This is a genomic window from Sinorhizobium terangae (genome assembly GCF_029714365.1).
Lineage (GTDB): Bacteria > Pseudomonadota > Alphaproteobacteria > Rhizobiales > Rhizobiaceae > Sinorhizobium > Sinorhizobium terangae.
In genome coordinates this window covers 1029698-1145040 of record NZ_CP121660.1, presented here as the reverse complement: position 1 = coordinate 1145040, position 115343 = coordinate 1029698, and the positions used below count along the sequence as shown (strand labels likewise).

The following is a 115343-nucleotide window of genomic DNA, read 5'->3' as shown; positions in this document are numbered from 1 at the left end:
CTTCCTCCGCCTCCGAGCCCTGGACGAGGGAGATGAAAGCATCTTCCATCGTCGGGTCCGGGAGGTCCTTGTTGGCGACGCGCGCTTTCATCTCGTCCGGGGAGCCGAGCGCGATCGACCGGCCGCGATAAATCAACGAGATACGATCGCAATATTCCGCCTCGTCCATGAAATGGGTGGTGACGAGAACGGTCACGCCCTTTTCCACGAGGCCGTTGATGTGGGTCCAGAACTCGCGCCGGGTGATCGGATCGACGCCCGAAGTCGGCTCGTCGAGAAAGAGCACTTCCGGCTCGTGCAGCACGGCGCATGCAAGGGCCAGGCGCTGCTTGAGGCCGAGCGGCAGGTCCTTGGCGGACATATCGTGGATCGGCCGAAAATCGAAGATCTCAGTCATCAGTTCGATGCGCTCGCGCCGCTTCGCGCCGGAAAGCCCGTAGACGCCTGCAAAGAAATTGAGGTTCTGGATGACGCTGAGATCGCCGTAGAGAGAGAATTTCTGCGCCATGTAGCCGAGCCGGTTGCGTGCTTCGGCAGCATCGCGCCTGAGATCGAAGCCTGCGACCCGGCCTTCGCCGGCGGTCGGCTTCAGCAGGCCGCACAGCATCTTGAACGTGGTCGACTTGCCGGCGCCATTCGGACCCAGCAAGCCGAAAATCTCGCCGCGGGGGATATCGAAGGTGATGTTGTCGGCGGCGGTGAAGTCGCCGAAGCGTTTTGTCAGTCCTCGCGCTTCGATCACCGCTTTGCCCTCTTCCGCGGCAAAGGTCCTCTGCGTTTCCGCAAGCCGCGAGCGGCCGCCGGGGCCGCCGCCAAGCATGTCGACAAAGGCATCCTCGAAGCGCGGCGGCGTCATATCGGTTCGCCAGGCCGTCGCGGCGCCGTTGCCGACGAGTGACGAAGGCTCGAGGCCCGCCTTCATCACGAGGCGGATCGCTTCTCCTTGAATGACCCCATCGACCACGCCTTCATCGTCGAGAAGGCGCGCAAGCTTCTCGCGGCGACGACCTTCGATGCCGCTCACCCGAAACACACGTTCCGCCACGCGGCTCGTCATGTCCTGCGGCCGGCCGGCGAAAAGCAGGTTGCCCTGGTTGAGCAGGAAGACATGGTCGCAGGCCTCCGCCTCTTCGAGGTAGGCCGTCGACCAGACGACACCGACGCCTTCGGATGTCAGGTTTTCGACCATTTTCCAGAGATCGCGCCGCGAAATGGGGTCGACGCCGACGCCCGGCTCGTCGAGCAGCAGCAGGCGCGGCTTGCGCAGGAGCGCGGAAGCAAGGCCGAGTTTCTGCTTCATACCGCCGGAAAGCTTTCCGGCAAGACGCGTCGTGAAGCGCTGGAGGTCGGTAAATTCGAGCAAATCGCCGAACGTCGCGGCGCGCTCGTCCTTGGGCAGGCCACGGAGGTCCGCATAGAGATCGAGATTTTCCTGAACCGAGAGGTCTTCGTAGAGGCCGAAGCGTTGCGGCATGTAGCCGATTGCCGCCTGGATGCCCGCCGGATCCGTGCGCGTGTCGTAGCCAAGCACCTGGACAGTGCCCGCGTCCGGCAGCATGAGCCCGGTCATCAGGCGGATCAGTGTCGTCTTGCCGGCGCCATCGGGGCCGACGAGGCCGGTGATCCGCCCGCCAGCAATCGTACCGTCGATGGCGTCGAGCGCAGGCGCCGGGGCACCGAACCGTTTGGTGACACCTGTCAACCGGACGAAGGCGCCGGAGATGGCAGCACCATCAGGGGCAGCGTCCGTCATGACATGGCCTCCCCCTCCGGCGGCAGATGAATGGTGACCGGCATGCCTTGGCGCAGGTCCGCACCGGGATTGGTCACCACGATCCTGAGCCGGTAGACGAGATCAGTCCTCAGTTCAGGTGTCTCCACCGATTTCGGCGTAAACTCGGCAACGGGCGAGATGAAGCCGACGGTCGCCTCATATGCCCTGTTGGGGGCGGTGTCCGAGGTCACCTTGACCTTCATACCCGGGTGAACGCGGCCAAGATCCGGTTCTGCAACATAGGCGCGGACCCAGACCGGTTCGGTCAGCGAGAGCACATAGACATTGTCGGCCGGGGAAACGATGGCGCCGGTCTCGCGGACGCGCGAGAGGACGACGCCGGCGCTTGGTGCGACAAGCTCGGTGTCCTTGAGCGAAGTCCGGGCACTGGCGAGCTTCGCCGTTGCGGCATTCACCTGCGCTTGGGCCGTGGCTATGTCCTCCACGCGGCTACCCTCTTCAAGCAGCGCTAAGGCCTCGCGCGCCGAGGCTGCGCGGGCTACCGCTGCGGCGCGGGAAGCGCTCGCCTGATCGAGTTCCGCCTGGGAAATCGTGCCGTTCGGCCTGAGTTGCCGCGCGCGCTCATAGGCGAGATTGGCGTTTTCCAGCTCGGCGAGGCGTTCTTCGTGGACGGCGCGTGCCTGTGCGATTTCCGTAGCCCGGGCGCCCGCCCTGAGCTTGGTAAGCGTGGCGCTCAAGGCTTCAACGTCGGCCTTGGCTGCATCGACCGCCTGCTCGAACGGTTCGGCGTCAAGTCTGGCGATCACATCGCCGGCCTTTACGGCATCGCCCTCGTCGACACGCAGCTCCGCGATGCGGCCGCTGACGCGGAAGCCGAGCGACACCTGTCGGATATCGACATTGCCGTAAAGAATCGCCTGACGATTGTCCTCGGCCCAGCCGATCCGCGCCGGCAGGTCGAACCACCAGCCTCCGGCCGCCAGGACGGCGAGAAGGAGAGCGGGAACAGCTATTTTCTTCATGACGTGTAGTTCCTTTCAGCGCCGAGCGCGGCGACGAGTTCGGCCGCGTGCTGGCGCAGGATTTCGAGTTCATGCGGCCCGGCGGTTTCCCATTCGAGCTGGGCATAGACGGCGGCATGGGCCATCCGAAAGACGAGGACGCTTCCGACGAAGGACAGCGTCCTCAGGCGAATGCGTTCGGAGGCTGGATCGTCGCCGAGGATGGTGCCTATCAGCCGCCGCGCCATCTCGATCATCGGCCGCATGATGTTGCCGTAGATGCGGGTGAATGCCTCGGTCGGCTCCATCTGCTCGCGGATGATGAACCGCGCCCAGCTTTCCGATCGCTCGCTGACGAAGAGCACGATCATTCTCTGAACCATCTGGGTCAGAAGCGCGCGTGCTTCCGCAGGGGCCATTTCCGTTCCGCCAGCATCGAGTTCCGCGAAGCGCGTAAGAATGACGCTCCGCAAATCCGCGACATGTCCGCCTATGATCGAGGCGAGGTGCTCTGCGGCGGCGATGTAGAGGCCTTCCTTGCCGCCAAAATAATAGGGGATGGCCTGCAGGTTGACGCCCGCCTTGTCGGCGAGCATGCGGGTCGTTGCGCCATCGAAGCCATAGCGCCCGAAGACGTCGATGGAGGCGCTGAGGAGCTTCTCCCGCGTTACGTCGCCGCGGTCAGCACGAGGTTGTAAAGTCGGGTCATTGTTTTTCATCATAAGCTTAAATTACCTCATTCAACTGATTAAGTCAATCGAATGAATTCGGTTTGAACAAAGCGGGTCGGAGGCTCAGGCAGCGTTCCGCGACTCCCCGGCGCTGTCGAACCGCCGCTGGAACAAGGCTCCGGATAAGGTCGGAGTGCGTCACGATGCCGATCACGCGGCTGTCGGCGTCGACCACCGGCATGCGATGCATCGTGCCCACGAAAGATCCGAGGGCAACGCCATTTCGCGGAAAAGGACCTTAAGCTGCGGTGGCGAAATCGATCGTGACCTTCGTCCCTTGATCGGGCGCTGTGTCGATCGCAATCCTTGCCTTGTGCAACTCGCTGATCCGGTGAACGATCTTCAATCCGAGGCCGATCTGGCCCGAACGCTTGACGTAGCCGAGATCCTCGCGATGCTCTGGCAAATCGACCAGCCCGTTGCCATTGTCCTCGACCGAGACCTGAGGGCCGGGGCCGCAGGTCACCACGATGCGTGTGCCCGGCGGATTATGCTTTACCGCATTCTCGATCAGGTTGCGCAGCATGTTTTCAACGAGCGCGGGAATAACGGTGACCGGCGTCGTGCCGTGGTCGACGAATTCGATCGACTTGTCCTGATCGAACACGAGTGGCGCCGTCATCTCCGTGACCTCGGCTCCGATAAGGGAGAGATTTGCACGCTGATAGGCGGAGGGGTCGACGGCATCGGCACGTGCGAGCGACGTCAGTTGCTCGAGGATATGCGTCAGCGCATCGAGATCGCGCTCGGCATTGCGCGCACGCGGGTCGGCGATGCGGCTAAGTTCCATCTTGGCGATCGAGACGGGCGTACGTATCTCGTGGGCGATCGAGGACGAAAATATCTTTTGCGACTGGATCAGATCGGCGACACGGACCAGCAGCCGGTTGACGGCGCTGACAAGGCGCTCGATTTCCTGCGGCATGCGGGTCGCCGGCAGACGCGCGCCGCTGTCGCGCGGGTCGATCGCGTCAGCCGCCTTGACAGCCACCGCCACCGGGCGCAGCGCGCTGCGGATCGACCAGATGGTTGCGCCGATGACGAGACAGAACATCAGGGTCATCGGCACGATCATCGAATCGAACATTTCATGAAGCAGGGCGCTGAACATGAAGCCGTTCGGGTCCTTGAGAATCGCAAGCTCGACAAGAACCGGCACGCCGTCGCGTTCGAAGGACTGGCCCCCGGCGATACTGAAGGGCTTGCCCGGCGCGATCAGCCGCTTCCAGAAATTCGGTGCGTTGACGCTGAGCGGCAGGAAATGCGCCGCGCACTCCGTCGTGCAATTGGAAAAGAGCACCGAGCCGGAGGCTGTGCGCACCCGGACATAGATCGCACCATCGCGGCCGCGGCGTTCCAGATAGCGCTCGCGCAGTTCATGATCCGGCTTGTAGGTCAGCACGCCGCCCCGGTTCACGATCCCTCTTGATAGGGTCTCGGTCTCCTGCTGCAGCATGAGCACGCTGAGCTTGTCATCGTCGAACCAATAGTCGGCGAAGACCACGCCGATCTGCAGCGCCATCGCGAGCAGGGAAAAAGCGATGATGCGGCGCGCGACGATACCGATCAGAGACGGATTTCTTCTTTTCATGCGCCGGTCCTGAGCAGGTAGCCAATTCCACGCACGGTCTCGATCTGCACTCCGGTTTCGAGGGGCTGCAGTCGTTTGCGCACCCTGGAAACGGCAAGTTCCAGTGCATTGGAACTGATTTCCTGCCCGTATTCCGAAAGCGCCGTCTCGAGCCTGCGCTTCGGAACGACGCGCCCGACCTCGCGCATCAGGATCTCCATCAGGGAGCGCTCGCGAGGAGGCAGCGGCACGACGGCGCCGTCGCAGGTAAGGTCGGCCGTGGCCGGATCGTAACGCAACGCACCGGCCTCCAGGACCGGCTGTATCGCATGCGGATTGCGCCTCAGCATGGCCCGGCAGCGCGACAGCAATTCACGGTGATGGAAGGGTTTGACGAGATAGTCGTCGGCGCCGGCATCGAGCCCCATGATGCGTTCATCGACCGATCCCCGGGCGGTTATGATCAAGACCGGAAGTCCGGGATGCTCACGCCGGATCCACTTCAAGAGATCGAGACCGTCACCGTCAGGCAGCCCAAGGTCGAGAAGCACGAGATCGTGTTCCTGCGCGGCGATCGCCGCCTCGGCATCGTGAAGTGTCGATACCGCATCAAGTCGCCAGCCGGCGTCACGCATTGTCTCTCCCACGAGCTCGATGAGGCGGGGACTGTCTTCCACGAGCAGGAGGCGCATATGGTTTCCTGGATCAAGCCTTCTTACGACCGGTGACCATCGACCATATGAGGTTTTCCTTGAGGTGCCAACTTTCGAAAATGGCCGCGGCGGCATGCACACCGGCAAGCACCATGATGGAATTCGCGACGAATTCATGTGCCTCTTCGAGCGTCTCGTTGCCCCAGAATGCGTCGAGCGTCGTCAGCCATCCGGACACAATGACGACCGCCAGCAATGCCATCAGCAACACCATCATCCAGCCGGCGGCAGGGTTGTGGCCAATGTGTCTTTCGGCTGTGCCAGTGGCAGCGGCGCGCGCATAGCGGAGAACCACTGGAGGTGCGCGAACAAAGTCAGCGAAGCGCGCATATCTGGTGCCGATGAAACCCCAGACGAAACGGACGGCGAGCAATAACAGTGCGGCATAGCCGACGTAACGGTGCGCCGCTTTTCCGGGCGCCAGCAGGAAGAGATCGAGGGCGCAGCACAGAACGACGCCCCAGTGAAAAAGCCGGACGATCGGGTCCCAGACGAGAACTTCGCGGACGCCGGAGGCCGCCTCCCGACTTTCGGCCGGCGACGTCAATCCTCCACCTCCGCTTTGACGATCTCGGCGGTCACGGGATTCATGTAAACCTCGGCGCGCTCGTGCTTTGCCGTGAAGGCATATATCTCGTAGCAGGAACCGGTCGCCTTGATGTTGCGCACATCCGAATAGCCGGCTTCCTCAACCTTTGAGGCGGCGACCTCAAGCTTCATCCACGCGGACTGCGGTTTTGTCGTGCAGGACACGCTGTCGTCGTCTGCAAGCGCGAAGGCGGGCAGGGCGGCGACCGCGAGGGCACAGAAAAGAATCGTTCTCATAACAGCTCCATCAGAAACCAGCTCAAGCAGTGGCAGTGCCGACCGTGCCCTTGTCTTGCTGTCTGGCAACTGTCCGCATCTCGAAATGCAGGCGCCGCCCTCCTCGACCCTTGCTCCGCAAACTCCCGACAGGACTTCGACAGCTTATCCGCAGTACTGCCGACGGACTTTAGACGTGGCGGCGATTCGGCTGCACGCCGCCAAAAAGGACAGCCGGTGCGCGCTTCGGCACCGGCCTGTTCGTCGTTTTGGAGATGAGTGTTTTGACCTTTTCAAGAATTCGCCGGCCTGAGATCGGCAGCGTAGCCTTGTGTGCCATCGCCGCCGCTTATTTGCTTCTGGCGACCAACAATACCTTCTGGACCCATGCGGACCGCTATTTCGGGGATTCGAAAACGAGCCTGCTATTTTTCGGCGCGGCGCTCTACCTTGCGCTGTTTTCGATACTGATCCCGATGTCGGTCAAATACCTGATGAAGCCGGCATTGATATTCTTCATCCTGGTATCGGCCTCCGCCTCTTATTTCGCCGACGCATTCGGCGTCATCGTCGACAGGGACATGATCGGCAGCGCCGTGGTTACGACGCCAGCCGAGTCCAGCCATCTCCTGACAGGCAGCCTTGCGCAGCACCTGGTGGTCTATGGTCTCGTTCCCGCGCTCATCGTGGCGTGGGTCAAGGTCCGCCATCGTCGCTTTCTGCAAAAGTTTGTCGTCAATTTTCTCTTTGTGACCGCCGCGCTCTTTGCCGCCGGCGGCCTGGTCTACTCCAACTTCGCAACCTACGCCTATGTGCTGCGGGAGCACACGGACCTGATGAAAAGGTTCAACCCCACCGGGCCGATTATCGCCGCGGCACGCTACGGCCTGTCGACCTATCGTGAGCGCAATCTCGTCGTCCAACCGCTCGGCACCGACGCACACCAGGGCGGCCGTATTGCACAAGCCGGAAAACCCGTGGTCGTCATCGTGGTTGCCGGGGAGACGGCCCGGGCGATGAACTTTTGGCTAAACGGTTACGGCCGCGAGACCAATCCGGAACTGAAGGCGCTTGGCGCCGTCAACTACTCCAATACGACGAGCTGCGGCACGGCGACGGCAGTGTCGCTACCCTGCATGTTCTCGGTCTACCCGCGCGCCGACTACAGCGACTGGAAGGCGCGTTCGACCGAAAACCTTGTCAACGTCCTCACCCACGCGGGTGTATCGGTCACCTGGTGGGACAACAACACCGGCAGCAAAGGCATCGCCGACCTCATCAGCTTCGCCAACATGACGAAGCAGAAGAACAGCCCATTGTGCCACAAGGGCGAATGCCTCGATGAAATCTTCCTCGGTGAACTGGACCGCAAGCTCGGCGCCACCACTCGAAACAGCGTCATCGTCCTCCACCAGCTCGGCAGCCACGGACCGTCCTATTATCTGCGCTATCCCGAGGCGTACCGCCGGTTCACCCCCGATTGCCGCACGCCTGAACTGATGCGCTGCACAACGGCCGAGATCGTCAACGCCTATGACAACACGATCCTCTACACCGACCACGTCCTGGCAAGCGTCGCGAAGCTTCTGGAGAAGCATCAGGATCGCCTTGCCGGCGCGATGATCTACATGTCGGATCACGGCGAGTCGCTCGGAGAGAACGGCATCTACCTGCACGGCGCACCCTATGCCATCGCGCCGGAGGAGCAGACCCGGATACCCTTCATCGCATGGTTCTCCAAATCGTATCAAGCGGTGATGGGGGTCGATACCGGCTGCCTGGCGAAGGAGAGCGATCAACCGAGATCACACGACAATCTGTTCCATACGGTGCTTGGAATGATGGACGTTGAGACCAAGGTCTACAACCGCGCCCTCGACGCGTTCGCCTCGTGCACGCGACCCGATGCCGGTAAAGCGGCGCCCGGATACCACGCCGTGGACAGCCAATCGATTGTTAACCCGGTCTCGGGCCTCCTCTGACACACGACAGCGCCACGCGTCTTGTCAGACGCGCAAAGGACGCTGTCGCAGGGTGACATCGGTCGCCGGCAAAGCTGTCGGCTGGCCTGCAAATCTGATAGACTCCGCGAAACAAGACGCCACCCGAGCGTTTCTTGTAAGTGGCCGCTGGGCGCCTGATCGACTTCATCGCGACCTTCGTGGCACATGCGCGGAAGGAGTTTGATCGATGCAGTTCGTCGGAATTCAGGTCTATGCGGAGCGCGGCGGCAAGACGGGTTTCACTGTTGAATTCATAGGCGCGACCGGAGAGATCGTTTCGGTTTCCTGCCCGCAGAATGCCGAAGGTACGCTCAACCGACTTAACGTCGTCGCGCGGGCAAAGCAGATTCTTGCCGCAGCCATGGAGGCAGACGAGGCGCTTCCCGGCATCACCGGGACGAGACGATCTCCATCGGTCCCGGAAGGTGCGCTTGCCAACGCCCGCCAGACTCATGATCAGCACGCGATGGAAGAGCAACTGGAAGAGGGGCTGGAAGATACGTTTCCTGCAAGCGATCCTGTGTCCATCGTCAGCTCCGCGATCCCGAAGGGCTCCGCGCACAGTTGAAGGGTTCACGCGACTTGAGAAGGCTGCCGTAACATTTTGAGTTACCGCGCATTTTTTCAGAATTTGGATTCTCCTGGGCAAGAATATGCGCTAGAGCTTGTGCCGACTTCCGGCGCCACCGCATCCGGAAGCGCCCATCACTACAGTGCCGCGCGTCCTTTCAGCCGCACAAAGGTCGCTGTAGCACTTTGAATCGTTGCATGTTTTTATCCTTAATCGGCCACGATTTAAGGAAACATGCAGCGTCGACGGTCGATTCTCATCAAGCGGAGAACGCCACCCTGAACGAGTGCAGGAGATCCAATGCATGAATGCCCGACGTCTCACCTTCGCAGTCGGTGACATTCACGGATGCCTGGCGCAGCTCGAAGCCCTACTGGCAAGCATCGAATCCGCCGTGCCGAGCGGCAGGATCATATTCCTTGGCGATCTGATCGACCGGGGGCCGGAGAGTCGTGGTGTGGTCGAGCGGATAATGGCGGGGCCGACGAAGCCCGGCTGGGAATGGCTGACCCTCAAGGGTAATCATGAAGAAATGCTGCTGGCCGCACGAAGAGGCTACGCCGAGATGAGCGCGTGGCTCATGAACGGCGGCGACGAGACCATGGCATCCTATGGCGGAGCAATACCCTTGAGCCACCTTGTCTGGATGGCCGAGAGGCCGTCCATCATTGTCGATCAGTATCGCATCTTCGTGCACGCCGGGGTCGACGAGAATATTCCGCTGGACCAGCAGGGCGACGACATCCTGCTTTGGATCAGAACCCCGTCGAATCATTCCGGCGATTACTGGGGCAAGCATCTGTGCCATGGCCATACGCCGAGCCGAAGCAATCCCAGGACAGTCGGCAACAGGACCAATGTCGATTCCGGAGCCGTATTCGGCGGCGTGCTTTCCTGCGCCGTCTTCGACGACGACCAGCCGGGCGGCCCGGTCGGTTTTCTCGTCGCCGAGAGCGTGGACGGCTAAATCATCCCGCTTTCAAGTGGCATCACTGGAAGCGAGGGATTGTCATGCAGTGCGCAAGATTATACCCGTGCGCTCGTCGCTCGCTTCCATTACCAAGGGGATTGGCTTGGATCAGTTGAATTCATCGCTCTTCACGAAAAGCTTTGCCGCCCTTTTATTCGATATGGATGGAACGTTGCTCAACTCGATGGCCGTCGTCGAAAGGGTCTGGGGGGCCTGGGCAGTCCGCAACGGGGTCGATCGCGAAATTCTGATGAAGTCCGTACACGGCGTGCGCGCGGCCGATGTCATCCGCACGCTGGGCCTCGCGGTCGACGCCGAACATGAAGCCCGCGAACTGGCCGCTGCGGAAATCGCGGACGTCGAGGGCATCGTCGAAATTCCGGGCGCCGTCGCATTTCTGAACTCCCTGCCACCGGAGAAATGGGCAATCGTCACTTCCGCGCCGCTGGAACTCGCGGTCCGCCGCCTTGCCGCTGCAGGGGTACCGACGCCGCGGCTGATGGTAACCGGTGAAGATGTATCGGCCGGAAAACCCGACCCGCAAGGCTACCTTCTTGCCGCCGGAAGGCTGGGCGTCAGCGCGGAGGACTGCCTCGTCTTCGAGGACGCGCCGGCCGGCATCCTTGCAGGAAGAGCAGCGGGGGCGGAGGTCGCGGTCATCACCGGCGCACATGTCGCGGCCGCCGACACGCCTCATATCACGCTCGCGCACTACACCGACGTCGAAGCCCGCCTCGGCGAAGACGGGCGTCTGGCGCTGCATCGGCTTAATCGCTGAGGCGGGGGCGACATGGCGCAGGAGAACACAGCAATGGCTTTTCCACTTTTTGACCTCACAGGCAGGCGTGCCCTTGTCACCGGCTCGTCGCAGGGCATCGGCTACGCGCTGGCGCGTGGTCTCGCCGAGCATGGTGCCTCGATCGTTCTCAATGGCCGGGACCGCTCGAAACTGGAAAGTGCAGCAAAATCGCTGCGGGATGCCGGACATGAGGTGTCGGTTTCCGATTTCGACGTCACCGACCACGATGCGGTCAGGCACGGCATCGACGCGATCGAGCGGGATATCGGGCCGATCGACATCCTGGTCAACAATGCCGGCATGCAGTTCCGCACGGCGCTCGAGGACTTTCCGGCCGAGCGCTGGGAGCAACTGCTGAGGGCGAATGTCTCCAGCGTTTTCCACGCCGGCCAGGCGGTCGCACGGCACATGATCAAGCGCAGGCAGGGCAAGATCATCAACATCGCCTCGGTGCAAAGCGAGCTCGCGCGTCCCGGGATCGCCCCCTACACCGCGACCAAGGGTGCAGTGAAAAACCTGACGCGCGGCATGTGCGCCGACTGGGCAAAGCACGGCCTGCAGGTGAACGCCATTGCACCGGGCTATTTCAAGACGCCGTTGAACCAGGCCCTTGTCGACAGCGAAGAGTTTTCTTCGTGGCTGGAAAAGCGGACACCGGCTGCGCGCTGGGGCGAGGTTGATGAGCTCGTCGGCGCGGCTGTCTTTCTTGCCAGCCGTGCATCATCCTTCGTCAATGGACACACGCTTTATGTCGATGGCGGAATCACGACCTGCCTTTGACCATCGAGTTCGCCTAGCCACTGGCGCGCCTTCGTCCCGACTGTTCCTTCATTCGAGAAGAGTTGGTCGATCAGTTCGGATGCCGGGCCCTGCCATAGATCTCCTTGTCCTGCGCCGGCCCATAACGACTGGAAATCCGCCGAACCGCCGGCCGCCGATGCGCTCCTGATATCGCGCGTGAACTTGTTCTGCGCGGGAAAGGGCATGATTGCCTCGGCCTTCATTTCGTCCATGAAGCGGTTCTCAATCCCGCGTGCCAGGCGACCCAAAAGACCCGTGTCGTCCGTGTCTTTCGTGTGGGTTCCAGAAGCTTCGACCAATAGGGCGCCGCTTCGGCGCTGGCCAGGAACGCCGTGCCCATCGGCACCGCCAGTGCCGCGGTGACCGCCGGCCTCGAAGCCCTGAAGTGTGATCGCGTCGACGCCACTTTCTTCAAGGAGCTGCGCTTCCTCCGGCGCTGTGGCAGTGCCGATGAGGAGCATGCCAGCCCGTCGTGCGGCGCGCATATGCTGGGCCGACGGCAGTCCGAAGACGCAGTTGAAGACAGCCGGTCGGACCCGGAGGACCGCCTCGAACTGTGCATCGAAGTCTTCCGCATACGGTCCCGAGAAGGCCGCGGGCGCCGGATCGACTTCGGCGCGGTACTTGGCAGTGGCTGCGAATGCTCGCTCGACCGTGCCGGGATCAATCTGGGGGATCGGGGGGGAATGAAGAGGTTGAGCGCGAAGGGCCGATCGGTACGCCGACGAACTTGAGCGGCGAATTTTTCGATCTCCTCCGGACTTGAACAAGCCGCACCGGCTGACCCCAGTGCGCCTACGGCTGACGCTGCTGCCACAAGCTCAGGCGATGAAGGACCGCCCGCCATCGGTGCGACAATGAGGGGATGCTTCAGCCCCAGTTTTCGAAAAGCATTGTTGTGTACCAAAATAACCAAAGAAATAATTCTTTGTTTATCAGTATGTTATGCGTGTGTGCGGATGAACTGGGGTATGGGTTTGGTGTCTGGAACAAATAACGTTCTGTGACCATCCCGACGTACTCCGCCTGATCCTTCCCGCTTCCGGAAACGCATGCAGGATCACGAGATTCTGTGGCAACTACAGTTACGGGAGAACGCAGGTCGCAACAACGGCCGCACTGGAAGCAGTGTTCGGGCTCGTTCGCTCAGGCTTTGCCTCCGCCAACGGACGGGGGCTCATCCCGACGTATACATCCCGCCGGCCCCGGTCGGTATCAAAAGGGAGATGTCGCGTGCGTTGGCGTAGGACGAGGTTTGAACGATCCCAGCGATCTAGCTTGTTGACCGGGTATAGAACCGCTTGCCGATTTTGATGAACGGTGCAACCTTCTGAATTTTCACCGATCCGCCGGCCTTGCCGACAGCCTTCTCGAGGGCGCCACCTTTGGTGGCCTCGGCTTTGGTGGCGAAGGTCGTCGTGGGACGGCGCGCGCCGTCTTTGGTCAGGTCCCACCGATCCTTTGTGTCATTGTGCGTAAGCATGAATTTCGGCAGCTTGGCCATTTCCTTCTTCAGATGCGTTGTGTCTTGGTGGTTTAAATGTTGAGCTTTTATGCCTACCGTTGATGGGTCGAAAATACCGAAACTCAAACTTGTCCTGCGGTTTGGACTCGTGCTATTTTCACCCACCAATGGTAGGTCAAAAGAACGAAAAGATAAACCAGCTTCATCGCCTGCTCCCCGAGGGGCTGGTGGTTGACACCGCTTGGCTGGAGAAACACGGCTACCGTCGGCAGTGGCGGGAAAAGTACGTAGCGCAGGGTTGGCTCGAAGGTGTAGTCCGCGGCGTCTATCAGCGGCCAACCGGCAACGTCGAGCAGACCGTAGCATGGCAGCGCGTGGTCATCTCGCTCCAGCGTCTCCTTGACAAATCCGTGCACGTCGGCGGTCGCAGCGCACTCGAGCTTCAAGGCCTGACGCACTACCTTCGCTTTTCGGGCAAGCCTGAAATCCACCTCTATGTTTTTGGCAGTTTGCCTGGCTGGGTTGAGCGGATACCGACTGACGCTCAGTTCGTCGAACACAAGGCAGACAAGCTCTTCGATGCCGACGCGCCGGGGAGGACACGCATTGCATGGGGACATTGGGGATGGGAACTCGATGTCTCCGCGCCCGAGCGCGCGCTTTGCGAGCTTCTTGACCTGCTTCCGTCCCAGGAGACGTTCCATCAGGCGGATGTCCTAATGGAGTCGGTTCGCACTCTGAGCCCGAAGCGGGTTCAAGCAGTGCTGGAAGCCTGCCGCAGTGTGAAGGTGAAGAGGCTGTTTCTCTGGCTCGCGGAGCGGCACGCCCATCCATGGTTCGGTCGGCTCGATCTCAAACGTATCGACCTTGGTCGCGGCAAGCGCCAGATCGTGGTTGGAGGTCGGCTGGACAGCAAGTATCAGATCACTGTGCCGGAGACACTCGATGCCGGCGTCTGATGCTTACCGCGCGCAAGTCAGCCTCCTCGTTCGGGTCCTGCCACTCGTTGCTGAGGAGCCTGTCGTTGCATTGAAGGGTGGCACGGCCATCAATCTCTTCGTCAGAGACCTTCCCCGCCTGTCGGTCGATATCGACCTGACTTATCTGCCGGTCGAGGATCGCGCGACTTCCCTCGGCAATATCGACGCTGCGATACGACGGATTGCTGCCCGGATAGGCGAGAATGTACCGCGTAGCCGCACGCAGGTCGTGCCGTTGCATAACGAAGGTGCCGCAACAAAGGTGCTGGTCGCCTCCCACGGTGTGCAGATCAAGATCGAGGTGACGCCTGTCATTCGTGGCTGCGTCTACTGTCCCGAGACACGGGCGGTTTGCGACCGGGTGGAAGAGCTCTTCGGCTATGCCGAGGTTCCTGTCGTATCCTTCCCGGACCTCTATGCTGGCAAGATCGTCGCCGCGTTGGATCGGCAGCACCCGCGTGATCTGTTCGATGTCAGGGATCTCCTTGCTAATGAGGGCATATCTGATGCGCTGCGGCGCGCCTTCATTATCTACATCCTGAGCCACAACAGACCGATGGGGGAGGTCTTGGCGCCGACGCGCAAAGACTTGCGCCAGGAGTTCGACGCGGGGTTTGCCGGCATGACGGAAGAGCCCGTGACCCTGGAGGCGTTGTACGATGCCCGTGAAGCTTTAATCGCCGAGGTCGTTGGCAGGATGCCTCCCGAGCACCGGCGTTTTCTCCTCTCCTTCAAGGCCAGCGAACCTGACTGGGATTTGCTTGGAGTACCTGGAGCGGCGGAGCTGCCGGCGGTGCGCTGGAAGGTCGACAACTTGGCCAAACTTTCGGAGGGCCGGCGCGAAAAGCTGCTGTCAGATCTCTGGCAGGCACTTGCGACATGAGAGAAGTGGGACGCGTAGGGGACGCCGAAATGAAACGGAATGGGGCGAGGGCGACAACCTGGACATTGTGCTCCGCAACGGTTCGCTCGCAGACCGCGGAGATCGCCATATGGAGTGCCAGGAGGTTGGCGCTTCAGAACACAGCGGAGCTGAGAGATTAGACTATGGTCCGGCTCTTCGTCGCTGTTACGGACAGATCCTGGTTTGACCGGTTGAGCGCGTCCGCTCCACATGACGAAGTTAATTTCTGGCAGCCCAGCGGCACCACGCAGTTTCGGGCGCTCCAGCCTGGCGAGCTGTTTCGCTTCAAGCTACATGCGCCAAACAACTTCATCGTTGGTGGCAGCATCTTCGGTCATGCGTCAATCGCGCCGCTGTCTCTGACCTGGGAGGCCTTTGCCCTCAAGAATGGCGTTTCCAGCCGCTCTGAAATGCGAGCACGAATTGCGAGGTATCGCCGCGATCCGATTGCTCTGGACGATCGACAGAATCCCGTCATCGGTTGCTTAACTGTCGCAGCTACCTGATCAATCGAATTGAACGCGTGACTGAATTCCGCGCGAGGGAATTTGCGGCCGAGGCCGGCCAAATTTCGTCGACCACCAAAAGGCTCACAGTAGAGGCGAGCTCACGGGAATTCTCTTGAGTATTTGTTTTGGATAAATAAACTGAGGAGTCTATCGACGACGTTTTTTCGTGAAAACTGAGACCGCTAAGCGGCTGAAAACACTCCATTTCTGTGATTGTCTGGTACTATGTGTGATCCGCAATGCCCGTGGGGTATCGAGCGGGATAGTTGTGCATGATCGTTGCCATGTTCGATCTCCGCAAGTTCCAGTCGCTTTCTCGCGTGTGTGGGATCGCTTGCCGCCTGCGGGGCGCACCGACAGGCGGCAAACGCCTAGGTTGGGGCGTCAGGACTTTGCCTCTGCGGCCCGTCTTTGGCGGTATTGAACGGTGGGAAGGCCGCCCCAGCCCCAATTGTCGAGGTCGACCTCCTCGATCACGACATAGGTTGATTCAAGCGGCTTGTTCAGGACGTTGAGGAGCACCTCGCTGACGCCCTTGATGATGGCGGCCTTCTCCTCGGCGGTAACCGAATTGCGGCCCGGTACGCTTCCCTCACGGGTAACCTGTACGGTGACGATAGGCATTGCAGTCTCCTTTGTGAAAATTTTTTCGTCGTTGACCGCGGCCGCGCCGCTACAGCGCGGCCGCTCTCCATTGTGCGGGTTACCAGCGTCCGGCACTCTGGCCGCCATCGACGTGGAGGATCTCGCCGGTGACGAAACCGGCGGACTCGAGGTAAAGAACGGCGTCGACGATGTCGCGGATATCGCCCATGCGGCCGACCGGGTGCAGTCCGGCCAGCGCCGAGTGCGTCTCGGGCGCATGCATGGGCGTCTTGATGATCCCCGGGGAGACCGCGTTGACGCGAACGCCGCTCTTCGAGAACTCCATCGCCAGCGACCGAGTCACCGCGTTCAGGCCACCCTTGGTCAGGGAGGCAAGGGCGGACGGTATGCCGACCATCGGCTGGTCGACCAGGCTGGTGGTGATGCTGACGATGTGGCCCGAGCCCTGCTTCAGCATCTCGGCCGCAGCGCGCCGGGTGATGTGGAAGAAGCCGCCCACGTTCACGCCGAGGTTATGCTCGTAGTCCTCCTCGGACATTTCGACGAACGGCTTTGCGAGGAAGACGCCTGCATTGTTGACCAGCGTGTCAATGCGGCCGTAGCGTTCGAGCGCTTCTCGGACGATCCGTTCCGCGGTCTCCGGCTGGCTGATATCGCCGGCGACCGTGTGAATATCCGGGTCAGCGCTCGGCCTTATGGACCGGGAGGTGGCGACGACGCGGTAGTTTCGGTCGCGGTAGGCGCGAACCAACCCCGCGCCGATGCCCTGTGACGCGCCGGTGATGATGACGACTTTCTGTTCGGTAGCCATGATCGTGATCCTTTTTTCGATTGCAGCGGCCGCTTCCCTGCGTCCGCCCTCCGCCCTCGGCGTTGGTGCAATCGAAGTTAGATCCGTCCGATCTTTGGGAGAATTGCCAGCGGTTGGCGGACACTCATTCGCGAATCGGCATAATCAGCCGAGCGTACCCGATTCTGCCGCCAAGCGAGCAAATTCGGAGCGTAGACGCGGCGCGGCGAAGTCGACAAAGGCACGGACCTTCGGCACCGACATGCGACCTTGGGGTGCGAGCATATGTGCCGGCAGGGGCGGATGCTCGGCGTCGGCGAGCACGATCTTGAGGCGCCCGTCTCTCACATACTCCGCGACATGGTAGGAATAGAGCCGGGTCACGCCGTGGCCCGCGGCCGCTGAGGCGGCTGCAGCCCGCACGCTGTTGACGATGCTTCTCGGCGTGAACTGGACCGTTCTGGGGATGGACGAGCCCTCCGCGGGCGTAAAGCTCCAGGACTCAAGACCGAAATTGGTGAAGGCCACGATCTGATGCTTGGCGAGGTCCGCAGGTTCATCGATACGAGGATGATTGGCGAGGTATCGAGGCGAGGCGACCACGACCCGCCGCACGTCGCCGCCGATCCGCGTGGAGATGAGCGACGAATCCGCCAGATGGCCGATGCGCAAGGCGATGTCGACTCCTTCATCCACCAGGTTGACGAACCGATCGAGAAGAAGAAGCTGGGCCGACACGGCGGGGTAGAGGTCAAGGAAGTCATCGACAATGGGGCGAAGCACCTCTTCGCCGAGGATTGGTGGCGCCGAAATCGTCAACATCCCACGGGGCGCGGAACGCTCTCCTCCTGCGAGCATGTCGGCTTCCTCGAGGTCGGTGAGCACCCGCCGACAGGCGGCCGCATAGCGTTGCCCGGCCTCGCTCAGCTTGAGCGTGCGGGTCGTGCGATGCAAGAGCTCGACACCGACATGGGCCTCCAGGAAGCTCAGCGCCCGGCTGACCGCCGTCGGTGATCGCTTCAACCGGCGAGCGGCGCTGGCGAGGCTGCCCTCGTCGATCGCAGTAACGAACACTTTCATTGCATCGATGCGATCCATCTTATTCTGCCGTTTTTCGGGAGAGTGACTGCCGTGCACCAAGTATTCCCGCGAAGGCGGCAAGAAGTAAATATGGTGCAGAGGAAGCCGCTGCAATCGGCCAATATCCGGCCAAGTACCAGGAATAGGCTGAGAAGCTGGAACATCTGTGCCCGTGTGGTCATGGACGAGCTATCCTCATGGCACCAAGCCCCGAGTTCGAGAATTATCCCGGCGATCCCACGTTTGGGCGCCTCAAAAGAGGGAGAATGACGATGAAAATCTTGATGGTTTTGACTTCGCATGACCAACTCGGGAACACCGGCAAACCGACGGGTTTCTGGCTCGAGGAGTTCGCTGCACCCTATTATGTTTTCAAGGACGCCGGTGCGGAGATCACGCTCGCCTCGCCGAAGGGCGGCCAGCCGCCGATCGATCCCAAGAGCGACGAGCCGGGCAACCAGACCGAGGCGATGGAGCGCTTCAAGAAAGATCCGGCGGCCCAGAAGGCACTGGCAACTACCATAAAGCTCGGCGACGTCAAAGCCGACGGCTTCGACGCAATCTTCTATCCGGGTGGACATGGCCCCCTGTGGGATCTCGCCGACGACAAGAACTCGATCGCCCTGATCGAGGATTTCTACAACACCGGTAAGCCGGTCGCGGCCGTCTGCCATGGCCCGGCTGTTCTCAAAGAGGTCACTCACCAGGGGCAGCCCATCGTCAGAGGAAAGCGCGTTACCGGCTTCACCAATTCCGAGGAGGAGGCGGTGCAACTGACCGACGTCGTGCCGTTCCTTGTCGAGGACGAATTGAAACGTCTGGGCGGGCGCTTTGAAAAAGCCGCCGACTGGGCTGATTTCACGGTCGTGGATGGGCGGCTAATTACCGGACAGAACCCTTCTTCCTCGACCTCGGCTGCCAAGGAACTGCTCAAGCTTCTGCAGTAGCCGTCTCCAGCACGGGCTGGTTCGCCGGCGGCATTTGCGGGTACAGGAGGTTCCCGGGACCTCCTGCAGCATTTTGATACACATCCGCTTGGAGGAGGACACAAGCCGGATACTTCGCTCTGGTCTCTTGCTGCGCGTGTCAAGCGCGACCGACGCTGAATAAGGCGTTGGTTCATTGCAGAGGGACGACGATGATCCTTTTCACGATAGCCTATCTCGCAGGCGTGCTGACCATTGTCAGCCCCTGCATCCTTCCTGTCTTGCCCTTCGTGTTTTCCCGAGCCGGTCAACCATTCACGAGGAGCATTCTTCCGATGCTCCTCGGAAAGGTCGTGACATTCGCGGGCGTGGCGACGCTTGCTGCGATCGGCGGGGACTGGGCCGTCCAGGCGAATGAGGCCGGCCGATATGCGGCGATAGTGGTGCTCGCGGTCTTCGGCGTGATGTTGCTTTCGCCGCAGGTTGCAGCGATCGTCACCCGGCCGGCAGTCGCCCTCGGCAACCGGCTCGCACGACAGACGGCCGCGCAGAAGGCGAGCGTTGGAGCACCTCTGCTCCTTGGCGTAGCAACGGGGCTTCTATGGGCGCCCTGCGCCGGGCCGATTCTTGGGCTGGTCCTGACCGGTGCCGCACTCCACGGCGCCAACGTCGAGACGACTCTTCTGCTCACCGCCTACGCGGCGGGTGCGGCCACCTCGCTCGCCCTCGCTGTACTCGCCGGCGGAAGGGTGTTCGCGGCGATGAAGCGGTCGCTCGGTCTTGGCGAGCGTCTGCGGCAGGTGCTTGGCATCGCCGTGCTCGCCGGCGTCGCGGCAATTGCGCTCGGCCTCGATACGGGGATGCTGGCACGCCTGTCTTATGCGGGCACGGCGAATCTTGAGCAGTCGCTCCTGAACCGTCTGGGTGCCGACACCTCCGGAGCGGCAACTGTAAATCGTGCCGCATCGGCCGCGAACGGTCAGCGGCAGACGTATCGAAGCAGCTTGCCGGTGGAAGGCATTCTCCCACCGCTCGACGGTGCCGTAGAGTGGCTGAATTCCAAGCCGCTGACAGTGGAAGAACTGCGCGGCAAGGTCGTGCTCGTCGATTTCTGGACCTACTCCTGCATCAATTGCATTCGGACGATCCCCTATGTTCGCGCCTGGGCTGAAAAATACCGGGACCAGGGGCTAGTGGTCATCGGCGTGCATGCACCTGAATTCGCCTTCGAGAAGAGTATCGACAACGTCAGGCGGGCGGTACAGGATTTCAAGATCGGCTATCCCGTTGCGATCGACAACGACTTCGCGATCTGGCGCGCCTTCGGGAACAGCTACTGGCCGGCGCACTATTTCATCGATGCCGAGGGGCGGATCAGATATCACCACTTCGGAGAGGGCGAATACGAGCAGTCCGAGCGCGTCATACAGGAACTGCTGGCGGAAGCGGCGGGCAGCCACCGGAACGGCAGCGATCTCGTGAGGCCGGAGGCAAAGGGTGCCGAGACCGCGCCCGACTTCGCCAATCTGCAGTCGGGCGAGGACTATGTCGGCTACATGCGTGCCGCGAACTTCGTATCGCCCGAAGGTGTCGCGGCCGACGAGCCACGCGACTATACGACCGGAAAGCCTCGCCTCAACCAGTGGGGCCTCGCCGGCAACTGGACCGTCGGGCCTGAGCAGGCGACACTCAATCGCGCCGGCGGAGGCATCACCTACAGGTTCAGCGCCCGCGACCTGCACCTCGTCCTCGGACGAGGGGCCGGCGACAGGGAAGTGCGCTTTCAGGTGAAGGTCGACGGCGTTTCACCGGGTCCGGATCACGGTTCGGACGTCGACCGCGATGGCAACGGTACGGTTTCGGAAACGCGGCTCTATCAACTCGTACGCCAATCGGGAGAGGTGCGGGAGCGGACGTTCGAGATCCGCTTCCTTGATCCAGGTGTTGAAGCATTCGTATTCACGTTTGGATAGCGGAAGCAAGCCTCGGGCAGCGAGGGATGCTGCCCGGTCGAGCGGCGAAGGGGTTCCGTCTCTCGACCGCCTCCACCGGGCTGCCGCGGTACCCCGCCAGCGTCACAATCACTATGGTCAGACGCAAAAGAGGAGAGTTCACATGCGCATTCTTGTGATGGGCATTGCCATCGTCGCGCTCGCCGCCGCGCCCTGTGCCTGGGATTCCGATCCGCGGGAGCCGTCGGCGATCGTCGCGCTCTTCGGCGGGGCGATAGTTCCGGCCGACGCCCGACGGTGATGTCCCGACGGCGTTGCCCCCCGGACAGAAACAGCCGACGCGCTATGTCCTAAAATGCCGGATATATGACATTTGAGACATTGTCGTTTCGGACTAGTATCAGGGCTCCAAATCCAACGGAACGGAGTCCCTCATGACCCAGCATTCGAAAGGTACCGCGCTTATCACCGGCGCATCCTCGGGCATCGGTGCGATCTATGCCGATCGCCTGGCGCGCAGGGGATATGATCTGATCCTGGTCGCTCGCAACCGTGCCCGCCTAAGTGAACTGGCCAGGCGCCTTGCCGACGACACCGGCCGCAGCGTCGAGGTGGTCACCGCGGATCTCGGTAATAAGGCCGATGTCCATCGCGTCGAGAAGATCCTTCAGACCGACGCCAGCATCACCATGTTGGTCAACAACGCCGGCGTTGGCGCGACCGCCCCGCTGCTCAACTCCGATATCGAGAAGATGGAAGAGATGATTACGCTGAATGTCAGCGCGCTGACGCGGCTGACCTATGCTGCGGTGCCCAGCTTTGCGGCACGCGGGACCGGTGCGATCATCAACATCGCTTCGATCGTCGGCATCGCACCGGAAGTGCTGAACGGCGTCTACGGCGGCAGCAAGGCCTTCGTCCTCGCTTTCACCTTGTCGCTTCAGAAGGAGCTTGCCGAGAAGAATATCCGCATCCAGGCCGTACTCCCCGGCGCGACGGCGACCGATTTCTGGGGCATTGCCGGAACGCCGCTGGAACATGTGCCGAGTGAGATCGTGATGCCTGCCGAGGACATGGTGGACGCGGCGCTCGCGGGCTTCGATATGGGTGAACGGATCACGATACCGGCACTGCCGGACGCCGCTGATTGGGATGCCTACGAGGCAGCCCGCCAGAAGCTGATGCCGAACCTTTCCCGCAGTGTCCCCGCCGCCCGATATCGAGCAGCGGCCGGCTAACGCGTTCTCTTGGAGCGATACGGTATGCGCTCCGGAGCGCGTACCGCCTCAAATGATGAATGCACGACCAGTCGTCGAAAGCGCGATAGCGACGGCGGGCATTCGAAAGGCCGAAAAGATGAGCGAGACACCACAGGGTTTATGTCATGTCGCAGATGCCATATATACAGCAATTCCAGCCAGGGAATTGCGTCATGCATCGGATCGGCTTTGTCGTCTTTCCAGGATTCCAGCTCATGGGCTTCGCGGCGGTGACCGCCTTCGAGATGGCCAATATCGCGCTGGGAGAGCCGGCCTACGAGATAGAGCTGCTTTCGGAAACGGGCGGGGAGGTCAAAGCGTCCGCCGGCTTCGGTGTCCTCACGAAAGCCTTCGATGACGCCGCCTATGACACGGTGATGTTCGGCGCCAGCTCAACGATCGAGCCGATGACGGCGGGATTGATCGAGTTCGCGCGTCATGCGCTCGAAACGGCGCGGCGCGTAGCGGCCCCATGCACGGGCGCCTTCATCCTCGCCGAAGCTGGCCTGCTGGACGGGCGTCGGGCGACGACCCATTGGGCCTTCGCGCGCCAGTTCCAGGAGCGGTTCCCGACGGTCAAGCTAGAGGAAGATCGCATCTTCATTGTCGACGGAAGCGTGTGGACGTCTGCCGGGATGACGGCGAGCATCGATCTCGCGCTTGCGATGATCGAGAAGGACCACGGCCAGGACATTGCACGCGCGGCCGCCCGCAAGCTCGTCGTCTATCATCGGCGCGCCGGCGGCCAGTCGCAGTTCTCCGCATTGCTCGAGCTCGATCCGAAGTCTGACCGGATCCAGCGATCGATCGACTACGCCAAGGCTCACTTGCGCGGAGTCCTGTCGGTGGAAGAGCTGGCGGATGCGGCCGGGCTGAGCGCGCGACAGTTCAGCCGGGCGTTTCGGGCCGAGACCGGACAGTCGCCGGCCAAGGCGGTGGAGAATATTCGCGTGGAGGCGGCCCGGCTGATGATGGAGCAGGGCCGGCATTCCATGGACGTGATCGCCGAGGAAACCGGCTTTGCCGACCGCGACCGCATGCGCCGGGCCTTCCTTCGCACGCTCGGCCAGCCGCCACAAACGATCCGGCGGAATGCGCGCGAAAGCGCATAGGCAGCCGGAAGCGGCCCCCGATCTGGTGTTTCGCCAACCTCGGCGAGTGCCGACGCAGCGGCATGAAATTGTATCTCAATATGTCTGCGCGCCCGATTTCGACATTGGCTTTCAATTTCGCCGGCTGAGGACACAGTGAAGACAAGTGGGTGCCGGCACCTGTCGCTGTCTTCACGCAATCGGGGAAGAAGTCGATGACAGAGCAAATCAACCAGCCGCGGCGGCATTTCATGGGCATGGCGGCATTGACGGTCGCAGCCGCCAAACTCGGCATGACGAGCATCGCCCATGCACAATCAGCCACTGAGGTCCGCATTCCTGCGACCGCACCTGGCACGAACACATCCTTCGCCTCGCTCAAGCAGATCGAGGCCGGCCTGCTCAATGTCGGCTATGCCGAGCTCGGTGCGAGCGACGCCCCTGTGGTCATTCTTCTGCATGGCTGGCCCTACGACATCCATACCTATGTCGATGTGGCGCCCTTGCTGGCCACGGCCGGCTACCGCGTGATCGTTCCCTATCTGCGCGGCTACGGGACGACACGCTTCGTGTCGCCCGACACGCCGCGCAACGGCCAACAGTCGGCAATCGCCGCCGACATCATCGACCTGATGGATGCGCTGGGGATCCAGAAGGCGGTCATCGCGGGCTGCGATTGGGGCGCGCGCACCGCCAACATCATCGCCGCTCTTTGGCCGGAGCGGTGCAAGGCCCTGGTTTCGGTGAGCGGCTATCTGATCGGCAGCCGTGACCTGAATAAGAAGCCCTTGCCGCCAAAGGCGGAACTCGCCTGGTGGTACCAGTTCTACTTCGCTACCGAACGCGGCCGAGCCGGCTACGAGCAAAACCGCGCCGAATTCGCGAGGCTCATCTGGCAGCTCGCGTCGCCGAAGTGGAATTTCGACGACGCCACCTTCAATCGCAGCGCAGCGGCATTCGAAAACCCGGATCATGTCGACATCACGATCCACAATTACCGCTGGCGGATCAGCCTGGCTGACGGCGAGCCGAAATACGATGATCTGGAAGCGAAGCTCGCCAAACTCCCATCGATCGGCGTGCCGACGATCACGCTCGAGGGCGATGCCAACGGCGCGCCGCATCCGGAGCCCGCAGCCTATGCCAAGAAGTTCTCGGGCAGGTATGAGCACCGGTCGGTCACCGGCGGCATCGGCCACAACCTGCCGCAGGAGGCACCACAAGCATTTGCCCAGGCCGTGGTCGACGTCGATCGTTTCTGATCAACTTCGCCAGCAGGCGGTGATGTCCGAACTCGTGTACCGCGCTGGTGACGACCACTCTAGTGTGCAAGACGCATCATCAGGGCTTCATCGGTACCTCCGGCTTCTCCGGAGTTGCCGATGACGAGCAGTGAGCCACCCGAGCGCGTGACGTGCATTCGTATCGCAATGTGTCTGTCCTCTATTCTGTGAGGATTGGCTGACATTTCGCGCCCGTCCCGAAACATCCGAGACACGTGCAGAGTGCCAAGTCTGCCTCGACAGTCGAACAAGGCAGTCACGCATCGAGGGCCGAGAAGATGCGTGCCAGCATGGCCGAAAAAGCCGTATATACGACATTTGAGACATGAATGCTTTGCCCTAGTATTGGCACTCGAAAAGAACTGAATGAACCCGTGTTTTACTCGAAGATCGAAAGTATCGCCGTCATCAGCATTTGCGTTTCACATCAAATCGGCGGCGGTTCGTCGACGTCACAGAATAGGAGAATGACATGTCCAGACTCTATTCGTTGCTTGATAAGCGTCGTGTTGCGGCCTCCGTTTTGGTCGGAGCCATCGGGGTCTTTCTTCCCACGGCCGCCGCCTACGCCGGAACGATTTCTGCCGCTTCCGGCAGTGCTACAACCGTTGGGCAGCCTTCGGTGGTCGGTGCGGCTGAAACCAAACCGGCCTTCGACGAATCCATCCGTCCCTTCCAGTTCCGTGCAACTGACGAGGCCCTTGCCGACCTCAAGCGGCGCATCGTGGCAACCAAGTGGCCGGGGCGGGAGCTGGTCTGGGATGCCACCCAGGGCGTGCAGCTCGACACCATGGAGAAGCTCGCAAAGTATTGGTCGACGGACTATGACTGGCGCAAGTTCGAGAAGAAACTCAATGCCCTTTCGCAGTTCGTAACCAACATCGACGGGGTCGACATTCACTTCATTCACGTACGCTCGAAGCACAAGAACGCTTTGCCGGTGATCGTCACGCATGGGTGGCCCGGCTCGATTGTCGAACAGATGAAGATCATCGATCCCCTGACGAACCCCACGGCCCATGGAGGGACCGAGGCGGATGCTTTCGACGTCGTCATACCGTCGCTGCCCGGCCATGGATTTTCGGGCAAGCCTGACGAACTCGGCTGGGATCCGGTCCGGATCGCTCGTGCCTGGACGGTGCTGATGAAGCGCCTGGGCTACACCAGATACGTCGCGCAGGGCGGCGACTGGGGTGACGCGGTCACCGAGCAGATGGCCGTTCAGGCGCCGCCGGAGCTCATCGGCATTCACACCAACATGCCGGGCGCAGTACCGAAAGAAATCCAGAAGGCGCTTGATGTCGGCGGCCCGCCGCCGTCCGGCCTCTCTCCCGACGAGCTTCGGGCCTATGAGCAGCTCGACTTCTTCTACAAGAACGGCCTCTCCTATGCCCTGGAGATGAGCAAGCGCCCGCAGACGCTATACGGGATCGACGACTCGCCGATCGGGCTGGCAGGCTGGATGCTTGACCACGATGCACGCAGCTATGACCTCATCGCCCGCGTCTTCGACGGTGAGCGCGAGGGCCTGACGCGAGACGACGTGCTCGACAACATAACCCTCTACTGGCTGACCAACACGGGAGTGTCTTCGGCACGCCTCTACTGGGAAAATAAGCTCGCGTTCTTTGCCCCGAAGGGCATTACAATACCGGTTGCCGTGAGCGCATTTCCGGACGAACTCTATCAGGCACCGCGCTCCTGGGCAGAGAAGGCGTTTCCCAAGCTCATTCATTACAATCGGCTGGAAAAAGGCGGACACTTCGCCGCCTGGGAACAGCCGGAGGTCTTCACGCAGGAACTCAGAGCCGCATTCAGATCCTTGCGGCAGTCGATTTGACAAACAAGAGGCGCGCCCATGGCGCGCCGCCCTTCTAAAACCTAAGGAGAAAGCCATGACAACCGAAACCAGCACCGGGGGAGCGCCAACGGTCGACCTGAAGCTCGAGGTCGTCGTCATCCCCGTTTCCGACGTCGATCGTGCCAAGAATTTTTACGGCGGCCTCGGCTGGAGGCTCGACGCCGACTTTGCCGTCGGTGACGCGTTCCGCGTGGTGCAGTTCACCCCGCCGGGTTCGCCGAGCTCGATCCACTTCGGGAAGGGGATCACCTCGGCCGCGCCCGGCTCGGCAAGCGGGATGTACCTGGTCGTGTCGGATATTGAGGCGGCGCGCGCTGAACTCGTCGGCCGCGGCGCAGAGGTGAGCGAAGTTTTTCATCGCGCCGGCCCCGGACAGCCGCCCGTGAGCGGACGGCACCCCGAGCGGGGCAGCTACCGCTCCTATGCCACGTTCAGCGATCCGGACGGCAACGGCTGGCTCATCCAGGAGGTGACCGAGCGCTTGCCCGGACGCGTCGATGCGAGCGCCACGACATTCGCCTCGGCGGCGGACCTCGCGAGCGCCTTCCGGCGTGCGGAGACGGCACACGGCGAATACGAGAAGCAACTCGGCCACCGGGACGAGGACTGGCCCACCTGGTACGCCGAGTACATGGTGCGCGAGCAGACCGGAGCGGCGACCGCCGCATGAACGAATGCGGGAGCAGGGCGGCCGAGCCCGCCCTGCTGCCGTGGAAAGCGGCAGTTAACACTTTAGGTGAAGTGAAATATCTAACCAGTTGAGAATACACAATTCAGGACGGAACTCCGCTATGCATCCTTCCTGGAATTGCGCTACTGGCGGAGGGCTATTTCTGCCGCAAGGCCGCCACCTTCGCGGTTGCGCAACGTCAATGAAGCGCCGATGACGGTGGCAAGCTGCTGGGCGATGGCAAGGCCGAGGCCCGTCCCACCGGTGTCGCGGTTGCGCGACTGCTCCAGGCGGTAGAAGGGTTCCATGACCGCTTCCAGCTGACTTTCCGGAATGCCAGGGCCTCGATCGAGAACCTTTATGATCACGGTGTCATCGGCGCGACGCTGCACCTCGATTTCCGCGCTGCCGCCGAACTTCAGCGCGTTGTCGATCAGATTGGTGAGGATTCGCTTCAAGGCGTGCGGCCGGATCAGGATGGCCCCGCTGCTCAATTCTCCGACTGTGACGGCCTTGCCGGTATCTTGATAATCATAGGCCAGGCTCTCGATGAACGAGGGGAGGTCGATGCGCGATGCCTGTTCGTCGTTGCCATGGGCGCTGCGCGCATAGGCGACTCCTTCCTTCACGAGACGTTCGACTTCATCGAGATCCTGAATGAGCTTGTCCCTGTCGACGGATTCTTCGGCCATTTCCGCGCGGAGCTTCATGCGCGTAATCGGCGTCTGGAGATCATGTGAAATCGCCGCGAGGATCTGCACGCGCTCCTCCAGATACTGTGCGATGCGATCACGCATCGCATTGAAGGCCGTTGCCGCATAGGCGACTTCCCTTGGTCCAATCTCGCTGAGCCGCGGCGTGTTGCTGTTCGGGTCAAGCGTGTCGACGGCTCTCGCGAGGTTGGCGAGGGGACGGACGGCTTGGCGCATCGCGAGCCAGCTGCACAGCACCAGGAGGGCAAGCTGCGCAACGAGTACGTAGGGCAGCCAGTCAGCCACTGGCATGACGCCCCTTGGCGTGACATCGATCGTCAGCGGTTCGCCGTCGCTCAAACGAAGATGGGCCTGAAAATGGCGGGCCCCGCCCGGGATCGCTTCAACCTCGATTGGGTATTTCGCGCCGATCGCGGTCTGGATCCTGGAGGCGACCTCGACGTCATCAGCCCCAAGCACGGGATTGCCGGGGATGCCTTGCCCCAGAACGAACCGGTAGGAGCCGCGGGCAAGTTGATCGAGCCAGGCGGCACGCTCGGCGGCCGGGAGCCGGTCAAGGATGGCGATCGATGTCGCGACGTCATTTTCGAGCGTATTGAACATCACCGACCTGGCGGCGATGTAGCGTTCGGAAAACAGCACCGCAAACGACATGGCGTGGGCGATCCCCAGGCCGGCAAGCAGAATGACGAACAGCCGCGCTCTGAGTGTGCGCGGCCACAGGCGAATTCCGTTGAGAACGGAGGGCGCCATCAGCGGGGTTCCACGATTTCGACCGGCATTGAAAAGACATAGCCCTCGCTGCGCACGGTCTTGATGTAGGCCGGTTCCCGGGCATCGTCGCCGAGACGCTGGCGAACCCGGCTGACAAGGAGATCGATGGAGCGGTCGAAGAGTTCGGCATCGCGGCCCTGCGTGAGATTGAGCAGCTGATCGCGATTGAGGACGCGTTGCGGGTGATCGATGAAAACCCGCAGAAGGCGGTATTCGGCTCCGCTGAGTGCAATGACCGTTTCGTCGGAGTCAACGAGATGTCTCGCCGTCGTGTCCAGCCTCCATCTGCCGAAACGCAGCAGCTGCCCAGCCTCGGAGATCTGAAGATTTGGAGGCAGCATGCGCGCGCGCCGCAGGACCGCCTTAATGCGGGCCAGCAGTTCGCGCGCCGAAAACGGCTTGGCGAGGTAGTCGTCCGCGCCCATTTCAAGTCCGATGATGCGATCCATCTCGTCGGAGCGGGCGGTCAGCATGACTATGGGCGTCGCCTTGTGTCTGCCCACACGCAGCTCGCGGCTCAAGACGAGGCCGTCGTCTCCCGGCATCATGACGTCGAGAACGATCAGATCGACCGTATTACCTTCGAGGAATGTGCGCATCTGGCGCCCATCGGCGACGGCGGTAACGCGCAGGCCGTTCTTCTTCAGGTAAGCCGATACCAGCTCCCGGATTTCCCGATCGTCATCGACGACCAGGATGTGATCAATGTGCTCCATCGCGCGATCTCCACCGTTCAACAGCCATTCCTTATCAAAATCAGCATGCTGTGGCAGCATCGCTCGACAGTGCGCCTATGGCGAGGTGCTTAGAGCGGGATGAGGAAAAGTGTGCGCGGTTTTCCTCTCCCATCCCGCTCTAACCTAATAGAACCGACGCAAAGGATGGAAAGCGGCCCGCAGCTCTCTGCTGAATAGATCCGGCTCCTCCCAGGCGGCGAAGTGCCCGCCCTTGTCCACTCGGTTGTAGTAGATGAGATTGTGATAAGTCCGTACTGCCCAGTTCTTCGGCGGCCGGTAGACCTCGCCCGGGAAAATTGTCACGGCCGCTGGGATCGAAATAGCGGACAGTTTACTGTTGCCGGCAGCGTTCTCCCAATAGATCCGGCCGCTTGAGGGTCCCGTGTTCGTCAGCCAGTAAAGCGTGATGTTGTCGAGGATCTCGTCACGGCTCAACGCATGCTCCGGTTCGCCACGGGTGAACACCCAGTCTGCGATCTTGTCGTAGAACCATGCCGCCAATCCGACCGGCGAGTCGGCGAGGCCGTACCCGACGGTTTGCGGACGCGTGCCCATGATCGCCGCATATCCGAAACCCTTGTTGAGGAATTCCCTGGCTTCATCAAACAAGGCTCGTTCCTCGGCGGTCAGCCCAGCCGGGGCGGGTTCCCCATATTTCAGGGCCTTCGCAACGTCAGGCGGGAGCGTGGTGGAGCGCTCGATCCTGTTGACATGGATGCCGAGCAGGCCCGAAGGCGCCTGGCGTCCCATGGCATCGGAAATGATGGCGCCCCAGTCGCCGCCCTGTGACACATAGCGGCTGTATCCAAGGCGCTGCATGAGGGCGTGCCAGGCGCGGGCGATGCGGGCCGGGTTCCAGCCGGTGCCCTTGGGTTTCTCCGAAAAGCCGAAGCCGGGGATGGACGGAAGCACGAGATGGAAAGCGTCTTCCGCGTTCCCGCCGTGCGCCGTCGGATCCGTCAGAGGACCGATGACTTTCAGCAGCTCGAAGATCGAACCGGGCCAGCCGTGGGTCATGATAAGCGGCAATGCATTCGCGTGATGCGAGCGAACGTGGATGAAATGAATGTCCAGGTCGTCGATATTCGTCTGGAACTGCGGCAAGGCGTTGAGCTTCGCTTCGGCCTTGCGCCAGTCGTAGTCCGTCTCCCAATAGCGCGCGAGCGCCTGAAGCTTCTCGAGTTGCACGCCCTGGGACCGGTCGCTGACGGTTTCCGGGTCTGGCCAGCGCGTCGCCGCAAGGCGACGGCGAAGATCGACGAGTTCTGCTTCCGGCACGTCGACGCGGAAAGGACGGATGTCGTCGGCCGCGAAAGACTGCGAGGCGGCCGCCATTGCGGGAGAGAATATTGCTGCAAGACTCGCCGCAGCCGCTCCGTTGAGGAGCAGGGCTCGACGGGAGAGAGTGAAAGCGTTGGCCGATTTCAAGTTCGCACCCCTTTGCCGGTCGTACCCAATATCCGTTTCATCGCAAGAAAGCTCACTTGAGGGGCACGACGAGGGGCTTGCCCTTGTTGACGATATAGGTCGCGAGCTCCGAGGCCTTGCTGCTGCCGACATTCTTCGCCACGTGGGCCACGCCATCCGGAATGAACAGGGCCTCGCCGGCGTGAAGCGTCACTGGGGCCTTGCCCTCGAGTTGATACTCAAGCGAGCCTTCGAGGACATAGGCGACCTCTTCGCCCGGATGGGAATGCTTGATCGAGGCCGCGCCCGATTCGATGTCGACACGCACTTGGACGACCTCACGTCCGGGGGTGCCAAGATCGTCGTTGAGGATATCGGTGCGGTGAATTCCCGGCTGCTGTGCCTCAGCAACGTTCAGCGTCCATCCGCCGCCAACGATCAACAATGCGGCTGCCGTGATCCGAGTGGGTTTCATAAGGTCATCCTTTCACTCCTATGATCGAGCCTTCATCCGAGGCCGGCGTCGATTTCAGTGCAGGCGTGTATTGGCGATGTGTCGGACGCGCGGGATATTTGTAAGCCCATGTATCCAGGCGCGCCGTCGGCGGGCCGGGCGAGCCCCGGCCGGCATCGGTCTTACCCCCAGGCCGATGCTTCACGTTGCGTGAATTCAGCGGCATGGAGCTTGACGAAGTCATGCACCCTCGTCGGCGTCCTGCCGGTGAGTTTGAACAAGTCGTCCGTCATACGGTCGTAGCGCCCATCCGCGTGAAGCTTCGACATTACGGAAAGGTGGCTGGCGAGGTGATCCGACACGCCGAAGCCGCGCAGAGCCTCGATCCAGCCGGCAAGCGGCATGTTGCGATACGTTATCTTGCGGCCCAACGCCTCGGAGAACACGCGCGCATAGTGCTCCAGATCCGCCGACTCGTAACCTGTCAGATTATAGACCTTGCCGATATGGGGCGCCGGCTCGTCAAGGATGACCGACACTGCGCGCGCCACGTCGACAGCCGAGACCGGCGAAGTCTTGCTGTCGCCGAGCGGCAGCGCCAGTTCGTCGCGCTCCCTAACGCCGGCGGCGGCCAGCCGCAGGAAGAAGCCCTCGAGGAACACCGTCGGCCGCACGGTCACGACCGGAAGCCCCGACCACGCCAATGCCTGCTCCGCAAGCCAGTGGAGCTTGTGCTGCGGGCTGTCTGTGGTTTCGGTGATGCTCATCTGTGTCACCGTCATCTGCGACATGTTCACGAATGCCTCGACACCATGGTGCCGCGCCACGGCGGCCGTGTTGACGGTGGCTTCCAGATAGGCCGGCGAAACCGACATGCCGAAATAGATGCGGGAAACACCCTCGATCGCGCGGTGCATCGATTGAAGATCGGTCAGGTCCCCCTGCACGACTTCGGCGCCGAGCCGCCTTAGACCCTCGGCACGCTCGTCTTCCTTGCGGACCAGCGCGCGCACCCTTTTGCCCTTGGCGAGCAGCATTTCGGTGACGTTGCGGCCGATGGCGCCGAGATCGCCGGCGGCTCCGGTGACAAGGATCGGCCTCTCATTCACGGATGTGGCGGTCATATTGAATTCCTTTCGATTACAATTTGTTGGAGCGGTTTGCTCAGACAATCTCGATGGTCTTGCGCTCATCGGCGGCGGCCCGCAGAAAGTCGATCCTGGACGGGGCGGTTCGCTCGTGAACATGCGGCGCCGGAGTCCGGTCGATCAGCAGGCTCAGCGTTTCGGGGCGGCTGTAGTGGCCAGCCGCATCCATGAGCTTCTTGCGTTGGTCGATCAGGGCAAAGTTGAGATCGGCGATCACTTCGCCTTCGCCCTCCGTGATCGGCTCGCCGATGATCTGGCCCTCCGGATTGACGATGGCGGTAAAGCAACCGCCGGAGATCGGCCCGATGGAACAGCCGGTATCCTTCATGATCTGGGCTTGCTGGTCGGCATAGAGCCACGCGGTGGCGTTGACCACGAAGCAGGCCGATTCGAGCGCATGCTGGCGGATGCTGACCTGCATCTTGTCCGTGAACGGCTGACCGTAAGCCGATCCAGGATACATCGCCGAATGGATCTGCTCGCCATCGGCGATGAGGGCGTAGCGCGCCAGCGGCATGAAGTGCTCCCAGCAGGCGAGTTGCCCGATGCGGCCGACGGCGCTGTCGACGGCGACGAGGCCCGAGCCGTCGCCCTGGCCCCATACGAGGCGTTCGTGATAGGTGGGCGTGAGCTTGCGGCGGCGCTGGATCAGCGTGCCGTCCGCGTCGAAGAGAAGCTGCGTATTGTAGATCGTGCCTCCATCGCGCTCATTGACGCCGATCGAGACCACCATGTTCGCCGCTTTCGCAGCCTCGCCGATCGCCCGCGTTTCGTCGGACGGGACCGTGACCGACTGTTCGAGGAGGCGCTGATGTTCCTTTCCCTGCATCATCTCGATCGCCGACTGTACAAAGGAGAAGTAGGGATAGTAAGGGACGAGGGTCTCGGGAAAGGTAGCGAACCGGACGCCCTGTTTGCCCAGCTCACGAATCTTCTTCACGACTTTGGCGACCGTACCCTCTCGGCTGTACAATACGGGGCTGATCTGCACGGCGGCGGCTCTGACGATGGTGCTCAAGCGATTATCCTTTCAGGTTGAGTTTCGAGTTCACGCCTTATGCTGTATATGCAACATTGGAAATGAGAGCAGTTCCTGGAGGAACATGCAGCGTTGTTCGTCGGGTTTGCGTTAAAGACTTGCGGGTTCGTCGGGAGGAAGGCTGTCAGCCACGCTGACGATGGCGGTGATACCTTCCTCGCCGAGCAATTCCCTTGCCTTCGCCTGCGCCGATCGCCAAGCGGGCGCCGCGATAACCAACAGTTCCTTGCCCGCTTCCGATATGAAGACCGGACGGCTCCGGCCGCCCGCTTCGGAAGGGATCTCCTCGACCCAGCCTTCCGACAGAAGCGGCGCCAGATTGCGCGTGAGCGTTGAGCGATCCTGGTAGTTGGCCCGCCCGATTTCGGCGCGGCTTGCTCCGCCCAGCTTCGCGATCAGCACCAGCAGCGAAAACTGCGAGGCATTGACGCCGTGCGGCCGAAGTGCCTGGTCGTAAATGCCGGTTACGACGCGCGATATCCGACGCGTGCGGGTCATCACGCAATGGCGGGTGACCTCGCCTATAACGCCTGCCTCGGCGGTCGGGGTGTTGCTGCTCGTCATCATGGGGCACTCGATAGTGCATATGCAACACAGAATGATGCATATGCAACGTTCTGTCAACGCCTGCTTCGACGCAGGACGCGACCAGCGGCTTGCCGTCCCGCCGCACAGGCGGGATTTGCGCAGTCTGCAGTTGAGACGACCAACCTGAAGCGGGGGGTCGGCCTGGCGCCGCTGAAGATAGTTTCGTTCGCCCCTGCACCAATACGGTGAGAGGATGACGAGTGCACAATTCTGCGATACTGTTTGTGCGCCGCACAATCTGAAAACAGGCAAGGCTGATGCCGGCAAATGCGAAGGTAACGCAACGGGCCCCACTCCGCGTCGACCTTGCCCTTCAGGGCGGCGGCGCCCACGGTGCCTTTACCTGGGGCGTGCTCGATCGCCTTCTGGAAGAGCCATGGCTGGTGATCGAGGGGATTTCCGGCACCTCAGCCGGAGCGATGAACGCGGCCGTCATGGCGCACGGCTATGCCCTCAACGGTGCCGAAGGCGCTCGCGAGGCCCTGGGGGCATTCTGGCGCAGGGTATCGGAGGCGGCGCGCTTCAGTCCATTCCAACGCGGCCCCCTCGATGTCCTGCTCGGCCGCTGGACGCTCGACCACTCGCCGGTTTTCGTGGCGATGGACATGATGGCGCGGGTGTTCTCGCCTTACAATCTCAACCCTACCGGCGCCAACCCGCTCCGCGCCATACTTGCGGAAACCGTCGATTTCGAGCGGCTGTCGACCAGTCAGACCAAGCTGTTTGTGACGGCAACGAATGTCCGCACCGGCCGCGGGCGCGTGTTCCGCAACGGCGAGCTGACGCCGGACGTGCTGCTTGCTTCCGCATGCCTACCGGCGCTCTTTCAAGCTGTCGAGATCGATGGTGAAGCTTATTGGGACGGCGGCTACGCCGGCAACCCGACGATCACGCCGCTGGTTCGCGAATGCACATCGCAGGACACCATCCTCGTGCAGATCAACCCGGTTGAAAGGCCGGGCACACCCCGTTCTGCGCGCGAGATCCTCAATCGCATCAACGAAGTCTCCTTCAACGCAGTCCTTTTAAAGGAACTGAAGATGATCGCCCTGCTTCGGAAGGTGGCGCAGGTGAAGGATGACGAGGGCGCACGCTGGGCGTCGATGCGGATCCACCGGGTCGCAAGCGACACCATGACCGACCTCGGCTACTCCTCGAAGCTCAATGCGGAATGGGAGTTTCTGACCATGCTGCACAACGAGGGTCGAAGCTCCGCCGAGGCCTTCCTGGACGCCCATGGCGACGATCTCGGCCACCGTTCGTCGCTCGATCTCGATATCTTGCTGGAAGGGATCTGACCCGTGGGGCTTCTCGGCATTCTGATCGGGCTCGGGCTCTTGATCTCATTCGCCTTCCGGGGCTGGAGCGTGCTGCTGCTGGCGCCGGTTGGCGCCTTCGTTACCGCGCTCTTTGCCCGCGAACCGGCGCTGGCGCACTGGACGCTGACGTTCATGAACAGCGCGGCAGGTTTCTTCGCTCAATTCTTTCCGCTGTTCCTTCTTGGCGCACTCTTCGGCAAGCTGATGGAGGACAGCGGTTCCATTACCGCCATCGCCGATTTCATGATGCGGCGGCTGGGAAAGGACCACGCCATCCTCGCTGTCGTCGTCGCCGGTGCGCTGATCACCTATGGCGGTGTCAGCCTCTTTGTCGCCTTCTTCGTCCTCGGGCCGATGGCGCAGGAGCTGTTCCGGTCGACCGGCATTCCGCGGCGGCTGATGCCTGCGGCGATCGTGCTTGGAACGTCGACTTTCACCATGTCAGCATTTCCGGGAACGCCATCGATACAGAATGCCATCCCGATGCCCTTTTTCGGTACGACACCTTTTGCGGCGCCAGGTCTCGGCATCGTCGCTTCCGTTATCATGCTTTGCTTCGGCATGTGGTGGCTTCGTCGCGCAGCGGCGGTCGCACGCAGGTCCGGCGAAGGGTTCGGGGAGGGCGCACCCGCCACACCAGAACGTCTCGCTTCCGACGACCGGCTGCGCGAACGCGCCACGGTCGGCAGGGAATTCGACCCGGCCGAGATCGCACATGGCCAACACGCCGAAGCTGCGCCGTCAATCCTGGTCGCGATACTGCCGCTCGCCGTGGTCGTTCTTGTCAATCTCGGCATGACGCTGTTGATCCTGCCGGCGCTTGATCTCAGGTTTCTTGCGGACGAGCGCTGGGGCGGGACCTCCCGCTCCGCCGTCAGCGGTGTATGGGCTGTCGTGACGGCGCTGGCCGCCGCAGTTGCGACCGTCGTCGCGTTGAACTTCCGCCGATTGCCGACACTGCGCGCGACGATGGACGCAGGTGCCAATGCGTCCGTCCTTCCGGCGGTCGCGGTCGCAAGTCTGGTCGGCTTTGGAGCGGTTGTCGCGGCGATGCCCGCCTTTGCGATCGTACGCGACTGGGTGCTCGGTATCGGTGGAGGACCGCTCGTTTCGATCGCGGTGGCCACGAACACCCTGGCGGCGCTCACGGGCTCCGCCTCCGGCGGCCTCACGATCGCCCTCGACGCGCTTGGAAGCACCTACCTGATGCGCGCCCAGGAAACAGGTCTCGACCCGGCGCTGTTGCACCGTGTCGCGGTCATCGGCGCCGGTACGCTGGATAGCCTGCCCCACAACGGCGCAGTCGTTACCCTGCTTGCCGTTTGCGGCTCAACCCACGGAGAGAGCTACCGCGACATTGTCGTCGTCGGAATTATCGGAGCGATCCTCGCGCTGATCGCGGTCATCGTTTTGGGGACCATTTTCGGCTCGTTTTGATAGTCCCGTGAGAGGGAACGTTGCGACTGAGCAGTCGTCGGGTTCAACCTCTGACGCTGGGTCCTGGCTACGATCCTGCGCTTCTGGCAGCCGCCCAGCGCGCGCTTTCTCGTACCGGGCGATGCCGATCTTGATCGCCACCAGCACGGGCGCGGCGAATACAAAGAGCAGGGCGACTGCGTTGAAGGCCGTGTCGAAGGCGATCACGGTGGACTGACCTGTCACGGCCCGGCCGAGAAGGCCCGTCGCTGCCCGGCCTGCGGCTGCCGCGTCCATTCCTTTCGCGCTCAGCATGGCTGTCGTGGTCGCCAGGCGTTCGATGACCGCGGAGCGCCCCGACGTGACACTGGCGCCGAGCACCGCGACATTGCCGGCGACGTTGTGGTCGATCAGGGTCTGGAGTGCGGCGACCCCGATGAGGCCACCAAGCTGACGACCCGTATTGAAGAGGCCGATTCCGAAGGCGAGATTTCGGCTGTCGAGCTTGCTGAAGGCGATCAGGGTGATCGAGAGAAACAGGAAGCCGAGACCGAACCCGCGCAGCAGGATCGCCGCCATCATGTCATCCGCGCCGCTTTCGCTGGTCGATCCGGAGAGCATCCACATCGAAACCATGATCATCAGGATGCCAAAAGGCACGGTGGCGAACGGAGGAACGTGGCGGACCTGCATGAGAAAGGCGGCAAAGAGGAGTGCGCCGACGAAAAGTGCACCGCTCGGCAACAGCAACTGCCCGGCATCGGTGGGCGTGAAGGCGAGGACGGACACGGCAAACGACGGAATCAAGTACGCGCTCCCGAACAGTGCGGCGCCGGCGACGAAACTGACGATGAAGGCGAAGAGAAAATCGTCCGATTTGAACACGGTTAAGTCGAGCAGGCCTTGGCCCCTTGCCAACACCTGTTGGCCGAGGAATGCCAGCAGAGCGGCCGCGCCGATCACGGCCAGCCACAGGATGCGCGGTTCCTCGAACCAGTCCCATCGGCTGCCTTGGCTGAGGACATAGGTGAAACAGAACAGCGTGATGGAAATCAGCGAGAAACCGATCCAGTCAAACGGGCGGCGGTGTGCGGTCCTGACAGGCGTCGGGCTATCCGCGACCATCAGGAGCCCGGCAGCCGCCAGCGCGACCGGAACGACGCTGAAGAAGATCCATGTCCAGGATTGGCTATCGAGCAACCACCCCTGAAGAGCGGGGGCGATCGTCGCCGGCGCGACAACGGACCCCATCGCAAACAGCGCCTGAAGAATGGGCTGCCGGGATTGCGGATAGGCGAGAAAAATGATCGCCTGGCCGCCGACGAGCAGGGTGGCGCCGGAGAAGCCTTGAATCATGCGCAGTGCAATCAGCAGGTCCAGCTGCGTCGTAAAGGCGGCAACGCCGCACGCCATACCCATGGCGAGCGTCGAGGCGATAATCAGGCTCAACGGATTGATGCGGCTCACCAACCAGGGGACTGCCATGAAACCGATGAGCTTCAGAGCGGTATAGCCGACATCCAGCCATGCGAACTCGTCGGGAGTGGCATATGTGTCACCGATGATGTCGCCGCGTCCGAGCGACAGGACCGTGCTCGCGATCGCCTCGGTCAGCGTGGCCAGCACGATGCCCGCGATCAGAAGGGCTCCTGCCTCAGATCTTCCGCGGGCCGGTGCAACTGCGATGGCCGAGGTCATGGCGCGCTTCCCGTGTCGACCGCGACGCGCGCGGACAGGCCGGGCACGAGGCGGCCGGGCATCGGATTGCTGGCAAACCGGATCTTCACGGGAACACGCTGGACGACGCGAACGAAGTTGCCTGTTGCATTGTCGGCCGGGAGCAAGCTGAAGGCTGACCCGCTGCCGGGTGCAAAGCTGTCGACCACGCCTTCAAGCGCTCCGCTCGGATAGCCGTCGATGGTGATGCGGACGCGCTGACCGGCCTGGATATGTTCGACCTGGGTCTCCTTGAAATTGGCCACGATCCACACATCGTTGACCGGAACGATATCGAGTAGTGGGACGCCGGGCGTAACAAACCGGCCGATGCGGACCTGACGGTTGCCGATGACGCCGCCGACGGGTGCGCGGACCACGGTGCTCTCGAAATCGATCTCAGCGAGATCGCGCGCGGCCCGTGCCTGGGCCACCGCAGCGACGGCCGCCTCGCGCTGGGCGGCAAGGACGGCGATGCGCTGCTGCTGCGCCTCCAGCGTTGCGGCGGCAGCCGACACGCTCGCCTCGGCTCTCGTTCGCGCCGCGTCGCTTTCATCGACATGGGCCTGACTGATGGTGTTGCTGCGGATGAGTTCGCGGCGGCGGTCATAGGCCTTGGTCGCCAGGTCCAGCTCCGCAACGGCGGAACGCCGCTGAGCCTCGGCCTGCCTGATCATGGCATGCTGGAGCTCAGTCTCCGCATCGACATTGGTGAGGTGCGCCTCGGCGGCTGCGACGTTGGCTTCTGTCTGCGCAAGGCGCGCGCGATAGTCGCGATCGTCGATGCGGAACAGAACGTCACCCGTGCGGACCGCCTGATTGTCCTTGACCTCTACCGCCGTGACATAGCCCGCGATCTTTGGGGCGAGCGAGGTGACATCCCCGCGGACATAAGCGTTATCGGTCGACGTTGCGCCGCTGGAACGGGCCCAGGCCCAGCCGGCCGCCACGACGACCACCGCCCCGAGGCACAGCGCCAAGCCGACGACCTTTTTCTTGTTGAGTTGCGCCACGACGACCTCCGGTAATGTGCGTTACCATCACATTTACGGTAATGGCTGTTACCAGTCAAGAGGCTGCATCGTCCGTTGAGATCACGGGCGTTGTTTTGCCTATGTTGGCAAGAAGCGTAATGGCTGAAGAGGTAGCCGTCGACTATACAAAGGTTGGCAAGTATTGCGCCGGGATTCAACAGTTTAAAATCTGGGGTTGCAGCGAAACAATGCGGTTGGAAAGTCTATGGGGAGCCCTTCTTCAAGCCGCTACCGAGCTCTTCTTCGAGCAAACCTGTAACGCTAGGAATTACCGCATGCTGCATCGATCGAAGCGAACTCGCCAAGAAGCAAGGAAAAATTCGAGCTGATGATTGCCTGTGCAGGCACGGCGCTAATGCCCCTGGCGATCGGGAGATTGAAGGGCGTGACCTTGATGGCCTGCCGCAAGGACGGCGGTCGCTTCCGCCGGCGCGTCGACCGGCAGCGTGAAGATAAATCTCGCTCCGTGCGGTTCGTTATTCTCCACCCGTAACTGACCGCCGTGGGACTCGACGATCGAGCGGCAAATTGCGAGCCCCATGCCCATCCCGTGCTCTTTTGTCGTGAAGAACGGCTCGAATATCCTGTCGGGAAACGCGACGCCGGGGCCGCGGTCACTGATTTCGGTCTGGACGAGATCCCCGATCCGGCGCACGCGTATTCCGAAAACCCTGTCGTCCGCGGAAGAATCCATCGCATCCATGCCGTTGCGGATGAGGTTGATCAGCACCTGCTGGATCTGGACGCGATCCAGCATGACGAATGGAAGGTTGCTTTCGACATCAACATCCATACGAACGCGCCGCCGCGCCGCCTCCTCGGCCATGAGATCGCGCGCTTCGGCAATGACGCTGGCGAATGTCGTGCTGGTCCTCGTCTCTCTGGAGTGCTTGAACAAGGCACGGATGTGGCTGACGACGTCCGCTGCCGAGTTGGCATCCTGGATGATACGCTCAATCCTCTTTTGCGCCCGCTCCATGTTTGGCGGGTCGGCGGTGAGCCAGCGCTGGCAGGCGTGTGAGTTTGCTACGATGGCCGCCAGCGGTTGGTTGACCTCGTGCGCGATGGACGCGGAGAGTTCGGCAAGGCTCGCCGCCTGACTGGCGCGGGCGAGGTTCTCCTGGGCAAGCCGCAAGTCATCCCGAGCACGGACCTGATCTTCAATATCGAGGCAGACGCCATTCCATTGTACGATCGCGCCGTCGCCATTGCGCATCGCGGCGGCTCGCATTTCAACCCATCGGTACTCGCCGTCGAAGCGACGTAGGCGATGCTTCTGCGCATAGGGTTCGCCGGTGGTCAAAGAGTGCGCGAACAGCTTTTTTACCGCGGCCAGATCGTCCGGATAAATGATTGCGTCCAGCACGTTGGCGAGGCGTGAGCTGTCGGCGACATCCTTGTCCTCGACGTCGAAACCGACGAAGCCACGCAATTGCTGGCTGAAATATATGGGCCTACCGTCCGGCGCCGCACACCAGATAAGCGCAGGCAGGGTCTCGACGAGGTCTCGCAGCGAGCGCTCGCTTTGCCGCAATCTGAGCACCGCAAGTTGGTGTTGCCGGGATATGGCGGCGACGATGAGCGCCGATAGTGCCGAAATGGCCAGGAACAGCTGCAGCATGATCTGCCTCTGCCTCTGGGACTCGGGATCGCCGGCAAATTGGCTGGCGCCGGAAATTGTGAACACCGCAGTGATCAGAGCGAGGACGATCAAGGTGACGGCGGCGCCTCTGAGCTCAAAGCGCACTGCCGCCCAAAGAAGAGGCGGCATGATGATATAGGCGAAGGGGAGATAACCACTCAAGGAAAGGGCGGCGACACCGAGAAAGATCAGCCCGAGGACACTGGCCTCGATCCATCGCGCGGCCGAGAGCCGGGAATTTCCATGCCAGTTCTGGAATACGTCCAGCGCCAACGGCGCCACGATCAAGACCCCGGTGGCGTCTCCTATCCACCATAGTGGCCAAGCCGCCGTGAAGGTCTGCGACAATATGCCGAACCACGCAAGTGTCGCACTTCCGACGGTCGCGCTAATGGCTGGCGCAATTCCAGCACCCAATACGACGAATGCGAGAACTTCCTTCAGGCTCTCCAGGCGAACCGGGCGCCCGCAGACCCGGGTCACGAGCCAAGCGCCGGCCATCGCTTCAAGAGCGTTGCCCACATACATCAGGATGGACGCAGGCAGCGGGCTATGGAACCACAAGAACTGACCGATCAGTTCACCGACGCAGCCCGCCAGCACCCACCACGGCCAGCTCGGTGTCGACGCGAGCATAAGCGTAGCCATGAAAAGCCCGCCCGGCGTCCATATTGAAATGCTTGTTCCGGGTACGATCCCGAGCACATTTGCGAATGCGCAGCCCAAGACATAGGCCGCCACAAAGAGTGCCAGATGCAAAAATCGAGGCCGCTGCAACCAGACGCTCATCATTGGTTGCTCCCACCGGACAAAACAAGGTCCCGGACTTCAGCGCTTCGTATGGCGCTCGTCCTCGATATCCGGGATGGAGAAAACGCACCCACGCCTTACCCCCCAAGGCCCGAGCCACACCTGGAAAATTCAAGTGTCGCGCGGACACCTGTGAGAGCACTCGCTCCCACTCGCGCAACGAGGAGCCCGGTTCTGTTGAAACACGCCGATGTCAACCGACGCAGGGAACCATCCGGTGACGTAGTTTTTGCTGTTGTGAGACGGTCCATTTGTACACCGCATGGCGAGTTTAATGCAAAGAAATCGTTGGTGTGAGAGCTAACCTCTTGGCTCGATTGCCGCGGGCCGAGATCGGTGGCGCATTCCGCTCTGGCAGCTCCCGCTCACGGTAGGTTCTCTTGTCCAGCCAGGGCCTCGCCGATCGCTGCGAGCAGCGCTTGCCCGTCAAAAGGCTTGCGGAAGAACCGGTTGTGCTTTGCCTCCTGCGGCTCAGGGATCTCGTGGCGGCCGGTGATCAGGATCACCGGCAATCCCGGGCGCATCTCGCTCATCACGCGCTTCAGTTCGAAGCCGTCCATGCCGGGCATGCCGAGGTCGGTGATCAGACAATCAATCTCCGGCACCGCATCGCTGTTCAAGAGGGTATGGGCCGACGAGAATGCCCGTACGGCGTGCCCCGCGGACTCAAGAAGATCCGCAAGCGAATCGAGCACGCGCCGGTCATCATCGACGACCGCCACCACGCCCTTTGAGTTGGACATACGCAAGAATTTCCTCAACGTCTGGAACGAATGACTGGAACTTGCAATTTTTCCGCAATTCGCACCAGATCTGCAAGTGAGGTTGCCTGCATCTTCTGCATGATTTTGCTGCGGTGCATTTCAACCGTGATCTCATCGATGTCGAGCTCGGTGGCCGCCTGTTTGTTCGGAAGCCCGCTCACCACAAGCGGCAGCACCTCGCGCTCCTGTGGCGTAAGTGCCGCCAAGCGGCGTTCGAACTCGGTCAGTTCCACCCGTGCCGCTCGTTGAACGCGGTCCCGGTCGATCGCCGCCCGAACCGCCGCGACCAGATCGTCCTCACCGACCGGTTTCCTCAGAATGCCGACAACGCCGCCCCCAATCACAAGCTCCGACGCTGAAATGTCATGCCCCGTAAGGAAGACGATTGGGGGATGAATGTCCCCGGACAGCTGCTTCTGAAACTCGAGGCCGTTGATGCCGGGCAGCCCGACGTCGAGGATCAGGCAGGCCGGGTCATCGGGCCTCGCATAGACAACGTAATCCGCAGCGACGGCGAACGTCACGGCCCGCCATCCCAGCGACTCCAGCAGTTCACCGAGCGCCTCGCGCACCCTGGCGTCGTCGTCCACCACGAAGACCATTTCCTCGCGCCGGCTCATGCTGCCTCGCCCGCCTCGTCGTCGGCCATCCAGAGGCGCCCCCCATGAGAGTCGATGGTCGAACGGCATATCGAGAGCCCCATGCCTATCTCTTGCTGCCTCGTCGCGAAATACGGCTCGAAGGCGCGCTCGGCGCCCTTGAAACTGATTCCGGCGTCGGGAACCTCCGCGCGAATCGCGTCCGGGAGCGTATCTGGAGCGCACGCGCCGTCGACAACTGCGTCCATCACCTCGATACCGTCGCGGATCAGATTCATCAACACCTCCCCGCCTGGTGGACGGCCGCCTGGAGTGTGCGGCCAGTAGTAGACAACCTAAACTTTCGTTTAGTCTGAATACGAGTCTCGATGTGGTAGTTTTGCAATGAGACAGAAGGAGGATGCCCCGGCGATTTACGCGGTTGGAGTTTGGAGTACGTTGACCGCGTCTTCCTCGCTATGGGAGGCGATCGTACCATGCGCTGAACTATAGCGGACAACCAACGCCAGCACTCGAAGCGTGCGGGGTGTTAAATGTCAGCTTCCTTCGGCGTATCCGTTGGATTGGGACTTCCCGAGGGCAGAGTTGAACGTAGTATCGCATCTTGAAGTGCCGGAGACCTGTTACAGGTTCCGGCCTGGGCAAAATTCAGTTTTGGCCAGCACAAGTCGCAGTTCGAGGGATTAGCCTTCGAACCAAGTAGTTTCCGAAGTAGAGTTAGGTTCTTGAGTCATTCATGCACCATCGCTGTTATTGATGACGATGACGCGCTCCGCGAGTCGATGAAGGATATGCTAGAGTCGCTGGGCTACGAAGCCATTGCTTTTTCGTCGGCGTCGGAATTCCTCGCGTTTCACCGCCAATGCCAAATTCACTGCATTGTCTCCGATGTCAAAATGCCAGGTATCGACGGCTTGCAGTTGTTGGAAATATTAAACAGCAAGGGTGTACAAACGCCGTTCATATTCATGACGGCGTTTCGTGATCAGCGGTTAACCACGGCTGCCCGGCAAGGGGGCGCTCGTGGTGTTCTATCAAAGCCCATCGACTCAGATCAACTGGTTGCGATGCTTGAGTCGGCAGTCGGCGGCGACGACTGCGGTGAGGGCACGGACTAGCCGCTCACTTCCGGCATCAGAGCAGGGGGCGCAGACCTCCAAACAGATGACTGCACGGCGCCCGTAGCTACGCCGTTTGTCTGCGAATGACATGAAAAATGGCCGCCCCTTCGAAGGTGAGGGGCGGCCAAGCCGGCTGCACCGCGGCGGGGGAGGGGAAGGACTTGCCGCCCTAGGACGGGGAGGGGGACCCATCCTTGTGGTCAACCGGTGCATGCCACGTTGCTAGAGTACGTAGAAATGCATGCGTGCGTAACTAGACGTTGGTATGGAATCCCGAGAGCGACACTCGCCACCATCCCGTGAATGTCTATTTCCGGGTGGCAACGGGCTTCCGGTTATTCGTCGCACCGACGACGCGGCCCGCAATATGCGGGCCAACTTCACTTTCTGCATCACGCGGGTCATACTAATCGTGAAGACCTACTGCATGTTTCCTGAAATCCTACTCGATTCAAGGACGGAAATTGGCAGCAATTCAAGGTGCTAGCGTCCTTTGCGCGCCTGATGAGACGCGCGGCGCTGCAGGGGTGGAGATTTGGGAGCATGGCGAAGCTTGTCTTCGGAATGAACCTGTCCCTAGACGGTTACGTCGACCACCAGGAATTTGCGCCTGGCCCCGCCCTCTTTCGTCACTGGATAGAGCACGTGCGCGACCTGACCGGCAGTGTGTACGGTCGCCGCATGTACGAGATCATGCGTTATTGGGATGAAGACCGTCCTGAGTGGAGTGAGGAGGAACACGAGTTCGCGGCGGCGTGGCGGCGCCAACCGAAGTGGGTCGTGTCGCGCTCCTTGAAGTCGGTCGGCCCCAACGCCACACTTGTCGAGGATGACGTCGAGGCGGCGGTCCGTGCGCTAAAGGCTCGGCTCGTTGGAGAGATTGCAGTTTCTGGACCAAATCTGGCACGAAGCCTGACCGATCTTGGTCTTATTGATGAGTATCGACTCTACTTCCACCCCGTCGTGCTTGGTCGCGGTACGCCATACTTTGCCGCCCCACGGCCGCCGCTCCGCCTTGTTTCCAGCGATCGCGTTGGCGAGGACACGGTTCGGCTGACATACGTCCCGGCTTAGTCGCGCTGCTCGCCCGATGCACTACGCCGATGCGTCAGGTCCGCCTTTGGGCGGAAGCCGCCCTTCGCGACCCATCGGCGGCGCCCCTTTTTGGGGTATGCGGTCCAGGAGTCTTTATGGGCATGGATTTGAACCTTCACAGCACGACGGAACCGCCGGGGCCGTGAGGCCCCGGCGGAGCTGTCAGGCGGCAATCTTTTCGTCCGCAGGCCCAAAGATCTCGAAGTGAACGCGTTCGCTCGGAACGCCCGCGCGGGTCAGATCACCGACCAAGGCGCGCAGGAAGGGCTTGGGGCCGCAGAGGTAAAAGTCCGCCGACGCGAAGGGCGTATTCTCCCTCAGCCAGTTTGCCGTGATGAAGCCATCATGATCGTGCGAGTAGCCCGCCGCATCTGCCGAGCCCGGCTCGCTGTAGAATGTCCGGACCGTGACGCCGCCGTGCGTTTTGGCGAGCGATCGCACATGGCGATCCATCGCGTGCGTCGAGCTGTTCAGCGCACCGTGGACGTAGTGGGCCTCCAATTCCGGGTAGTCCGAGGCGATCGCTTCCAGCATACTCACCATCGGTGTGAGCCCGACTCCGCCTGAGAGGAGCACGACCGGCCGGCTCGGTTCATCCGGAAGGAAGAAGTCCCCCGCGGGGGGAGTAACCTCGAGCACGGTGCCGATCTCCGCGTGGTCGTGCAGAAATTTCGAGCCGCCCTGACCGTGCTCCTCACGCTTCACCGAAATCCGGTAGTACTCGTCATTGGGACCGCTGGAAATCGAGTAGTTGCGCTTCACGTCGGATCCGTCGGCGAGGCGGAAGCGGAAGGTCAGGTACTGACCCGGCCTGTGCCTGACGACCGGCTGGCCGTCCGTCGGCCGAAGTATGAACGACGTGACGACGTCACTCTCCTTCCGCCTCACGGCGATCGCGAATGTTCGCCATCCATTCCAGCCGCCCGCCCTTCTATCAAGATCGGCGCGGATCTCGGCTTCGCGCTCCTTCAGCACGTCGGCAAGGAACCAATATGCCTCGCCCCAGGCCTCAAGCAGGGCGGGAGAGGCGGCGTCTCCGAGAACGTCTCCGATCGCCGAAAGCAGTGCCCTGGCCACGAACGGATAGTGCTCGGGCAGAATGTGATAGCCGATGTGCTTGTGCGCGATGCGTTCGATGGCAGGACCGAGAACCGCGAGGTTTTCGATATTCTCGGCGTATGCGAGGATCGCCGCCGCAAGCGCGTGCACTTGCGATCCCTTCTCACCCTGATTGGCGTGATTGAAGAGTGCCCGGATGTGTTCCTCCTGAAAGAGCAGCGTGTACATGCGCTTGGTGATTTCAGCGCCATGCGCGGCAAGCGCGGGTGCGCTCTGTTTCACGAGCTCGATTGTCTGCGATGACAGCGGACGTGGCATAAGAGGTCCTTTCTTTCTCTTAGCTGATTTCAATGCCTGGATTGCGATCGTAGAACTCGATCTGCAGATTGACCGGCCCCGCAAGCTCCAAGCGATGCGGAACTTCGGGGGGAACGATCCCCGGTCTATAGCGATCAAGAAGGATCGCCTGTGTCGCGCCATCGGCGCGATACCTCACTGCGCCGTCGTGGACGCGAATTACACCCCAGGTTCCGGATTTGAGCGCATGCGACCGAAGCAGGGCTTGAGGCAAAGAAGCCTCGTCGAACGCCGAGGTGATCCTGTACGGCGTGGTCGGCCCTGCCGTCTTGGCCGGCTGCCCCGAGTATGCTTGTGACGCCTCAGGACGAATGGCGCGCGACAGCCGCGATGCTATACGTGTGGCTTTGGCTTGCATCTCAATCGCCAAATGCTGCGGCAGCATCTCGGATGTCGTCAGGCGCCACAGAGCCAGCCAGCGATCGAACATTTCCGGACGGATCCGTTCGGCGTGGATCATGTGCATGGAGACAGGATTTCCTTTGTACCGGCCTGTCGTCAGCATCACCGACGACCAGAACTCCGACAGGCGGACCAAGTGCTCGTCCCAATCCGCGACGACGGCAAAGACTGGTCCAAGCTCGGCGTCGGCTCTCACCCGCTCGTAAAACCGCGCCAGAATTTTCGGAATTTCGCGCTCGTCGAGTTTTTCTCTTTCCACCGCAAGCCTCCATAACATGCTTCTGAGATACATCTATTGCGCCGCACAAAAAGATGCTATTGAAATGCATCTTTATCGGGCAGGCGTTTTGACGCAGGTGGGAAAATGAGGCTCACGCGATATACGGACTACGCGATCCGGACGCTGACTTACCTGGGCGCGCGGGAACCCGCCGTGTGCTCCATACGTGAGATTGCGGATGCGTTCGACATCTCGCAGAACCACCTGATGAAGGTCGTGCAGGATCTCGCGAACGTCGGCTTCATCAAGTCGACGCGCGGACGAAATGGTGGGATTCAGCTTGCCAGGCCCGCCGGCGAAATAAACCTGGGGGACCTGCTGAGGCATACGGAGGGTTTGACGGACCTTATTGAGTGTTCCGGCTGTGTGATAGCTCCGGCCTGCAGTCTCCCACCGATACTGTCGGAAGCAACGAGAGCCTTTGTCTCAGTGTTTGAGAAGTACACCATCGCCGATCTTCTGCGACGAAGACGCGACCTCCAGGCATTGCTGCAGGCGGCATAGCGGGCCGTGAGGGGGAGAGGGCCGGTGATTGATGGCTCGATCTCGACCATGTGGCAGATGTCGAGGCAAAATGCACGTTCCGTTTACAGGCATTTCGGAAGCCCCCAGCGATGCTGGGGGCTGTATTGCACGGCGCATCGTATTTAAGCGGTGATAAACTCGAGGATGTCGCGGTTGATCACGTCGGCATGGGTCGTCGCCATCCCGTGGGGAAGCCCCTTGTACACCTTGAGCACGTTGTTGCTGAGAAGCTTGGCGGACAAGAGGGCGGAGTCGGCGACCGGAACGACCTGGTCGTCATCTCCGTGCATGACGAGTACCGGCACATCGATGGTCTTGAGGTCATCGGTGAAGTCAGTCTCCGAGAATGCCTTGATGCCATCGTACTGGGCCTTGGTGCTGCCCGTCATTGCCTGCCGCCACCAGTTCTCGATCACAGAGTTTGACGGGATCGCGCCGGGCCGATTGTATCCGTAGAACGGTCCGCTTGCGAAATCCCGGTAAAGCTGGCTGCGGTTCTCCAACAGTGCCCTCCTGAAACCATCGAACACTTCAATGGGCAGTCCGCCGGGGTTTTCGGGCGTCTTGACCATCAGCGGGGGGACTGCGCCAATGAGGACCAGCTTGGCCACGCGCCCATTGCCATGGCGGGCGACATAGCGGGCGGCTTCGCCACCCCCCGTCGAGTGACCGACGTGGATCGCATTGCGAAGATCCAGGTGCTCGACCACGGCCGCGGCATCGCTGGCATAATGGTCCATATCGTGGCCGTCGTTTACATCGCTTGATCGCCCATGCCCACGTCGATCGTGAGCGACGACGCGATAGCCCTTCTCCATGAAGAAAAGCAGCTGTGTGTCCCAATCGTCGGAGCTGAGCGGCCAACCGTGATGAAACATGATGGGCTGCCCGCTCCTCGGGCCCCAATCCTTGTAGAAGATCTCTACGCCGTCGGCGGTTGTGACTCTGTTTGCGCGCAATGCGCGGCCCACCGCCGGAGACGCGGGGGCGGCCGAGGCTGTTGTGGCCGACGTCACGGGAAGAGCCGCTGCGGTGGCGAGGCCGAGCCCGGCGGTCATTACGCCACGGCGAGTGGCCTGGGTGCTATTGGAATCCATTGCTTTCTCCTGCATCCGCAAAAATGGCGTCGATGCGTGTTGGATGGTTTTCGTGCTCGAGGTCGTTGAGCGCTTGCGAACATGACCGCCCAGGCTCGCCGACTGAAGCTGTACATAGGTTTGGGTACCGGGTCTGTGTGCGATCGCGATCATCATTCAAGACAAAGCGGCAAAGGCGACGTGCCATGTGGATAGCTAATAAAAACCTCCGCTTGTGATAGATCAGTCCGGCTCCTGTCAGCAGGAATGAAGAGTACGTCGTTCGTTTGGCAAAGATCAGTTGTCGCCAATGACGACCAAAATCCAGTGAAATTAAGAGGTTTAGTGATGCGCGATCTAGTCGCAATCGTTACGGGTGGCAGTTCCGGCATCGGCCGCGAAGTGGCTATTACTTTAGCAAAGCTTGGAGCTCGTGTTCTGATAACGGCACGGCGTCAGCCGGGAATTGATGAAGTCTGCGCCCAATCGGAAAATATCAAAGGAATTGTTGCCGATGTAGCAAAGGCGGCAGATGTCCAGCGGACGGTTGAGGAAGCAATCGGTCTTTGGGGGAGGGTGGATATTCTGATCAACAACGCCGGAGCAGGTGGCATCATGCCGCTTGGGGACGCCACGGAGGAGCGCATAAAGGACATCTTCGCTGTCAACGTAGTGGGCCCAAGTCTGTTGGCCGCCGCAGCCCTTCCGCACCTGAGCGGCCGGGGCGGAACGATCATCAACATCTCCAGCACCTATGGTCACAAGGCTGCTCCGGGCTTCTCGCATTACGCCGCGAGCAAGGCAGCGCTCGAGCATCTCACGCGTTGCTGGGCGCTTGAGCTTGCACCCCATGGAATTCGCGTAAATGCAGTTGCCGCCGGACCGACGGAAACCGGCGCGCTGACGGGGATGATGGGACTGACTGCCAAAGAAGCGGAGGACGTCAAGGAGTATGAGCGCAATCTCATCCCCTTGAAGCGGCGCGGCACACCGCATGACGTGGCGCAATGGATAGCAATGTTTGCGAACCCGGACACGGCATGGACGACTGGTCAAATTCTGTCGGTAGATGGAGGGCTCTCGGTCGTCTGAGGTCGCGCTGATTTGGTCTGAGGGCGACGGCTGAATTGGCGAGGGGGTGTAGCGGTCCCCTCCGACCCCCCCCGGAGGCGCTGTTCGCGCGGCAACACGGGAACGAAAAAGGCTGGCCGCGAATCTTAGTTGTCGCGGCCAACCTCTTGCTGTTTCCAGGTATTAGTGGCCCATTCTGCGGTGAGGAGGTGCCGGTCGCCCGGCACGTCACCAATGCTCTCGTCACGTGCTCCGCTTTACTTCGGCTGGGCCGCCATGGCAAACCACTGTTCGAACGTAATGCGGCCAAGGCGCGGGCTTTTGTCCGAAACGAGAGAGTTGTCCTCGAGGCGGGCTCCGAAATAGCGTGCTTCCGGATCTGCCACGACCTTTCTCGGATCGTTCATCTTCTTCAGATAACGCTCCACCAATCCACTGAGCTTCATACGATCTGGGCCGGCGATTTCGACGATTCCATTCTGCGGCTTGCCCAGTGCCACTTCGGTCATGGCGTCCGCGACGTCGTCCGATGCGATCGGCTGTATGAAAGCAGGCGACAGGTGCACCGTGTCACCGACGGTGCCGGATTGGGCGATGCCGTTGACGAACTCCATGAACTGTGTGGAGTGCACAATCGTGTAAGGAATGCCGGATGCCCGGATCAGCTTTTCCTGCGCCAGTTTGGCGCGGAAGTAGCCGCTTTCCTGCAGGCGTTCGGTGCCGACCACCGACAGAGCGATGTGGTGCTGCACACCAGCCACTTTCTCTGCAGCGAGCAGGTTCCTGCCCGAAGTCTCGAAGAACTCAAGTACGGCCTTGTCCTCGAACGATGGGGAGTTTGCGAGATCAAGGACCACCTCGGCATTCTTAAGAGCGTCGGCGAGCCCTTCGCCGGTAATCGTGTTGACGCCCGTATTTGGTGCCGCAGCGATGACTTCGTGGCCGCGCTTGCGCAAGCGGTCGGCAGTCTTTGAACCGATCAGGCCGGTCCCGCCAATAATTACGATTTTCACAGGAATATACCTCCGGTTGCAGATCAAGTCGCGTTTGGAGTCGAGCGGTCGAGAGCAATGATCTAGTTCAAGCCGGCCTTGTCGAGGCCAAAGGCCTTGTCGGCTGATCCCGGCACGGCCTTGAACCCGATGCTTGCGCGGTTCCAGGCATTGATGGTCATGACTGCGAATGTGAGGTCGGAAATCTCTTTCTCGGAGAGCTGACCGCGGACACGCTCGTAAATGTCATCGGGAACACCGCCGACCGGCAGGTTCGTCAGTACTTCCGTCCAGGCCAGCGCTGCCCGCTCGCGAGGTGCAAACAGGTTGGACTCACGCCAGATCGCAACATGGTGGACGCGCAATTCGCTTTCGCCATGGATCTTTGCTTCCTTGACGTGCATGTCGAGGCAAAAGGCGCAGCCGTTCAATTGGGAGGCACGGATCTGCACCAGGTCTCGCGTCTTCTGGTCGATGACGCTGTCGTTCACTGCGGCGCTGAGCTCCATCAACTTCTTGAAGAGCTCGGGGGACTGCTGTGCGTAGTTCAGGCGCTGTGTCATTGAAATCTTACCTTGCTTGTTCGCCAATGGATGCCGGCCACGCCGGCACGTGGGAGATGGAACGCCACGAATAGTAGTTTGAACGCTCCTCCCGCGGATCCTAAACCTTGGTTTAGGATCCAGTTTGAGCCACTCGCGGACACGAGATTTGCGGCGGCTGGAGCAACACCAGATCAACGATTACGGGATTTACTTCTTCTATCTGCTGGGGGCGGCACCCCCCTCTGCCCTGCCGGGCATCTCCCCACAAGGGCCCACAAGGGGGAGATCTGCAAGAGGCGGAGTCCTCGCTCCCTCTTTTCGAGAATGGCGAACCTCCCTTCGGAGCTGGTGGTGGACACGGCGGTGCCTTCTGCCAATCTTCCCACTGGTAGGGGAGATGCCCGGCAGGGCAGAGGGGGGAGCCACCAACAGGCCACATGTCGCGTCGAACGGGCGTCTTTAGAAAACGGGATGCCGAGCAATTGTTCTCGGACGGTTGTTCACCGCGCCAGGATCAGATGAGCTCCGATTTTTTCACCAGGTCGGCTAGCGAGCGGGCTTCCATCTTTCGCATCACGCTGGCTCTGTGAATCTTGACCATGATCTCACTGATCCCAAGCTCATAGGCTATTTGCTTGTTCATAAGGCCGTCGGTGACGTGCTGCATCACTTCCTTTTCCCGGGGCGTCAGTGTCGACGCTTTCTGCTTGATAGCGTTCCTGACGACGGCATCCTGTCGTTTGGACCGGTCCGTCTCGAAGGCCCTCGCTACTGCACCGAGTAGTTCTTCATTGGTGAAGGGCTTTAGCAGAAAGTCTACCGCACCGGCTTTCATTGCGCTCACACTCATGGGCACATCGCCATGGCCGGTCACGAAGACAACTGGAGTTTGGCATCCCAGATCCTCCAGCCGGGATTGAAACTCGATGCCACTCATCCCCGGCATGCGAACATCCAGAACAATGCAGCCGGACGTATTCAAGGACCCATTCTCGATGAAATCCAGAGCATCGCGGAAAGAACATGATTTGATGCCCACAGATTCAAAGAGGTCGGTCATGGAGAGACGTATTTCAGCGTCGTCGTCAATCACAATCACGGCTTGTTCTTCGACTGGCGCGTCTTCGATTTTGCGTGCGGCAGACATGTTGCTGTCTCCTCGAATGCGGGAACGATAGCTGCATTCTGCCTCCAATCGTCGAGGGAGGCACTCTGTTTCAAGGTATAGAATGGTTTAGGCCGCCCGCGTGTTTGGCCGTAGCGAGCAGAGGCTGAAGAATGCGCAATTGAACGATCGGCGATATCACTGCATTGTCAGCGCGTTAGGCGATGCGGCACTCGCTTGGCTCGAGGCCACGGCTCATTGCATCCTCGACAATCGGGCTCGTGCGTGCCTAGTTTGGCACAGCATTTGTGCCGGGATGTCCGTAATGATTATTGGTGATAAGACCGCCGGTTTATCGGCCTTTGTTTTGACCGTAGAGACCGGCTCCTTCAGCGCGGCTTCCAAGCTCCTGGGAACCACCCCATCCGCGGTCTCAAAGAGTGTAGCAAGATTGGAGCAGCGCCTTGGAGCCAAGCTCTTCAGGCGTTCCACGCGATCGCTCACGCTGACCGTCGAAGGAACAGCCTATTACGAGCGAACCGTGCCGTTGCTCCGGGGCCTTGAGGATGCCGAGGAAGTGGTTCGGTCGGCTTCCGCCGCTCGCGGCACGCTGCGCGTAACGATGCCGAGCGAGCTCGGAAGAATTTTGATGGGCGCGTTGACAACCGATTTCCTGCGCGTCCACCCGGAGATAAGGCTGGAGGTGGGGTGGGCGGATCGTCCAGTGGAATTGATCCGCGAGGGCTACGATCTGGCATTGCGTGCCGGTGCGCCCATTGACAGCGAACTCAATCTCCGCACGCTCGGCGAACTGCCGATGGTCCTGGTAGCGTCGCCGGAGTATCTGAGCGAGATTGGACGTCCCGTTTCCATCGAACAGCTCGGCCGCGCAAATCATTTGCGCTACATCCTCGGCGGGCGACCTTTTCTCATCCAGTTCCTGGATGGTGACACCATCGAGCCTGAGGGCCGTCTTGATCTGGATAGTGGCTTCGCGCTTCGGGCCGCCGCATTAAACGGCTTCGGAGTGGCCTATCTCCTGCGTTGCGCGGTCGAAGCCGACATCCGCGCGGGCCGGCTGGAAGTCGTTTTGCCCTCACGCCCCCTCAAACGCGTGCCACTTCATTTTCTTCATGCATTCGGCAGGACGCCGCCGTTGCGCGCACGACTGTTCATGGACTTCGTGGCGGAACAGATCAAACCGTACCTTCATGGCCAGTGAAAGTTCCGATGACGCCGGAGTAGCCGGTTGTCCTCGCGCTTACGTCCGGTGGCTATCGCGGCAGAGCCGCCGCCGGTCTTCCTCTTGCCGTTCAGCGCGTGCGGATCCGAGGCCGAACGATGTTCATCTGCAGTTCGTGGCTTGACGCATACGGACCGAGCACTTTGACCAGGCGCCTTTGCTCGGCTTCGCTTATACCCGCCCGCCTGCAGTATTCCGCCACATCGAAGATATGCTTTGCCGGAGACCCATCGAGGGCTCCAATATCCCTGCGTATCATCCCGTATCTCCCACTCCATCTCGTGAACGGTAGACCGGATGCCGTTTAGCCGTCGCTCGTGGCGGTGTAGATACTTTCCGCAGGTGCCGTAACTATACGGGAGTTTAATGGCTGCGGTGCCTCGCGCAGCAAATTGACGAGCACCATCCGGATCGGATGCGAGAACTGAAACCGTACCCACTCGGCGCAACGAACGACCGTTCCCGCTCGGCTATTTCTGCGCCTGGTTCGCCGGCATCGGCTTGACCGGCGCGCCGGGGAAGATTTTCTGCAGGTTGCCGGCGATCACCTTGTCGCCTTCGGAAACACCGGATGACACGCCGACGAGGCCGCCAGTGCCGGGGCCGAGGGAGACCAGCCGCTGCTCGACAACGTCGCCCTTGCCGACGACATAGACATATTTGCCGAGTTGACTCGACCCGAGTGCGGTCTCCGGCACCATGAGCACGTTCGGTTCGTCCCTGACGCGCAGGCGGACGCGCACGTATTGGCCGGGCAGCAAGGTCAGATCCGCGTTTTCGATGGTCGCCCGCGCCACGACCGTGCCGGTATTGCGCTCGACCACATTGTTGATGAAGGTCAGATCGCCGCGGTGACGCGGCTCGGTATCACCCGGTAGAAACACTTCGGCCTGAACCGGTCCGGCCGCCCGTGCCTTCTGGAGATCGACGAGCTCAGGTTCGCTCGGATTGAAGGAGACATAGATCGGCGAAAGTTGCACGAGGTTGTTGAGTGGCGTGCCGGCCGTGTCGCTGACCAGTGTTCCCTCGGGAGCCAGGTTTCGCCCGAGCCTTCCTGCGAAGGGTGCGCGGATTTCAGTGTAGTCGCGGTTGATCTCGGCGGTGCGGACCGCTGCCCGCGACATGGCGAGCGCCGCCTCCGCCTGGCGCACCGCGCTTGCGCGCTGGTCGAAGGTGTCCTTGTCCAGATATCCTGTCGTCGCCAGTTCGTTGCCGCGTGTGAGATTGCTGCGAAGGTAGGCGAGCGATGCCTCATCGCGTTGGACCTGGGCTTTGGCTTGATCGAGTTCCGCTTCGAAGTCGCGCGGGTCGATCCGATAAAGGAGTTCGCCCTGCTTAACGTCGGCGCCATCTGGAACTTCCTGCGACTGTATATAGCCGGAAACCTTGGCCCGGAGCGTGACGTTGCGGATCGATTCCGTCCGTGCCGAATATTCGAGGTAAATGGGGATCGTCTTCTTGACGACCGCGGCGACGGGGACAGGCATGGCAGGGGGCGCATTTGCAACCGCTGCGCCCGCGCCGCCGCCTTCAAGGTCAAACCTGCCGCCGGTGTATGAATAGGCCGCAGCCAGCGCCGCGATTGCGACTGCTGCGGCAAGGCCTAGTTTCAAACCGCGCATATCTACCTTCCTATTCCGCCGCTTTGGGCTCTCGCTGCCCGTCGGCGGGGCTTGCCGACAGCCCCTCCCGCCATTGTTCGATGACAGCGTAGAAAACCGGGACAAAAACAAGTGTCAGGACGGTTGCCATGAGCATGCCGCCAAACACCGTCGTGCCGATCGACTGCCGGCTGGCGGCACCGGCGCCCGTCGCGTACATTAGCGGAATGACGCCTAGGATGAAGGCGAACGCCGTCATCAAAATCGGCCGCAGCCGCAGGCGGGCCGCTTCGGCGGCGGCGGTGAGTATGTCCAAGCCTTCCTGCCGGCGCCGCTTGGCGAACTCGACGATCAGAATAGCGTTTTTCGCGGCAAGGCCAACCAGCATCACAAAGCCGATCTGCGAGTAGACGTCGATCTGCATGGCCCTGAGCCAAAGGGCCAGCAGCGCACCGAGAAGGGCGAGCGGCACCGAAAGCAGCACCATGAAGGGCATAGACCAGCTTTCATACTGCGCCGCCAAGATCAGGAAACAAAAGACAATCGCGAGTGCGAAGACGAGCGCGGCGATCGATCCTGCCCTGATCTCCTGATAGGTGATGCCCGTCCATTCGAAGCCGAAGTCCCGCGGCAGCGTGGCCGCCGCAGTGCGCTCCATCGCCGCCACCGCCTGGCTAGAACTGTAGCCCGGCGCGGCCGCGCCGTTTATCAGCGCCGCGGGATAGTTGTTGTAGTGGCTGACGGTCTCGGGGCCGACGGTCGGTTTCAGCGCGCCGAGCGTGCTGAGCGGCACCATGTCACCCGCCGAATTGCGCACGTAAAGTCGGGAAATGTCGGCGGGGTTGGAGCGCGCGCTTTGATCGGCCTGAAGCGTCACGCGAAAAGTTCGGCCGAATAGGTTGAAGTCGTTGACATAAAGCGAGCCGAAGTAGATCTGCAAGGTGTTGAATATATCCGGCAGGCTGAGACCCAGCTGCTTTGCCTTGTCCCGGTCGAGGTCATAATTGAATTGCGGGCTTGAGGTGCTGAACGTGGTGAAGAGCTGGTGCGGATTGATTTCCGGCTGCTTTCGCGCCTCGGCGATCAGCGCTTGCGTGGCGTCGTTCAGTGCCACGCTGCCGCGCCCGCCCAAGTCCTCGACCTGGAATTCGAAGCCGCCTGTCGCCCCGAGCCCCTGTATCGACGGCGGATCGAAGGCGAGCACGAGAGCGTCGGGGATCTGCAACAGGAGCGGCTGCACCGCTTCGCGCAGCGCCGATGCTCCTTGTTCCGGAGGGCGCTCGTCCCACGGCTTCAGGACCGCGAACTGAACCGCGGAATTCGACTGGCTCGCGAAGCTCAGGAAATTGAAGCCGACGACCGAACCGACGAAATCCACGCCCGCAGTGCCGCGAAGGATGCCCTCCGACTGTCTCGCGACGGCTTCGGTTCGTTCTATCGACGCGCCGTCGGGAAGCTGGATGACCACGAAGAAATATCCCTGGTCCTCGACGGGCAGGAAGGTGGAGGGAATCCGTTGCCACAACGCATAGGTGGAGCCGATGGCGATCAGGAAGAGTGCGAAGAGCGCCCAACGCCAACGGACGAGCCTGGCAATGCTGCGCTCGTAGCTATGCGATAGCCAGTGAAAACCGGTGTTGAACCAGCGGAAGAGCACGAATCTCGGCGCGCCGCGATGACGCAGGAATGCGGCGCTGAGCGCCGGGCTGAGTGTCAGCGAATTGAAAGCCGAGAACGCGACCGAGATCGCGACCGTCAGGGCGAACTGATTGTAAAGGCTTCCCGCAACGCCCGGAATGAAGGCGACCGGCACAAAGACCGCAAGAAGAACGGCGGTCGTCGCGATGATCGGTCCCGTCACCTCCTGCATTGCCTTATGCGTCGCGGCGAGCGGCGGCAGGCCGGCCTCGAGCTGTCGTTCGACGTTTTCGACGACCACGATCGCGTCGTCGACGACAAGGCCGATGGCGAGCACCATTCCGAGCAGGCTCAGCATGTTCAGCGAGAAGCCGAGCAGGTACATGACGATGAGCGTCGCGATCAGCGACACCGGAATGGCGATCGTCGGGATAATCGTGGTGCGGACGTTCTGGAGAAAGATGAAGACGACGGCAATTACCAGCGCCAGCGCCTCGACCAGAGTGATCACCACATCATGCATTGCGGCTGACACGAAGCGCGTGGTGTCGTAGAACATGTGATAGGCGACGCCGCTCGGGAAGCGCTGTGACAGTTCGTCCATCTTGGCCTTGACCCGGCTCTGGAGATCGAGTGCGTTCGAGCCGGGTGCCTGGAACACCGCCAACACGACGCTCTGCTTGCCGTTGAAGCTCACGGAGGACGAATAGAGCAGCGCGCCTAGTTCGACACGTGCCACGTCTCGCAGCCTGATCGTCGCGCCGGTCTCTGGGTCGGCACGCAGGACGATATCGGCAAATTGCTTGGGGTCGCTCAAACGACCGACCGCGTTGATCTGCATCTCGAAGGGTGTGCCGGCCGGCGCCGGGGATTGCCCGATCTTGCCGCCGGCAACCTGGACGTTCTGCTCCTCGATGACGTTCTCTACGTCGACCGCCGTTATGCCCAGATTGGCCATCCGGTCCGGATCGAGCCAGACGCGCATCGAGTAACGCCGTTCGCCGAAGAGCTGGACATCGCCGACGCCGGGCAGGCGCTTGAGCGGATCGAGGATCTGCAGGTAGGCATAGTTGCTGACGGAGGCGAAATCGACGGAATCGTCGGGCGAGTCGAGGCTGACCAGCACGGTGAAGTTCGGGATCTGCTTGGCGATCGTCACCCCGCTCTGGTTGACCAGGGCCGGCAGCGAAGATGCCGCTTGCGATACGCGGTTCTGCACATCGAGCGCTGCGACATCGATCGGATAGCCGACGTCGAAGGAGATGATGATCCTCGACGAGCCGTCATTGGAACTCGTCGAAGACATGTAGAGCATGCCCGGCACGCCGTTGATCTGCTGCTCGAGCGGTGTCGTGACGGTATCGGCGACAACCTGGGCGCTGGCGCCCGGATAGTTGGCGGAAACGACGATCTGCGGCGGTGTAATGTCCGGAAACTGCGAGACGGGAAGCAGGAAATAGCAAATGGTGCCCGCAAGCGTCATGACGATGGCGATAGCGGAGGCGAAGATCGGCCGGTGGATAAAGAACTCGATCATGGCCGGATCGATCCACGTTGGACGCGAGCGTCACCGCGGGCCGGCAACGCCCGGTCGGCGCCGCAGAAATCGACCTTCTCCGCGGTCACCGACACGCGGACCATCCGATTATTCAGAATCCTTTCCGCCGCCGCCAGCTTGCGCATCGTAAGGCTCCAGCACCAGCAAATCGCGATTTGCACCGTTACTTAGACGTTTGACGATGGTGCCAACCGACATTGTGACATTGTGCCAGAAATTTTTTCGTGCTGTCAGCACCACATGCGGAAGCGTTCGAGAAAATCGGCTGCTCCTGGAGCTTCCGCTACCGATCAGACCCAACGTCAGGGGCAACGCTCGATCCGTACCGAAATAGGCCGGCCGAGCCCGATGGCAACTAGACTGCAGCCAATTGCGGCGATCCAAGCGTGACTGCATTCTCGACGCTGCTTGCAACTGCTTCTGAAGGATGCGTCCGTGGCGTTTCGCTATACTCCTCCTTCGCGAGTGTGCTCGGCGATCCCCGGCTCCAGCAGGCGAAGGATTTCAGGCAGGCGTTCGTTCATTTCCGCCGGGATCTTCTCGTTCATTAGAAGCGTTACTAGCCCATGCACCAAAGACCAGGCGGCAATCGGGCCCGGATCGCCAACTGCGCTCGACCCTTTCCGGCCCGCCTTCCTGACAAGAAGCTCAAAAGCCTGGCGACTGGCGTGAGACAACTGCGCGTCCCGACTGTCGATGTACTCGCTGGATCCGAACATCAGCGTGTAGAGGCCAGGATTCGCTTTGGCGAATTCAATGTACTTTACACCAAGATCGCCGATGCTCTGTGCGGGGTCTGAAGCGAGCGGCGCGATCAGATCTCGCAGCCTCGAAAATCCGATGACGGCAATGGCTGACATCAAGTCGCGCTTGCCGGCGAAGTGCGCGTAGGGGGCAGCCTGGCTGACACCGGCCAGGCGCGCCACGGCGCGCAAACTTACTCCCCCCGGGCCTTCATGCTCGAGCAGCGCCAATCCTGCCTCGATCAGCGCGGTTCGCAAGTCACCGTGATGATATCCTCGTGTGGGTGTTTTCGACTTCATTCTTCGGACCGCAATCTTGACACTGTTAAGAACGCCGTTATGTTAACGCCGTTAAGATTGACGTGCCCACGCGAAAGTCAAGGCGGAGCCACCACGTCCGACCGCGGCCTTTTGTCAGACGGGCGAGGAGTGCCGGATGTTCACGGATCTTGTTCTCGCTAGTGCCCACCACGTCCTGGTCTTCGGGCTGGCCGCGATCATCGCGATGGAAGCCGTGATTGTGCGGCCGGACATGTCGGGAGGAAGCGCGAGACTACTCTCGCGTATCGATGCGTATTACGGCGCGGCCGCCGCCCTTGTGCTCCTCATCGGGATTGCTCGTGTCCTCTTCGGTCTCAAGGGATGGGAAGCCTATGTTTACAATTGGGCGTTCTGGCTGAAGATGCTGGCTTTTGCCGTGGTCGGGCTCCTCTCCATCAGGCCGACGATGCAAATCCGCAAGTGGCGAAAGAATGCGGACGAAGACGCCTTTACCCCGCTAGCCGAGGACGTTGCCAAGGTGCGCGGCTATATTCTGGCGCAAATCGGCGTTTTCACGCTTATTCCGGTCCTCGCCGCCACGATGGCTCGCTACGGTTATTGAGAGTTCCTTTGGCAAGACCGCACGTCGACCGCCTCGAACGTTCTGGGGCATCGAAGTAGCTCTGCGGAACGGAGAACGTCATGTTTGTTGCGAGATCTCGCGAACCACGCGTCGAAGCCATTGGTGGCCGGGATCTGCGTCATGACGAGCATGCCAGGCCTGAACAACACTTGCGGCGCGTGGCACGACAGCGGATGAAACGCCCCTCAAGGTCCACGTCGCAGGGGCGTTGAATACCGGGGCAACAAGCAAGAAGTGACCGAGGCCATTCTCCACATGCTGCCCTATGCTGGGCTCAGCCGCGTTCAGGCAGCGATGGCGGCGGCGAGCGGGGTCTTTTCAGAATAGTAGAAAACCAGCTGGGCGGGGTGTCACACACCCGTTACATTTTGCGCCGAAACTGAGCTTGTAGTTCCATGGCACAGGCCATCCTGAGAGGATGGCAGGGATCGCTTCAAAAGCGTTTGACCCCGCAGTCGATCCGGCAAAGGCGCCGGATCCACTCGTGCCGGACATCCTTCGCGCGGCGGATCTACCGATTGACGACAACCGTCCGAGGCAGTTCCGCGACTTTGCAGCAGCCGGCGCGCGACCGCAGACTGGCCGGGTCCTTACGACGAGGAGCGGATGATCCTGGCTTCCAACCCGATTTGAATTCGAATCATCGGGCGAGCTTCAACAGAGGAAGTAGAGATGAGCAAGTTTGTTATTCTCGCACTGACGGCGGTGGCAATCAGCGTCGGCAGCGTAGCCTGCGTATCAGAAAACCCTGACACTGCATCGATAGCGCCCAATGCGGAGAACCGGAACGGGGCGTTGAACCCCAGGGCAAGTGGTGCCCCACCAAGAAACGGCTCCTACTACAAGGGCATCTTTCGTGAATGATCTAACGCTTTGAGATCACCCGACTCCAAGCGAAACCGCTCGGCATTTTCCCGGAAATTGGTCTCGATCACGATCGATTTTGATAAGTTCGACTGCTCAAGGCGGGGAGACTGCCTTGAGCGGCGCCGATCGTGCCTTATCGATCGTGCGCAGTCGGCGATGTGGCCTCTGCGGGCAGCTTACAAGCCTTGTCTTTCCCCCAGGGAACCGTGTTGTTTGTGCCGGATCAAAGAGATGAACCCGACAGCGGTGTAAGTGCATCGGGCCGAAAATGAATTGCGGCGCGTCGGCATGAGGTCGAACTTCCCCTGGAGCGTTGCCTCATGCGTTTGTCGGACGTCTCGCTGACCAAGCGGATCCTCTGGTGTGTTGCCCTGCCGGCGCTTGTCGCCACCTGGCTCGCCTATGGGCGGGTCGACGGGAGCCTGGCCAGCTACCGGGACGCTGCGCGCCTGGTGGAGGTCAGCGATTATATATCAATCCTCGGCGACGCAGTGCATGCCCTGCAGATGGAGCGCGCCGCGACGGCCATCTTTCTCGCGAGTAAAGCCAATGGCGACGACGCATCACTGAACGCCGCACGGCGTGGTTTCGACGGCCGTGCTGCAACGGCTTTGACTGCCGCGTCAAACCTCGCCATCGATCAGGATGCTCCCCTGCGAGAGGGACTGCAGCAGCTTTCGGTGCTGCGCGGCCGCGTCGATCGGCGCGAGCTGGCGCCGGCGGAGAGCAGTGCGCTGTACAGCCAATCCGTTTCCCGCTTGCTCAGCGTCCTGCGCGCGCTCACCAACGGCGGGCACATCGACGATGCGCTTGCCGGGGACGTCGAAGCCTACAACCTCTTCTCGTTGGCGAAGGAATATGCGGGCCAGGAACGGGCGGCTGGCAACGCTTTGATCGCCACGGGCCTGGCTGATCGAGAGGGCTTGGTCCGCCTGGCCAAGCTTTATGGCGCGCAGACGACGCTGCTCAATGAGTTCGCCGCCAAGTTGCCGGCCTTCGCCGATCGGGCCAGGGCTGTCATGCCTGATGCCTCGGCATCGCTGGCGGAAATGCGGCGGGTGCTTTTGACGGTCGGCGAGGCAGGAGACCTCTCCACCCTTGATGCAGACGAATGGTATCACCTGGCAAGTGCGCGGATCGACGCCATGCGCGAGGTCGAGAAGGCGCTGCTCGAGGCGACGCAAGTGGACGCCGCTGATCTCGCCCGTCGGCAGATGACGGCTCTGCTGATGATTGGTGGCGGCCTGATCGTCGCGCTCGCCGCCGCCGGCTTTGTATCGGTGCTGATTGCGCTCGGAGTGGTCCGGCCGATCCGGGCACTCACCGCGGCAATCGAGCGTTTCGCGGACGGCGACGCCTGCACGACAGCGGGCCAGACCGGTGCCAAGGACGAGGTTGGAGCTATGGGGCGCGCAGTCGCCAGGGCCGTAGAGGCTGCCAGGCATCAGGCGGAGGCACAGCGTCAGGAAGATCTGCGTCGTGCGGCGGAGCGGCAGGCGGAGGCGCGGGCGCTCGAAGAAGAACGGGCAGCGCGGGCAAGAGATCTCGAGCAGGCGCTGGACAATGTAAACCGTGGCTTGGACGAACTTTCGCGGGGGAACCTCTGCTTCCGGATCGCCCACAAGCTTGCCCCGGATTTCGACGCGCTTCGAACGGCCTTCAACCGGTCCGTCGAGACGCTGGAGCGGCTCGTTTCCCTGGCCGGCGAGAACGCGAATGTCATCGACGGCGGTTGTGCCGAGTTGCGGATGGCCGTGGACGACCTCGCGCGGCGCACGGGCAGCCAGGCGACTGCATTGGAGGAAGCGGCGGCCGCTCTGGAGGAGGTCGCGGCTGCGGTCAAGATGTCGTCGATTGGCGCCGACGAGGCGCAGCGCTCGGTCGGCATCGCAGGCAGCGATGCGGCCGAGGCGACCCGTGTTGTCGCCGAAACGGTGAGCGCGATGCGCGATATTGCCAACTCTTCCGAGCGGATTGGCCAGATCATCGGTGTGATCGACGAGATCGCCTTTCAGACCAATCTTCTGGCGCTGAATGCCGGGGTCGAGGCGGCACGTGCAGGCGAAGCTGGCAAGGGATTTGCCGTCGTCGCGCAGGAGGTTAGAGAGCTGGCGCAGCGCTCGGCCGCCGCGGCGCGGGAGATCAAGGCGCTTATAAGTCAGGCTACGAACGACGTTTCGGCTGGCGTCGCGCTGGTGGGCAGGACCGGTGAGGCGCTTTCCGGTATCGAGCGGCACGTACAGTCGATCAGCCGGCAGGTTCTCACTATCGCACAGTCCGCCAAGGAACAGGCCTCGGCGCTCAGCGAGATTACCGCCACGGTCAGCCAGCTCGACCAGATCACACAGCAGAATGCCGGCATGGTGGAGGAGACGACAGCCGCCTCGGAAACCCTTGCGGTCGAGGCCAGCAAGCTGCGCGGTCAACTGGCGACCTTCCAGACGCGGCAGGCGAGGGCGGAGAGGCGCCGGCAAGCCGATGCCGCCTGACCCGCGCCCATCCCTGCGATCACGCCGACATCTTGCTTCGCCGTGGTCGCATCCTTACGAAGGCTCAAAGCTTGCTGAGCGCGGCGTCGACCCGTTCACGCGCCTTCTTCGGGAACTTTGCCGCCTTGACTTGCTCGACATTGGCTGGTGCGTCACCGACGACAACGACGGCAACCATGCCCATGCTGAAGTGAGGCGTGCATTTGACCACATAGATGCCTTGCTCGGTCAGGGTCACTTTAAGCGTTTCGTTTATCTTCCCTTTGAACGCTTCGGCACCCTGCGGGATCATATCCTTGACCGTTTCCGCATTGTGCCCCTTGTCCGTAGGCACAAAGGTCACGGTATCACCGGGGCTGGCCTTGAGTACCGACGGCTCGAAGACCATCACGCCGTCCGTGCCCTTGTTGAGCATCTTGATCTCATGATCGGCGGCAAAAACGGGAACGCTCAAGACACTCAGGAACGCTGCACCGACGAGAAACTTGGTCATGGAACGCATTGCAATTCTCCTTGCTGGAAGACACCCCGCATGGGCGCCTTGCAGGGACGATGACTAAGCCGTGTGGTCCGTTCGTTCTTTGACATAACGCAAATTTGGCTCGCGTCAGAACGACGCAACCTTTGGTTTCCATGCAGCCGAAAGACGGTGACTCAGATGCGCTTACCAGGGCGGAAGGGCGCGTATGTCCTGCAGACATCGGATCATGTCGCCCGCAAACGTCTGCGCCTGCTTCCGTTCCGCCTCCGTGCGCTCGCGTTCGGCGCAGTCTAGGTAGCAATCGAGTAGGAACTCACAAAGCGGGACCAGCCGCTCGGAGACGTTGTCTGGCACGTGCTGCAGGAGAGGCGACTCGGCAGCGGTTCCCGCAAAAGATGCTCAGCTCGCTCGGCCGCTTCAACCGAATGGGCGCGCAGCCAAGAGGAGTGCGGTCCTGTGCCGAGGGTCAGGGCCGCCCGCGGCTGCGAAGAATTGTCATTTCTTCGCTCGCGACCCGACCCTGGTCGTCCAGGATGGCGCGCCACATCCGGTTTCCGAGCCTTACGCTGAGGCGGCACGTGCCGGCATCCTCGGCCTCGCCGCGCTCGACCATGCTCATCACCGAGCCCCTCCTCAGATGTTGGCGGAACTCGTCGCTCGACAGCCCGAACCGCTCTGCGAGCTCGCTTGATTCCAGTATGAAGTCTCCGCTTTGATTGCGTTCTATGTACATTGGCATTTCACTGCGGTTCAGTCGTTGCTATCGGCGCGTGCGCCGCGGTTGCCGATTGCTGCGCTGAACACCGGCCTCGGAACAGGACCAGTCAGGCCCGGTATGTAGACGGCGAGGAAAAGCGCCCAAGCGGCCATCCAGCAGATCGCGGACGCAACCATAAGATTGAAATGCGCGTCGATCGGCAATCCGGCGAGAATGCGCAGCAGCGCTGAAAGAGTCACGAGGCCGAATGCACACGCCATGGTCCCATTGGTGACCAAGGCCTCTCCATTTCGTCTCATGGCCGAGCGCATCATCACGGCGGCCATCATCGTTCCCATCGCACCCATGGTCAGCGCATGCAGAGCGGCGGCAGCCGGAATCCGATCGGGAAAGACGACCGCCAGACCGTTCAGAACGAGACCCGCCGGCGTCCAGGCAAACGCAAGATGCAACACGAACAAGGCAGGATAACGATAGGTGCTGACACTTTGCCATGCCCTCATTTGCAGCAGCAGCAAACCACCCGAAGACATCAGCACGTAACCCGATGTCTGATGCTGATGGACAGCTTCGATCGAGGCGGTGGCAAGTACGCCGGCTATCGCCAGGTACGAAAGCGCCGGGCGATCGCGAAGGGGCCCTGCACCAGTCCTGTCGAGCCATCGACGGGTAAAAGCAGGCACTGCACGTCCGCCGATCAGAATTATCAGGACAACATACAAAAGCGGCGTGCTTATGGGGCTCACACCTCGATCGACAAGGGACAGGGCGTTTGCACCGAGCGCGGCCATGCCGAGCGGCGCCCAGAGCCGATGCCAGGCCCTGGAGGACACCACGCCATGCATCAGGATCACTGTCAGGCAGACGAAATAGGCGGTTGCTCCTATTGCCGCAGCGATAAACGGCAACGGGTCCGAAAATGCTGCCGTCATACGGGCGGCGCACCAGAGGCAGGTGACGAAGACCGTGACGATGGGCGAGACGGGGCGGCTTTTCGTCCAGGAAGGCAAGGCTGTCAAGAGGTAGCCTCCCGCCGCAGCACTGGTCATGCCGAAGAGAAGTTCATGGCGGTGCCAGGCGACGGGCTCCGGACCTGTTCCCGCTGGAAGCAGCCAGACTGCGGGCGCGACCAACGCCCATAATCCCGCCAGAAGAAACAAGGGGCGGTAAGGCGCCTGCCAGATGGATATCCTAATCTTCGGAGCGGCACTCGTCATCCGACCCGTCATGCCGGTTCGAAACGAGGAAACAGCACGGCGTTTTCGAGATGCATATGGGCGACGAGGTCATCGGTAAACTTGCGCAGCCCCGTATAGAGCGCAGTCCACGAGCCACAGGCTCCAGCCGGCAGCGAGAGGCCATGGGTCAGATGCTCGATCGTCCGGAGGTGCTCCGCCTCGTCATCATGCTCATGCCGCATCTGCGTAATCGGATGCATGATCGTCTCGTTGCCGCCGGACCGCATCATCGGGAAGAGAACCAGTTCTTCCTTCACCATATGGCCTTCGAGTTGGTTCCGCAGAGCCTCCAGCGCCTGTGAAAGCCCGATCGGTGCCGACGGATGGTCGGCATGTACGCGCTCCACCTTCTGTGCGAGCGGAATTAGCCAGGTCAGTTCCGAGCGGTGCGTTTCGTGATATCTGGCGAGGTATGCGCGATGAGGTCAGCGGTCTCTTCAGGCGCATCCCGTCTTGCCGCCTCCACCAATGTCTCAAGTTCGGAAAGCAACGTCGACGGTGCGAGCCCGGCCTTGACGGCAGCTTCCGAGAGCCGCAGGTTGCCGCCGCAACAAAAGCTGATGTCATGGCGGCGGAAAAGTTCCGCCGCCCCTGGCAATTCCGCTGCGATCGTTGCGACTGTCTGGTCGAGGCTTATTCCGGTCATGATCTGTTCCTTGATCTGTTGGCGCTGGATCTTTCGAGCCGACGATGCCGGGACTGGAGCCGGCCGATGATCCAACATCGAGATGTGCTCGCCATTTTGTCGGAGAAGGCGCCGTTTCGTCTTTGTGCCCGCGCAAACAGGCACAAGCAGGCGAATGGACCGGTTGGACAAATCAGAACTGAGCGATCAAGCTGGATCACGTGAGCCGATGAAGTCAGAATGAAGCTCACTCGTTCGCCTGCCGGGAGACTGAATGCCGTCCACCGAATTTCAGCTCGTTACGACATGGACCATCGACGCCTCGGTCGAGGATGTCTGGCGGTTGCTGAATGCGCCCGAAACCTGGCCGGAATGGTGGCCCACGGTGAAAGAGGTCACGCTTCTGCGCGAAGGCGACGAGGCCGGCATCGGCGCCGTCCATCGGATGAGATGGTCCACGGCATTGCCTTATGACCTCGCCTTCGAAATCGAAACCACCAGGATCGTGCCGCTATCCATCATCGAGGGGAGAGCCCGCGGCGAGCTCGAGGGGCTTGGTCGATGGACGTTGCAACCCGATGGCTCGAAATGCAATGTCCGCTACGACTGGATCGTCAGGGTCACCAAGCCCTGGATGATCAGACTTTCATTCATCCTGAAACCTGTCTTCAGCTGGAACCATGCAGTCGTGATGGAACGCGGCCGGCGAGGTCTCGTGCATCGCCTGGCCCGCGCTACATGAAGAGATCCCGCATCAGGCGAGCTGCCGCACGGCCGCCGACACCAGATCATTAGCGACAAAATCATGCAGCAATTCAAAGTGCTACGCCGCGCGTCCGATTGGACGCGCGGCGTTGTAGTTTGGCCCTAGCCCAATAAGCTGTCAGTAGTCCCAGAAGACCGGTACCCAACGGAAGTGGTCGCCATCGACCGCCACCCGACCGACGGACGGGAACGGCAGGTGGGTGGCCACCAGCAACGATCTGGTCGCCGCAAGCTCCTTGAAAAGACCGGTCCGAACGCGGGCCGCCTCCTCGGGGTCGTGTTCGAAGCCATTGTACCAGTCGGGGTGCTCGAACCCGACCGCGAACACGGCGTCGCCGGCGAACATCAGCCGGTCGCCGCCGGAAGCCACGCGGACGACACAGTGCCCCGGGGTGTGGCCGCCGGTGCGAGTAGCGACCACGCCCGGCGCCACCTCGTACTCATCCTCGAACTGCTGCAGTTGATTGTGGTATACGCTCAGAAACCGCTTGGCGGTCGCCCGCAGCGCGTCCGGGAAGCCGTCGGGCATGACCGCGTGGGAGAAATCGGGCGCCTCCCAGAACTTGACTTCTGCGGCCGCCAGGTGGATCCGCAGGTCCGGACGCAACTGCTCCTTCACCCCGTTGACGAGCAGCCCGCCAATGTGGTCCATGTGCAAGTGGGTCAGCACCACGTCGGTCACGGAGCCAAGATCGATGCCGGCGCCTTCCAGTCGCTTGATCAGCTGCCCGGCCCGCGGCAGGTTCAAGTTCGGGTCCAAGCCTAGCCCGGCGTCGATAAGTATGGTCCGGTCGCCGCTGCGCACCAGGACCACATTCAGCGCCCAGTCGAAAGCGTCCGGGGGCAGGAACATTTCGTCCAGCCAGGCCGCCCGGGCGGCCGGGGCGGCGTTGTGTCCCAACATCTTGGTCGGGAGCGGTAGCACCCCATCGCTGATCACGACCACCTCGATCTCGCCGATCTGCACCGCATAGCGCGACGGAACCAGCTCTTCGGGTCTACCCGGATGTGAGGTCTTGACCAAGCTCATGTTTTTCTCCTGCTGACCATTCGTACGGGGTTTTGTTTCTGCCTGCGACATGACGCGCTCCTGTTTTGCGTGATCGACTGTGTCGGTCACGAGTGACGTCGCGGACTCTATGTTGAGGCGCGTTGGCGAACGAGCCACACCTGAGTATGGGTAGCCTGTGCTGTCAGTCGGCCTCAGCGAGGATTTGGTGATGAAGAGGCTGGCATGAAGAAGTGGACGCGCTCGCCCGCCGAACGGTGGCCCCGCACTCCACATTGACTCGAAGCCGCTTACCGACGGCCGTATCGGGCACCTCCGCCGCCATCCCGGAGTGGGGCCAGCCGAAGTTCGCATTGCCGCGACCGGCTGCTGGGCTCAGGTCCTGAGCCTAATGCATTGTCGGCCAAAAGTGTGCAGCGGTTTCGGGCAACGATGCATGAAATCAATGACCTAAAGCGCGTCACACGAGTCCGATTGAGCGCGACGCGCATTACATGGACAGGGCCGCTGCAACGGCGATGATCGCGGCGGTTATCAGGACCAATCCACTGATCCTCCGCATCCTCGTTCGGCGTGTCCGCTCGCCGGTCCAATCGTAGCTCATCATGTGCTCCGAGGTTCTTTGGTCGAGCCACGGACAATGAGCAAATTTGGTTAACAAATGGGAAATTCGCTTTCGGGGTTCGATCAGGCGTCCGCCGCAGGTGCGTTCTGCACCGTTCCGTCGCCAAACAGCCGACCCTTCTCGGCGACCAGGAAGCAGGCGAGCACGCAGGTGCCGAAGATGCAGAGGCTCGCGATCACCGGCGTCAGTGTTCCGTCGAAGGACTGCGCCACCGCCCAGCCGAGGATCGCCCCGCCAACGGTCTGGATGGCGCCGAAGATGGCGGACGCCGTTCCGGCGACTTCCCCGAGCGGTTCCATCGCGAGCGCCCCGGTATTGGGAAAACCAAACGCGACCATGGGAGTGACCAGCACGATCATGAGCGAAAACAGCCAAAGCGGCGGTGTTGCAAGCTGGACCATTGCAAGCCAGGCAACGCTCCCGGCAAGAAAGAGGAGCATTGCGCCATGCGCCAGCCGGCGCATTCCGAACCTTGCCACAAGATGCGAATTGACCAGGAACCCGACGATTGCGGCCCCGGGCATGGCGGCAAAGGCGAGCGGGTAATAAGGACCGAGCCCATAGATATCGACATACACCTGCTGTGACGTATTAATCAGTGCGAAGATAATTCCGAGCAGGAACATGCCGGACAGCCCGTAGCTGAACCCGGTCCGGTTGCGGATCACGATGGCAAAGCCATCCACCACGCTCGTGAAGTCGAGTGGTCGGCGGCTTGCGAGCGCCAGGGTTTCCGGCATGCGCAGGAAGGTCCACACTCCGATCATCGCCGCAAGGCCGCCCATGGCGACGAAGATCAACTCCCATGGCCCCACCAGAAGGATGATCTGCCCGACACCGGGCATAAAAAGAGGAATGAGCAGGAAGATCGATAGGGCAACCGAGACGACCTCCGACATCGCAGCGCCCTCATATCGGTCGCGCACCGCCGAAATCATTCCGACGCGGATCGCCGCCGCGGCCACCCCTTGGGCAAAACGAAGCGAAAGCAGCTCTGAAAAGTCGCGCACGGCGGCCGAAGCCAGCGCGCAGGCGATATAGACGGCGATACCGATCAATATTGGCCGGCGGCGGCCGAAACGATCGCAGAGCGGTCCGAACACCACTTGCGGCAAGCCGAAGCCGATAAGAAACATCGTCAGGACAAGCGAGCGGTCGTTTGGATCAGCGACCTGGAACGCAGCGCCGATATCTGGCAGCGCCGGCAGCATGATGTCGAGCGCTAGCGCCTCGATGGCCATAAGGGCAGCTACGAGTGCCACGAATTCCCTACGGGAGAGGCTTTTCGAATTCAGGTTGCGCCCTCAAGCAACGAGGGCGGCAGTATAGCCTTCATGCGCGCTCTGTCTACACAATGTGTACGGCGCTCAAGCTTCACCGCCGCCACACATCGCCGGCTTTCGCTGGGAACAAAAAAGTGGGCCGTCTGCGGAGGATTCAGACGGCCCTATCATGCGGATCAGTCTTGTTTGTCGTGCCACTGCGGAGGGAGGACCGGGGCACCATCACCTGCTGGAAGCGGCGGCGAGTGATGATGTAATAGCATACTATCTCTCGGAGACCGTCGTCAGTGTACACAGGTATAGTGCCTCGGCAGCGCGCCAGCGAACCGGTCCGACAGGGAAAATCCGCGCGGGCTGGAGCGCCTATTCAGCGCCGCCGGCTTCCTTCAGAATGAAGAAGGTCTCAGACGGGCCGATCAGCCCTGCGTCTCTAGTGTTTGACAATCCGCCTTCGGATCCGACCGGCGAAGGCGCCGCCATCTCGCCGGAGTCGTGCCTTCGAACCTCCTGAACATACGTGTGAGATGTGCTTGATCCGCAAGTCCGCAGTTGCCGGCTATCTCGGTCAGCTTCTGACCGGTGTTCATCATCAGATTGCGGGCGTGGTGCATTCTCTGCTCCATGATGAAGGCGTAGGGCGATTTTCCGAGTCGCACCGAGAATGCGCGGGTGAAGTGGCTGGGGCTAAGTCCGACCTCCGCAGCCAGTTCACGAACCCTGAGCGGACCATCCATGTTGCGCGATACATAGGCCACGACGCGCTCGAACTGGCGGTCGCTGAGCGCACCGTCGCCTTGGCCTGGATAGATGCGGATACCACCGATCGGGTGGCTGGTGTCGGCTCCGGCCTGGACATCCCTGCTGTCACGCAAGGCTTCGGATTCGAGCCCGATTGACGAAGGCACGCGGGCAGGGCCGGGAACGATTGCGACAGGTTCGCGCCTATCCGGCCGATCCATTGATGTTTCATTGATATTCTTGGGCTGGATAAGGCGGTCCATGGTTGCTCCATTCGCAGCCGCACCATAAGCATATGGCACAGAGCAAATACGATTAGATCTCGATATCCTCGCGCCGTTCCACCGTATCGTAGTATCTGTCGACCTATGCGACGGTATAGGTCACCCTTGCTTCACAGGTCAGAGCGGCGCGACGGCGACAGATTTGGCGGCGCTTACAGTTCGATCCGCGGATCGGTGAGCGATTGAGCGATTTCGACCGCAATACTGACGAGAATGTAGATCGCCCCGAATACCAACGAGACCCCGAGGATCGCCGGCAGATCGGCAGTTGCAAAGGACTGGGTCATATATAGACCAAGACCCGGCCAGCCGAACACGGATTCAACCACCAGCAAGTTACCGAAGAGCAGCCTTATCTGCAGCCCGGTCATCGCCAACGGGGCGGAAGCGGCGTTCCTGAGGCCATGTCGCAACACAACGGTTGCCTCGCCAAGACCCTTGCCTCGCGCCGTTCGGATATAGGGTTGTCGCATCACGTCATGCAGTGCTCCTGCGAGGCTGCGAACGACCGCGACCGCGAACGGCAGGGCCAAGGCCGTCGCAGGAAGGATCAGATGTGCCAGGGCATCGATGCTGACATCCGGCCGCCCCGCAAGAAGGCCATCCATGACATAAAAGCCCGTCGTGCCGACGAAGTCACGAAATTGAAGGCGACCGCTTCCTGGCAACCAGGCCAGGCGGAACCAGAAGACATAGGCCAACAACACAGCCAACAGGATGATTGGTGTCGATCCCAGCGCAATAAACACGTGCCGCAGGACCTGCGACCGCGCGCCGCCCAATAGAAGCAGCGTCAGGCTAAACGCCAATCCCATCGCCAGGATGGTGGACACCAAGATGAGTTCCAGCGTCGCGGGCAGATATCTCAGAAGGTCGTCACCCACCGGCTGGCGCGTGCGGACCGATTTCCCGAGGTCTCCGGCGCTCACCTGCATCAGAAATTGGCCGTATTGCACGGCAATGGGATCATCCAGGCCCAATTCCTCGCGCACGGTTTCGATCGTTGTCGATGGCGCGTAGGGGCCTGCGATGGCGCGCGCCGGGTCAGAGGGGACGACGCTTTGCAGCAAAAAGACGATGAAGCTCATGACCATGAGAACGATGGCCAGACCGCACGCCCGTTTCGCGAGATAAAAGGCCATGCTCACGCGCCCTTCAGCGCCGCGCGAAGTCCATCGCCGGCGAGGTTTGAGAAGAGGCACAAGACGAAGAGGGCGAGCGCCGGCAACATCGGGATCCACCAGAAAACCGTCAAACTGTCGAGTGAGCGTGCTGTCATGGCTCCGAGTTCGGCCGAAGGCGCCGGCTGGCCGAGGCCGAGAAACGACATCACCGATAGCGCCATGACCATGTTGGAGACATCGAGCGTCGCCGCAATGATCAGAGAGGGGACGGCTCCTGGAAGCAGATAGCGCAGCATCAGGCGGGGGCTGGCGACACCGGCCGCCCTTGCCGCCTCCACATGCGGCCGCGCATGGAGCCGCCGAATTTCGTCCCGTGAGACACGGGCGTACCATGGCCACCAGAAGATCGCGAGTGCGATGATGCTGTGGAGGAGGCTCGGCCCTAAAACCGCAACCGCCGCAAGCGCAATCATGGTGCTGGGCAGCACCAGGAACAAGTCGACGATACGCTGAACGATGAAATCCACCTTGCCGCCGATCGCACCGGAGACAACCCCGATGAAGGAGCCGAGCACGAGACTGAAAATGATCACCGCAAGGCTCGCAAGCCAGGTGGATTGCACGCCGACAAGCACGCGCGCGAACAGATCGCGACCGACCTCGTCCGTACCGAACCAATATGTTCCTGAAGGAGGAAGATAAGCCTCGGCGACCCGCGCATAGGGATCATGGGGTGTCAGCCATGTCGCCAACAAAGCTACGATCGTAATCAGCAATACTCCGATAATGCCGACCCAACCCGACCAGCCGACCAGCCGCAGGCCGTCGTAGAGGCGCGCTAACGAGTTTGTCTGTGCATTCATGCCGCGGATCATCGAGCGAGCATCGCGTCGAGGCTTGGACAGGCCTCAATCAGTGCCCGTGTGACAGCACCACGGGAAGGGGACTGCAACATGTCGGCTTCAAACTCCTCCACGACCGTCCCCTTGTTTAGCACGACGATACGGTCGGCAATGACCCTTGCTGCGGCAAGATCATGGGTTACAAACAGCATCGCGAGCCCAAGGCGCCTGCGAAGATCATTGAGCAGGTTGAGAGTTGCCGCAGCCAGCGGGACGTCCATGGCGCTGATAGGCTCGTCGCACAGAAGCAGCTTGGGTGGCACGACAACGGCCCGGGCCACGATGGCGCGTTGGCACTGGCCGACCGAGAGCTCGGACGGCAATGCATGCATCAGCGACGGATCGAGCCCGACGCTCTGCAAGGCTTCACCGACCCTCCGCCGGCGCTCGGCGGCAGAGGCGACGTGTGGACGCAGCCGTTCACCGACCTGATCGCCGACGGAGAGCCACGGCGTCAGCGCCGACACGGAGTCCTGAAAGATTACCTGCGGCCGGGGGTCAAGGCACGAGACGTGCCCGCTGTCGGCAGCCATCAATCCCGCGGCGATCTTCAGGAGGGTCGATTTGCCGGAGCCGCTTTCACCAACGACGGCGACCGATTGGCCGAGCGCGATTGACAGGTTCACGCCTCTGAGCGCCGGTATCAGGCGCCGCCGTTCCCAGACCCCTTGCCTGTCTGCAGGGAAGTGCTTGTGAACGTCCAAAAGCTCAAGTGCCACCGGTCCGTCCGTGACCTCTTCGCCCGCCCATGCCTCGCGCGAAGCCGCGACAGGAATGGTAGGTAACGGCGTCTCGTCCGAGCGATGGCAGGCCACCAGGCCGGAATGCGATCGAGCGCGGCGCTCTCGGGGGCGGATGCTGGAACAGTCGGGCCGGGCGACCTGGCAGTGCAAGACATAGTTGCAGCCACGTTCGCTCGTTTCGTCACGCCTGAATGCCGTCCGCTTTGTCGGCAACGGGCGTGATCGATCGGACGTGAGATCGTAGCGGGCAGCGAAGAGACTGGCCGAGTAGGGGTGCTGCGGATTTCGCGCGACTTCGCGCAGCGTGCCGATCTCCGCCATTCGCCCGCCGAAAAGTACCATCACGCGGTCGGCCACTGCGGCCGCGACATTGAGGTCGTGGGTGATATAGATGATAGCGGTCTGCTCCTCCCGAGCGAGATTGCGCACGATCTGGAGCAACTGCGCTTGCGTCGTGACATCGAGCGCGGTCGTCGGCTCGTCGGCTATCAGGAGTTTCGGCCGCGCCATCATCGCCATTGCGATCAGAACCCGCTGACGCTCGCCTCCCGACAGACGATGCGGGAAGGCGCCCGCGATGCGCTTCTCGTCGCGCAAACCGGCGCGGCGCAGGCTATCAAGGATCAACGTCTCGTCCCCGTCTGCCGATTCGTGCAACTGACGGCGGATTGTCATCGTGGGATTGATTGCCCCCATCGGGTCCTGTGGGACGGCGCGCACGAGTAAACGTCGCGCTGAGCGCAACAGGTGCGGCGGTGAGCCGACGATCTCTAGCTCGGCAAGCCGAATCGACCCGCTCACTTCCGGCGCGCTGTCGCTCGGCAGAAGCCCCTGGATCGCGGCGCCGAGCGTCGACTTTCCCGCGCCGCTTTCCCCGACCACAGCCAGGATTTCACCCGGAGCTACCGCGAAGCTGATGTCGTCGAGGACGCGGTGCTTTCTGCCGTTCCTGGAGAGAACGACGCCGAGCCCGGCAACAGTGAGGACTTGATCAACCATCTCGGTGCGCGGCGATTACAAACTCAGCGAAGCACGCGTCTCGAAGCGCGGTGGCCGGGGAATGCCGGTCCGGCTGCGGATTGCTAGGGTTCAAAACGCCGATCATGTCGCGAGCCTCACGCGTTGATTGTCTTCAACCACTCAAACGTTATATCAGCGTGTCCACCGTATGGTGGCAAAATCGATGTTGCCGGGTGGAAAGGCGGGGCGCAGCCCAAGGTCAGTCAGGCCCTTGGCATGCACCACGACATCTTTCACATCGACAAGGGGAATGACATGGCCGGCGTCGAGATAGAGGCGCCCGGCCTTCTCGTAGAGGGCGTTGCGCTCTGCAACGTCCGTCTTAGTCCCAGCCACGTCGACGATGGCGTCAGCCTCAGGCAGGCTCCTGCCATAGAAATTGAGCGGTGCGTCCTTGGTGAAGAATGCCCGCGCCTGGTTCTCCGGATGAGCTGCGTCGGGACTCGAAATGGTGAGCAAAGCGTCGGGTGCGCTGGGGTCGCCCTTCAACGCAAAGGCGGCTCCCGGCGGCAGGACGTGCGCCGTTGTTTTGACGCCGATCAGGGCGAGCTGGATGATCAGACGGTCGGAGATCCGGGCATAGGCCGCCTTCGTGCTGTGCAAGCCTATGCTGAGGTTGACTTCGCCAAGTTTCGCGATCGCGGCCCGGGCCGCCTCGATGTCACCCGGATATTCGATTGGATCGGCGGGATCGAGCATCAGGTTCTGATAGGCCGACTTCGACAACTCTGCGTAGGGACCGAATACGTCCTTGACCCAAAGGGACGGATTGATCGCTGTCAGGACGGCACGGCGAATTTCCGGATTGTCGAGAGGCGAGCCGGGCTTAACGAACAGGGCGTATTGCGTCATGCTCGGCGCGGCGGTGACCTCAAGCCCTGCCGGCAGGTGGCTCAACTGCGCGAACGGGAAGTTGGTCGGCACGACATCGAGCTCACCTGCTTTCAGCTTGAGGATCTGTTGTCCAATATCCGGCACCACGGGTATGTTGATCTCGTCGAAGTATGGTCGCTTGCCCCAGTAGTCTGCATTGCGTTCGAGGACGTAACCCTCACCGCGCTTGATTTCCGCGAGCTTGAAGGGTCCGGTACCGGCGGCGTGTTCACCGAGCCAGTTTGTGGCCTTATCCGACTTGTCGTGCTCGCTGAGCGCCAGAGGACTGATCACCTTCGGTCCCCAAGCGCTCGCCAGCGCATCCAGGAACGAGGGTTGAGGCTGCTTCAGTCGTATGACCACGGTGTCATCATCGGGTGCGCTGATATCCGCGACATTACCGAGCATATAGCTGAGCGCGAGCCCACCATCGCGACGACGTTTGAGGGAGCCGACCACCGCTTGCGCGGTCAAGGGCGCGCCGTCATGAAACTTGACGCCATCCTCCAGATCAAACGTGTAGCTGAGGCCGTCATTGGAAATTGCCCAACGCTTGGCAAGCAAACCGACGATTTGAGTGGATCCTGGCGCGTATTCGACGAGGCCCTCATAGACATTGTTGATCGCGCTTACACCATCGACCTCAAAACCGTTGTCAGGGTCGAACGTGCCGATGTCGATGGCGTATGGAAGGCGCAGAATCTCTTTCGCATAGGCCGGCATCGCCAGAGCCAGCAGCGCCGTAAAAAGCCCTAGCAGGAAAACACCAAGGCGAAACTTTGCCGCTCGGCCAGTAACGTCAGAAGGGTTCATTCCTCGTCCCCGTACGCCCTATTCCCATCGGCGACGTCCGTCATCACCGAAATTTGATCATTATCAAAACGAGACCCACTTGCTTGCCAGGCAATGCTGTCTGCCAGCCTGCGGCGCAACCTATCCAGCGAAGCGCGGCGCCTCAAGCCTAGCGGCTGAAGGCTGGAAAATATTGAAGAATCGGACTGCGGTAACGCCGGACAAAGGCATAGGCGTGCACCGCGCCATACGCCTGCAGATGACCCCACCGGGGCTGGTCGTGCCCGCATGCGTGTTTCTGAGCATCAGTCCGGCGTTACAGGCGGAGGAGGAGACAGTCTTGCGCGGTGCGCGACAAGAATCGTATTCGAGTCCCCTGCGCTTTTACGGTATATTCCCTGCGATTTTCCGAGAATCACCGTCCGCATTGTCTTCCGAGCGAGGGCCATGGTGCGGCTGCGACAGACCACATGTCGCGCGCGGGGTCTTGGTTGAAACTTGAATTGAAGGGCGGGGCATGGACACATCATTTTCCGGATCGGAAGACAAACCGATCGCGATGCTGGTTGATGATGACGCCAAGGTCCGTGAGGCCATGAGCAACCTTCTCAACTCGGTTGGGATCGAAACGATTTCGTTCTCTTCCGCCCGGGAAGTTCTCGAGGCCAAACTTCCGGATCGGCCAAGCTGTTTCGTGCTTGACGTGCGCATGCCGGGATTGAGCGGGCTCGACCTGCAACGCCACCTCCAGACCAACGGCATAGAGACGCCGATCGTGTTCTTGACGGGACACGGTGACATCGCGATGAGCGTGGAGGCGATGAAGGCAGGCGCTGTCGACTTCCTGACGAAGCCGGTGCGTGACCAGACCTTCCTCGATGCAGTCTCCAACGCCATCGCGACCGACATCGCGCGACGGGAGGCGACACTCACGGCGCGCAAGCATGCTGCCGACTACGAGACGCTAACGCAGCGCGAACGGCAGGTGTTGCGTTCGGTCGTCGGCGGCGCCCTGAACAAGCAGATCGCCTTCGAACTCGGCATCAGCGAAATTACCGTCAAACTTCATCGAAGTAACATGATGAAGAAGATGCACGCAAACTCCATTACGCAGCTGTTCACGGCTTGGCAGTCCCTGCCTGAAAGCGTGCGGCGGGGTGACGAGTGACGGGCACCAAGGGCCTGCGCGGCGCCAAGCCGCTGACGGATCAAGGCTTTGTTGACTGTCCCAAGGCATAGGTATTCAGACCCAACGCCTCGCTGGTAGGTTGAATCGACCTATACGCATTGATCAAGGCCTGAAGGCTTGGAGGGGTTCGATGGAAGCAATGTCATCGACGAAGCGGCGGGCTTTTGCAGCGGCCATAAGTGCGGCCGGCGCCCTCCTGGCTTGGTTTTCCTCAGATCCGACCGGCCTGTTGATCGCGGTTGCCGCCGCCTGCATTTGCATCGGCTGGAAAGGGGGATTGCTGGCGATCGCAATCGCCGGCTTTGCGGCAGCCGCGATTGAAACGGCTTCTGATACCATTGGCATGGGTGGATGGCTTCGTGTCGCCGTGTTCGTGGCCAGCGCATTCGGCCTATGGCTTGTGGTCCAGCTATTCAGGGTCGTCACCTTCTACGAGCAGGTCTACAGGAATGCCCAGCCGACCATGGAGGATATTCCCGGTCTTGGTTGGTCCTGCTACCCCGACGGGCGGATGCGTTTTGTCAATCCGAAGGCGCTGGAGTTTGTCGGGCTGACAGTCGAGGAAATGAAACGACTGATGGAGGCCGGTGACACCGCCTGGTGGCAACCGTTTGTACACCCCGATGATCGCGAGCGCAGCCTTGCGCTGTGGAAGCACAGCCTGAGTACCGGAGAGCCACTGATCGACGAACAGCGGGTCCGCCGTCACGATGGCACCTACCGATGGTTTCGCGACTCCGCGGTCGCATCGCGAGATGAGCACGGGCGCATCACCGCTTGGTACGGTACGACCGTCGATATCGATGACCAGCGCAAGGCGGAGGCCGCTTTGCGTGAAAGCGAACAGCAACTGCGCCAGCTCATCGATACAGTGCCGGCACTCATTTGGTGCGCAACTCCGGACGGCAAGCCGTCTTACCTCAACCAGCCATTGCTGCGCTGGACGGGCATGTCTCAGAGCGGGGACACAACTCGGACCGCCGGCCAATTGGCCGCGACGATCATCGAAGCCGTCCATCCGGATGACCGGGCGTCCTTTCAGGCGGCTCTCAGCCAGTCATTCAGGGCCGGAAAGCCGTTCATGTTGAAGTACCGGCTGCGACGGGCTGACGGCGATTATCGTTGGATCGATGGCAAGGCCGAGCCTCTGCGCGACACCGATGGCCGCATTCTTCAATGGTATGGCGTATGCCTCGACATTCACGATGAGATGCAGGCCCAGGAGGCCGCCCGTCTCGCGGACGAGAAGCTGGCTCGCGCCCTGCGTGCGGCAAGTCTTTCTGAGATGTCGGTCTCGATCGCGCACGAACTCAATCAGCCACTGCAGGCGGTCGTCGCAAACGCCAATGCCTTCCAGCGGTGGCTACGTGCGAACCCGCCGAACTTTGAACGAGCGAGCCGCACCGCAGAGTGGATTGTTCGAGACGTCGATGCTGCGGCCGATGTGGTTAATCGGATTCGGGCGCTATTTACGCAGACCGGCCATTCACGACAGCCGATCCAATTGAATACGGTCATCAAGGAAGTGTGCGAGCTGATCTCCGACAAACTTCAGGCGGGCAAGATCAGGCTGGAAATCGACCTCGATCCCGCTCTGCCAGGTGTTGGGGCGGACCGCGTTCAAATCGAGCAGGTGGTTATCAATCTCGTCCGCAATGCGATTGAAGCCATGCAGGAAACCCCCGTGCATGCCCGTATCCTTCGCATAGCGACACACATGCGCAATTCCGAAACACTGGAAGTGGCAGTCTCCGATCGGGGCCACGGAATCGCCGATTCCGACCGGATCTTCGAACCGTTCTTCACGACAAAGAAAGACGGCATCGGCATGGGACTGGCGATTTGCCGCTCCGTCGTCGAAACGCATGGCGGCCGCGTCTGGGCCGAGAATGCCCCTGGACGCGGAGCGACGGTCACCTTCAGCCTGCCGGTCCAATCGCCGGAGCGTGAGCGCGAACCGATCGACGTCGGCACGTTGGTCGCCAGCAAAACGCAAATGGCGCAGGGGCATGATCGTCTGCCCGCCTGAGCGGCATAGGTGAGCATTCCCCTACATCACCACGGGATTCGGGCGCGCTTGAAGGGCACCTGAGGCGTCTTGAGCAAACACTGCCAAGGCGTGCGATGCGAGCCCCAACTCGCGGTCGGGGCGTCCTATACCCGCGAATAGATCGATTAATCCCGCAAGGCTGTCGAAATTCGCAACGGCTCCAAATACTTTAATGGTCACCTTCCGAACTCTCGTCAGGCAGGGGCGGCAATCATGGGTACTGTGGCTTTGAGGATCGACGCTCTTCCAGACCGGGCGCAAACGGAAGCGCGGCTACGCCAGCTTGAAGAGGACCAGGCGCATGCGGCACGCCTTTGCGTGCTTGGCGAGATGGTGAGCTCGATCGTCCACGAGATCCGCCAGCCGCTGTCGGCAATTGCCATGGATATAGATACGAGTCTGCGGTTGCTGTCGCAGGACTCGCCGGACCTGAAAAAGCTCCGTTTCAACATGGCTCGGATGAAGGACAGCGCCCGGCGTGCGAATGAGCTTGTTCATAGGATCAAGCAGATGGCGGTGAAGCGCGACCCGATCTGTACCGATGTGGACATCAATGGCGTGATATCGGATTCCATTGAACTTATGGCCATCGAAACCGTGGCACGGTCTATCCGGATCCATTGTTCCCTCGATCCCGCAACGCCGTTCGTCCGTGGCGACGCCCTGCAACTGCAGCAGGTAATCATCAACCTGCTTATCAACGCCGTGCAAGCGATCGAACTGACCCCGTCCGGGCATCGGGAAATCCGGGTGAAGTCAAAACAGAGCTTCCATGGCGTCCGCATTTCGATTGAGGATGACGGCGCCGGCATACCCGAGCCGCTGCTTGACAAGATCTTCGACGCCTACTTTTCAACCAAGCGGACCGGCATGGGTATCGGGCTGTCGATCTCGCGCTCCATCGTCGAAGCTCATGGAGGCACGATCAACGCATCAAATGGCCGCAATGGTGCCATCGTCGATGTGGATTTGCCACGTGAACCCGCGCCATACGCGGAGCTTCTAGATGAAGCAGGGGAGGCGAGGGCGGCCGTGCTGCCAATGCCGAGCCATTCGCCCGAGTTCGCCCGACCAGAATTTTAAAGCGGGGCGTTCCCTGTCAGGCTTGCGTACCCTCCTGGAAACGTCGCCCTGACACCGCGCGCAAGCGCCGAGTCTAGGCATCCGACGCTGCTGGCCCGGTCGGCGGCGGTGGCTTGATGAGATCAAGCGCCTTCTGAGCGACCGCGTTGCTTGCATCCCCGCTGCCGGCGACGGAGACAGTCGGAACGGCAAATTTGATCCCTTGGGCGTCGAAGGCCTTCTTGATCAAGGCATAGGCACGGCGGCGGATGACCGCCTGCTCGCCCGGCTTGGTCATGATCTTCATGCGGATCTGAATGGCGAAATCGCCAAATTGCTCGACGCCTTGCATCTTCAATGTTTCCATGATGAGCGGCGCGATCTCTTCATCGGTCAGCAACTGCTGGCCGACCTCCTTGACCACACGTTTTACGATGTCCAAGTCGGTGTCATAGGTGACGCTCACCATGATCTTGTCGATCGCCCAGTCACGGGAATAGTTGGTGATCTTGTCGAGCGAGCCGAACGGGATCGTGTGGAGCGCACCACGATGATGCCTGATCTTTATCGAGCGCAACGAAAAGGATTCGACGGTACCTTTGATGCTGCCGCTCTCGATGTATTCGCCCACCCGGAAGGCGTCGTCGAGGAGGAAGAACACTCCGGAGATGATGTCCTTCACCAGCGTCTGAGCGCCGAAGCCAACCGCAACGCCAACAACACCTGCGCCGGCGATAAGCGGACCGATCTCCACGCCCAGACTGGAAAGCGCCATCAGTATGGCCATCGCGAGCAGCACAACAAACAATATGTTGCGAAAGACCGGAAGCAGCGTGCGAAGCCTCGCGCTTCGGCGTAACTCGTCGGAGTCGATCGCATAGCCCGCCGCGGCCTGCATCAGCTTGCGATCAATCCATGCACTCGTTATCTGCCATGTAAAATCGGCGAGCAGAATGACGACAAAGGCATTCAGGAGCCCTCGAACAAAGCGGGTCACAATCGTGTCCCTGGCCGCCAGCGCGCCGAAGTCGACTCCAAGTAGCGAGGCTATTAGGTAAGCGGCTCCGATCAGCAGCAGAGCGCGCAAACCGCGTTCCAATGCTGCCCCGGTGAGCGAAGGAATGCCGCCATCAGCGGCTACCGCACCCGGCGGACGCATAATGTGGTCGACCGAAAGCTTCACACACGAGATCGCGATCGGCAAAACCAGAAGTATAACCCCGACGTAAAATGTGGCGGCGATGCCGGAGAGCGCGACCAGCCAGTTGGTGATTATATAGAGCGTAACAAGCACCGTGCCGACGCGGTGGCGGCGATTAACCAAATCGAGACCGTCGAATGTTGGACTGCGCCACAGTGCGACGAGGGCCAAGCCGAACAGGATCAAACCGGATGCAAGCGCAACAATGTAGTTGGCTTCGCGTCCTACTCCGAGCATCGGCAACAACTGATAGGTGAAGTGCCCGAATGCAAAGCTGCCAACCAGCGCTGCCGACCAGAAAAACCAAAAGCGAGCGGTGCCTGTCGCCATCGGCATCAGCCGAAACCGCTCAGCGCCGGGAGCAAGCACGATCCGCCCCGTAACCAACGTCAAACGCACGGCCAGAAATACGAGGAGATAAGCAAGGACAGTGTGCTGCAGTAGCGGTGGCCAGTCGAACAGCAGGAAGGCGCCAATGCTTCCGACGGCAAAGGCCAGAAGGATGCCGAGCGCGTAGAGCATACGCAATCCGGCGACGCGCAACCGGTCGTCGACCGTATCCAGATGTGCGGCGATCAACCGCTTGCGCAGGCCGGCAGTGGCGTACCAATAGAACCACTCAAGACCGAATCCCAGCGTCACAAAAAAGACCATCGACAGAATGGCGTCGAATGGTCCCTGTTCCCTCATCTCGGTCATCAATGCGACACGCGCTCTATCGAGCTCGGCAGGCAGCGTCGGAATGGCGGTCGCCATGTCATGAATGAATGCGCGCGCGGCATTCAACCGGCCAACAATCATCTCGCTGGCGTTGGTGGCCTCGACCGAACTTTGCGCTTCGACCGGGCGGTTCCCCGTTTGCGATTGAAGCCATCCTTGAATATCGGGCCGTTGCAAGAGATCGACAAGCCGTCGCAAATCTTCCGGAGGTGGTGCCGCAGCACCGGAAGTCTGTTGCTCGGCCGGATTGATGCCCGCCTGAGCCAGCGCCGATTGGTACGGCATCAGCAATGCGAAGATCAGGAGGAACAAGCAGCGGTAATTCATGTAACGTTCCTTGGTCCGCCCACCGCATTTACAGGTGCCGACGGGAGTTAACCGAACTGGGGTTGTCATCCCTTCAGTTTGCGCCAAAGCCGGCACCTCGGTCGAGGCCCAAAACTCTTCGCCTTCAGCCAAACAACCGTTGACTGAAGGCGGAGAGTTGTGGACGTGATCAGAGGGGCGGCAGCTGGGCTCGGCGACCTGTTGTGAGGGTCAGGATCCATGCGGAGGTACAAACAGGCAGATGGTGCGCCCATCATTCGCCCCCGCCGCCGAACACCAGTGAAAGAGGCCATCGGGGCTGTTCCGGATGCGGCTGTCTATAGAGGTGATCACTTCCCCGTACCCTTGATAACGTAGCCCTCGGACCGCTCTGCGACGGCACTATATGCCACTTCACGGCAATCGTAGCCGGAGCAACAGGACAGGGGATAGGCCCCCCCCGTGCGGTTGCGCGGCAGTTGGCAGCGCATCATGCGCCCTGGCATTCGGCGCTATGAGCAGAACCCATGCACCGACGAGAAACACGGCGACCAGGGACAGAAACGCGGCGAGTTCGCGAAACTTCGACGGAACCTGCGTGATGAGAAACAAGTGTCTCATGACACGATTTCCTTTCCACTGAGCGCATCTGCATGGTTGGATGCTATGGAAAGGATCAATCAAGCTCAGAGGAAAATCTATTGTACGAAAGTGTTGTCTATACTTTCGCATAGGTACGCACTATATAGGTGGCCGGTCTGATACCGCGTGGACCGCACGAAGAGCGGCTCAGCGCTGCGGCGTTTGCGGCAGGTAATCTTGCGCGATATCGATCCACGCCGGACGCCCTCCGAGGAACAGCTCACCGATGCGCGGCGCTGTCCTTGCGATCACCTTGCCTGCCTTGATGACGAACAGCCGGTTCGGTTTCAGTCTCAGTGCTTCGGTGACATCGGCCGCCTGCAGCACGACGAGATCTGCCTTGCAGCCGATATCAAGCCCGTAACCCTCGAGCCCCATCGTCTTGGCCGAATTGACGGTAATCGCGTCGAAGATCTTGTGCTTGTCCTCGATGCCGGCCATTTGCGCCACGTGGATTGCCATGTGAGCGACCTCCAGCATGTCACCTGAGCCCATCGAGTACCAAGGGTCCATGACGCAGTCATGCCCGAAGGAAACGTTGATCCCCGCCGCCATCAACTCTCGCACCCGTGTCATACCCCGCCGTTTCGGATAGGTGTCGTGACGGCCCTGCAGCATGATGTTGATCAGCGGATTGGGGATCACGTTGATCTCCGCCTCGGCGATCAACGGGATGAGTTTCGAAACGTAATAATTGTCCATCGAGTGCATCGAGGTCAGGTGCGAACCCGCAACGCGTCCCTTGAGGCCGAAACGCATCGTCTGGGCCGCCAACGTCTCGATGTGGCGCGACATCGGATCGTCGGTTTCGTCGCAATGCATGTCGACCGGCAGACCGCGATCGGCGGCGATCCGGCACAGCGCCTCGACCGAGCGGGCGCCGTCTTCCATCGTGCGTTCGAAGTGCGGAATGCCGCCAACGATACCGACGCCCATGTCGAGTGCACGCTCGAGCGAGCGGACGCCGTCGGCGGCGCGGTAATAGCCGTCCTGCGGGAAGGCGACGAGCTGCAGATCAATATAGGGCGCGACCCTTTCCTTGACTTCCAAGAGTGCTTCGGCCGTCACAAGGCGCGGATCTGACGTGTCCACATGGCTGCGGATAAAGAGAAGGCCCTGGCTGACGGCGAGGTCGCAATAGCGCAAGGCCCGCTCGACCAATGCTTCCTTCGTCAGCTGTGGGCGCAATTCCCCCCAAAGCGCGATGCCCTCCAGCAACGTGCCGGAGACATTCATTCGCGGCATGCCGAGCGATAGCGTCGCGTCCATATGAAAATGCGGGTCGCAGAACGGCGGGCTGACCAGTCGACCGGTCGCGTCAATCTCCTCGCCGTCAGTTGCAGCAAGGGATTTCTCGATCGCGCTGATCTTGCCGCCGGCAAGGCCGATATCGAGACCCTTGCGGCCGTCCGGCAGGTTGGCGTTGCGGATGATCAGGTCGAACATCGGTGGCTTCTCCAGGTGTTCACTCAGCGCGCCGGTCCGCGACGAGTCATGGACAGCAAATATTATCTTCGATGTGCCGCCAGCGCCATTTAGCATTGTCGCCTGATCACATGTGCCGGAATGTTGCGGTAGTGGGGGTCGCGATCGGCCGATCTCTCACATGCAGGTGCCCCCAGACGGGATAGGTCAAGTTATAAGCATTTTCTGTACGGCGACTTAAATCGTCTCATCTACCGTGATGCGCATGAGGTTCGAGAACCAGGAGTTCTAGACATGAAAGCGCAAACAAGAAATTCGGTCGGGCTAATCGACGGCCGCAGCAAAATAGTGCGGAGCGTGTTTGCTCTACTCCTTGCAACAGCCGTGTCGGGATGTTCGGCCACGCCGGATCAGAGTATCCGAACCTCGTCGCTGACGAGACAGGTCGGCTATCCGGCGTTGAGCAACAAGCCCGTCGCGTCAAAGCAGATCGTCGTTCAACAGGCGGCCAAACTCGAACGAGCCGCCTTTCTCGGACGCGCGCCATATATTTGCACGCCGAGCGGTTTTGGCAGCACATCGCGATGCTTCCTTCGATAGGAGCGGAGTTGCGCGCCGACCGACGACGGGCTCATCTGCGGAGCCGGATTGATACGCTGACGCCAATCGGCTGCGCAACTCCGTTACTTGGTCAAGATCATTCGACCTTTCCGAGCCTGGCTTCGATCTTGTTCAGCCGCGCGCTCACATAGTTGCCGCGGCGAAGTTTGGCGAACTCGTCATCAGGTTTTGCCGGCGCGTTCCTGAAGACGTACCATTCGCCATTCGGCTCGCGTTTCTGAAGGATGAGACTCCCTTGCTTGCGATGGCTGAAACAGGTTGTAGCGGGAGCCGAGCCATCCTTGGCGTGCCAGTCGGCCTTGAAGCAGAGTTTTCCTGGGCCGGTGATGAACCAGCGGCCGACGCCATAGGAGGGACTGCCGTTCTCCTTCGACCAGGCGGTAAACCGGCGTTGGCGCACCGAGAAATATCCGGCGCCCGCTTTCCAGATCCACGATTTCTGGCCGTAGAGCTTGTAGAGCTCTTCATGCGCCAGCGGCGTTGCCTTTTGAGCGTCTATGTGTCCGGCAGCGGCCTCGGCAAGCGATGCCGTCGCGCCTATGGCCGCGGCGATGGCGACAGCCAAGGACATTGTGCGTAGTGCTGGCCTCATCTCAAGTCTCCTGTCGGACTGAATGCTAGTTGGTGGTTTCGCGGACAACCCGCCAGTCGGGCCGCCCATAGCCTCCGGGCCATTCGTAGATTTCGCGGTCGTTGAAGTAGACGACCGCGGTCAGCGCGGGGAATTCGGCATGAGGCGCGGCAACGCTTGCCGCCCAACTCGCCACATAGGAGGCGTCACCTTCGTAGCCGAGCTCCGCAACCATGATCGGCTTGCCGTAGCCTTTCACCCGTTCATATCCGGGCGTCAGCCGTTCCGAAAATGACTGATCGCGGCCAGTCGTGCCTTTGTCGTAGTCCTGATAGCCGAATACCGACAACCCGACGATGTCCACGACGTCGTCGCCGGGATAAAACGCCTCCAGCCCCCGGTTCCCCTTGGGCGACCACATGAATTTCGCGTTCTTCAGGTGTTCGCGGCACACGTTCACCATGCGCCGGTAGGCCGCCTTGAATTCCTCACCCCGCCAGTGCGACCAGGAGAACTGGTTATCCGTTTCGTCCATTTCCTGCCCCCACCTTATGATGACCGGGCTTTTCAGCGTGGCGGCCGTCGAGCAGACCGCGGCCATGTTTTCATCGCGCTCGCCGCTCAGAATGGTGCGCAGAAGCTCGTGGTCCGAGACCCGCCACTCGGGCGACCAGGACCAGGGCTCGATCGTGATCATGAGAGAGCGTCCACGTGCTCGGGCGTAATCGTCGGCAAGGTTCAGCGTTGCCAGATCGACGTCTTCCCAGGGCAAGAAAAGATGCTCGATCTTGGACTGCGACGGCTCGCTGAAGTCGCCGTGGGGGTCGTAGGCGCCGAAGTCTATCGAGTGCTCCGTAAGCACCGGCCGCTTCTGTGAGAGTGTCGCCGTGGTAGCGGAATCCGCATCGGGAATCCCGCGCGGCATAGTGGCCGCCAGGACGGTGCCTGACAGCAACAGGCCGACGAATGAGAGTATGATCGCGTTCGATTTCCTGTTCATTGCATGCCTCCAAGCTCGTTCGCCTCGGTTTGCGGGGGAACGGCATCTGTCTCTGATTTCGGCTGTGTCGTGACGAGTCGTTGAACAAGGGGAAGCTTCGCACCGACCAAATCCTGGTCGACCAGTCTCTTGAACTCGTCGTCGGCCAACGGCTTGGCATGTTTGAAGACGTACCAGTCTCCAGCAGGCTCGCGCTTCTGGTAGATGGTGTTGTCGAGTATCCGGTGGCTGAAGCAGGTCGTGTCCCTCGCGGCCGCTTCCTGGCTGTGCCAGACCGCCTTCAGACAGAGTTGACCGTGATCGTTCAGGGTCCACCGGCCTTCCGCCCATGTCATTCCGGTCTCCGATTGCGCCCAGGCCTTAAAAACGCGGCCTTGGTCCTGCATTCGTCCGGCGCCTTTCTCCCATTTCCACGTTTTGCCGCGGAAGATCATGTAGACTTCCGCCGCGGTCATGAGGCGCGCATTTTCCGGAACGACGTCTTCTGCCGATGCCGGCGATTGGCAGAGAAGAATGGCTACAGTCATGATGCCAAGGGCGAGGCGCCTGACGAGCATCGCCTGGCGGGCAATCCAGCCCTGTTTCCGATCGAGTGCGACTTTTTGTGTCATGGCTTGTCCTCAGCGTGCTCCACCCGGTCCCTGTTCTGCCGTTACGGAAATCCAGCGCGGTCGAAAGACGATCTTTCGCAAGGCGGTGCCGTCCTGGCCGGCGCCGGCCACCGCGTAGCGCTCTTCGAAGAGGCGGAGGTGCCCGGCACCCCATGCGAGCGCCTCAAGCCCATCTTTCCCGTGCTCGGCGGTCGCGATACCGGGCAACGCGACAAGAGCCAGAAGGCTGGCGGCCATTGCCGGACGGCGAAAACGAGAGGTGGCGACGACCGCGTTCTCCTTTGAATGCCGCGCGACGATGACCAGCAGAAGCAGGCAGTAGATCGCTGCATTCAGGATCGCGAAAATATAGAGGCCCTTGGCCGCGGCCGCATCGCTGACGAGGAAAACCGGCAGCACCGAAGTAACTGCGAGGAGCGCATAAGGCGTCAGCACGCGGAGCGGCAGCGGATCGACCTCGGATGCACCTTTCGGAGTGACGCGGAAATCCACGAAGGAGCCCGTAACCCAGTCGCGCATCGCCGCCAGCGTGCCAGCAAGCGCCCAAGGCCAACGCGCGAAGAGGAAGAGCATGCATTCCCAGCTGAGGATCTTCGCGTCATATGGCCGGAACGTGCCACTCGCCCGCCAGCGATAGGCCAGAAGGACGAGGATGATCGAAAGCGGCGTGAAATGCGCGAGAAAATCGGGATAGGTCACAGCGACAAAGGTCTCGCTGCGCGCAAGGGCAATGATCGGCATTGCGAACATAATCGCCATGAAAAGCGCAAAAAGCGGGTACCAGAGCTGCGAGAAGAGGAACTGAAACTTCAGCCGCAGCGGGAGTCGACCAACCAAACGTGGCGAATACTGCAGCAGCAGCATGACCAGGCTACGCGACCACTGGAACTCCTGGGTCACGAGGTCCCCGAAGGTGCGCGGTCCATCACCATGCGCAATCGCATCGAGCGCATGGACACCGCGCCAGCCGGCAGCATTCATCATCAACGTTGTGGAATGGTCTTCCGCCAGTTCCGGACCGAGCCCGCCGATTTCCTCCAGCGCCGCTGTGCGGACCGCATAATGTGATCCTATGCACAGCGGCGCCAGCCCCCCATTGTAGCCAGCCTGAAGCGAGCCGTGCATGCTCGCCTCGGCATGGAGTCTCCCGCGCGCCGCCCAACTTTCGGACCCGTTGCGGTCACAGATGCTCGGTGCGGAGACATAGCCAACCCTGGGGTCGGCAAAGGGGCGCAGCATCTCGAAAAGATAGCCGGGCTCGGGAACATGGTCCGCGTCGAGCTGGGCTACGAGATCATAGCGCTCATAACCGTAATGATCGTAGAAGAAGGCGAGGTTGCCCTCCTTGCAACGTGTGCGTCGCGGCCACGAGGTCCGATGATAATCAGCGCGCCCTTTACGGGTCGAGACGAAGACGCCATACCGGCGGCACCACGCGAGCGTCTCCTCGGAGGGATCCTCGTCCGCGAGCCAGGTGTCGTGCGGAACATCCTGTGCGAGCATCGCCTTCAGTGTTTCCGACACGATCGAGAAGGGTTCTGATGGCGCCTTGGTCACGACCATGGCGACGCGACTTCCGGCCGGCAGCCGCAGGGGTCCATTTGGTTTTGCTGCGCGGTAGAAGACCGCTATGAAATAGGCGGGCAGCAGGGTAACCCACGCGAGGACCGCGGTCACCATGATGCTGCCCAAAGTGTCCACGTGGTGGCGCGGCTCGAGCCACCAGACCCAAAAATAAAAGAGGGCTGCTGCCCAGACGCCGGCGCCGAGGAGGTATTCCGCGCGGCGATAACCTGTGAGCACGGGGACGAGCGACGGCTCGCCGCTCTCCGTTGCCTTTGTTCCGTCATTGGCAGAAAGGCGGGTCATGGTCGCGCCTCCAGTCCGAAGAATGGGGCAGCCGTTCGCACGATCGTCTCAAGGTCGGAATAGCGGGGCAGGAAGCCGAGCGTCTGATGCGCGAGCGTCGCATCCGCATAAAGCGCCGGCGGATCTCCGCAGCGTCGGCGGCGATACACGACCGGGACATCGTGCCCGGTAACCTCGCCGATTGCTCGAAGTACTTCCTTTACGGAAAAACCACGGCCGGTGCCGAGATTGAGCGCAATGTTCGCTCCACCCTTGGCGAGATGCCGATAGGCCAGCACATGAGCCCGCGCCAGATCGGCCACATGGATATAGTCGCGCACACAGGTTCCGTCCGGCGTGTCGTAGTCGTCGCCGAAGATCTCCAGATGCGGAATTTTGCCTGCGGCGGCCATGAGTGCCCGCGGAATGAGGTGCGTTTCCGGGTCGTGCCACTCTCCGAGATCACCCTCCGGATCGGCTCCGCAGGCGTTGAAATAGCGCAGTGCAACAAAGTTCAGTCCGAAAGCGGTGGCGTAGTCGGCGAGCATGTGCTCGGCCATCAGCTTCGTCTTGCCGTAGGGATTGATCGGCGCCTGCCACGTGGCCTCGTCGATCGGCAATACCGCAGGTACACCATAGGTGGCGCAACTCGACGAGAAGATGATCTTGTCGAGGCTCGCCTGCCGGCACGCATCGAGGAGTGACAGCGTTCCGCGGACGTTGTTGTTGTAGTATTTCGCGGGGTCGGCGACGGACTCGCCGACATAGGCGGATGCTGCAAAATGGATGACGGCGGCCGGTTGATACTGTTCAATCACTTCGACCAAGCGGGCCGTGTCCAGGATGTCGCCATGTACGAACGGTCCCCAGCGCACCGCGGAGCGGTTCCCGGTCGACAGGTTGTCATAGACGACGGGCTCGATGCCTTCCAGACGGAGAAGCTTTGCGGTGTGGCTGCCGATGTAGCCGGCGCCACCCGTGACAAGAATGCGTGGCGCGCCCATCAAACCAGCTCCATGACCTTTCGATCGGAGCCGGAGAGGAGGCCATCGAAGTACCCGATTGTGCGCGCGAGACCTTCCGACAGATTGACCGTCGGGCGCCAACCGAGCGCCTCCGTTGCGAGCGAAATGTCCGGACGGCGTTGACGCGGGTCATCGACCGGCAGGGGCCGGCGAACGATTTTAGAGCGTGAGCCGGTCTGGTGGATCACCTGTTCAGCGAGTTCACTGATCGTGAACTCTCCCGGATTGCCGAGATTGACCGGCCCAGTCAGCGCCGACGGCGACGCCATCAGGCGCACGAAGCCGTCGATCAGATCGTCCACGAAACAGAAGGAGCGGGTCTGCGATCCGTCGCCATGGATGGTAATGTCCTCGCCTTTGAGGGCTTGAACGATGAAGTTCGAGACGACGCGGCCATCGTCCGGGCGCATGCGGGGGCCATAGGTGTTGAAGATGCGGACGATCTTGATCTCGACCCCGTGAACTTTGTGGAAGTCGTGGAACAGGGTTTCGGCGCAACGCTTGCCTTCGTCATAGCAGGAGCGCGGGCCGAAAGGATTGACGTTGCCCCAATAGCTTTCCACCTGCGGGTGGACTTGCGGATCGCCGTAGATTTCCGACGTCGATGCCTGGAAGATGCGTGCGCCCCTGCGCGCGGCCAGATCGAGAAGATTAAGCGAGCCGACCACACATGTTCTCATGGTCTGGATCGGATCGGCCTGATAGTGCGGCGGCGATGCAGGGCAGGCAAGATTGTAGATTTCGTCGACCTCGAGATCGATCGGTTCCACGATGTCATGGGCGATGACGCGGAAGGTGTCGAAGCGCTTCAACTGCGCGATATTGCGCCTCAAGCCGGTAGAGAAGTTGTCGACGCAGATGACCTCGTGACCGGCGCCGAGAAGCAGCTCGCAGAGATGTGAACCCAGGAAGCCCGCGCCGCCAGTAACGAGTATCCGTTTCAGATTTTTCGGGCGCCGCGGGAAATCATTCCCTTCGTTTAAACTTGGCAACGTTTTTCTGAAATCATTTCGAAAATAATTCATGGATATTCTCCACAAGACCTGTCGTAAAATTACGACATACTTTCAGACGGAAGGAATAATTAGGTAATGCAAACGATATCGTTCAAGAATTCCCTGCATTGTTCCTTACACTATTTGGAAGCGCCTGTTGCCTACTGATACAATCGCCGTGTGGAGAATGTCATTATCACCCAATCCGGATAGTTATCTTGCCGTGCATTTCTACTCAAAACGAGGTATAACTGGCATCCGTTGGGTGCATCCTGGAAGCTCTGCTCCACTTTAGGGCGAGCTCTGGTGGTGGGAGGGGGTGGCCCCATCTCCGGGCATTCGATGGCCTGCGGTTCACGCATGAGAGCAATATTCGCTTGAGGAGTTGGATGAGTAAGGAGTCCGGATCAGGGGATAATCCACCCGAAGTTCCCGCCTGGCCCGCCCATTTGGAGCGGCGCCGGTGGCCCCGCGAACCCACGGATCGGAGGGAGCGCCAGGCCGTCACCCAGCCCGGGCTGGTGCCTTCGCATTTCTCCACGCTCGGATTGCCGCCTGCGGAGCAGTTTGACGCCTGGCGCCAGCACATGGCTCCGCTGATCGATGTTCGTCAGCCAGACGGGATGTTTCCCGATGATGGCTTTCCTGCAGAGCAGGTTGGATGGCACCTCGGCGATTTGCTCTTCGTCCAACAGCGTACGCCGGGATTTAGCTACGAGCGCTCTCGCGCGATGCTGCGCTCAAGCCCCATCGACCACTGGAGCGTCGGACTGTTCCGCAGCGGTCGGGCATGGACCGAGGTCGATCGCCACGTCGCGGAGACAGGGCCGGGAGAGCTCCTTTTCCGGTCCCTTGGCTACCCATATCGCGGGCGGATGACGGAGTCCGTGGCCGTCCTTCTCTTCATGCCCTTTGAATTGCTGGCGGATGATGCAAGCAAACTTGAAGGTGCCAATAATTCCGTCTTGTCAGGCGGTTTGGCGGGTCTGCTCGTCAACTACATCAATGGCATCGAATCAAACCTCAGCACCATCACCGCACCTGAAGTGCCACGTATCGTGCGCACGATGCGCGACATGATCGTCGCTTGCGCTGCATCGGTGACGCGGCCGGATGCAACAGGCTCTCCGGTAAATATCGGAATGATGGAACGGGCGCACCGGTACATTCACCAAAACCTCCATTCGGGGGATTTGACACCGGATGCCATCTGCCGCGCACTGGGCATTTCCCGCACACGCCTCTACCAGCTTTTCGAGCCGAGTGGCGGCGTCCTCAACTACATTCGCCGCCGCCGGCTTCTGCAGGCCCATGCGGCCCTCAGCGACCCGACCAACAAGCGGCCGATCTCCGAAATCGCCGAAGCCGCCGGTTTTGACGTGGCCGCAAATTTCACGCGGGCCTTCAATCACGAATTCGGCGCAAACCCGCGCGACATCCGCAAGATGGCGGCCACCGAACAGCACGTCGCACCACTTGCTCTTTCCGAGCGCCAAGGTGGGGCGACGATCGGCGACTGGCTCAAATCCATTCAAGGCTGAACGGCGATTATCGCACCTGCTGCGGCGAGTTGCAGGGCAGGGGCCTGAGCCCGTGAGGTCAGCCGCAAATCAGCGCCGCGATGCAGCTTGAGGTTGGCAAAGACTTCGATCGCCAGGGAAACTTCGATCTGCGTAATGAATGTTCGGCCGCTGGCGCGCTTCGGCGCGAGTTTTGCCGGCAGATTGACTCCGGGATGAATTGAGAAACTGCCGTCTCGTGGATTCGATAGTCGTGCGACCCGGAGCGGTCTCGCGTGAATGTTCAACCGGTGGCGGACGTAAGGCGGCCGCCTCGACCACGGTCAGGCTACGCCCACGAATCCGCTGGATCAGTTCAAGACGATGCAATTCCTTCTGCGACATGGTGATCAAACAAGATATGACGACTCCGAACACTCATGGCCTCAACCACGCTTCACGTCGCCAGTCTTCCTTCCAAACCTTGACGTTTGACCAGCATCCCGAGAGGCGACGACTGTCGCATCTCTAACTGGCTCATATGTCGCATCTCTAAATTGCCGTGTGAGTTCATGCCGAACTGCGACTTGCGCGTGTGACGCTAACCGACACGCCGCATTTGCGCGAGTAGTTTCTTGCGGAAGACTTCCGCCGGCGTTCGGTAGCCGAGGCACTTCCGCGGTGTCGAGTTGAGCCGATCGCAGATGTCCTTCAGCTCGCCGTCGGTGATAGACAGGGGATCCACCTCTCTCGAAAGCCATTTGCGAACGCGGCCATTTGTGTTCTCGACCGTGCCTTTCTGCCAGGGCGACTGCGGGTCGCAGAACCATGTCTGCGTTCCGATGCCAGCTTGCAGATAGGGCCATTCGCTGAACTCGGTGCCGCGGTCGAAGGTGATGGAGCGTCGAGCCGCGTGGGGCAGGGGTTGGAGCACCTCAATCAGCCCGTCCATGATCGGCTTCGATTGCCGGTCGTTGTTGCGCAGGAAGACCGCAAAGCGGCTGACCCGCTCCACCCGTGTGGTCACGTTGGCCTTGCCGAACTTCTTGCGAAACTGAATGAGATCGCACTCCCAATGGCCGAACTGCTTGCGTTCGGCGACAGTATCAGGGCGGTGAAGGATGTTGAGCTCCGGGCTGAAGCGGCGACCGTGACGCCGGCGGGCATACCGCGGTCTGCGTCTCGCACGACGCTCCGGCAGATGCCGCCACAGCTTGATCGCCTGACCGTCTGCGGAATAGGCGAACTTGTAGATCGTCTCGTAACTGACGCAGATCGGATGGCGCTCCAGCCGCATGCGGCCGGCGATCTGCTGTGGCGACCAGCCATGCATAATCCGCTCGATCACCGATTGGCGCACATGGGAGAACCGCGCGAGTTTGCGCAGCTTGGCTCTGCGCTCACGGGCCATCGCGTTGGCGGTGACGCAATAGTAGGCGTCACGACACGAAAGGGGTGAATCTGTCCGACATTTGCGAACGTAACGAGAACCAGGCGATATCGTCTCGTATAGTTGAAGCCCTCTCGTCCTCAAAGGGTAGTCACAAGACGAAAGACCGAGTCTCGAGCTATTCCTCTCGCATCGCGCGGGCGATCTGATCAGCGAGCGGTTTGACGAGGTAGGAAAGCGCCGTGCGCTCGCCGGTCTGGATGAACGCCTCGACCGGCATGCCAGCGTGCAGGGCGAGGCTGCCGAGCTTCCGGAGCTCCGCCGCGGAAATCCGGATGCGCGCGGTGTACCACGCCTCGCCGGTCTGCGGGTTTGTGCTGAGATTCGCGGCGATCGTCTGGATTTCGCCGACGATTTCCGGCGTCGTGCGCTGATTGAAGGCGGATAAGCGCAAGGTCGCCTTCTGCCCGAGATGCAGTTGGTCGATGTCGGCCGGCTGGATCTTGGCGTCGACGACGAGGCTGTCGTTGACGGGCACGATCTGCATGACGGTTTCGCCGGCGGCAATGACGCCGCCGACCGTGTGCACGGCCAGCTCGTGCACGATGCCGTTTTGCGGCGACAGGATATCGATGCGCTTCAATTGATCCTCGGCGGCGACCCGCTGCTCGGTGAGTTCCGCCAGCTTGTTGTCGACGTCACGCAGTTCCGTCAGCACCTCGGAGCGGCGGTTCTGGTCGAGTTGCAGGATCTGAAGCTCGGTTTCGGTCGTCTGTGTCGCGGTGCGGGCGATCTCGGCCGTCAGTTGCCCTCGCTCACCTGACAATTGCGCCTTCATCCGCTTGAGCTCGGCTAGCCGCGAGAACGGCATCAGCCCCTTCGCGTGCAGGCTGGCGATGCCCTCCAGCTCCTCGTCGATCAGCTTCAATTCGTCGTCCTTGGCGTCGCGGCGGGCCGTCAGTCCGTCGGCTTCCTGCGCCAGTTGATGCACCCGCTGGCTGAGTTGCGCCTTCTGGCCGTCGATCGTGCGCTTGCGGGCGTGGAACAGCGCCCTTTCCGCGGCGACATAGGCGGCGACCTCGGGATCGCCGAGTCTTGCCTGCAGTTCCTTCGACGGCGCCGGTTCCGCCGCCTCGTCGCGCTCGGCGGTCAGCCGCATGGCGCGCGCCTGCAACTGGTCGATCTGCTTGGTGATGACCGCCAGGTTGGCGCGGGTGACGGTATCGTCGAGCCGGATCAGCAATTCGCCGGCCTTCACCTGTTGGCCGTCGCGTACCCGAATCTCGCCGACAATGCCGCCGTCACGGTGCTGGATGCGCTTGACGTTGCCCTCGACGACAACGGTCCCGGCTCCAAGGACGGCGCCTGAGAGATTGCTGGTCGCCGCCCAGCCGCCGACGCCGAAGACCAGCGCCGCGACCGAGACGCCGGCGATCAGCATGTAGCGGGAGATGGCCTTTGCGGCGCGGCTTTCTGCTTTGGTGCTCATGCGGTCTCCGACACGGCGCGGACGGTGGTCTTGCGCAGCACCTCGTCGCGCGGGCCGAAGGCGACGGCTCGTCCCTCGGCCATGACGAGGACCTGATCGACGGCGGCCAGGGCATTCGGCCGGTGAGCGATGACGACGACGATCGCGCCGGTCTTGCGGGCCGCGAGGATGGCATTGGTCAGCGCCGCCTCGCCTTCCGCGTCGAGGCTGGCATTCGGTTCATCGAGCACCAGCAGGAACGGCTTGCCGTAGAGCGCCCGGGCGAGGCCGATGCGCTGGCGCTGGCCGGCCGACAGGATGGCGCCGGCAGCACCGATCCGGGTGTCGTAGCCTTCCGGCATCGACAGGATCAGCTGATGCACGCCGGCTTGCTCGGCCGCTTCGATGATCGCGGCGGGGTCCACATCCTTGGCGAAGCGGCTGATGTTTTCGGCGATCGTGCCGTCGAACAGGTCGACGCCTTGCGGTAGGTAGCCGATCGAAGGCCCAAGCGATTCTGGCTCCCATTGGCCGAGCTCGGCCCCGTCGAGGCGGATCGTGCCGCGGGCGGGCGGCCAGACACCGACCAAGGCACGGGCCAGGGTCGACTTTCCGGAGCCGCTCGGGCCGATAATGCCGACGCCCTGGCCCGCGGCGAGCTTGAAGGAGACATCGCGAACAATGGCTGCATTGCTGCCGGGCGCGGCGACGACGAGCCCGGCCGCGTCCAAGGTTTGCCGCGGCGCCGGCAGAGGCATCGGCTGGCGGTCCTCGGAGAACTTGTCGAGCACGCTCTCGAGGCGGCGGCGCGCCTGCCGCGCGTTGACGAACCCGCGCCATTGCGCGACCGCCTGCTCGATCGGCGCGAGCGCCCGCGAGGTCAGGATCGACGAGGCGATCATCGCCCCCGGCGACGCCAGTTGGTAGATCGCCAGCCACGCCCCGAGCGCGAGCACCGCCGACTGCAACGCCAAGCGGAAGATCTTCGACGCGGCCGCGAAGCCGCTGCTGGCGTCGCTGGTGCGTCTCTGTACGTCGACATAGCCGGCGTTCATCTCATGCCAGCGCGCGGCATAGGCGCCGCTCATCCCCATCGCATGCAGCGCCTCGGCATTCCTTCGGCCGGCCTCGATGAACTCGCTGCGGTTTCCTCCGAGCTGGGCGAGACGCTGCATCGGCTGCCGCAGCGTCACCTCGCTGACGAGCGTCAAGGCAAGCAGGATGACGGCGCCAGCGACAGTGATCCAGCCGAGAAAAGAATGGAAAAGGAACAGGATGGCGAGGTAGACCGGCAGCCACGGCATGTCGCAGATGGCGACCGGGCCTTGCCCGCTCATGAACTGGCGCACCTGGTCGAGATCGCGGAGCGGCTGCGCGATCGCCTCCTTCTTCGACATCCGGAGCGGCAGCTTCAAAACGGTGTCGAAGGTCGGGCCGCCCAGCTCCTCCTCCAGCCGATGGCCGATCTGGGTGAGGATGCGCGAGCGGATGACTTCCAGCAGTCCGAGAAACAGATAGAGGGCGATCGCCAGGATCGACAGTGCCACCAGCGTCGGCACGCTGCGGCTGGCGAGCACCCGGTCATAGACCTGCATCATGAACAGCGGTCCGGTCAGCATCAAAAGATTGGTGACGGCGCTGAGCGCCGCCACCCCGATAAATGCCTTGCGGGTTTGGCGAAGAGCGGCGGCGACCAGCGATCGCCGCCCGTCCGTCATCAGTGCCGTCACGCGTCAGCCCTCAAGCAACGAAGCGGACATCGTCGGCATGCAGGTTCGCCAAGGTGACGTTCTTCAACGTAATCGTATTGGCCGCGTCGAAGGTGATCACAGTGTCGGAGCCCGCCTGCGCTGCCGCGGCAAGGACGGATTCGAAGTTGGCGAAGAGCGTGTTTTGGAACTCAAGAACGTCGCCCGCCCCCGAGCCAGCTTTGAAGTCGGTTATCGTGTCGAGACCAAAGCCCGGCCGGAAGACGAAGGCATCGTTACCGGCCCCGCCGGTCAGTGTGTCGTCGCCCAGGCCTCCTGCGATCGTGTCGGCGGCGTTGAACCCAACGATCGTATCGTTTCCGGACGTCGAAGCCTGTGAAAGCAGCAGCCCTCGCATGTCCGCCCGCGTCCAGGTGGTGCCGCCGGCAAAGACGATCTTGTCGACGCCCTGATCGTAGAAGTCGTCGAGGGCTTCCTTGATGAGGATGGAGCCTGCATCTCCGACGCCCGCCGCACTCTCGGCGATGGCGAGGGTGACGTGGTTTCCGTTGCGGACCAGCGTCACGTCGGCGGGGTTGATATCGACGAGGATGAGCTGGTCGGCATTGCCGCTGTTGGTCCCCTCGGTGATGGTGTCGTTGCCGTCGCCGCGGCTGTAATAGTAGGTGTCGATACCACGTCCGCCGTCGATGGTGTCGTTGCCGAGGCCGCCGGTGATGATGTCGTTTCCGTCGCCAGCATTGACGGTATCGTTGCCAGCGCCCGCATTGATGAGATCAGCGACATTGAAGCCGGCGATGGTGTCGTCGCCAGCCGTCATGACCTGGTCGAGCAGCATGAGCCTGAGCTCGTTCCGGGTCCTGACGGCGCCATCGGTGAAGACGATCTTGTCGATGCCCTGATCGTAAAAGTCGTTGAGGGCTTCCTTGATGAGGATGGAGCCTGCATCTCCGACGCCCGCCGCACTCTCGGCGATGGCGAGGGTGACGTGGTTTCCGTTGCGGACCAGCGTCACGTCGGCGGCGTTGATATCGACGAGGATGAGCTGGTCGGCATTGCCGCTGTTGGTCCCCTCGGTGATGGTGTCGTTGCCGTCGCCGCGGCTGTAATAGTAGGTGTCGATACCACGTCCGCCGTCGATGGTGTCGTTGCCGAGGCCGCCGGTGATGATGTCGTTTCCGTCGCCAGCATTGACGGTATCGTTGCCAGCGCCCGCATTGATGAAATCAGCGACATTGAAGCCGGCGATGGTGTCGTCGCCAGCCGTCATGACCTGGTCGAGCAGCATGAGCCTGAGCTCGTTCCGGGTCCAGACGGCGCCATCGGTGAAGACGATCTTGTCGATGCCCTGATCGTAAAAGTCGTTGAGGGCTTCCTTGATGAGGATGGAGCCTGCATCTCCGACGCCCGCCGCACTCTCGGCGATGGCGAGGGTGACGTGGTTTCCGTTGCGGACCAGCGTCACGTCGGCGGCGTTGATATCGACGAGGATGAGCTGGTCGGCATTGCCGCTGTTGGTCCCCTCGGTGATGGTGTCGTTGCCGTCGCCGCGGCTGTAATAGTAGGTGTCGTTGCCACGACCACCGTCGAGGGTATCATTCCCTTTCCCGCCCCCAAATTTGCCCGACGCATCTGTGCCTATAAGCGTATCATCTCCATCCGTCGCCGAGTCGTAGATCGACCATTGACGCAGGAAGGCAGTGTCCCATTTCGTCCCATCATCGAAGACAATCTCCTCGATGCCATACTGATCGAAATGCCGGTACGAGGCTGTCGCAGCAACCAGCCGCAACGTCCCGCCTTCACCGCCCCCGACAGTAATCAGTAAATCGTTGCCGGCGCGAGCGAGCGAGACTTCCGATGGCACAATACCTTTCAGCCGCAGGCTGTCGGTCCCTTGGCCATCAACCTCTAAAATCCCGTCATTGCCGTCACCGCGGGTGAACACATAGGTATCGTTTCCTGCTCCGCCTTCCAGCCGGTCGGCGCCATGGCCACCTTCCAAGATGTCGTTGCCAAGATAGCCCAACAGAGTGTCATCGCCGAGGCCGCCGGAGAGCGTATCGTTGCCAGACCGGCCATCGAGAACGTCGTCGCCTGCATTGCCAGAAAGCGTGTTTGCCGCATCATTGCCGAAGAGGCGGTCATCGAACTTGGTACCAATCACGTTTTCGACGCCGATCAGGGTGGCAATTAGCCTGTCGCTGCTGGTAGAAGCTGAGAACGTATCCGACGTCCTGACCTCACCCTGGTTGAGCACGAGATCTACAAAGACCGAAGTAGAGAGATCTTGGAAGGTAACAGTGTCGTTTCCTTCGCCACCATCAAGCTGATCAATGTCACCGAGCATGGAGATGCTGACAGCCAAGGTATCGTTCCCGCCGTCGCCAAAGATGATGTCGCTACCGCCGCGGCCATCTATGTAATCCGCTCCCAAATTACCACTAAGGCGCTGATCGTATTTCGATCCGATGATCTGATCAGCGCCGCTGGTCCCACCATAGAAGGCGGACCCTTCTTTTGCCCAATACAGAATGTCTGCTCGCGACCAAATATTCCCATCACCGAAGATGATTTTGTCGATTCCATATCCGTCTGTGAGCGACTGCAGATCCGTGACGAACTTCATTGTATGCGTATAGAAATCCCGCGATCAAGCCAACCATCATCGCCATACCGATCGGCGAACCGAGGAACAGGCCCAATTGCCAAACAATTCCCAATTGCAAGAATTCCGCCGATATGGCGCCGATAAAACCTGCAACCTCAAATAGGGTTACGCCCGCCAAAGTACCGACACCGATGTCAGTACCTATCTTTGCTGCCGACTCGAGAGAAATTCCCTCCAGATACGCAGAGGAGCCTGTTTCCAAAGCCAATCCGACATTTTCCAGGACCTCGCCGTAAGCTTCAGCACGAGGGTTCCCGGCGGCACTCAGCGCACCTCCCAAAGATTGTAGAGCTTTTCCGAGCGTGTTTGCGCCGTCACCCAGGGCAAAATCACCCAAATTTCGTAGCTCTTCGGTGATTCCATCATACAGAAGCTCAATTTGTGACGGTGCAAAAACTTCAGAGTATGATGCCATCGGGGTCAAACCTCTCTATATTATCAGCTAATTACACAAGGAAAGATCCCAGATTATTCGCCCCTTTTACTGCGAAACTCCCTTATCTTTCTTGGTGGATTCACAATGACAACCAACGATACGAATATAATCGCGGGGATGTAAACCGGAAGTCTTGTGACCTGACTTACAAGTGCGGCGGCAATCAGTGCTATGCCGACGTAGATCCCTATGGAAAGGCGATTGGATATAATGCCCCACAACATTTCACAAAAGTGATGCTTCCACCTTATGTCCGACAGGGCCATCTTCTTTCTCCCGGAAATCTATATTCCGTCGTTTCTATTTACAACTTATACGGTCGGTCAATTATATGCAGACGTGACTTTCAGAGAGCCGTGCGAGCGCATTTTCCATCTGAAATTGCCAGTGACGGTCGTGTGTTTCGCAAATGCGATCAAAAAACACTCTTACCGTTTGCGCGCTCTTGAAAGACGACGTCGAATGCAGGACTGCGCTTGGATTCGAGCCGGCGAATTCACTCCAATCAAGGTGAGATCTCCCACGTGCTGCGGCATCGCCGCCAGCAAAAATCCTCCCACAGCAGTGCAATTGCCCGAACTGCCCGCCGCGCTGCATTGCTCATCGGTCGCTGTCACAACTATTGCGATAGAGTGATTGTTTAGTGAGAAGCCACCGCACTTCGCAAGCGAAAAGTGAATCGGCGGCAAATTTCTCTCGCAATTTGGATTGAACGCTTCGGCCGCGTGATCTCCAATGGGTTGGCAGCGAGCCCAGAATGTGTGGTTATTGAAGGTCGCCAGCCACGCCCGATTGACGCCGTGCGAGCTGCGCACCTCGGCGGTCGCAAGGCTCGACTGGTCGATATTGGACGCGTCAGGCGCGATGTAACTCACCGACATGACCTGTCGCTTCGACAATGCCTTCATTCTCCCCACTTAGAACGATTGTGTACGTTCCAGTTGTTAGCGCAGCGCCGCATATAAGGCAGTCTTTCCGATCCTGAGGCGTGCCGCCGCCTCCCTCACTGTCAGGCCTTGATCGATGAGAACTTTAGCCCGGGCGAGCTTGTCCGGCGTGACGACCGGCTTGCGGCCGGCCTTTCGACCACGTGCAGCCGCCGCCTTGAGTCCAGCTGCCGTTCGTTCGCGGATAACATCGCGCTCGAATTCGGCGAGCGCGCCGAAGATCGCAAAAACGAGCTTGCCGCCGGATGTCGTGGTGTCAATGTTCTCGGTCAGCGACCGCAGTCCAATGCCGCGCGCCTGCAGGCTGGTGACGGTTTCAATGAGATGCGGCAGGGAGCGCCCGAGCCGGTCGAATTTCCATACCACGAGCACGTCACCGTCGCGGAGGTAACCAAGAGCCTCAATTAAACCGGGCCGTTCGGCCTTGGCGCCGGAAGCGATGTCTTCGAAAATCTTGGTGCACCCGGCCTTGGCCAGGGCGTCGCGCTGCAGGGTCATGTCTTGGGCGTCGGTCGAGACGCGCGCATAGCCAATGGCGGGCATGGAGAGGGTCGTGTCCGTTTATCCGTCCGGCAATCTTTCCGTCCGTTTTTCCATTGTCAAGGCACGTTTGCGGACATTTCCTGTGGATGCCGGCAAATCTCCGTTTGGCGGACAGGTCAAATTCGGTTCCGCTGTAGCCCGGCGCGATGAAACAGCAGGGTGGGCGAATGGCTAGACGAACCCTTTTGAGTGAAGCGTGGTGGAACCAGGCGACAGCCATCCCGGACGACGAGAGAGACATCGTCAAGCACTACACGCTCGAACGCGCGGATCTCGACCTGATCATGCGGCAGAATAGGGCACCGAACCGACTGGGGCTTGCTTGCGTTCTGGCGATGCTTCGCTACCCCGGCCGGCCGCTGGCGGACCGTGAAGTCCTGCCGGAGGGCGTCCTGCGGTATTTGGCCCGGCAGATCGGCGTCGATCATCGTGAGATTCATAAGTATTTCGAGCGGCCGCAGACGCGACGCGAACATCTGGCCTTGGTTTTCGAGAGAACAAAGACGCGCCCGTTTGCATCCTCCGACGTGCGAGCGCTCACAGGCTGGCTGACGCCGGCGGCGCAAACCTTGCGTCGCGCCGACGCTCTCGCGGAAATGGTGGTGGAGGAACTTCGTCGCCGACATATCCTCCTGCCAGCCCGCGCGGCGTTGGAAACCATCATCCATGTCGCAATTCGGCGTGGCTTGCGCATCGCCCATCGAGCGCTCGCCGGCGGCCTTTCGGAGAGCCAGAAGCTCGATCTCGACCGGCTTCTCGACATGCGTGCGGGCACGACCGTGACCACTCTGGCATGGATCCGGGCGCCGGCACTGTCGCCGAACGCCGCCAATCTCGACAGGATCGCCGAGCAGGTGCAATTTCTCCGATCGCTGGCCCTGCCGGCGAACCTGGCAGAGCGCATTCCGGCCAAGCTTTTCGAGGAGCTTGCCTCGGAGGGGATGCGGATGAGCGCACAGCATCTGCGTGACCTCAATCCGGAACGCCGGTACGCCGTGCTGGCCGCGACAATCCTGCACCTGTCACGCAATCTGACCGATTGTGCAATCGACATGTTCAAGAAACTGATCGGCGCATTGACGCGGCGCGCCGACAATCAGGCGGCCAAGAGGGTTACCCGTTCCGTCCGGGAGCTTCAGAAACCACTGAAGGACGTCTCCCAGGTTTGCCACGCGATCATTAAAGCCAGAGAAGCGGGCGAGGACGTCGGCTTGGCGCTCGAGCGTGTCATTCGTTGGCCGGAATTCGTCACCAGCGTCGAGGCCGTCGACACGCTGATCGCCCCGGACATGATTGATGGCAAGGCCGAGTTGCTCCAGCGCTATCCGACCATCCGCAAAATGGCACCGGAATTCCTGTCGACCTTCGTGTTCCGCGGCCATGCCGTCGCGGCGAACCTCCTACGCGCCCTTTCGGTGACCGCCGATCTTTATCGCTCCAGTAAACGCAACATACCGGACAAGGCCCCCATATCCTTCGCCCCGAAGGCTTGGATGCCGCTGATCCTTGAGGACGGCAAGATCAACCGCAGGGCCTACGAATTCTGCCTCTTCAGCGAGTTGAAGCGCAGGCTCGATGCCGGCGATGTCTGGGTCGAGGGATCGAAGCGCTTCCAGTCATTCGAAAGCTTCCTCATCCCTACGCCGACATTCGAGCTGATGCGCGAGGAAGGACCGCTCCCGATCGCCGTCGAAACCGACGTCGAAGCCTATCTGCAACAGCAGCGCATGATCTTGAACGAGGGGCTGCGCGACCTTTCCCGCCTGGCGGAAGCGGGCGAACTTGACGATGTCGAATTGACCGAGGCCGGTTTCAACATCACGCCGCACAGAGCCACCTTCCCGGACATCGCCAAATCGCTGAAGCCGAAAGTGGAAGCCCGATTGCCTGCCATCCGGATTACCGACCTGATCCTCGAGGTCGATGCGCGGACGGGCTTTTCGAACGCTTTCACGCATCTGCGCACCGGCCGAACCGCCGACAACAGGCTTGCACTGCTCACCGCGGTTCTGGCCGATGGCATCAATCTTGGTCTGACCAGAATGGCCGACGTCTCCCCCGGCCTGACGATGCGGCAGCTTGCCTGGGCCCACGACTGGCATATCCGCGAGGAGGGTTACTCTGCCGCCCAAGCCATTCTGATCAACGCCCAGAGGCAGTTGCCGCTTTCGAAAATGTGGGGGGATGGAACGACGTCGTCCTCGGACGGGCAGTATTTCCAGGCCGGCGGCTACGGCGAGGCGCTCGGTGATCTCAATGCCCGCTACGGCCCCAATCCCGGTGCCAAATTCTACCGGTTCACCTCCGACCAATATGGCGCTTTCTACATCATCGTCATGAACGCCAATGCGAGCGAGGCCATCCATGTCCTCGACGGTCTCCTTTATCATGGCAGCGATCTCGCCATCGAAACCCACTACGTCGACACCGGCGGGGTCAGCGACATGAGCTTTGCGCTCTGCCATCTCCTCGGTTTCCAGCTCGTCCCGCGGCTGCGCGGTCTCAAGGATCGTAGGCTCTATCTTTTCCCCGGCGACGCAGCGCCAGAAAACCTCGAACCTCTTGTCGGCGAGCCCATCAACGTCGAGCGAATCAAAGCGAACTGGAACGATATCCTTCGTCTCGTAACGACGATCCGTTCCGGACAGGTCCGGCCCTCAACCCTGTTGGCGAAGCTCTCCGCTTTCCCGCGACAAAACGGACTGGCGTTAGCGTTGCGCGACATCGGCCGCATCAACCGTTCGATCTTCCTGCCGCAATGGTGGCGGAACCCCGACATGCGCCGGAACGCCACCATCGGGCTCAACAAGAGCGAAGCCCAGAACACCCTGCCGCGCGCGCTCTTCTTCAACCGTCTAGGCGAGTTGCGGGACCGGACCTTCGAGAGTCAACTCTATCGGGCATCCGGGCTGAACCTGCTGATGAATGCGATCGTCTACTGGAACGCGCTCTACCTGGAACAGGCATTCGCCGATCTCAACCGTGACGGAATCGCCACCCCGCCGGATGTGATCAAACACATTGCTCCCCTCGGATGGCAGCACATCAGCCTCACCGGCGATTACATCTGGACCCCGACCGAAGGCCTCGAACTCCGACCCCTGGGGCGAGAAACGTCCATCCTCACCGCATGATCGCATGATCACTTTATGTTCTCAAATGTCGGACAGATTCACTACTTTCGTGTCGTGACGCCTAGTAGCCGCTCAGATCCGGCATCTGCGGATCCTCAAAAGCATTGCGTCTGAGCTCGCGGAAAATCGTCGAACGATGCCGTCCGAGTTTCTCGGCGATGACGGTAGCGCTCAGGCCGGCCGATCGCCAGCGAGCGATCCTGCGACGTTCATCCATATCGATCTGGGAGTAGGTGCGTCTCATGAACCATTCCTTGCGAGTGATAACCCATTGGCATCTATCGCAAGTCGCACTTCATCCTTGAACCCACCCCGCTACACCAAATGTCACAGCTATTTAAAGATGAGACAAAGTAGTCAAATTAGAAAACGCGACGTCATCCTACTCCTTATTACTTCGTTTGCAAGTTGCTATATTTACAAAGTACGCAGACGATAGCCGCCGGCCGGGTGGAGCTGGTCAGGGTTGCGCAGCCCGGTCGGCGGCGGATGGCTCCAGCGGCAAGATAAACTTTAGCTTTGACACCCCGATCACTCCGCCGCCTTCAGCTGCGCAAGGGCTTGCTGGCGCTTGGCGATGACCACCGGATCCTTGGTAAAATCCGTCCTCCGGCCAGGCTTGGTGCCGCGCTTTTGGTAGCCATTGCTTTGGCTGCCGTCGCGTATGCCGAACATGTGGTCCGTCTGGCCGGTGCGGCGCGGCCCGCCCTTGCTGCGCTGTTGCTCTCGTCCGGCCTGCATCTCGGCGACCACGGCCAGCATGTCATCAAGGCGCTTGTTCTCGACCACCTCGGAGCGGTGCACCGACCGTAAGGTGTCGAAGGCTCTGTAGGGCAGGGACGTCCCCTCATGGGTGATCTCGAGGCGGCCGTCGGGATAGTCGCAGACAATGAGCTTCTTGCCGGCGAGCGCCGTGGCGAGGTCGGTCGGATCGAGGATGAACATCACCTTGTCATAGCGCAGCGTCAGCGACTGCGACAGCTTGCGGACCTCCTTGCGGCACATGGCGCCATCGAGGTTCTCATGCGCGGCAAACGGCCGATGCATGTCCTTCGGATTGCGCGGCGCCTTGCCAAAGCGGCGATTGAAGTCGGCCATGAACTCCGGCGCATAGGCATTGGCCGCCGCGATCGAGTCGATGCCGCGCAGCCGCAGTTCCTTGACCAGCCGATCCTGCAGCGTCTGGTTGGCGCGCTCGACGCGCCCCTTGGCCTGCGGGGTATTGGCGCAGATGATGTCGATGTTGAGCTCATAAAGGGCCCGGCCGAACTGCGTCAGGCCACTGGTTCTGTCCTTCTTGGAAGCATGGGTGGTGCGGAAGATGCCATGCTTGTCGCTGTAGAAGGCGATCGGCTTGCCCCATTGCTGCAGATAGGCCTTCGTCGCGTGCAGATAGTCGAAGGTGTTCTCCGATCCGGCGAAGCGCAGATGCAAGAGCTTGCCGGTGGCATCGTCGATATAGACGAGCAGGGCGCATTTGGGTCCGCGGTTCTCGAACCACCGATGAAGCGAGCCGTCGATCTGAACGAGTTCGCCGAAACAATCGCGCCGGCCGCGCGGCTGGAAAACCCGCTTCTTGCGCTCGCGTCGCGACACCCAGATGCCGGCTTCCATCATCCACTGACGCAGCGTCTCCTTGCTGACGGCAATCCGGTGGCGTTCGAGCAGCTTCTCGGCGGCCAACGTCGGTCCAAAATCCAGGTAATGCTCACGCACCAGGTCGAGCACCAGGTTGCGGAAGTCCTCGCTGTAACGCCGGTTGCTCGGACGGCCGCGCTTCTTCGAGACGAGACCGTCGGCGCCGGCCTGGTCATAGGCCTGCAACAGCCGGTGGACCTGACTGCGGCTAAGACGAAGCAACGCGGCCGCCTCGACGACGGTCAGGCTGCGCCCGCGAATCCGCTGGATGAGTTCAAGACGATGCAATTCCTTCTGCGACATGGTGATCAAACAAGACATGACGACTCCGAACGCTCATGGTCTCAACCACGCTTCACCTCGCCAGTCTTCCTTCCAAACGTTGACGTTTGACCAGCATCCCAAGAGGCGACGACTGTCGCATCTCTAACTGGCTCATATGTCGCATCTCTAAACTGCCGCTACACCAAACGATCGCATAATCTATGTTATGGAACTGGACGGTCGTTTGGGTACACTGGACCGATCATCACCCACGCGATCCACCCAAGAGCCGCCAATCCGCATGCTGATTGTTGGTTACTCGCACGTACCAACTGCTTACTCAGCCTACAGGCGAAATGGTACATGCTCGTCCAGCAGGAATATGTCCCAAAGTCCAATTTCGACCGTAACGCTTTTTCGGTTAGATTGAGCCGCAGCAATCACCAACTGGTTGAATCGGAATGGATATTGATTTTACCCGCTCCGGGGTTTGGTTTGCGTCGAAACGCGTCCTGGCGTCTACGATTGTTCGGGAAGCAACCCCGGCTGGCACTCCACGGGGCAATCGGTCACCGTCAACCTGCTCCCGGGCGGGAGCTTTTTTTGGCGATTCCGAGTTCCAGAGCCCGGGGACGAGCGTGTTCAACAATGATGGTACGGTGTCGAACTGAAGAAGGCCTCGGCTTGGGTATTTAGATCACCTTAAAGTGGTCAGGGCGCCGAGCGCTTCAGTTATTGGTTGTGGTATCCCTTAAGCCGCGACGTCGCCGATCAACGCGCCAGCGGGAATGTTCCATTCCTTGCTGAGCTTTCGGATCTGATCCAGATTAATTTCCCGCTTGCCGTTCAAAAGATCGGCCGCCCGCGCTTTGGAGCCAATAACCGCAACGAGATCGGCGCGCGTGTAATTGTTCGCAGCCATCACCGACTTGACCACCTCAACCGGGCTCGCCGTCGGGATTGGATAGTGCTTACCTTCGTACTGTTCGATTAGAAGCACGAGCGCGTCAAAGTGCGCAGCTTCCTCAGAGCCTTCATCGGGTTCGTTCTCGAAATACGGCCGAACTTCCTTCAGCGCGGCGTTGTACTCGGCCTCACTCTGAAGCGTTCGAAAAGCTTTCAAATCGAACATGTCGACTTCCTTTCACGTCAGAGGTCTTTGACGTCAATCGCATCGTACTGGGCGTGCGTCCCGACAAACAGAACGAAAATCCGCTTTGACCGAAACGCGACCAGCCCCACGATGCGGTACTTGTTGCCACCGACGTCGAAAATAACCTTGTTGCCCGCCACGATATCAGCCGAGTTAAATGTCTTCTTCAGCTCACTAAAGTTGCTCCAACTCGCCTTCGATGCGGTGGTGTACCATTCCGTCATCGCGGCTTCCGCGGTCTCTCTGGGAGCTCCTTTCGGCAAGCTGTTCCAAAAATTCCCCAGCGCGGATTTAGCGATAACGTTCACTCGAACTCCTATTTAGCGCGTTCCCAATTTGGAAACAAGCGTGAAGTTCCCAATTTGGAAACTTTGTTGGCGGGCACTCTCAACTACCACCAAAGCAACATCGACGGAATGCAGTCTAGGAGAGCTTTTGGCGCGAAACTGGCCGGAATGAGCCGCCCCGGCATGTCAACCTCGGCTGTCTTTTCGTAACCAAGTCTCGTCCGCCTCGACGACCTTCGACTGCATTAAGAAATCCAGGCTATGTCAATCGACGTTTCAAAGCAGCTTAGCTCGTTTCCCTACATTCAATTTGCCGCGCGGGCACCCTCCGTCATGGAACTTCTCTAGGGCTACGCGCCGGACGACAACCGCAACGAGGAAACCGTATCGTTTCCGCGCGGGCCAAATCGAGATCCGGCCTCCCGACCGCGATGACCTCGCTATTCGGCCGACCACGCGCCCGTTCTACGAGGCTTTCTGCCAGCTGCGCCTTGCAGCCTGTCACGACAATTTTCACGCAACGCTCCGATGGCGTCCGCCGAGACGTGCGCCGTTGTAGCGCTCGCGGCGGATCGGCTCCCACCACCAGCCGTTGGCGAGATACCAATCGACCGTGTCGCTCAAACCCGCCTCGAAGTCCCGCGTCGGCCTCCAGCCAAGCTCATGCTCGATCTTGGAAGGGTCGATCGCATAGCGCCGATCGTGACCAGGCCGGTCGGCGACAAGCGTGATGAGATCGCGATAGCTCTTTCCGCCCTTGCGCGGCAGGCGGATGTCGAGCAGGTCGCAGATGCTCTCCATCACCGACAAATTGTTGCGCGCGGCCCGGGCGCCGATGTTGTAGCTCTCCCCTGGCCTCCCCTTCCTCATCACGAGATCCAGCGCGCGTGCATGGTCGTCGACGTGGAGCCAGTCGCGGACGTTCGCTCCCGATCCATAGAGCGGCAGCGGCTTTTCCTCGATCGCATTGATGATCGTCAGGGGGATAAGCTTCTCGGGAAAATGAAACGGTCCGTAGTTGTTGGAGGAGTTCGAGAGCACCACGGGCAGCCCATAAGTCTGATACCAGGCACGAACGAAATGATCCGCCGCCGCCTTGGAGGCGGCGTAGGGGGACGAAGGCGCGTAGCGCGTCTCTTCGACGAAAACGCCGCCGGAGAATGGGAGGTCCCCGAACACCTCGTCGGTGGAGACATGGTGAAAGCGAAACCGCTCGCGCGCTGTTGGGCCAAGCTCCGACCAGTAGGCCAATGCCGCTGAAAGCAGGCGGACCGTGCCGAGGACGTTTGTTTCCGCAAATGCGCCGGGCCCGTCGATCGATCGGTCGACATGGCTCTCGGCCGCGAGATGCATGACAGCATCGACGCGCTCGAGGCGCATGATGTCGAGCAGCGATTGCTCGTTGCGGATATCCGCCCGGTAGAAGACATGGCTCGGGTGATTGTCCACCGCGCGCAGCGACTGGAGATTGCCAGCATAGCTCAGCTTGTCGACATTGACGACCCGCTCGGCGCCATTGGCAACAAGATGCCGGCAGACCGCAGAGCCGATGAAGCCGGCGCCACCTGTGATGAGAACACGCATGCTTGCCCCCTCACCGGCCAAAATCGAAGAGCTTGGCATCGGCCAGCAACGATGCGTCCCGATCCTTCGCGGACAATCGCAAAAGATCGGCGTCCACGGGCCACTTTATCCCGATTTGCGGATCGTCGAAGCGGATCGCGCGCTCATGTTCTGCGGAATAGTGCTCGCTCACCTTGTAGAGGACCTCCGTCTCCGGTTCGAGGGTGACAAAACCATGGGCGAACCCCACGGGCACCAGAATCTGGTTCCATCTTTCGGCCGAGAGTTCGAGACCAATCCACTGCGCGAATGTCGGCGAGCCCTTGCGGATATCGACGACCACGTCGAACGCCCTCCCCCGCACGACCCGAACGAGCTTGGCCTGAGCGCGTGGCGGGAGCTGGTAGTGCAGGCCGCGCAACGTGCCCGCAATTGCGGAATAGGAGTGGTTGTCCTGCACGAAAGCGAGCCGGATGCCATGCGCCAGCAAAGCCTCGGCATTGTAGGTCTCCGAAAAGAAGCCCCGCTCGTCGCCGAACCTGCGTGGTATGATTTCCAGAACACCGTCGAGGCCCAGGGCTCTTATCTCAGGCATCGGCAAGCTCCCTGATGCGTCGCTGAAGGTAGGTCGCGTATTCGTTCTTGCCGAGTAAGGCAGCGCGCTTGAGCACCTCATCGGCAGAGACATAGCCGAGCTCGAAGGCGATCTCTTCCGGGCACATGATCTTCACGCCCTGGCGATGCTCGATCGTACGCACGAAGGAGGCGGCATCGTGCAGGCTGTCATGGGTACCGGTATCGAGCCAGGCGTAGCCCCGGCCGAGACGGCAGACATGAAGGTCCCCCCGGTCGAGATAGGCGCGATTGACGTCGGTGATTTCCAGTTCGCCGCGGGCGGACGGTCTGATCGAGGCCGCAACGTCGAGCACGCTGTTCTCGTAGAAGTAGAGGCCCGTCACGGCCCAGCTCGATCCCGGGCGTTCCGGCTTCTCCTCGATAGTCTCAGCGCGGCCGCTGCGGCCGTTGAAGCTCACGACCCCGTAACGCTCCGGGTCGTCCACGCGATAGGCGAAGATCGTGGCGCCGCTTTTTCGGGCCGCGGCCTCCCGGCAGAGCTCAGGAAGGCCTGCGCCGTAGAAGATATTGTCTCCGAGGATCAGCGCGACCGGACTTTCCCCGACGAATTGCCGGCCGATGATGAAAGCTTCCGCAAGGCCGTTCGGCTCGGACTGCTCCGCATAGGAGATCGAGAGGCCGAGTTGACTTCCGTCGCCAAGCAACTCCTCGAACAGCGGCCTGTCCCTCGGCATGGTGATCACCAGAAAATCGCGAATTCCCGCCAGCATGAGCGTGCCGAGCGGGTAATAGATCATCGGCTTGTCGTGGACCGGCAGCAACTGCTTCGAAACCGAGATCGTCACCGGGTAGAGCCTGGTCCCCCTGCCGCCTGCAAGAATGATCCCCTTCATGCGGTGTCTCCTGTCGCCGTTGAACTCCGCCCGCGGCTGGTGAACGTTCCCGTCATCTCGCCCGCCCTTCGATTTCGGCAGGCCGGATCGCGGCGGCACCGGCGGGGCTCAACTTACCGCAGCGCCAGAGGCTGTAGGTGGGTTCCGTGTCCCAATCGTAGTAATAGGCTGCCGACAATCGACCCGTCGCCATCAGTTCGCCGAGCGTTGCGCGCATGGCACGCACCGCTCCCTCTCGCGCGCGATCGTCGACGGGGCACGAACGCGCGGTATTGGCAATGCCCCATTCCGTCACCCAACAGGGCTTGCCCTGATCGGCTCCCTGGCAGAAATCGAGGAGGCTGTTCACACGGGTCGCCAGCGCTCCCGCCGCTTTCCGGCCCGGATAGATGTGGATGCCATAGGCATCGATGAAGCTCTCGGCGCCCCGATTGCGAAGCGCCGCGACGAACACGCGCGGATCGAGCCGTTCCAGGCCGCGCTTGTCGGCCTCCTTGGCGCTCGCGTCGGAAAGCCCGGCGGAAACGACGGTTGCCTTGCGGCTGTGCACCGTGGCACGCACTTCCTCGCGGCTGATCTCCAGAACGCGGACGTAATTGTCCAGCCCCCGTTCGAACGCCAGCCGGTCCTTAAGATCGGCGATCGTGCGTGGCGTCGGAGCGCCCGGCTTCCGGTAGACAGCAAGGTCCCCGTTGTAGCCGGCATGGTTGATCTCGTTGCCGGGCTCGATAGCCTCCAGGCGAATGCCCAGCGCATCGATGCGCCGGAGCGCATCGCGCAAACCCTTGCGATACCGATCGATATCGAGATCGGAGAGACGATAGACGTCCCATAGACGCCCGAACCCTGTCCGCGGGCGGGCACTCTCCGGGTAGTAGCTCTTGTTCGCAAGCTGGATTTCGAGAAGAATCCTGAGGCCGAGGCGACTGGCGATTGCCAGCGCCTCGATGCTCTTGTCCACCGGTCGCGACAGGGAAAGGCGCACGTCGGTTGCTCCGCTCGCGGCGATATCCTTGAGTACCCTCTCCTGCTCGCTGTGAGACAGCCATCCAAGATTTACGCGGTTTATCCCGATCCGAGCAGCCGGGACGTCATCGGCACAGGCAGGCTGAGCGAGCGCAAGCCATCCGCTGAAGACGGCTGCCGCCGGCCCTTTCCACAGCATAGAGCGGGATGCACCCACGTGCGTTCGCGCAACCGCTCTACCTGTTTGTTTCTGCCGCACGTGTGCGACGCCAGGTGATTCCACCTGACTGCAAAATGCTCTAGAGGCCGACATGCGCGAGAGCAGTGCGGAAGTTGGCCTCACAAGCCGAGTACCGGTCGATGACTGCCTGCGAGTCGATCTTGGAAAGGAAATTCCCAAGATAGGCCCTCCTGTCCGTCTCGCGGTTCCAGATCGCGGCCTCCATATAGGGAAAGCCGATGAACTCCAGCATCTCGCGCATGCGATCGTCGACCGCGATCATGAGCGAAGGCACTCCGGCCTGCATGCCGATGATGCAGCCATGGAATCGGCGGCCGAAGCAGAGATCGCGCGAACTGACCCAGCTTCGCCACTGATTGGTGTCGAAGAAGACCAGCAGCTCATGCTTCCTCTGCCACTTCTCGGAATGCTTGTATTCGGTCTGTCCCGTGATGCGTCCGCTTGCCCGGTCGTAGACATGCACGTCGTCCTCCCCGGGCAGGGAGAGATTGTAGGCGACCACTTCGTCCTGGACGACGTAGCTTGCAACGCTGTCGGGCTTCAGGAGCGCATGGGCATCGACGATGGTATCGGCGACGCTGCCGAGATAGCCGCCGAAGGCGATCTTTTGGGCCGTCGCCAGCTCCGGATTGGCGAGAGCTGTAAGCGAGCGCTTCATCTCGTTCGGGGCAAAGAAAAGCGACGGGCAGCCCGTGGGCCTCACGGATTTCATGCCTTGCTCGCGGAGGAACTCGGCGGTGAAATAACCACGGGTCAGGAAGAAGCTCTCTTTCTTTCTGAGCACTTCAAGGAATTTGAGGGTGCCGGGCGGCAGATTTTCCTTGAGCCCTTCCCTGCGCTGTATGCCGATGCCCATCACCACCACGGGCATCTTCAGCTTGTCGAACACTTCCGCTTCGAGATCCGCGGAGTAGCCGGGCCGCAAGAGATTGGCGGAGGCGAAGACGCAGATGTCGAACTCCTCGTTGAAGCGCGCGTAGACCTCGTCAGAGTTGCGGCTGTTGGCGAGATGCCAGAACGGCACATAGGTGACGTCGTGTCCACGCAAAGCGCTGGCCGCTCCTTCGCCGATCAGATAGTTGCCGGTATTGGCGATTTTCCGCACCTGGTCGATGAGATCCTTCTTTGTCCTGACCTCATCGAAATAGGGCCTGTGGCGGACCTCCGACCCGGATACGCCCGCTACGGTACGCTGCAGATATGACGGGATTCCTGTAAGCAAGACACGCATCGAAACACCTGATTTTCTGAAGTCCGGGACCACGCCCGCGAAGGTTTATTGCCCGATCCCGATTTCGCGCAGCGCCGTGCGGAAGGTGCGCTCGCGCTCGGAATATCTGTCGATGAGTTCGGATGCGTTGAGCCCGGCCAGGTGATCGGCGACGAACTCGGCCCGATCTTCCGCGTTGTCCACATCGATGGCATCGACCGCGGGCAGGCCCGTATAGCCGAGCATCTCGCGCATCCGGTCGTCCACCGCCACCATCAGGCTTGGCACACCCGCCTGCATGGCGATGATCGAGCCGTGGAAGCGCCGCCCGAAATTGAAGTCCATGGACGACGCCCATGCGCGC

At 61.1% G+C, this 115343-nt stretch carries 104 protein-coding genes and 6 pseudogenes (2 of these 110 running past the window's edge); 33 read left to right on the top strand and 77 right to left on the bottom strand.

All coding sequences use genetic code 11. The features are described from left to right. The 8 genes in view from QA637_RS24025 to QA637_RS23990 are tightly spaced (at most 57 nt apart) and all read right to left on the bottom strand, a layout consistent with a single transcriptional unit that may run on beyond the window. Window positions 1-1753, bottom strand: partial view of an ATP-binding cassette domain-containing protein gene (locus QA637_RS24025; protein WP_283065136.1) — the 5' portion only. Its footprint begins 8 nt before the window's first position; only the first 1753 of its 1761 coding nucleotides appear in the window; the start codon lies at window positions 1751-1753; the stop codon falls past the left edge of the window. After that, complete coding sequence (hlyD, locus tag QA637_RS24020) at window positions 1750-2757, bottom strand: secretion protein HlyD (protein ID WP_283065134.1); 1008 nt, start codon at window positions 2755-2757, stop codon at window positions 1750-1752. The genes QA637_RS24025 and hlyD overlap by 4 nt, the downstream gene beginning before the upstream one ends. Then, window positions 2754-3458, bottom strand: coding sequence for a CerR family C-terminal domain-containing protein (locus tag QA637_RS24015; RefSeq protein WP_283065132.1), 705 nt, complete (start codon window positions 3456-3458; stop codon window positions 2754-2756). Before QA637_RS24015 ends, hlyD begins: the two co-directional genes overlap by 4 nt. A 31-nt stretch (window positions 3459-3489) precedes the next feature. Then, window positions 3490-3648 (bottom strand): CBS domain-containing protein, encoded by a 159-nt coding sequence (locus tag QA637_RS24010; RefSeq protein ID WP_283065130.1) that lies wholly within the window; start codon window positions 3646-3648, stop codon window positions 3490-3492. A gap of 57 nt (window positions 3649-3705) precedes the next feature. Next, window positions 3706-5058: a sensor histidine kinase gene (locus tag QA637_RS24005; RefSeq protein ID WP_283065128.1), complete on the bottom strand. Its 1353-nt coding sequence runs from the start codon at window positions 5056-5058 to the stop codon at window positions 3706-3708. After that, window positions 5055-5729, bottom strand: a complete 675-nt coding sequence (locus QA637_RS24000) for a response regulator transcription factor (RefSeq protein WP_153437611.1) — start codon at window positions 5727-5729, stop codon at window positions 5055-5057. The genes QA637_RS24005 and QA637_RS24000 overlap by 4 nt, the downstream gene beginning before the upstream one ends. A gap of 13 nt (window positions 5730-5742) precedes the next feature. Further along, window positions 5743-6297 (bottom strand): cytochrome b/b6 domain-containing protein, encoded by a 555-nt coding sequence (locus QA637_RS23995; RefSeq protein ID WP_283065127.1) that lies wholly within the window; start codon window positions 6295-6297, stop codon window positions 5743-5745. Next, window positions 6294-6575 carry a PepSY domain-containing protein gene (locus tag QA637_RS23990; RefSeq protein WP_153437613.1) on the bottom strand — a complete coding sequence of 94 codons (282 nt, stop codon included), beginning with the start codon at window positions 6573-6575 and terminating at the stop codon, window positions 6294-6296. Before QA637_RS23990 ends, QA637_RS23995 begins: the two co-directional genes overlap by 4 nt. A 254-nt stretch (window positions 6576-6829) precedes the next feature. Between QA637_RS23990 and QA637_RS23985 the strand changes: the two genes are divergently transcribed. The 5 genes from QA637_RS23985 (at window position 6830) to QA637_RS23965 (ending at window position 11677) form a co-directional block, all read left to right on the top strand. Next, window positions 6830-8536, top strand: coding sequence for a phosphoethanolamine transferase (locus QA637_RS23985; RefSeq protein ID WP_428843140.1), 1707 nt, complete (start codon window positions 6830-6832; stop codon window positions 8534-8536). Between the two features lie 208 nt (window positions 8537-8744). Continuing rightward, window positions 8745-9125: a hypothetical protein gene (locus tag QA637_RS23980; protein ID WP_283065124.1), complete on the top strand. Its 381-nt coding sequence runs from the start codon at window positions 8745-8747 to the stop codon at window positions 9123-9125. Window positions 9126-9432: 307 nt separating this feature from the next. Beyond that, window positions 9433-10095, top strand: coding sequence for a metallophosphoesterase family protein (locus QA637_RS23975; RefSeq protein WP_283065123.1), 663 nt, complete (start codon window positions 9433-9435; stop codon window positions 10093-10095). A 163-nt stretch (window positions 10096-10258) separates the two neighbouring features. Next, a complete protein-coding gene (locus tag QA637_RS23970; RefSeq protein WP_428843169.1) occupies window positions 10259-10876 on the top strand; it encodes an HAD family hydrolase in 618 nt (205 codons plus the stop codon). A 33-nt stretch (window positions 10877-10909) separates the two neighbouring features. Beyond that, window positions 10910-11677, top strand: a complete 768-nt coding sequence (locus tag QA637_RS23965) for an SDR family oxidoreductase (RefSeq protein ID WP_283065122.1) — start codon at window positions 10910-10912, stop codon at window positions 11675-11677. Here QA637_RS23965 and QA637_RS23960 read toward each other — a convergent pair. From QA637_RS23960 to QA637_RS23950, 3 genes and pseudogenes are all read right to left on the bottom strand, one after another. Then, window positions 11644-12468, bottom strand: coding sequence for an NAD(P)H-dependent flavin oxidoreductase (locus QA637_RS23960; protein WP_234886802.1), 825 nt, complete (start codon window positions 12466-12468; stop codon window positions 11644-11646). The genes QA637_RS23965 and QA637_RS23960 overlap by 34 nt on opposite strands. Then, window positions 12435-12545: pseudogene (locus QA637_RS23955) on the bottom strand (nitronate monooxygenase); the annotation flags it as partial. The gene QA637_RS23960 and the pseudogene QA637_RS23955, both read right to left, overlap by 34 nt. Window positions 12546-12971: 426 nt before the next feature. Beyond that, window positions 12972-13202, bottom strand: coding sequence for a DUF2188 domain-containing protein (locus QA637_RS23950; RefSeq protein WP_283065119.1), 231 nt, complete (start codon window positions 13200-13202; stop codon window positions 12972-12974). 188 nt (window positions 13203-13390) lie between these two features. On the opposite strand from QA637_RS23950, the gene QA637_RS23945 reads away from it, so the two are divergent. The 3 genes from QA637_RS23945 to QA637_RS23935 all read left to right on the top strand — a co-directional run bounded on the left by QA637_RS23945 (window position 13391) and on the right by QA637_RS23935 (window position 15553). Continuing rightward, window positions 13391-14122 (top strand): type IV toxin-antitoxin system AbiEi family antitoxin domain-containing protein, encoded by a 732-nt coding sequence (locus QA637_RS23945; RefSeq protein WP_428843139.1) that lies wholly within the window; start codon window positions 13391-13393, stop codon window positions 14120-14122. Next, entirely contained in the window at window positions 14109-15026 is a 918-nt protein-coding gene (locus tag QA637_RS23940; protein WP_283065117.1) for a nucleotidyl transferase AbiEii/AbiGii toxin family protein, read from the top strand. The genes QA637_RS23945 and QA637_RS23940 overlap by 14 nt, the downstream gene beginning before the upstream one ends. Before the next feature lie 164 nt (window positions 15027-15190). Then, complete coding sequence (locus tag QA637_RS23935) at window positions 15191-15553, top strand: hypothetical protein (protein WP_283065115.1); 363 nt, start codon at window positions 15191-15193, stop codon at window positions 15551-15553. Window positions 15554-15940: 387 nt separating this feature from the next. Here QA637_RS23935 and QA637_RS23930 read toward each other — a convergent pair whose 3' ends face one another. The 3 genes from QA637_RS23930 to QA637_RS23920 form a co-directional block, all read right to left on the bottom strand. Beyond that, window positions 15941-16180, bottom strand: coding sequence for a tautomerase family protein (locus QA637_RS23930; protein ID WP_283065114.1), 240 nt, complete (start codon window positions 16178-16180; stop codon window positions 15941-15943). Between the two features lie 79 nt (window positions 16181-16259). Beyond that, window positions 16260-16973, bottom strand: coding sequence for an SDR family NAD(P)-dependent oxidoreductase (locus QA637_RS23925; protein WP_153437618.1), 714 nt, complete (start codon window positions 16971-16973; stop codon window positions 16260-16262). Window positions 16974-17117: 144 nt separating this feature from the next. Beyond that, window positions 17118-18050, bottom strand: coding sequence for a LysR family transcriptional regulator (locus tag QA637_RS23920; protein ID WP_283065113.1), 933 nt, complete (start codon window positions 18048-18050; stop codon window positions 17118-17120). A 254-nt stretch (window positions 18051-18304) separates the two neighbouring features. On the opposite strand from QA637_RS23920, the gene QA637_RS23915 reads away from it, so the two are divergent. The 8 genes from QA637_RS23915 to QA637_RS23880 all read left to right on the top strand — a co-directional run bounded on the left by QA637_RS23915 (window position 18305) and on the right by QA637_RS23880 (window position 27074). Beyond that, on the top strand, window positions 18305-18979 hold the full coding sequence (locus QA637_RS23915) for a type 1 glutamine amidotransferase domain-containing protein (RefSeq protein WP_283065111.1): 675 nt from the start codon (window positions 18305-18307) through the stop codon (window positions 18977-18979). Between the two features lie 191 nt (window positions 18980-19170). Next, complete coding sequence (locus QA637_RS23910) at window positions 19171-20931, top strand: cytochrome c biogenesis protein DipZ (RefSeq protein WP_283065109.1); 1761 nt, start codon at window positions 19171-19173, stop codon at window positions 20929-20931. A gap of 142 nt (window positions 20932-21073) precedes the next feature. Next, on the top strand, window positions 21074-21211 hold the full coding sequence (locus QA637_RS23905) for a hypothetical protein (RefSeq protein ID WP_153437622.1): 138 nt from the start codon (window positions 21074-21076) through the stop codon (window positions 21209-21211). A gap of 133 nt (window positions 21212-21344) precedes the next feature. Then, the gene (locus tag QA637_RS23900; RefSeq protein ID WP_153437623.1) at window positions 21345-22148 is read left to right on the top strand and encodes an SDR family NAD(P)-dependent oxidoreductase; all 804 of its coding nucleotides are present in this window, start codon (window positions 21345-21347) and stop codon (window positions 22146-22148) included. Window positions 22149-22342: 194 nt separating this feature from the next. Continuing rightward, on the top strand, window positions 22343-23281 hold the full coding sequence (locus QA637_RS23895) for a GlxA family transcriptional regulator (protein ID WP_283065107.1): 939 nt from the start codon (window positions 22343-22345) through the stop codon (window positions 23279-23281). 194 nt (window positions 23282-23475) lie between these two features. Continuing rightward, window positions 23476-24522 (top strand): alpha/beta fold hydrolase, encoded by a 1047-nt coding sequence (locus tag QA637_RS23890; RefSeq protein WP_283065106.1) that lies wholly within the window; start codon window positions 23476-23478, stop codon window positions 24520-24522. Between the two features lie 493 nt (window positions 24523-25015). Continuing rightward, window positions 25016-26383: an epoxide hydrolase family protein gene (locus tag QA637_RS23885; RefSeq protein ID WP_283065103.1), complete on the top strand. Its 1368-nt coding sequence runs from the start codon at window positions 25016-25018 to the stop codon at window positions 26381-26383. A gap of 55 nt (window positions 26384-26438) precedes the next feature. Then, window positions 26439-27074, top strand: a complete 636-nt coding sequence (locus QA637_RS23880; RefSeq protein ID WP_153437628.1) for a VOC family protein — start codon at window positions 26439-26441, stop codon at window positions 27072-27074. 143 nt (window positions 27075-27217) lie between these two features. Here the strand turns inward: QA637_RS23880 and QA637_RS23875 are convergent, their stop codons facing one another. The 7 genes from QA637_RS23875 to QA637_RS23845 form a co-directional block, all read right to left on the bottom strand. Continuing rightward, complete coding sequence (locus QA637_RS23875) at window positions 27218-28543, bottom strand: ATP-binding protein (protein ID WP_153437630.1); 1326 nt, start codon at window positions 28541-28543, stop codon at window positions 27218-27220. Continuing rightward, a complete protein-coding gene (locus QA637_RS23870; protein WP_153437632.1) occupies window positions 28540-29277 on the bottom strand; it encodes a response regulator in 738 nt (245 codons plus the stop codon). Before QA637_RS23870 ends, QA637_RS23875 begins: the two co-directional genes overlap by 4 nt. Window positions 29278-29421: 144 nt before the next feature. After that, complete coding sequence (locus QA637_RS23865; RefSeq protein WP_283065101.1) at window positions 29422-30726, bottom strand: epoxide hydrolase family protein; 1305 nt, start codon at window positions 30724-30726, stop codon at window positions 29422-29424. Window positions 30727-30778: 52 nt separating this feature from the next. Next, the gene (locus QA637_RS23860; RefSeq protein WP_283065100.1) at window positions 30779-31180 is read right to left on the bottom strand and encodes a cupin domain-containing protein; all 402 of its coding nucleotides are present in this window, start codon (window positions 31178-31180) and stop codon (window positions 30779-30781) included. 161 nt (window positions 31181-31341) lie between these two features. After that, on the bottom strand, window positions 31342-32283 hold the full coding sequence (locus QA637_RS23855; protein ID WP_153437636.1) for an NmrA family NAD(P)-binding protein: 942 nt from the start codon (window positions 32281-32283) through the stop codon (window positions 31342-31344). A 40-nt stretch (window positions 32284-32323) separates the two neighbouring features. Further along, window positions 32324-33325, bottom strand: a complete 1002-nt coding sequence (locus QA637_RS23850; RefSeq protein WP_283065097.1) for a nitrilase-related carbon-nitrogen hydrolase — start codon at window positions 33323-33325, stop codon at window positions 32324-32326. 111 nt (window positions 33326-33436) lie between these two features. Beyond that, window positions 33437-33913, bottom strand: a complete 477-nt coding sequence (locus QA637_RS23845; RefSeq protein ID WP_234886805.1) for a MarR family winged helix-turn-helix transcriptional regulator — start codon at window positions 33911-33913, stop codon at window positions 33437-33439. A gap of 278 nt (window positions 33914-34191) precedes the next feature. Between QA637_RS23845 and QA637_RS23840 the strand changes: the two genes are divergently transcribed. Both QA637_RS23840 and QA637_RS23835 read left to right on the top strand, forming a co-directional pair. Then, window positions 34192-35232, top strand: a complete 1041-nt coding sequence (locus QA637_RS23840) for a patatin-like phospholipase family protein (RefSeq protein ID WP_153437639.1) — start codon at window positions 34192-34194, stop codon at window positions 35230-35232. Between the two features lie 3 nt (window positions 35233-35235). Further along, window positions 35236-36690 (top strand): GntP family permease, encoded by a 1455-nt coding sequence (locus tag QA637_RS23835; protein ID WP_184108905.1) that lies wholly within the window; start codon window positions 35236-35238, stop codon window positions 36688-36690. Here QA637_RS23835 and QA637_RS23830 read toward each other — a convergent pair. The 7 genes and pseudogenes from QA637_RS23830 to QA637_RS23805 all read right to left on the bottom strand — a co-directional run bounded on the left by QA637_RS23830 (window position 36583) and on the right by QA637_RS23805 (window position 43512). Further along, a complete protein-coding gene (locus QA637_RS23830; RefSeq protein ID WP_153437641.1) occupies window positions 36583-38367 on the bottom strand; it encodes an MFS transporter in 1785 nt (594 codons plus the stop codon). The two genes, QA637_RS23835 and QA637_RS23830, sit on opposite strands and share 108 nt — an antisense overlap. Further along, a complete protein-coding gene (locus QA637_RS23825) occupies window positions 38364-39398 on the bottom strand; it encodes an HlyD family secretion protein (protein WP_184108904.1) in 1035 nt (344 codons plus the stop codon). The genes QA637_RS23830 and QA637_RS23825 overlap by 4 nt, the downstream gene beginning before the upstream one ends. 373 nt (window positions 39399-39771) lie before the next feature. Further along, window positions 39772-40317, bottom strand: a complete 546-nt coding sequence (locus QA637_RS31050; protein ID WP_412766026.1) for a sensor histidine kinase — start codon at window positions 40315-40317, stop codon at window positions 39772-39774. A 3-nt stretch (window positions 40318-40320) separates the two neighbouring features. Then, window positions 40321-41853: pseudogene (locus QA637_RS23820) on the bottom strand (MASE1 domain-containing protein); the annotation flags it as partial. A gap of 383 nt (window positions 41854-42236) precedes the next feature. After that, window positions 42237-42614, bottom strand: a complete 378-nt coding sequence (locus tag QA637_RS23815) for a response regulator transcription factor (RefSeq protein ID WP_283065091.1) — start codon at window positions 42612-42614, stop codon at window positions 42237-42239. Window positions 42615-42628: 14 nt separating this feature from the next. Beyond that, the gene (locus QA637_RS23810; protein ID WP_283065090.1) at window positions 42629-43255 is read right to left on the bottom strand and encodes a response regulator transcription factor; all 627 of its coding nucleotides are present in this window, start codon (window positions 43253-43255) and stop codon (window positions 42629-42631) included. After that, entirely contained in the window at window positions 43252-43512 is a 261-nt protein-coding gene (locus QA637_RS23805) for an ATP-binding protein (protein ID WP_283065088.1), read from the bottom strand. The genes QA637_RS23810 and QA637_RS23805 overlap by 4 nt, the downstream gene beginning before the upstream one ends. Window positions 43513-43959: 447 nt before the next feature. Between QA637_RS23805 and QA637_RS23800 the strand changes: the two genes are divergently transcribed. Both QA637_RS23800 and QA637_RS23795 read left to right on the top strand, forming a co-directional pair. Then, on the top strand, window positions 43960-44352 hold the full coding sequence (locus QA637_RS23800; protein WP_283065086.1) for a response regulator transcription factor: 393 nt from the start codon (window positions 43960-43962) through the stop codon (window positions 44350-44352). 546 nt (window positions 44353-44898) lie between these two features. After that, window positions 44899-45429, top strand: a complete 531-nt coding sequence (locus QA637_RS23795) for a dihydrofolate reductase family protein (RefSeq protein ID WP_283065084.1) — start codon at window positions 44899-44901, stop codon at window positions 45427-45429. Between the two features lie 183 nt (window positions 45430-45612). On the opposite strand, the gene hmpA is transcribed toward QA637_RS23795, so the two are convergent. Both hmpA and QA637_RS23785 read right to left on the bottom strand, forming a co-directional pair. Continuing rightward, the gene (hmpA, locus tag QA637_RS23790; RefSeq protein WP_283065083.1) at window positions 45613-46827 is read right to left on the bottom strand and encodes an NO-inducible flavohemoprotein; all 1215 of its coding nucleotides are present in this window, start codon (window positions 46825-46827) and stop codon (window positions 45613-45615) included. Window positions 46828-46846: 19 nt separating this feature from the next. Continuing rightward, window positions 46847-47527 carry a TehB-like domain-containing protein gene (locus tag QA637_RS23785; protein ID WP_283065082.1) on the bottom strand — a complete coding sequence of 227 codons (681 nt, stop codon included), beginning with the start codon at window positions 47525-47527 and terminating at the stop codon, window positions 46847-46849. 105 nt (window positions 47528-47632) lie between these two features. On the opposite strand from QA637_RS23785, the gene QA637_RS23780 reads away from it, so the two are divergent. Then, a complete protein-coding gene (locus QA637_RS23780) occupies window positions 47633-48052 on the top strand; it encodes an RrF2 family transcriptional regulator (protein WP_153437654.1) in 420 nt (139 codons plus the stop codon). A gap of 143 nt (window positions 48053-48195) precedes the next feature. On the opposite strand, the gene QA637_RS23775 is transcribed toward QA637_RS23780, so the two are convergent. Further along, window positions 48196-49170 carry an alpha/beta fold hydrolase gene (locus QA637_RS23775; RefSeq protein ID WP_283065081.1) on the bottom strand — a complete coding sequence of 325 codons (975 nt, stop codon included), beginning with the start codon at window positions 49168-49170 and terminating at the stop codon, window positions 48196-48198. Window positions 49171-49497: 327 nt separating this feature from the next. Here QA637_RS23775 and QA637_RS23770 point away from each other — a divergent pair, with 327 nt between their 5' ends. Further along, on the top strand, window positions 49498-50241 hold the full coding sequence (locus QA637_RS23770; protein WP_283067319.1) for an SDR family NAD(P)-dependent oxidoreductase: 744 nt from the start codon (window positions 49498-49500) through the stop codon (window positions 50239-50241). Between the two features lie 236 nt (window positions 50242-50477). On the opposite strand, the gene QA637_RS23765 is transcribed toward QA637_RS23770, so the two are convergent. From QA637_RS23765 to QA637_RS23755, 3 genes are all read right to left on the bottom strand, one after another. After that, window positions 50478-51233: an SDR family oxidoreductase gene (locus QA637_RS23765; RefSeq protein WP_184108902.1), complete on the bottom strand. Its 756-nt coding sequence runs from the start codon at window positions 51231-51233 to the stop codon at window positions 50478-50480. A 62-nt stretch (window positions 51234-51295) separates the two neighbouring features. After that, a complete protein-coding gene (locus QA637_RS23760; protein WP_153437661.1) occupies window positions 51296-51775 on the bottom strand; it encodes a carboxymuconolactone decarboxylase family protein in 480 nt (159 codons plus the stop codon). A 496-nt stretch (window positions 51776-52271) separates the two neighbouring features. Further along, the gene (locus QA637_RS23755) at window positions 52272-52904 is read right to left on the bottom strand and encodes a response regulator transcription factor (protein WP_153437665.1); all 633 of its coding nucleotides are present in this window, start codon (window positions 52902-52904) and stop codon (window positions 52272-52274) included. A gap of 274 nt (window positions 52905-53178) precedes the next feature. Between QA637_RS23755 and QA637_RS23750 the strand changes: the two genes are divergently transcribed. After that, entirely contained in the window at window positions 53179-54084 is a 906-nt protein-coding gene (locus tag QA637_RS23750) for a LysR family transcriptional regulator (RefSeq protein ID WP_283065080.1), read from the top strand. Window positions 54085-54175: 91 nt separating this feature from the next. Here the strand turns inward: QA637_RS23750 and QA637_RS23745 are convergent, their stop codons facing one another. The 5 genes from QA637_RS23745 to QA637_RS23725 form a co-directional block, all read right to left on the bottom strand. Then, complete coding sequence (locus tag QA637_RS23745) at window positions 54176-54364, bottom strand: hypothetical protein (RefSeq protein WP_283065079.1); 189 nt, start codon at window positions 54362-54364, stop codon at window positions 54176-54178. A 211-nt stretch (window positions 54365-54575) separates the two neighbouring features. Further along, entirely contained in the window at window positions 54576-55727 is a 1152-nt protein-coding gene (locus QA637_RS23740) for an efflux RND transporter periplasmic adaptor subunit (RefSeq protein ID WP_153437667.1), read from the bottom strand. A 10-nt stretch (window positions 55728-55737) separates the two neighbouring features. After that, window positions 55738-58881, bottom strand: a complete 3144-nt coding sequence (locus QA637_RS23735; protein ID WP_153437669.1) for an efflux RND transporter permease subunit — start codon at window positions 58879-58881, stop codon at window positions 55738-55740. Then, a complete protein-coding gene (locus tag QA637_RS23730) occupies window positions 58878-59027 on the bottom strand; it encodes a hypothetical protein (RefSeq protein ID WP_153437671.1) in 150 nt (49 codons plus the stop codon). The genes QA637_RS23735 and QA637_RS23730 overlap by 4 nt, the downstream gene beginning before the upstream one ends. Window positions 59028-59348: 321 nt before the next feature. Continuing rightward, window positions 59349-59945 (bottom strand): TetR/AcrR family transcriptional regulator, encoded by a 597-nt coding sequence (locus QA637_RS23725; protein WP_283065076.1) that lies wholly within the window; start codon window positions 59943-59945, stop codon window positions 59349-59351. A gap of 136 nt (window positions 59946-60081) precedes the next feature. On the opposite strand from QA637_RS23725, the gene QA637_RS23720 reads away from it, so the two are divergent. The 3 genes from QA637_RS23720 to QA637_RS23710 all read left to right on the top strand — a co-directional run bounded on the left by QA637_RS23720 (window position 60082) and on the right by QA637_RS23710 (window position 63905). Then, window positions 60082-60528, top strand: a complete 447-nt coding sequence (locus QA637_RS23720) for a DUF2214 family protein (RefSeq protein ID WP_283065075.1) — start codon at window positions 60082-60084, stop codon at window positions 60526-60528. A 693-nt stretch (window positions 60529-61221) separates the two neighbouring features. Continuing rightward, window positions 61222-61413 (top strand): hypothetical protein, encoded by a 192-nt coding sequence (locus tag QA637_RS23715; protein ID WP_153437677.1) that lies wholly within the window; start codon window positions 61222-61224, stop codon window positions 61411-61413. A 323-nt stretch (window positions 61414-61736) separates the two neighbouring features. Then, the gene (locus QA637_RS23710) at window positions 61737-63905 is read left to right on the top strand and encodes a methyl-accepting chemotaxis protein (protein ID WP_283065073.1); all 2169 of its coding nucleotides are present in this window, start codon (window positions 61737-61739) and stop codon (window positions 63903-63905) included. A 64-nt stretch (window positions 63906-63969) separates the two neighbouring features. Here the strand turns inward: QA637_RS23710 and QA637_RS23705 are convergent, their stop codons facing one another. The 4 genes and pseudogenes from QA637_RS23705 to ric all read right to left on the bottom strand — a co-directional run bounded on the left by QA637_RS23705 (window position 63970) and on the right by ric (window position 66988). Further along, window positions 63970-64407 carry a pseudoazurin gene (locus QA637_RS23705; protein WP_153437681.1) on the bottom strand — a complete coding sequence of 146 codons (438 nt, stop codon included), beginning with the start codon at window positions 64405-64407 and terminating at the stop codon, window positions 63970-63972. Between the two features lie 445 nt (window positions 64408-64852). Continuing rightward, on the bottom strand, window positions 64853-65119 hold the full coding sequence (locus QA637_RS23700) for a DUF6522 family protein (RefSeq protein ID WP_153437682.1): 267 nt from the start codon (window positions 65117-65119) through the stop codon (window positions 64853-64855). Between the two features lie 17 nt (window positions 65120-65136). Then, window positions 65137-66321 (bottom strand): NnrS family protein, encoded by a 1185-nt coding sequence (locus tag QA637_RS23695; RefSeq protein ID WP_153437684.1) that lies wholly within the window; start codon window positions 66319-66321, stop codon window positions 65137-65139. 8 nt (window positions 66322-66329) lie between these two features. Next, window positions 66330-66988, bottom strand: a pseudogene (gene ric / locus QA637_RS23690) (iron-sulfur cluster repair di-iron protein). Window positions 66989-67241: 253 nt separating this feature from the next. Between ric and QA637_RS23685 the strand changes: the two are divergent. Further along, window positions 67242-67709, top strand: a complete 468-nt coding sequence (locus QA637_RS23685; protein ID WP_153437688.1) for an SRPBCC family protein — start codon at window positions 67242-67244, stop codon at window positions 67707-67709. A 141-nt stretch (window positions 67710-67850) separates the two neighbouring features. Here QA637_RS23685 and QA637_RS23680 read toward each other — a convergent pair whose 3' ends face one another. The 7 genes from QA637_RS23680 to QA637_RS23650 all read right to left on the bottom strand — a co-directional run bounded on the left by QA637_RS23680 (window position 67851) and on the right by QA637_RS23650 (window position 77146). Then, window positions 67851-68813 carry an MBL fold metallo-hydrolase gene (locus QA637_RS23680; protein WP_153437690.1) on the bottom strand — a complete coding sequence of 321 codons (963 nt, stop codon included), beginning with the start codon at window positions 68811-68813 and terminating at the stop codon, window positions 67851-67853. A gap of 615 nt (window positions 68814-69428) precedes the next feature. Further along, window positions 69429-70628, bottom strand: a complete 1200-nt coding sequence (locus QA637_RS23675) for a multidrug effflux MFS transporter (protein WP_283065070.1) — start codon at window positions 70626-70628, stop codon at window positions 69429-69431. Window positions 70629-71065: 437 nt separating this feature from the next. Then, window positions 71066-71650 (bottom strand): helix-turn-helix domain-containing protein, encoded by a 585-nt coding sequence (locus tag QA637_RS23670; protein WP_153437692.1) that lies wholly within the window; start codon window positions 71648-71650, stop codon window positions 71066-71068. Window positions 71651-71823: 173 nt separating this feature from the next. Further along, window positions 71824-72813: an ABC transporter permease gene (locus tag QA637_RS23665; protein WP_153437694.1), complete on the bottom strand. Its 990-nt coding sequence runs from the start codon at window positions 72811-72813 to the stop codon at window positions 71824-71826. A 2-nt stretch (window positions 72814-72815) separates the two neighbouring features. Continuing rightward, entirely contained in the window at window positions 72816-73658 is an 843-nt protein-coding gene (locus tag QA637_RS23660; RefSeq protein ID WP_234886808.1) for an ABC transporter permease, read from the bottom strand. A gap of 8 nt (window positions 73659-73666) precedes the next feature. Next, window positions 73667-75439, bottom strand: coding sequence for an ATP-binding cassette domain-containing protein (locus tag QA637_RS23655; RefSeq protein WP_283065069.1), 1773 nt, complete (start codon window positions 75437-75439; stop codon window positions 73667-73669). A gap of 153 nt (window positions 75440-75592) precedes the next feature. After that, entirely contained in the window at window positions 75593-77146 is a 1554-nt protein-coding gene (locus QA637_RS23650; RefSeq protein ID WP_153437699.1) for an ABC transporter substrate-binding protein, read from the bottom strand. A 496-nt stretch (window positions 77147-77642) separates the two neighbouring features. Between QA637_RS23650 and QA637_RS23645 the strand changes: the two genes are divergently transcribed. The 3 genes from QA637_RS23645 (at window position 77643) to QA637_RS23635 (ending at window position 81447) form a co-directional block, all read left to right on the top strand. Then, window positions 77643-78293 (top strand): response regulator transcription factor, encoded by a 651-nt coding sequence (locus QA637_RS23645; RefSeq protein ID WP_153437701.1) that lies wholly within the window; start codon window positions 77643-77645, stop codon window positions 78291-78293. A gap of 151 nt (window positions 78294-78444) precedes the next feature. After that, complete coding sequence (locus QA637_RS23640) at window positions 78445-80343, top strand: PAS domain-containing sensor histidine kinase (RefSeq protein ID WP_283065068.1); 1899 nt, start codon at window positions 78445-78447, stop codon at window positions 80341-80343. 339 nt (window positions 80344-80682) lie between these two features. Continuing rightward, entirely contained in the window at window positions 80683-81447 is a 765-nt protein-coding gene (locus tag QA637_RS23635) for a sensor histidine kinase (RefSeq protein ID WP_283065067.1), read from the top strand. 73 nt (window positions 81448-81520) lie between these two features. Here QA637_RS23635 and QA637_RS23630 read toward each other — a convergent pair whose 3' ends face one another. From QA637_RS23630 to QA637_RS23620, 3 genes are all read right to left on the bottom strand, one after another. Then, entirely contained in the window at window positions 81521-83806 is a 2286-nt protein-coding gene (locus QA637_RS23630; RefSeq protein ID WP_283065066.1) for a mechanosensitive ion channel family protein, read from the bottom strand. 261 nt (window positions 83807-84067) lie between these two features. Beyond that, window positions 84068-84274, bottom strand: coding sequence for a hypothetical protein (locus QA637_RS23625; RefSeq protein WP_283065065.1), 207 nt, complete (start codon window positions 84272-84274; stop codon window positions 84068-84070). Between the two features lie 168 nt (window positions 84275-84442). Next, window positions 84443-85741: an amidohydrolase family protein gene (locus QA637_RS23620; protein ID WP_283065064.1), complete on the bottom strand. Its 1299-nt coding sequence runs from the start codon at window positions 85739-85741 to the stop codon at window positions 84443-84445. Between the two features lie 273 nt (window positions 85742-86014). Here QA637_RS23620 and QA637_RS23615 point away from each other — a divergent pair, with 273 nt between their 5' ends. Beyond that, window positions 86015-86320 carry a hypothetical protein gene (locus QA637_RS23615; protein ID WP_234886809.1) on the top strand — a complete coding sequence of 102 codons (306 nt, stop codon included), beginning with the start codon at window positions 86015-86017 and terminating at the stop codon, window positions 86318-86320. A gap of 97 nt (window positions 86321-86417) precedes the next feature. Here the strand turns inward: QA637_RS23615 and QA637_RS23610 are convergent, their stop codons facing one another. Genes QA637_RS23610 through QA637_RS23585 form a run of 6 tightly spaced genes read right to left on the bottom strand, consistent with a single transcriptional unit; the run spans window position 86418 to window position 92421 of the window. Next, a complete protein-coding gene (locus QA637_RS23610; protein WP_283065062.1) occupies window positions 86418-86933 on the bottom strand; it encodes a DUF995 domain-containing protein in 516 nt (171 codons plus the stop codon). Window positions 86934-86958: 25 nt separating this feature from the next. Beyond that, on the bottom strand, window positions 86959-87912 hold the full coding sequence (locus QA637_RS23605; RefSeq protein WP_283065060.1) for a glycoside hydrolase family 26 protein: 954 nt from the start codon (window positions 87910-87912) through the stop codon (window positions 86959-86961). Next, window positions 87909-88523 (bottom strand): DUF995 domain-containing protein, encoded by a 615-nt coding sequence (locus QA637_RS23600; protein WP_153437714.1) that lies wholly within the window; start codon window positions 88521-88523, stop codon window positions 87909-87911. Before QA637_RS23600 ends, QA637_RS23605 begins: the two co-directional genes overlap by 4 nt. Before the next feature lie 9 nt (window positions 88524-88532). Continuing rightward, window positions 88533-90392, bottom strand: coding sequence for a glycosyltransferase family 2 protein (locus tag QA637_RS23595; protein WP_153437716.1), 1860 nt, complete (start codon window positions 90390-90392; stop codon window positions 88533-88535). Then, window positions 90389-91375, bottom strand: a complete 987-nt coding sequence (gene galE, locus QA637_RS23590; protein ID WP_153437718.1) for a UDP-glucose 4-epimerase GalE — start codon at window positions 91373-91375, stop codon at window positions 90389-90391. The genes QA637_RS23595 and galE overlap by 4 nt, the downstream gene beginning before the upstream one ends. After that, a complete protein-coding gene (locus tag QA637_RS23585) occupies window positions 91375-92421 on the bottom strand; it encodes a UDP-glucuronic acid decarboxylase family protein (RefSeq protein WP_153437720.1) in 1047 nt (348 codons plus the stop codon). The genes galE and QA637_RS23585 overlap by 1 nt, the downstream gene beginning before the upstream one ends. 359 nt (window positions 92422-92780) lie before the next feature. Between QA637_RS23585 and QA637_RS23580 the strand changes: the two genes are divergently transcribed. Further along, window positions 92781-93932 (top strand): helix-turn-helix domain-containing protein, encoded by a 1152-nt coding sequence (locus QA637_RS23580; protein WP_283065059.1) that lies wholly within the window; start codon window positions 92781-92783, stop codon window positions 93930-93932. A 559-nt stretch (window positions 93933-94491) separates the two neighbouring features. Here QA637_RS23580 and QA637_RS23575 read toward each other — a convergent pair. From QA637_RS23575 to QA637_RS23545, 8 genes and pseudogenes are all read right to left on the bottom strand, one after another. Next, window positions 94492-95361 (bottom strand): annotated as a pseudogene (locus tag QA637_RS23575) (IS30 family transposase); the annotation flags it as partial. A 97-nt stretch (window positions 95362-95458) separates the two neighbouring features. Then, window positions 95459-96769, bottom strand: coding sequence for an HlyD family type I secretion periplasmic adaptor subunit (locus QA637_RS23570; RefSeq protein ID WP_153437724.1), 1311 nt, complete (start codon window positions 96767-96769; stop codon window positions 95459-95461). Continuing rightward, the gene (locus QA637_RS23565) at window positions 96766-98466 is read right to left on the bottom strand and encodes a type I secretion system permease/ATPase (RefSeq protein ID WP_167528177.1); all 1701 of its coding nucleotides are present in this window, start codon (window positions 98464-98466) and stop codon (window positions 96766-96768) included. Before QA637_RS23565 ends, QA637_RS23570 begins: the two co-directional genes overlap by 4 nt. A gap of 22 nt (window positions 98467-98488) precedes the next feature. Further along, a complete protein-coding gene (locus tag QA637_RS23560; RefSeq protein ID WP_283067273.1) occupies window positions 98489-100825 on the bottom strand; it encodes a calcium-binding protein in 2337 nt (778 codons plus the stop codon). Window positions 100826-100870: 45 nt separating this feature from the next. Continuing rightward, window positions 100871-101086: pseudogene (locus QA637_RS31045) on the bottom strand (hypothetical protein); the annotation flags it as partial. Continuing rightward, a complete protein-coding gene (locus QA637_RS23555) occupies window positions 101019-101543 on the bottom strand; it encodes a hypothetical protein (RefSeq protein ID WP_283067272.1) in 525 nt (174 codons plus the stop codon). The gene QA637_RS23555 and the pseudogene QA637_RS31045, both read right to left, overlap by 68 nt. A gap of 449 nt (window positions 101544-101992) precedes the next feature. Then, window positions 101993-102472 carry a hypothetical protein gene (locus QA637_RS23550; protein ID WP_153437730.1) on the bottom strand — a complete coding sequence of 160 codons (480 nt, stop codon included), beginning with the start codon at window positions 102470-102472 and terminating at the stop codon, window positions 101993-101995. A gap of 36 nt (window positions 102473-102508) precedes the next feature. Continuing rightward, window positions 102509-103054: a recombinase family protein gene (locus QA637_RS23545; RefSeq protein WP_153437732.1), complete on the bottom strand. Its 546-nt coding sequence runs from the start codon at window positions 103052-103054 to the stop codon at window positions 102509-102511. A gap of 167 nt (window positions 103055-103221) precedes the next feature. Here QA637_RS23545 and QA637_RS23540 point away from each other — a divergent pair, with 167 nt between their 5' ends. Further along, window positions 103222-106188 (top strand): Tn3 family transposase, encoded by a 2967-nt coding sequence (locus QA637_RS23540; RefSeq protein ID WP_283067271.1) that lies wholly within the window; start codon window positions 103222-103224, stop codon window positions 106186-106188. A 64-nt stretch (window positions 106189-106252) separates the two neighbouring features. Here the strand turns inward: QA637_RS23540 and QA637_RS23535 are convergent. The 10 genes and pseudogenes from QA637_RS23535 to QA637_RS23490 all read right to left on the bottom strand — a co-directional run. Next, window positions 106253-106432: pseudogene (locus tag QA637_RS23535) on the bottom strand (helix-turn-helix domain-containing protein); the annotation flags it as partial. A 287-nt stretch (window positions 106433-106719) separates the two neighbouring features. After that, the gene (locus QA637_RS23530; RefSeq protein WP_283064360.1) at window positions 106720-108147 is read right to left on the bottom strand and encodes an ISNCY family transposase; all 1428 of its coding nucleotides are present in this window, start codon (window positions 108145-108147) and stop codon (window positions 106720-106722) included. A 694-nt stretch (window positions 108148-108841) separates the two neighbouring features. Further along, window positions 108842-109222, bottom strand: coding sequence for a helix-turn-helix domain-containing protein (locus QA637_RS23525; protein WP_283067270.1), 381 nt, complete (start codon window positions 109220-109222; stop codon window positions 108842-108844). 17 nt (window positions 109223-109239) lie between these two features. Next, on the bottom strand, window positions 109240-109551 hold the full coding sequence (locus QA637_RS23520; RefSeq protein WP_283067269.1) for a type II toxin-antitoxin system HigB family toxin: 312 nt from the start codon (window positions 109549-109551) through the stop codon (window positions 109240-109242). Window positions 109552-110043: 492 nt separating this feature from the next. Continuing rightward, window positions 110044-111114 (bottom strand): dTDP-glucose 4,6-dehydratase, encoded by a 1071-nt coding sequence (rfbB, locus tag QA637_RS23515; RefSeq protein WP_283067268.1) that lies wholly within the window; start codon window positions 111112-111114, stop codon window positions 110044-110046. A 10-nt stretch (window positions 111115-111124) separates the two neighbouring features. Further along, window positions 111125-111688: a dTDP-4-dehydrorhamnose 3,5-epimerase gene (gene rfbC, locus QA637_RS23510; protein ID WP_283067267.1), complete on the bottom strand. Its 564-nt coding sequence runs from the start codon at window positions 111686-111688 to the stop codon at window positions 111125-111127. Beyond that, a complete protein-coding gene (gene rfbA / locus QA637_RS23505) occupies window positions 111681-112562 on the bottom strand; it encodes a glucose-1-phosphate thymidylyltransferase RfbA (RefSeq protein ID WP_283067266.1) in 882 nt (293 codons plus the stop codon). Before rfbA ends, rfbC begins: the two co-directional genes overlap by 8 nt. A 52-nt stretch (window positions 112563-112614) precedes the next feature. Further along, entirely contained in the window at window positions 112615-113727 is a 1113-nt protein-coding gene (locus QA637_RS23500; protein ID WP_283067264.1) for a glycoside hydrolase, read from the bottom strand. 100 nt (window positions 113728-113827) lie between these two features. Beyond that, window positions 113828-115000, bottom strand: a complete 1173-nt coding sequence (locus QA637_RS23495; RefSeq protein WP_283067262.1) for a polysaccharide pyruvyl transferase family protein — start codon at window positions 114998-115000, stop codon at window positions 113828-113830. A gap of 45 nt (window positions 115001-115045) precedes the next feature. Continuing rightward, on the bottom strand, window positions 115046-115343 hold the end of the coding sequence (locus QA637_RS23490; protein ID WP_283067260.1) for a polysaccharide pyruvyl transferase family protein. It continues 881 nt past the right edge of the window; 298 of the gene's 1179 nt are visible here — the last part of the coding sequence; its start codon lies off the right edge, out of view; it ends in the stop codon at window positions 115046-115048.

Coding starts and splice junctions, on each gene's coding strand:
- hlyD (WP_283065134.1), bottom strand. CDS start 2,757: ATGAAGAAAATAGCTGTTCCCGCTCTCCTTCTCGCCGTCCTGGCGGCC.
- QA637_RS24015 (WP_283065132.1), bottom strand. CDS start 3,458: ATGATGAAAAACAATGACCCGACTTTACAACCTCGTGCTGACCGCGGC.
- QA637_RS24010 (WP_283065130.1), bottom strand. CDS start 3,648: ATGCCGGTGGTCGACGCCGACAGCCGCGTGATCGGCATCGTGACGCAC.
- QA637_RS24005 (WP_283065128.1), bottom strand. CDS start 5,058: ATGAAAAGAAGAAATCCGTCTCTGATCGGTATCGTCGCGCGCCGCATC.
- QA637_RS24000 (WP_153437611.1), bottom strand. CDS start 5,729: ATGCGCCTCCTGCTCGTGGAAGACAGTCCCCGCCTCATCGAGCTCGTG.
- QA637_RS23990 (WP_153437613.1), bottom strand. CDS start 6,575: ATGAGAACGATTCTTTTCTGTGCCCTCGCGGTCGCCGCCCTGCCCGCC.
- QA637_RS23985 (WP_428843140.1), top strand. CDS start 6,830: ATGAGTGTTTTGACCTTTTCAAGAATTCGCCGGCCTGAGATCGGCAGC.
- QA637_RS23980 (WP_283065124.1), top strand. CDS start 8,745: ATGCAGTTCGTCGGAATTCAGGTCTATGCGGAGCGCGGCGGCAAGACG.
- QA637_RS23975 (WP_283065123.1), top strand. CDS start 9,433: ATGAATGCCCGACGTCTCACCTTCGCAGTCGGTGACATTCACGGATGC.
- QA637_RS23970 (WP_428843169.1), top strand. CDS start 10,259: ATGGATGGAACGTTGCTCAACTCGATGGCCGTCGTCGAAAGGGTCTGG.
- QA637_RS23965 (WP_283065122.1), top strand. CDS start 10,910: ATGGCTTTTCCACTTTTTGACCTCACAGGCAGGCGTGCCCTTGTCACC.
- QA637_RS23950 (WP_283065119.1), bottom strand. CDS start 13,202: ATGGCCAAGCTGCCGAAATTCATGCTTACGCACAATGACACAAAGGAT.
- QA637_RS23940 (WP_283065117.1), top strand. CDS start 14,109: ATGCCGGCGTCTGATGCTTACCGCGCGCAAGTCAGCCTCCTCGTTCGG.
- QA637_RS23935 (WP_283065115.1), top strand. CDS start 15,191: ATGGTCCGGCTCTTCGTCGCTGTTACGGACAGATCCTGGTTTGACCGG.
- QA637_RS23930 (WP_283065114.1), bottom strand. CDS start 16,180: ATGCCTATCGTCACCGTACAGGTTACCCGTGAGGGAAGCGTACCGGGC.
- QA637_RS23925 (WP_153437618.1), bottom strand. CDS start 16,973: ATGGCTACCGAACAGAAAGTCGTCATCATCACCGGCGCGTCACAGGGC.
- QA637_RS23920 (WP_283065113.1), bottom strand. CDS start 18,050: ATGGATCGCATCGATGCAATGAAAGTGTTCGTTACTGCGATCGACGAG.
- QA637_RS23915 (WP_283065111.1), top strand. CDS start 18,305: ATGAAAATCTTGATGGTTTTGACTTCGCATGACCAACTCGGGAACACC.
- QA637_RS23910 (WP_283065109.1), top strand. CDS start 19,171: ATGATCCTTTTCACGATAGCCTATCTCGCAGGCGTGCTGACCATTGTC.
- QA637_RS23905 (WP_153437622.1), top strand. CDS start 21,074: ATGCGCATTCTTGTGATGGGCATTGCCATCGTCGCGCTCGCCGCCGCG.
- QA637_RS23900 (WP_153437623.1), top strand. CDS start 21,345: ATGACCCAGCATTCGAAAGGTACCGCGCTTATCACCGGCGCATCCTCG.
- QA637_RS23895 (WP_283065107.1), top strand. CDS start 22,343: ATGCATCGGATCGGCTTTGTCGTCTTTCCAGGATTCCAGCTCATGGGC.
- QA637_RS23890 (WP_283065106.1), top strand. CDS start 23,476: ATGACAGAGCAAATCAACCAGCCGCGGCGGCATTTCATGGGCATGGCG.
- QA637_RS23885 (WP_283065103.1), top strand. CDS start 25,016: ATGTCCAGACTCTATTCGTTGCTTGATAAGCGTCGTGTTGCGGCCTCC.
- QA637_RS23880 (WP_153437628.1), top strand. CDS start 26,439: ATGACAACCGAAACCAGCACCGGGGGAGCGCCAACGGTCGACCTGAAG.
- QA637_RS23870 (WP_153437632.1), bottom strand. CDS start 29,277: ATGGAGCACATTGATCACATCCTGGTCGTCGATGACGATCGGGAAATC.
- QA637_RS23860 (WP_283065100.1), bottom strand. CDS start 31,180: ATGAAACCCACTCGGATCACGGCAGCCGCATTGTTGATCGTTGGCGGC.
- QA637_RS23855 (WP_153437636.1), bottom strand. CDS start 32,283: ATGACCGCCACATCCGTGAATGAGAGGCCGATCCTTGTCACCGGAGCC.
- QA637_RS23845 (WP_234886805.1), bottom strand. CDS start 33,913: ATGATGACGAGCAGCAACACCCCGACCGCCGAGGCAGGCGTTATAGGC.
- QA637_RS23840 (WP_153437639.1), top strand. CDS start 34,192: ATGCCGGCAAATGCGAAGGTAACGCAACGGGCCCCACTCCGCGTCGAC.
- QA637_RS23830 (WP_153437641.1), bottom strand. CDS start 38,367: ATGACCTCGGCCATCGCAGTTGCACCGGCCCGCGGAAGATCTGAGGCA.
- QA637_RS23815 (WP_283065091.1), bottom strand. CDS start 42,614: ATGTCCAACTCAAAGGGCGTGGTGGCGGTCGTCGATGATGACCGGCGC.
- QA637_RS23810 (WP_283065090.1), bottom strand. CDS start 43,255: ATGAGCCGGCGCGAGGAAATGGTCTTCGTGGTGGACGACGACGCCAGG.
- QA637_RS23805 (WP_283065088.1), bottom strand. CDS start 43,512: ATGAATCTGATCCGCGACGGTATCGAGGTGATGGACGCAGTTGTCGAC.
- QA637_RS23795 (WP_283065084.1), top strand. CDS start 44,899: ATGGCGAAGCTTGTCTTCGGAATGAACCTGTCCCTAGACGGTTACGTC.
- hmpA (WP_283065083.1), bottom strand. CDS start 46,827: ATGCCACGTCCGCTGTCATCGCAGACAATCGAGCTCGTGAAACAGAGC.
- QA637_RS23780 (WP_153437654.1), top strand. CDS start 47,633: ATGAGGCTCACGCGATATACGGACTACGCGATCCGGACGCTGACTTAC.
- QA637_RS23775 (WP_283065081.1), bottom strand. CDS start 49,170: ATGGATTCCAATAGCACCCAGGCCACTCGCCGTGGCGTAATGACCGCC.
- QA637_RS23770 (WP_283067319.1), top strand. CDS start 49,498: ATGCGCGATCTAGTCGCAATCGTTACGGGTGGCAGTTCCGGCATCGGC.
- QA637_RS23760 (WP_153437661.1), bottom strand. CDS start 51,775: ATGACACAGCGCCTGAACTACGCACAGCAGTCCCCCGAGCTCTTCAAG.
- QA637_RS23755 (WP_153437665.1), bottom strand. CDS start 52,904: ATGTCTGCCGCACGCAAAATCGAAGACGCGCCAGTCGAAGAACAAGCC.
- QA637_RS23750 (WP_283065080.1), top strand. CDS start 53,179: ATGTCCGTAATGATTATTGGTGATAAGACCGCCGGTTTATCGGCCTTT.
- QA637_RS23745 (WP_283065079.1), bottom strand. CDS start 54,364: ATGATACGCAGGGATATTGGAGCCCTCGATGGGTCTCCGGCAAAGCAT.
- QA637_RS23740 (WP_153437667.1), bottom strand. CDS start 55,727: ATGCGCGGTTTGAAACTAGGCCTTGCCGCAGCAGTCGCAATCGCGGCG.
- QA637_RS23735 (WP_153437669.1), bottom strand. CDS start 58,881: ATGATCGAGTTCTTTATCCACCGGCCGATCTTCGCCTCCGCTATCGCC.
- QA637_RS23730 (WP_153437671.1), bottom strand. CDS start 59,027: ATGCGCAAGCTGGCGGCGGCGGAAAGGATTCTGAATAATCGGATGGTC.
- QA637_RS23725 (WP_283065076.1), bottom strand. CDS start 59,945: ATGAAGTCGAAAACACCCACACGAGGATATCATCACGGTGACTTGCGA.
- QA637_RS23720 (WP_283065075.1), top strand. CDS start 60,082: ATGTTCACGGATCTTGTTCTCGCTAGTGCCCACCACGTCCTGGTCTTC.
- QA637_RS23715 (WP_153437677.1), top strand. CDS start 61,222: ATGAGCAAGTTTGTTATTCTCGCACTGACGGCGGTGGCAATCAGCGTC.
- QA637_RS23710 (WP_283065073.1), top strand. CDS start 61,737: ATGCGTTTGTCGGACGTCTCGCTGACCAAGCGGATCCTCTGGTGTGTT.
- QA637_RS23705 (WP_153437681.1), bottom strand. CDS start 64,407: ATGCGTTCCATGACCAAGTTTCTCGTCGGTGCAGCGTTCCTGAGTGTC.
- QA637_RS23700 (WP_153437682.1), bottom strand. CDS start 65,119: ATGTACATAGAACGCAATCAAAGCGGAGACTTCATACTGGAATCAAGC.
- QA637_RS23695 (WP_153437684.1), bottom strand. CDS start 66,321: ATGACGAGTGCCGCTCCGAAGATTAGGATATCCATCTGGCAGGCGCCT.
- QA637_RS23685 (WP_153437688.1), top strand. CDS start 67,242: ATGCCGTCCACCGAATTTCAGCTCGTTACGACATGGACCATCGACGCC.
- QA637_RS23680 (WP_153437690.1), bottom strand. CDS start 68,813: ATGTCGCAGGCAGAAACAAAACCCCGTACGAATGGTCAGCAGGAGAAA.
- QA637_RS23670 (WP_153437692.1), bottom strand. CDS start 71,650: ATGGACCGCCTTATCCAGCCCAAGAATATCAATGAAACATCAATGGAT.
- QA637_RS23665 (WP_153437694.1), bottom strand. CDS start 72,813: ATGGCCTTTTATCTCGCGAAACGGGCGTGCGGTCTGGCCATCGTTCTC.
- QA637_RS23660 (WP_234886808.1), bottom strand. CDS start 73,658: ATGAATGCACAGACAAACTCGTTAGCGCGCCTCTACGACGGCCTGCGG.
- QA637_RS23655 (WP_283065069.1), bottom strand. CDS start 75,439: ATGGTTGATCAAGTCCTCACTGTTGCCGGGCTCGGCGTCGTTCTCTCC.
- QA637_RS23650 (WP_153437699.1), bottom strand. CDS start 77,146: ATGAACCCTTCTGACGTTACTGGCCGAGCGGCAAAGTTTCGCCTTGGT.
- QA637_RS23645 (WP_153437701.1), top strand. CDS start 77,643: ATGGACACATCATTTTCCGGATCGGAAGACAAACCGATCGCGATGCTG.
- QA637_RS23640 (WP_283065068.1), top strand. CDS start 78,445: ATGGAAGCAATGTCATCGACGAAGCGGCGGGCTTTTGCAGCGGCCATA.
- QA637_RS23625 (WP_283065065.1), bottom strand. CDS start 84,274: ATGAGACACTTGTTTCTCATCACGCAGGTTCCGTCGAAGTTTCGCGAA.
- QA637_RS23620 (WP_283065064.1), bottom strand. CDS start 85,741: ATGTTCGACCTGATCATCCGCAACGCCAACCTGCCGGACGGCCGCAAG.
- QA637_RS23615 (WP_234886809.1), top strand. CDS start 86,015: ATGAAAGCGCAAACAAGAAATTCGGTCGGGCTAATCGACGGCCGCAGC.
- QA637_RS23610 (WP_283065062.1), bottom strand. CDS start 86,933: ATGAGGCCAGCACTACGCACAATGTCCTTGGCTGTCGCCATCGCCGCG.
- QA637_RS23605 (WP_283065060.1), bottom strand. CDS start 87,912: ATGAACAGGAAATCGAACGCGATCATACTCTCATTCGTCGGCCTGTTG.
- QA637_RS23600 (WP_153437714.1), bottom strand. CDS start 88,523: ATGACACAAAAAGTCGCACTCGATCGGAAACAGGGCTGGATTGCCCGC.
- QA637_RS23595 (WP_153437716.1), bottom strand. CDS start 90,392: ATGACCCGCCTTTCTGCCAATGACGGAACAAAGGCAACGGAGAGCGGC.
- galE (WP_153437718.1), bottom strand. CDS start 91,375: ATGGGCGCGCCACGCATTCTTGTCACGGGTGGCGCCGGCTACATCGGC.
- QA637_RS23585 (WP_153437720.1), bottom strand. CDS start 92,421: ATGAATTATTTTCGAAATGATTTCAGAAAAACGTTGCCAAGTTTAAAC.
- QA637_RS23580 (WP_283065059.1), top strand. CDS start 92,781: ATGAGTAAGGAGTCCGGATCAGGGGATAATCCACCCGAAGTTCCCGCC.
- QA637_RS23570 (WP_153437724.1), bottom strand. CDS start 96,769: ATGAGCACCAAAGCAGAAAGCCGCGCCGCAAAGGCCATCTCCCGCTAC.
- QA637_RS23565 (WP_167528177.1), bottom strand. CDS start 98,466: ATGACGGACGGGCGGCGATCGCTGGTCGCCGCCGCTCTTCGCCAAACC.
- QA637_RS23555 (WP_283067272.1), bottom strand. CDS start 101,543: ATGGCATCATACTCTGAAGTTTTTGCACCGTCACAAATTGAGCTTCTG.
- QA637_RS23550 (WP_153437730.1), bottom strand. CDS start 102,472: ATGAAGGCATTGTCGAAGCGACAGGTCATGTCGGTGAGTTACATCGCG.
- QA637_RS23545 (WP_153437732.1), bottom strand. CDS start 103,054: ATGCCCGCCATTGGCTATGCGCGCGTCTCGACCGACGCCCAAGACATG.
- QA637_RS23540 (WP_283067271.1), top strand. CDS start 103,222: ATGGCTAGACGAACCCTTTTGAGTGAAGCGTGGTGGAACCAGGCGACA.
- QA637_RS23530 (WP_283064360.1), bottom strand. CDS start 108,147: ATGTCTTGTTTGATCACCATGTCGCAGAAGGAATTGCATCGTCTTGAA.
- QA637_RS23525 (WP_283067270.1), bottom strand. CDS start 109,222: ATGTTCGATTTGAAAGCTTTTCGAACGCTTCAGAGTGAGGCCGAGTAC.
- rfbB (WP_283067268.1), bottom strand. CDS start 111,114: ATGCGTGTTCTCATCACAGGTGGCGCCGGCTTCATCGGCTCTGCGGTC.
- rfbC (WP_283067267.1), bottom strand. CDS start 111,688: ATGCCTGAGATAAGAGCCCTGGGCCTCGACGGTGTTCTGGAAATCATA.
- rfbA (WP_283067266.1), bottom strand. CDS start 112,562: ATGAAGGGGATCATTCTTGCAGGCGGCAGGGGGACCAGGCTCTACCCG.
- QA637_RS23500 (WP_283067264.1), bottom strand. CDS start 113,727: ATGCTGTGGAAAGGGCCGGCGGCAGCCGTCTTCAGCGGATGGCTTGCG.
- QA637_RS23495 (WP_283067262.1), bottom strand. CDS start 115,000: ATGCGTGTCTTGCTTACAGGAATCCCGTCATATCTGCAGCGTACCGTA.